The 90,673-nt window shown below is 70.6% G+C and carries 87 protein-coding genes and 1 pseudogene (1 of these 88 running past the window's edge); 49 read left to right on the top strand and 39 right to left on the bottom strand.

Features of this window, described 5'->3' with window-relative positions:
- The 3 genes from ON41_RS23850 to ON41_RS23840 all read right to left on the bottom strand — a co-directional run.
- On the bottom strand, window positions 1-376 hold a 376-nt coding region (locus ON41_RS23850; RefSeq protein ID WP_040749985.1), incomplete at its 3' end, for a dihydrofolate reductase family protein.
- 94 nt (window positions 377-470) lie between these two features.
- Window positions 471-959 (bottom strand): VOC family protein, encoded by a 489-nt coding sequence (locus ON41_RS23845; RefSeq protein WP_040749945.1) that lies wholly within the window; start codon window positions 957-959, stop codon window positions 471-473.
- A complete protein-coding gene (locus tag ON41_RS23840) occupies window positions 959-1,699 on the bottom strand; it encodes an SDR family NAD(P)-dependent oxidoreductase (RefSeq protein ID WP_040749944.1) in 741 nt (246 codons plus the stop codon). The genes ON41_RS23845 and ON41_RS23840 overlap by 1 nt, the downstream gene beginning before the upstream one ends.
- 171 nt (window positions 1,700-1,870) lie before the next feature.
- Here ON41_RS23840 and ON41_RS39305 point away from each other — a divergent pair, with 171 nt between their 5' ends.
- Window positions 1,871-2,497, top strand: a complete 627-nt coding sequence (locus ON41_RS39305) for a TetR/AcrR family transcriptional regulator (RefSeq protein WP_051162320.1) — start codon at window positions 1,871-1,873, stop codon at window positions 2,495-2,497.
- On the opposite strand, the gene ON41_RS23830 is transcribed toward ON41_RS39305, so the two are convergent.
- Both ON41_RS23830 and ON41_RS23825 read right to left on the bottom strand, forming a co-directional pair.
- The gene (locus tag ON41_RS23830; protein ID WP_040749943.1) at window positions 2,491-3,336 is read right to left on the bottom strand and encodes a 3-hydroxybutyryl-CoA dehydrogenase; all 846 of its coding nucleotides are present in this window, start codon (window positions 3,334-3,336) and stop codon (window positions 2,491-2,493) included. The genes ON41_RS39305 and ON41_RS23830 overlap by 7 nt on opposite strands.
- 133 nt (window positions 3,337-3,469) lie before the next feature.
- Window positions 3,470-4,078: a TetR/AcrR family transcriptional regulator gene (locus ON41_RS23825; protein ID WP_040749942.1), complete on the bottom strand. Its 609-nt coding sequence runs from the start codon at window positions 4,076-4,078 to the stop codon at window positions 3,470-3,472.
- 159 nt (window positions 4,079-4,237) lie between these two features.
- Here ON41_RS23825 and ON41_RS23820 point away from each other — a divergent pair, with 159 nt between their 5' ends.
- The 9 genes from ON41_RS23820 to ON41_RS23780 all read left to right on the top strand — a co-directional run bounded on the left by ON41_RS23820 (window position 4,238) and on the right by ON41_RS23780 (window position 13,135).
- Window positions 4,238-5,020, top strand: a complete 783-nt coding sequence (locus ON41_RS23820; protein ID WP_051162318.1) for an SDR family NAD(P)-dependent oxidoreductase — start codon at window positions 4,238-4,240, stop codon at window positions 5,018-5,020.
- Window positions 5,021-5,057: 37 nt separating this feature from the next.
- The gene (locus tag ON41_RS23815; protein WP_040749941.1) at window positions 5,058-6,323 is read left to right on the top strand and encodes an aromatic ring-hydroxylating oxygenase subunit alpha; all 1,266 of its coding nucleotides are present in this window, start codon (window positions 5,058-5,060) and stop codon (window positions 6,321-6,323) included.
- 5 nt (window positions 6,324-6,328) lie between these two features.
- Entirely contained in the window at window positions 6,329-6,664 is a 336-nt protein-coding gene (locus ON41_RS23810) for a hypothetical protein (RefSeq protein ID WP_174411354.1), read from the top strand.
- Window positions 6,665-6,730: 66 nt separating this feature from the next.
- Window positions 6,731-7,570 (top strand): TauD/TfdA dioxygenase family protein, encoded by an 840-nt coding sequence (locus ON41_RS23805; protein WP_040749940.1) that lies wholly within the window; start codon window positions 6,731-6,733, stop codon window positions 7,568-7,570.
- A gap of 30 nt (window positions 7,571-7,600) precedes the next feature.
- Complete coding sequence (locus ON41_RS23800) at window positions 7,601-8,872, top strand: aromatic ring-hydroxylating oxygenase subunit alpha (protein WP_040749939.1); 1,272 nt, start codon at window positions 7,601-7,603, stop codon at window positions 8,870-8,872.
- A complete protein-coding gene (locus tag ON41_RS23795) occupies window positions 8,869-9,201 on the top strand; it encodes a hypothetical protein (RefSeq protein ID WP_040749938.1) in 333 nt (110 codons plus the stop codon). Before ON41_RS23800 ends, ON41_RS23795 begins: the two co-directional genes overlap by 4 nt.
- A complete protein-coding gene (locus ON41_RS23790; protein ID WP_040749937.1) occupies window positions 9,198-10,436 on the top strand; it encodes a metal-dependent hydrolase family protein in 1,239 nt (412 codons plus the stop codon). Before ON41_RS23795 ends, ON41_RS23790 begins: the two co-directional genes overlap by 4 nt.
- A gap of 33 nt (window positions 10,437-10,469) precedes the next feature.
- Window positions 10,470-11,948: an aldehyde dehydrogenase gene (locus tag ON41_RS23785; RefSeq protein WP_040749936.1), complete on the top strand. Its 1,479-nt coding sequence runs from the start codon at window positions 10,470-10,472 to the stop codon at window positions 11,946-11,948.
- Window positions 11,949-11,962: 14 nt separating this feature from the next.
- Window positions 11,963-13,135, top strand: a complete 1,173-nt coding sequence (locus ON41_RS23780; protein ID WP_040749935.1) for an acyl-CoA dehydrogenase family protein — start codon at window positions 11,963-11,965, stop codon at window positions 13,133-13,135.
- Between the two features lie 19 nt (window positions 13,136-13,154).
- Here the strand turns inward: ON41_RS23780 and ON41_RS23775 are convergent, their stop codons facing one another.
- The 4 genes from ON41_RS23775 to ON41_RS23765 all read right to left on the bottom strand — a co-directional run bounded on the left by ON41_RS23775 (window position 13,155) and on the right by ON41_RS23765 (window position 18,387).
- Window positions 13,155-16,319 carry a type 2 lanthipeptide synthetase LanM family protein gene (locus tag ON41_RS23775; RefSeq protein WP_157185603.1) on the bottom strand — a complete coding sequence of 1,055 codons (3,165 nt, stop codon included), beginning with the start codon at window positions 16,317-16,319 and terminating at the stop codon, window positions 13,155-13,157.
- A 21-nt stretch (window positions 16,320-16,340) separates the two neighbouring features.
- Entirely contained in the window at window positions 16,341-16,499 is a 159-nt protein-coding gene (locus ON41_RS41800; RefSeq protein WP_157185602.1) for a hypothetical protein, read from the bottom strand.
- 265 nt (window positions 16,500-16,764) lie between these two features.
- Window positions 16,765-17,217, bottom strand: a complete 453-nt coding sequence (locus ON41_RS23770; protein ID WP_051162316.1) for a pyridoxamine 5'-phosphate oxidase family protein — start codon at window positions 17,215-17,217, stop codon at window positions 16,765-16,767.
- 180 nt (window positions 17,218-17,397) lie between these two features.
- A complete protein-coding gene (locus ON41_RS23765) occupies window positions 17,398-18,387 on the bottom strand; it encodes a GAF domain-containing protein (protein ID WP_040749933.1) in 990 nt (329 codons plus the stop codon).
- A 187-nt stretch (window positions 18,388-18,574) separates the two neighbouring features.
- On the opposite strand from ON41_RS23765, the gene ON41_RS23760 reads away from it, so the two are divergent.
- Window positions 18,575-19,030: a hypothetical protein gene (locus tag ON41_RS23760; protein WP_040749932.1), complete on the top strand. Its 456-nt coding sequence runs from the start codon at window positions 18,575-18,577 to the stop codon at window positions 19,028-19,030.
- On the opposite strand, the gene ON41_RS23755 is transcribed toward ON41_RS23760, so the two are convergent.
- Entirely contained in the window at window positions 19,027-19,863 is an 837-nt protein-coding gene (locus ON41_RS23755; RefSeq protein ID WP_040749931.1) for an alpha/beta fold hydrolase, read from the bottom strand. The genes ON41_RS23760 and ON41_RS23755 overlap by 4 nt on opposite strands.
- 95 nt (window positions 19,864-19,958) lie before the next feature.
- Between ON41_RS23755 and ON41_RS23750 the strand changes: the two genes are divergently transcribed.
- On the top strand, window positions 19,959-20,414 hold the full coding sequence (locus tag ON41_RS23750; RefSeq protein ID WP_040749930.1) for a GNAT family N-acetyltransferase: 456 nt from the start codon (window positions 19,959-19,961) through the stop codon (window positions 20,412-20,414).
- Between the two features lie 114 nt (window positions 20,415-20,528).
- On the opposite strand, the pseudogene ON41_RS40570 reads toward ON41_RS23750, so the two are convergent.
- Window positions 20,529-20,815: pseudogene (locus tag ON41_RS40570) on the bottom strand (MFS transporter); the annotation flags it as partial.
- Between the two features lie 169 nt (window positions 20,816-20,984).
- Here ON41_RS40570 and ON41_RS39300 point away from each other — a divergent pair.
- Window positions 20,985-22,256 carry a glycosyltransferase gene (locus ON41_RS39300; RefSeq protein WP_051162314.1) on the top strand — a complete coding sequence of 424 codons (1,272 nt, stop codon included), beginning with the start codon at window positions 20,985-20,987 and terminating at the stop codon, window positions 22,254-22,256.
- Here ON41_RS39300 and ON41_RS23740 read toward each other — a convergent pair.
- Complete coding sequence (locus ON41_RS23740; RefSeq protein WP_169336506.1) at window positions 22,246-23,463, bottom strand: glycosyltransferase; 1,218 nt, start codon at window positions 23,461-23,463, stop codon at window positions 22,246-22,248. The two genes, ON41_RS39300 and ON41_RS23740, sit on opposite strands and share 11 nt — an antisense overlap.
- A gap of 209 nt (window positions 23,464-23,672) precedes the next feature.
- Between ON41_RS23740 and ON41_RS23735 the strand changes: the two genes are divergently transcribed.
- The 5 genes from ON41_RS23735 (at window position 23,673) to ON41_RS23720 (ending at window position 30,563) form a co-directional block, all read left to right on the top strand.
- Window positions 23,673-24,077, top strand: a complete 405-nt coding sequence (locus tag ON41_RS23735; RefSeq protein WP_040749929.1) for a hypothetical protein — start codon at window positions 23,673-23,675, stop codon at window positions 24,075-24,077.
- Between the two features lie 255 nt (window positions 24,078-24,332).
- Window positions 24,333-24,485 carry a hypothetical protein gene (locus ON41_RS41795; protein ID WP_157185601.1) on the top strand — a complete coding sequence of 51 codons (153 nt, stop codon included), beginning with the start codon at window positions 24,333-24,335 and terminating at the stop codon, window positions 24,483-24,485.
- Entirely contained in the window at window positions 24,482-26,647 is a 2,166-nt protein-coding gene (locus ON41_RS23730; RefSeq protein ID WP_040749928.1) for a linalool dehydratase/isomerase domain-containing protein, read from the top strand. The genes ON41_RS41795 and ON41_RS23730 overlap by 4 nt, the downstream gene beginning before the upstream one ends.
- Window positions 26,644-27,921: a cytochrome P450 gene (locus ON41_RS23725; protein ID WP_246461674.1), complete on the top strand. Its 1,278-nt coding sequence runs from the start codon at window positions 26,644-26,646 to the stop codon at window positions 27,919-27,921. The genes ON41_RS23730 and ON41_RS23725 overlap by 4 nt, the downstream gene beginning before the upstream one ends.
- Before the next feature lie 95 nt (window positions 27,922-28,016).
- Window positions 28,017-30,563: an ATP-binding protein gene (locus ON41_RS23720; protein ID WP_157185600.1), complete on the top strand. Its 2,547-nt coding sequence runs from the start codon at window positions 28,017-28,019 to the stop codon at window positions 30,561-30,563.
- Between the two features lie 17 nt (window positions 30,564-30,580).
- Here the strand turns inward: ON41_RS23720 and ON41_RS23715 are convergent, their stop codons facing one another.
- Window positions 30,581-31,297 carry a MerR family transcriptional regulator gene (locus ON41_RS23715; protein WP_040749926.1) on the bottom strand — a complete coding sequence of 239 codons (717 nt, stop codon included), beginning with the start codon at window positions 31,295-31,297 and terminating at the stop codon, window positions 30,581-30,583.
- Between the two features lie 63 nt (window positions 31,298-31,360).
- Here ON41_RS23715 and ON41_RS23710 point away from each other — a divergent pair, with 63 nt between their 5' ends.
- A complete protein-coding gene (locus tag ON41_RS23710; protein ID WP_040749925.1) occupies window positions 31,361-31,831 on the top strand; it encodes a DUF6194 family protein in 471 nt (156 codons plus the stop codon).
- On the opposite strand, the gene aztA is transcribed toward ON41_RS23710, so the two are convergent.
- Window positions 31,804-32,499 (bottom strand): zinc ABC transporter ATP-binding protein AztA, encoded by a 696-nt coding sequence (aztA, locus tag ON41_RS23705; protein WP_246829594.1) that lies wholly within the window; start codon window positions 32,497-32,499, stop codon window positions 31,804-31,806. The two genes, ON41_RS23710 and aztA, sit on opposite strands and share 28 nt — an antisense overlap.
- Before the next feature lie 50 nt (window positions 32,500-32,549).
- Here aztA and aztB point away from each other — a divergent pair, with 50 nt between their 5' ends.
- Genes aztB through aztD form a run of 3 tightly spaced genes read left to right on the top strand, consistent with a single transcriptional unit; the run spans window position 32,550 to window position 36,666 of the window.
- Window positions 32,550-34,556: a zinc ABC transporter permease AztB gene (aztB, locus tag ON41_RS23700; RefSeq protein WP_040749924.1), complete on the top strand. Its 2,007-nt coding sequence runs from the start codon at window positions 32,550-32,552 to the stop codon at window positions 34,554-34,556.
- Window positions 34,553-35,461, top strand: a complete 909-nt coding sequence (gene aztC / locus ON41_RS23695) for a zinc ABC transporter substrate-binding protein AztC (protein ID WP_040749923.1) — start codon at window positions 34,553-34,555, stop codon at window positions 35,459-35,461. The genes aztB and aztC overlap by 4 nt, the downstream gene beginning before the upstream one ends.
- A 32-nt stretch (window positions 35,462-35,493) precedes the next feature.
- Complete coding sequence (aztD, locus tag ON41_RS23690; RefSeq protein WP_040749976.1) at window positions 35,494-36,666, top strand: zinc metallochaperone AztD; 1,173 nt, start codon at window positions 35,494-35,496, stop codon at window positions 36,664-36,666.
- 187 nt (window positions 36,667-36,853) lie between these two features.
- Here the strand turns inward: aztD and ON41_RS23685 are convergent, their stop codons facing one another.
- Complete coding sequence (locus tag ON41_RS23685) at window positions 36,854-37,228, bottom strand: VOC family protein (protein WP_040749975.1); 375 nt, start codon at window positions 37,226-37,228, stop codon at window positions 36,854-36,856.
- Between the two features lie 248 nt (window positions 37,229-37,476).
- Between ON41_RS23685 and ON41_RS23680 the strand changes: the two genes are divergently transcribed.
- The 3 genes from ON41_RS23680 to ON41_RS23670 are packed head-to-tail and all read left to right on the top strand — an operon-like array spanning window position 37,477 to window position 40,138.
- Complete coding sequence (locus ON41_RS23680) at window positions 37,477-38,379, top strand: helix-turn-helix domain-containing protein (RefSeq protein WP_040749922.1); 903 nt, start codon at window positions 37,477-37,479, stop codon at window positions 38,377-38,379.
- Window positions 38,380-38,426: 47 nt separating this feature from the next.
- Window positions 38,427-39,251: an SAM-dependent methyltransferase gene (locus tag ON41_RS23675; protein WP_040749921.1), complete on the top strand. Its 825-nt coding sequence runs from the start codon at window positions 38,427-38,429 to the stop codon at window positions 39,249-39,251.
- A 26-nt stretch (window positions 39,252-39,277) separates the two neighbouring features.
- Entirely contained in the window at window positions 39,278-40,138 is an 861-nt protein-coding gene (locus ON41_RS23670; RefSeq protein WP_174411353.1) for an SDR family NAD(P)-dependent oxidoreductase, read from the top strand.
- Between the two features lie 32 nt (window positions 40,139-40,170).
- Here the strand turns inward: ON41_RS23670 and ON41_RS23665 are convergent, their stop codons facing one another.
- The gene (locus tag ON41_RS23665) at window positions 40,171-41,094 is read right to left on the bottom strand and encodes an NmrA family NAD(P)-binding protein (RefSeq protein ID WP_040749920.1); all 924 of its coding nucleotides are present in this window, start codon (window positions 41,092-41,094) and stop codon (window positions 40,171-40,173) included.
- 99 nt (window positions 41,095-41,193) lie between these two features.
- Between ON41_RS23665 and ON41_RS23660 the strand changes: the two genes are divergently transcribed.
- The gene (locus ON41_RS23660; protein ID WP_040749919.1) at window positions 41,194-41,763 is read left to right on the top strand and encodes a TetR/AcrR family transcriptional regulator; all 570 of its coding nucleotides are present in this window, start codon (window positions 41,194-41,196) and stop codon (window positions 41,761-41,763) included.
- Here the strand turns inward: ON41_RS23660 and ON41_RS23655 are convergent.
- Window positions 41,741-43,456, bottom strand: a complete 1,716-nt coding sequence (locus ON41_RS23655; protein WP_040749918.1) for an FAD-dependent oxidoreductase — start codon at window positions 43,454-43,456, stop codon at window positions 41,741-41,743. The genes ON41_RS23660 and ON41_RS23655 overlap by 23 nt on opposite strands.
- 356 nt (window positions 43,457-43,812) lie before the next feature.
- On the opposite strand from ON41_RS23655, the gene ON41_RS23650 reads away from it, so the two are divergent.
- Window positions 43,813-44,847 carry a M56 family metallopeptidase gene (locus ON41_RS23650; protein ID WP_051162312.1) on the top strand — a complete coding sequence of 345 codons (1,035 nt, stop codon included), beginning with the start codon at window positions 43,813-43,815 and terminating at the stop codon, window positions 44,845-44,847.
- A gap of 4 nt (window positions 44,848-44,851) precedes the next feature.
- On the opposite strand, the gene ON41_RS23645 is transcribed toward ON41_RS23650, so the two are convergent.
- The 4 genes from ON41_RS23645 to ON41_RS23630 form a co-directional block, all read right to left on the bottom strand.
- Window positions 44,852-45,226 carry a BlaI/MecI/CopY family transcriptional regulator gene (locus tag ON41_RS23645; RefSeq protein WP_040749917.1) on the bottom strand — a complete coding sequence of 125 codons (375 nt, stop codon included), beginning with the start codon at window positions 45,224-45,226 and terminating at the stop codon, window positions 44,852-44,854.
- Between the two features lie 231 nt (window positions 45,227-45,457).
- Window positions 45,458-46,090, bottom strand: a complete 633-nt coding sequence (locus ON41_RS23640) for a VOC family protein (protein WP_040749916.1) — start codon at window positions 46,088-46,090, stop codon at window positions 45,458-45,460.
- Between the two features lie 70 nt (window positions 46,091-46,160).
- Window positions 46,161-47,381, bottom strand: coding sequence for a PucR family transcriptional regulator (locus tag ON41_RS23635; RefSeq protein WP_040749915.1), 1,221 nt, complete (start codon window positions 47,379-47,381; stop codon window positions 46,161-46,163).
- A 663-nt stretch (window positions 47,382-48,044) separates the two neighbouring features.
- Complete coding sequence (locus ON41_RS23630; protein ID WP_040749914.1) at window positions 48,045-49,130, bottom strand: alcohol dehydrogenase catalytic domain-containing protein; 1,086 nt, start codon at window positions 49,128-49,130, stop codon at window positions 48,045-48,047.
- Between the two features lie 93 nt (window positions 49,131-49,223).
- Here ON41_RS23630 and ON41_RS23625 point away from each other — a divergent pair, with 93 nt between their 5' ends.
- Entirely contained in the window at window positions 49,224-50,117 is an 894-nt protein-coding gene (locus ON41_RS23625) for a LysR family transcriptional regulator (RefSeq protein WP_040749913.1), read from the top strand.
- 19 nt (window positions 50,118-50,136) lie between these two features.
- Here the strand turns inward: ON41_RS23625 and ON41_RS23620 are convergent, their stop codons facing one another.
- Window positions 50,137-50,973 (bottom strand): LuxR C-terminal-related transcriptional regulator, encoded by an 837-nt coding sequence (locus ON41_RS23620; RefSeq protein WP_174411352.1) that lies wholly within the window; start codon window positions 50,971-50,973, stop codon window positions 50,137-50,139.
- A 21-nt stretch (window positions 50,974-50,994) separates the two neighbouring features.
- Window positions 50,995-52,305: a preprotein translocase subunit SecY gene (secY, locus tag ON41_RS23615; RefSeq protein ID WP_040749912.1), complete on the bottom strand. Its 1,311-nt coding sequence runs from the start codon at window positions 52,303-52,305 to the stop codon at window positions 50,995-50,997.
- Window positions 52,306-52,468: 163 nt separating this feature from the next.
- On the opposite strand from secY, the gene ON41_RS23610 reads away from it, so the two are divergent.
- Window positions 52,469-52,726 carry a hypothetical protein gene (locus ON41_RS23610; RefSeq protein ID WP_040749911.1) on the top strand — a complete coding sequence of 86 codons (258 nt, stop codon included), beginning with the start codon at window positions 52,469-52,471 and terminating at the stop codon, window positions 52,724-52,726.
- A gap of 21 nt (window positions 52,727-52,747) precedes the next feature.
- On the opposite strand, the gene ON41_RS23605 is transcribed toward ON41_RS23610, so the two are convergent.
- The 5 genes from ON41_RS23605 to ON41_RS23585 form a co-directional block, all read right to left on the bottom strand.
- Complete coding sequence (locus ON41_RS23605) at window positions 52,748-54,223, bottom strand: flavin-containing monooxygenase (protein ID WP_246829593.1); 1,476 nt, start codon at window positions 54,221-54,223, stop codon at window positions 52,748-52,750.
- 151 nt (window positions 54,224-54,374) lie between these two features.
- Complete coding sequence (locus ON41_RS23600) at window positions 54,375-55,424, bottom strand: ABC transporter ATP-binding protein (RefSeq protein ID WP_040749909.1); 1,050 nt, start codon at window positions 55,422-55,424, stop codon at window positions 54,375-54,377.
- On the bottom strand, window positions 55,421-56,227 hold the full coding sequence (gene modB, locus ON41_RS23595) for a molybdate ABC transporter permease subunit (protein ID WP_051162310.1): 807 nt from the start codon (window positions 56,225-56,227) through the stop codon (window positions 55,421-55,423). The genes ON41_RS23600 and modB overlap by 4 nt, the downstream gene beginning before the upstream one ends.
- On the bottom strand, window positions 56,224-57,009 hold the full coding sequence (modA, locus tag ON41_RS23590) for a molybdate ABC transporter substrate-binding protein (RefSeq protein WP_040749908.1): 786 nt from the start codon (window positions 57,007-57,009) through the stop codon (window positions 56,224-56,226). Before modA ends, modB begins: the two co-directional genes overlap by 4 nt.
- Before the next feature lie 5 nt (window positions 57,010-57,014).
- Window positions 57,015-57,416, bottom strand: coding sequence for a TOBE domain-containing protein (locus tag ON41_RS23585; protein WP_040749907.1), 402 nt, complete (start codon window positions 57,414-57,416; stop codon window positions 57,015-57,017).
- A 479-nt stretch (window positions 57,417-57,895) separates the two neighbouring features.
- Between ON41_RS23585 and ON41_RS23580 the strand changes: the two genes are divergently transcribed.
- From ON41_RS23580 to ON41_RS23560, 5 genes are read left to right on the top strand one after another with little or no spacing between them, the layout of a single operon-like run.
- Window positions 57,896-58,378 (top strand): YbaB/EbfC family nucleoid-associated protein, encoded by a 483-nt coding sequence (locus ON41_RS23580; RefSeq protein WP_051162308.1) that lies wholly within the window; start codon window positions 57,896-57,898, stop codon window positions 58,376-58,378.
- Between the two features lie 2 nt (window positions 58,379-58,380).
- Window positions 58,381-61,035: a WXG100-like domain-containing protein gene (locus tag ON41_RS23575; protein ID WP_040749906.1), complete on the top strand. Its 2,655-nt coding sequence runs from the start codon at window positions 58,381-58,383 to the stop codon at window positions 61,033-61,035.
- 23 nt (window positions 61,036-61,058) lie between these two features.
- Complete coding sequence (locus ON41_RS23570) at window positions 61,059-61,400, top strand: hypothetical protein (protein ID WP_040749905.1); 342 nt, start codon at window positions 61,059-61,061, stop codon at window positions 61,398-61,400.
- Between the two features lie 18 nt (window positions 61,401-61,418).
- Window positions 61,419-63,908 carry a WXG100 family type VII secretion target gene (locus tag ON41_RS39295; RefSeq protein WP_051162306.1) on the top strand — a complete coding sequence of 830 codons (2,490 nt, stop codon included), beginning with the start codon at window positions 61,419-61,421 and terminating at the stop codon, window positions 63,906-63,908.
- A complete protein-coding gene (locus tag ON41_RS23560; protein ID WP_040749904.1) occupies window positions 63,905-64,702 on the top strand; it encodes an ESX secretion-associated protein EspG in 798 nt (265 codons plus the stop codon). The genes ON41_RS39295 and ON41_RS23560 overlap by 4 nt, the downstream gene beginning before the upstream one ends.
- A gap of 9 nt (window positions 64,703-64,711) precedes the next feature.
- On the opposite strand, the gene ON41_RS23555 is transcribed toward ON41_RS23560, so the two are convergent.
- The 6 genes from ON41_RS23555 to ON41_RS23530 form a co-directional block, all read right to left on the bottom strand.
- Window positions 64,712-64,966, bottom strand: coding sequence for a hypothetical protein (locus tag ON41_RS23555; protein ID WP_040749903.1), 255 nt, complete (start codon window positions 64,964-64,966; stop codon window positions 64,712-64,714).
- Window positions 64,963-65,520, bottom strand: coding sequence for an RNA polymerase sigma factor (locus ON41_RS23550; protein ID WP_040749902.1), 558 nt, complete (start codon window positions 65,518-65,520; stop codon window positions 64,963-64,965). The genes ON41_RS23555 and ON41_RS23550 overlap by 4 nt, the downstream gene beginning before the upstream one ends.
- 182 nt (window positions 65,521-65,702) lie before the next feature.
- On the bottom strand, window positions 65,703-66,005 hold the full coding sequence (locus ON41_RS23545) for a DUF3349 domain-containing protein (RefSeq protein WP_040749901.1): 303 nt from the start codon (window positions 66,003-66,005) through the stop codon (window positions 65,703-65,705).
- 72 nt (window positions 66,006-66,077) lie between these two features.
- Window positions 66,078-66,350 (bottom strand): hypothetical protein, encoded by a 273-nt coding sequence (locus tag ON41_RS23540; protein ID WP_051162304.1) that lies wholly within the window; start codon window positions 66,348-66,350, stop codon window positions 66,078-66,080.
- 47 nt (window positions 66,351-66,397) lie between these two features.
- Window positions 66,398-66,829: a response regulator gene (locus ON41_RS23535; RefSeq protein ID WP_083905573.1), complete on the bottom strand. Its 432-nt coding sequence runs from the start codon at window positions 66,827-66,829 to the stop codon at window positions 66,398-66,400.
- Window positions 66,830-67,103: 274 nt separating this feature from the next.
- Entirely contained in the window at window positions 67,104-67,691 is a 588-nt protein-coding gene (locus ON41_RS23530) for a TetR/AcrR family transcriptional regulator (protein ID WP_040749900.1), read from the bottom strand.
- Window positions 67,692-67,771: 80 nt separating this feature from the next.
- Here ON41_RS23530 and ON41_RS39290 point away from each other — a divergent pair, with 80 nt between their 5' ends.
- Together ON41_RS39290 and ON41_RS23520 are read left to right on the top strand one after the other, a co-directional pair.
- On the top strand, window positions 67,772-68,242 hold the full coding sequence (locus ON41_RS39290; RefSeq protein ID WP_083905579.1) for a DUF1707 SHOCT-like domain-containing protein: 471 nt from the start codon (window positions 67,772-67,774) through the stop codon (window positions 68,240-68,242).
- Between the two features lie 119 nt (window positions 68,243-68,361).
- Window positions 68,362-69,318: a UbiA family prenyltransferase gene (locus tag ON41_RS23520; RefSeq protein WP_040749899.1), complete on the top strand. Its 957-nt coding sequence runs from the start codon at window positions 68,362-68,364 to the stop codon at window positions 69,316-69,318.
- Window positions 69,319-69,444: 126 nt separating this feature from the next.
- On the opposite strand, the gene ON41_RS23515 is transcribed toward ON41_RS23520, so the two are convergent.
- From ON41_RS23515 to dxs, 4 genes are all read right to left on the bottom strand, one after another.
- Complete coding sequence (locus ON41_RS23515) at window positions 69,445-71,667, bottom strand: MMPL family transporter (RefSeq protein ID WP_040749966.1); 2,223 nt, start codon at window positions 71,665-71,667, stop codon at window positions 69,445-69,447.
- A 124-nt stretch (window positions 71,668-71,791) separates the two neighbouring features.
- Window positions 71,792-72,727 (bottom strand): 4-hydroxy-3-methylbut-2-enyl diphosphate reductase, encoded by a 936-nt coding sequence (locus ON41_RS23510; protein ID WP_040749898.1) that lies wholly within the window; start codon window positions 72,725-72,727, stop codon window positions 71,792-71,794.
- Window positions 72,724-73,854: a flavodoxin-dependent (E)-4-hydroxy-3-methylbut-2-enyl-diphosphate synthase gene (gene ispG / locus ON41_RS23505; RefSeq protein WP_040749897.1), complete on the bottom strand. Its 1,131-nt coding sequence runs from the start codon at window positions 73,852-73,854 to the stop codon at window positions 72,724-72,726. The genes ON41_RS23510 and ispG overlap by 4 nt, the downstream gene beginning before the upstream one ends.
- A complete protein-coding gene (gene dxs / locus ON41_RS23500) occupies window positions 73,851-75,800 on the bottom strand; it encodes a 1-deoxy-D-xylulose-5-phosphate synthase (protein ID WP_051162297.1) in 1,950 nt (649 codons plus the stop codon). The genes ispG and dxs overlap by 4 nt, the downstream gene beginning before the upstream one ends.
- A 443-nt stretch (window positions 75,801-76,243) precedes the next feature.
- On the opposite strand from dxs, the gene ON41_RS23495 reads away from it, so the two are divergent.
- The 3 genes from ON41_RS23495 to ON41_RS23485 are packed head-to-tail and all read left to right on the top strand — an operon-like array spanning window position 76,244 to window position 79,316.
- The gene (locus ON41_RS23495; RefSeq protein WP_051162294.1) at window positions 76,244-77,167 is read left to right on the top strand and encodes a ParB/RepB/Spo0J family partition protein; all 924 of its coding nucleotides are present in this window, start codon (window positions 76,244-76,246) and stop codon (window positions 77,165-77,167) included.
- Window positions 77,168-77,191: 24 nt separating this feature from the next.
- A complete protein-coding gene (locus ON41_RS23490; protein WP_040749896.1) occupies window positions 77,192-78,223 on the top strand; it encodes a polyprenyl synthetase family protein in 1,032 nt (343 codons plus the stop codon).
- 13 nt (window positions 78,224-78,236) lie between these two features.
- Entirely contained in the window at window positions 78,237-79,316 is a 1,080-nt protein-coding gene (locus ON41_RS23485) for a hypothetical protein (protein ID WP_040749895.1), read from the top strand.
- A gap of 7 nt (window positions 79,317-79,323) precedes the next feature.
- Here ON41_RS23485 and ON41_RS23480 read toward each other — a convergent pair whose 3' ends face one another.
- Complete coding sequence (locus ON41_RS23480; RefSeq protein WP_040749894.1) at window positions 79,324-80,349, bottom strand: 3-oxoacyl-[acyl-carrier-protein] synthase III C-terminal domain-containing protein; 1,026 nt, start codon at window positions 80,347-80,349, stop codon at window positions 79,324-79,326.
- 190 nt (window positions 80,350-80,539) lie between these two features.
- Here ON41_RS23480 and ON41_RS23475 point away from each other — a divergent pair, with 190 nt between their 5' ends.
- The 10 genes in view from ON41_RS23475 to ON41_RS23430 are tightly spaced (at most 33 nt apart) and all read left to right on the top strand, a layout consistent with a single transcriptional unit that may run on beyond the window.
- Complete coding sequence (locus ON41_RS23475; RefSeq protein ID WP_040749893.1) at window positions 80,540-80,869, top strand: 4Fe-4S dicluster-binding protein; 330 nt, start codon at window positions 80,540-80,542, stop codon at window positions 80,867-80,869.
- The gene (locus ON41_RS23470; protein ID WP_051162292.1) at window positions 80,869-82,779 is read left to right on the top strand and encodes a hypothetical protein; all 1,911 of its coding nucleotides are present in this window, start codon (window positions 80,869-80,871) and stop codon (window positions 82,777-82,779) included. The genes ON41_RS23475 and ON41_RS23470 overlap by 1 nt, the downstream gene beginning before the upstream one ends.
- Window positions 82,780-82,794: 15 nt before the next feature.
- On the top strand, window positions 82,795-83,982 hold the full coding sequence (locus ON41_RS23465) for a 3-deoxy-7-phosphoheptulonate synthase (RefSeq protein WP_051162289.1): 1,188 nt from the start codon (window positions 82,795-82,797) through the stop codon (window positions 83,980-83,982).
- Between the two features lie 5 nt (window positions 83,983-83,987).
- Complete coding sequence (locus ON41_RS23460) at window positions 83,988-84,242, top strand: phosphopantetheine-binding protein (protein WP_040749892.1); 255 nt, start codon at window positions 83,988-83,990, stop codon at window positions 84,240-84,242.
- A 1-nt stretch (window position 84,243) separates the two neighbouring features.
- Window positions 84,244-86,427, top strand: coding sequence for a penicillin acylase family protein (locus ON41_RS23455; protein ID WP_040749891.1), 2,184 nt, complete (start codon window positions 84,244-84,246; stop codon window positions 86,425-86,427).
- Window positions 86,424-87,713: an adenylosuccinate lyase gene (gene purB, locus ON41_RS23450; RefSeq protein WP_040749890.1), complete on the top strand. Its 1,290-nt coding sequence runs from the start codon at window positions 86,424-86,426 to the stop codon at window positions 87,711-87,713. Before ON41_RS23455 ends, purB begins: the two co-directional genes overlap by 4 nt.
- A gap of 33 nt (window positions 87,714-87,746) precedes the next feature.
- Window positions 87,747-88,367 (top strand): GNAT family N-acetyltransferase, encoded by a 621-nt coding sequence (locus ON41_RS23445; protein ID WP_040749889.1) that lies wholly within the window; start codon window positions 87,747-87,749, stop codon window positions 88,365-88,367.
- Between the two features lie 2 nt (window positions 88,368-88,369).
- Window positions 88,370-88,999 carry an isochorismatase family protein gene (locus ON41_RS23440; protein WP_040749888.1) on the top strand — a complete coding sequence of 210 codons (630 nt, stop codon included), beginning with the start codon at window positions 88,370-88,372 and terminating at the stop codon, window positions 88,997-88,999.
- The gene (locus ON41_RS23435; RefSeq protein WP_246829592.1) at window positions 88,996-89,790 is read left to right on the top strand and encodes a 2,3-dihydro-2,3-dihydroxybenzoate dehydrogenase; all 795 of its coding nucleotides are present in this window, start codon (window positions 88,996-88,998) and stop codon (window positions 89,788-89,790) included. Before ON41_RS23440 ends, ON41_RS23435 begins: the two co-directional genes overlap by 4 nt.
- A 22-nt stretch (window positions 89,791-89,812) precedes the next feature.
- Window positions 89,813-90,673, top strand: partial view of an isochorismate synthase gene (locus tag ON41_RS23430; protein ID WP_051162285.1) — the 5' portion only. It continues 372 nt past the right edge of the window; only the first 861 of its 1,233 coding nucleotides appear in the window; its start codon is at window positions 89,813-89,815; the stop codon falls past the right edge of the window.

The following is a 90,673-nucleotide window of genomic DNA, read 5'->3' as shown; positions in this document are numbered from 1 at the left end:
GGATGAAAATGGCCCCGCCGTCGCCCTGCTTGAGTTTCGCGACATCCTCGGTCGACCGCAGGAACGTGATCGGACCCCACCCCGGGACCGCGGCATCCTCGGAAAGACCGCTGGAGACAACGTATTTGGGAAGTTCCTTGTACGCGGCGTGATCCGCCGAATCGGGCCAGGTCCGGGAGAAGGCCTCGTAGCTGCGCCGGCCGAACATCAAGGCGGTCGTCTCCTCGAGTTCCTCTCCCTTGAGCGCGAAGGCCTCGGGGAGGAACTCGGGGTCCGCCACCCATCCCCCGCTGCGGTGCCCCTCGACCTGCCCGCCCGGCGAATCCACCACGCCGTCCAGCGACATGAAGCCCGTGTAGACCAGTTCCCGCGTCACAACATCCTCCTGAAAATCGTCGGCGACGATCGCCGAAGTCAGGCTAGCCGCGACGGGTCCCGCAGTCTTGGACAAAACCGACATTTGTCCGCGCTCACTGTGCGTGATCCTTGACGTATCGGTAGAACCGGCGCATGTCCTCGCCGATCTCCGCGATCTCGATATACGGGACTCCGGACGCTGCGCCGTCGATGTAGGCGAAACGCATTGTGCCGCCGATATTTCCGTCCTGAATCACCGGCAGGCCGGTGGCGGCGGCCTCCTCGATCGCGATGTCGAAATCGGGCGGTTCGAAGCACACGTGGTGCAGGCCCGGGCCGGATCGGTCCAGGAATTCGGTGTAGATGCTGGTTCCGGTCACGGGCTGGATGAGTTCCAGCTGCATATCGGCCAGATACGACAGGGAGATGTGGGCGGTGAAGTCCGCCGGTTCGCCGCGGTACCGGCACATGCCGGGCCCGAAGGCGGTGTCGGGCAGGCGGGTCCACGCGCCCGCGCCGAAACCGCTCAGCAGCCGTTCCGTCGCGTCGATATCGGTACTCACCCAGGCGATCTGGGTGATCGGGCCGCAGTCGGCGGCCATCAACCGGCGGTCTTGCCGTTGTCGGCCGTGTAGACGGCGCCGTGGATCGCGGCGGCGTCGTCGCCGGCGAGGAAGGCGACCAGCTTCGCGACGTCGCCGGGGTCGCTCAGCCCGCGCGGCGAGGCGGTGCGCATGACGAGGTTGACGTCCGCGCCCTCGGGCAGGGTGAAGCCGGTGATCTGCGGGGTCAGCATTCCCCCGGGGCAGACGGCATTGACCCGCAGCCGTTCGGCCGTGAATTCGACCGCCAGCGCCCGGGTCAGGCCGACGAGCCCGTGTTTGGCGGCGCAGTACCCGGCCGAATACGCCTGCCCCTCGAGACCGGCGATCGACGCGACATTGACGATATTCCCGGCCGTCTCGAGCAGGTGGGGCAGCGCGGCGCGGCAGAGATGGAACGGACCGTGCAGATTGACCGCGAGGTCGTGATCCCAGTCCTCGTCGGTCGTGTCCAGGGTGTGGCGCATCCGGTGGAAGCCCGCGACATTGATCAGGGTGTCGAGGCGGCCGAAGGCGTCGACGCACTGCGCGACCACAGATCGGCAGGTCTCGGCGGTCGCGATGTCCGCGACCGTGAACCGTCCGCCTGGCGCGGAGTCGAAGGTGGCAGCCAGCCGCCGCTCGTCCCGCGCGACCCCGAAGACCGACACGCCGCGGCTCGCCAGGAGTTTCGCCACCTCCGCGCCGAGTCCCGACGACGCGCCCGTCACCAACGCCACTGTGCCCGACACACTGCTCATTCCGACTCCTGTCCGGCGACACCGGCCGCCCGATCGCGGATTCGGCCGGCGTTCGCGCTGGGTTTCGCCGCGACGGAACGTAACACAGGATGCTCAGCCGGTTAAGCTCTATCGCTTACCTTTGCAAGGCAAACGACTGATCTCGACTCGCGTCATGCTTGAATGTGTGGCGTGACGTCCCAGGCTCGCACCCTCGATTCGCGCGAACGCCTGCTGCTCGCCACGGAGCAGCTGTACGCCGAGCGCGGGCCCGGCGTCTCGCTGCGCGATATCGCGGTGGCGGCCGGCCAGCGCAACAACTCGGCGGTCAACTACCACTTCGGATCGCGCGACGGCCTCATCGAATACGTGATCGACCGCCGCACGACGGCGATGGAGGAGAAACGCACCCTCCTGCTCGCCGCGGCCGCGGGCACCGACCCCGACCTCCCGGCGCTGGTGCGGATTCTCGTCGACCCGATGCTGACGGTCCCCTACGACCAGGGATCCACGCACTACGCGCGCTTCCTGGAGCAGGTTCGGGCCTACCCGGTGATCGTCGACTGGTTACGCGGCGACCGCCAATGGTCGGCGACCAAGAAGGTCACCGACCTCATCGCCCGCCACCTCGACCACCTCCCCGCCCGAGCCCGGGGCCGCCGCATAGCCACCGCCAGCACGGTCCTGTTCGCCCTCGCCGCAGACCGCGAACGAGCCGTCACCGCAGCCCGCCCGGCCCCGAGCCCCGAAGAAATCACCGCCATCCTGATAGCAACCCTCCGAGCCGACCCCAAATCCCTCCGCCCCCAGCGTCAGTAGGTGTAGAAGCCGCGGCCGGATTTGCGGCCGAGGTAGCCGGCCTCGACCATGCGGCGGAGGAGGACGGGTGGGGCGTAGTGGGGTTCGCCGAATTCCTGGTAGAGGGATTCGGCTACGGCGAGGGTGACGTCGAGGCCGATGGTGTCGGTGAGCCGGAGCGGGCCTTGGGGGTGGGCGCAGCCGGAGACCATGCCCTCGTCGATGTCCTCGGCGCTGGCGAAGCCGGTTTCGAACATGCGGATCGCCGCGCACAGGTACGGGATGAGCAGGGCGTTGACGATGAATCCGGCCTGATCCTTGGATTCGATGGTGCGCTTGCCCAGTACGTCGCGGGCGTAGGCGGTGACCGTATCGGCCACGGCCCGTTCGGTTTTCAGCGTGACGACGATCTCGACCAGGGGCAGGACCGGCACGGGGTTGAAGAAGTGCAGGCCGACGACGCGGCCCGGATGGGTGGTGGCGTTGGCCAGCCGGATCACGGGGATGGAGGAGGTGTTGGTGGCGAGGATGGTCTCCGCGGGGACGATCGCGTCGAGCTTGGCGAAGAAGTCGGCCTTCAGCTCCTCGATCTCCGGGGCCGCCTCGATGACCAGTTCCCGGTCGGCGAAATCGCCGATGTCGACGGTCAGGGTGACACGAGCACGGGCCGCGTCGGCGTCGGCCTGCTCGAGGCGGCCGGACTTCACCGCCCGGGCCAGCGACTTCTCGATGCGGGCGACGGCCGCGGCGGCTGCCTCGGCGTCGCGTTCCAGGACGATCACCTGACCGCCCGCCCGCGCCGCCACCTCGGCGATACCGGCACCCATGGTCCCGCCACCGATCACACCAATCCGTTGCACGCGGCTTCCTCCTTCGTTTCGCGGCGACCTGCCGGCCCGCCGGTTCGCCGGCCACACCCGTGTGCGGCGCGACATGGTTCCGGTACGAGGGTCCCACAGCCCGGTCACCCGCACGCCGGCCAGACCGTACGCGCTACCGGGCCGACGGCGGGGGCGATCGCCGCTCACCCTCGACGTCGCGCAGGAAGGTCTCGATCAGCCCGATCACATCGTCGTGACCGGCGTCGACGCCGAAGGCCTCCTCCATGCGCAGGAACCGGGAGATGCTGGACATGAGCAGGACGACGGCGGCGGGCGTATAGGTGTCCGACCGGTATCCGTAGTCGGCGAGCGCCTTGGTCACCGCCTCGAGCTGCAGCGTGCGGAACCGCGCGGAGGAGTCGACGATTTCGGCGCGGATGGCCTTGCGATGGTTGGCGAGGGCGACGAACTCCATGGTCAGCGCCGTCTGCGACTGCTCGTGGATCGCGTCCCACAGCGCCCACAGCGGCTGCGGCGAGGCCAGCGCCTCGACCTGCAACTGGTAGCTGCGCTCGGCGCCGCGCCGGAACAGCTCGGCGAACAGGTTGTCCATGGTGCCGAAGTAGTAGTACACGAGCGCCGAATTCGCGTTGGCGCGCGCGGCCAGCCGGCGGGTGCTGACCGCCGCGTAGCCCTCCTCGAGCATGATCTGCTGCGCCGCGTCGAGGAGAGCCGCGCGCGTCGCGGAGTTCTCGGGGTCGGCGCTGCGGCCGGATTTCATCTCGTGTCCTCCTGTGGGCGCGCGGCTGCCGGTCAGTGTACGGCGGGCCGCCCGACAGCCATTGACACTCCGCGACGGCCTGCCGTATAAGTTAATCACTCGCCTAATTTAGGCAGTCGATTAACACCAGGGCGCGCAGGCAGAGGAGCGACCCGAACGATGAACACCCCCAGAAACAGCCGGTCGAGCGAGCCCGCGCCCGACCGCGTCGCCGTCGTGACGGGCGGCGCCTCCGGCATGGGCGCGTCGATCTGCCGTGCCTTCGCCGGCCACGGCTACCGGACCGCCGTCCTCGACATCGATGCGACCGCCGCGCAGCGCACGGCCGACGCCCTGCGCGAGGACGGCGGTTCCGCGATCGCCTGCGCGGTGGATGTGACCGACCGGCCCGCTGTCGAGGAGGCGCTAGGCAAGGTCCGCTCCGAATTCGGCGCCGTGGACATCCTCGTGACCAGCGCGGGCGCGGTCGGATTCGCGCCGTTCACCGAGATCACGCCCGCCGAGTGGCACCGGATCGTGGAGGTGAACCTGACGGGCACCTTCCACTGCGTGCAGGCGGCCATCCCCGATATGGTCGCCCGCGGCTGGGGCCGGATCGTGACGATCTCGTCGTCGAGCGCGCAGCGCGGCTCGCCGGGCATGGTGCACTACACCGCGTCCAAGGGGGCCGTCGTCGCGATGACCAAGGCGCTGGCCCGCGAGTACGCCGCGCAAGGCATCACCGTGAACACCATCCCGCCGTCGGGTATCGACACTCCGATGTCGCGCCACTCGCAGCAGGCGGGCCATCTTCCCGACGACGCCGTGATGGCGCGGGCCATCCCGGTGGGACATCTCGGGTCGGGCGACGACATCGCCGCCGCCTGCCTGTTCCTGTGCTCGGAGCAGGCCGGATACATCACCGGCCAAGTCCTGGGCGTGAACGGCGGGGCCGTCATATGACCGCGGCGCCCGCACGATCGGATTCGGAGGAACGACCGTGACCTCATGGCCCAAGCCCGCCGAGGGCAGCTGGACCCGGCACTACCCGGACCTCGGGACGTCGATGATCTCGTTCGAGGATTCGGTGTCCCCGGAGTTCTTCGACCTGGAACGCGAGGCGATCTTCAAACGCGCGTGGCTCAATGTCGGTCGTATCGAACAACTTTCGCGCACGGGACGCTACTTCACGAAGGAGATCGAGGCGGCGCGGGCGTCGATCATCGTGGTGCGTGATCGCGACGGGGATATCAACGCCTTCCACAACATGTGCCGCCACCGCGGCAACAAGCTGATGTGGAACGAACTGCCCCGCGAGGAGGTCTCCGGCACCTGCCGCCAGTTCACCTGCAAGTATCACGGCTGGCGGTACGACCTCGACGGGTCACTGAATTTCGTCCAGCAGGAGGGCGAATTCTTCGACCTCGACAAGAGCGAACTCGGCCTGATGCCCGTGCACTGCGACGTGTGGGCGGGATTCGTATTCGTCAACCTCGATCCCGAACCCCGGCAGACGCTGCGGGAATTCCTCGGCCCCATGGTGACCGCGCTCGACGGCTACCCGTTCGGCGAGATGACCGAATGGTACGAGTTCACCGCCGACAACAACAGCAACTGGAAATTGTTCGCCGACGCGTTCCAGGAGTACTACCACGTCCCGGGGCTGCATCCGCAGCAGGTGCCCAATCCGGTCCGCACCGGAAACGGCTTCGAGTGCGCGCATTTCCAGCTCGACGGCCCGCATCGCATGGTGTCCACGGGCGGCGCCCGCCGCTGGACGCTGCCGCCGGAATACATGTATCCGATCGAGCGCATCACCCGCAGTGGGCTGGTCGGGCCCTGGGAGTCACCGGATCTCGGGGAATTGCCGCCGGGGCTGAACCCCGGGCGCGTGGAGCCGTGGGGCATCGACAATTTCCAGATCTTCCCCAATATCGAGATCCTGATCTACCGCGGCTGGTATCTGCTCTACCGATACTGGCCGACCTCCCACAACACCCACCGCTTCGAATGCGTGCTCGCCTACCAGCCCGCCCGCACCGTGCGCGAACGGGTCGAACACGAGGTCTCGTCGGTGGTGTTCAAGGAGTTCGCGCTCCAGGACGCGGGCATGCTGACCGGCACCCAGACAGCACTCGAATCCGCGTACCGCACCGCCGGGCTGACCCGCTTTCCGGTCAACGATCAGGAGATCCTGGTCCGGCACTTCCACAAGGCGGTCGCCGACTGGGTCGGCGAATACCGGCGCGACCTCACGGAGGTGTGACCGCCGTGACCGAGAATCTGCTGCCCCCGGAATTCGCGGAATTCGAGGAATTCGCGCAGACCTGGTGCCTGGCCACCGAATCCGAGCGGTGGGCGCGCCGCATGGCCAGTTCCATGCCGGAACTGGTCACATTTCACGACGCGTTCCTCCCCCGGCTCGACGAGGCCATCACCTACTGCGACAAATTCCCCCTCGACGACCTCCCCGACGACGCCCTGCACCTGCTGTGGCTGGTGTATTCGCTGGTGATGGTCGCCATGGCCGTGGAGATCTTCCAGCGGCCCACCCCCACCGACAGCGCCGACGCCGAAATTCACCGCGTCGCCGAGCCGCTGCCGTAACCCACCATTGCGCCTCGCCCGCGAAACCCCTTGTACCGCACCGCATGCGGGCTGGAAGGACCTCCGATGACGATCACCATCGACCCACTCAACCACGATGTCGGCGCCGAGGTGACCGGCGTGGACCACGAGTCCCTGGTCTCCGATGACACCGTGGCCGCCACCGTGCTGGACGCCCTCGAGACCCACGGGGTGCTGGTCTTCCGGAACCTGCACCTCGAGCCCGAGACGCAGGTGGCGTTCTGCCGCAAACTCGGGCAGATCGACACCGAGCCCGGCCATCACCCGGTCCGGGGCATCTACCGCGTCTCCCTCGACACCACGAAGAACTCGTCGGCCGGATACCTGCGCGCAACGTTCGACTGGCATATCGACGGCTGCACACCGCAGGACGACGCCTATCCGCAGATGGCCACCATGCTGACCGCCAAGGCCGTCTCCGCCACCGGCGGTGAGACCGAATTCGCCTCCACCTACAAGGCTTTCGACAATCTCACCGACGCCGAGCGCACGCGGCTGGCGACGCTGCGGGTCGTGCACTCCCTCGAGGCGTCGCAGCGGCTGGTCACCGAGGAGCCGACGCCCGAGCAACTGGCCGCCTGGCGCGGCCGCCCGGTCAAGGAACACCCCCTGGTCTGGACGCACAAATCCGGTCGGCGCTCGCTGGTGCTGGGGGCCTCCACCGATTACGTCGTCGGCATGGACCCGGCCGAAAGCCGTGCGCTGCTGGACGATCTGCTGCGCCGGTGCACCGCCCCCGACCGCGTCTACCGCCACGACTGGTCGGTGGGCGACACGGTCATCTGGGACAACCGCGGCGTGATCCACCGCGCCGCACCGTATCCGCCGGATTCGCCGCGAGAGATGCTGCGCACCACCGTGCTCGGCGACGAACCGATCCGATAAGCCCCCGCCTTCCACGCCCAGGAGAACACCATGCCTCGTTGGCCCAAGCCCGCCGAAGGCAGCTGGACCCAGCACTATCCCGAACTCGGCACCGCGCCGATGTCCTACGAGGACTCCATCTCGCCGGAGTTCTTCGCCCTCGAGCGGGAGGCGATCTTCAAACGCGCCTGGCTCAATGTCGGCCGCGTGGAACAACTTCCGCGCACCGGCAGCTATTTCACCAAGGAGATCGCCGCGGCGCACACCTCGGTGATCCTGGTGCGCGACCGCGACGGGAGCGTCAACGCCTTCCACAACATCTGCCGGCACCGCGGGAACAAACTCGTGTGGAACGAACTCCCCCGCGAGGAGGTGTCCGGGACCTGCCGCCAGTTCACCTGCAAATACCACGCCTGGCGCTACAACCTCGACGGGTCACTGAATTTCGTGCAGCAGGAGGAGGAGTTCTTCGATCTCGACAAGAGCGAACTCGGCCTGGTGCGCGTGCACTGCGAGGTGTGGGAGGGGTTCATCTTCGTCAACCTGGACCGGGAACCGCGCCAGACGCTGCGAGAATTCCTCGGCCCCATGGTCGCCGGGCTCGAGGGCTATCCGTTCGGCACGCTCACCGAGCGTTTCGGCTACCGGTCCGAGGTCGGGGCCAATTGGAAGCTGTACATGGATGCCTTCCAGGAGTTCTACCACGCCCCCGTCCTGCACGGGAAACAGACGCCGGACAACTACTCCATGGCCGCGCAGCAGGCCGGATTCGAGGCCCCGCACTATCGCCTCGACGGCCCGCACCGGCTGGTCAGCACCTCCGGCGTGGTCACCTGGGAACTCGATCCCACGATGCGCAAGCCGATGGAGGACATCACCCGCAGCGGACTGTTCGGGCCTTGGGACACACCGGATCTCGGCGAGATGCCGCCCGGCCTCAACCCCGCCGGCTGCGAGCCGTGGGGCCTGGACTCGTTCCAGCTGTGGCCGAACTTCGTCATCCTGATCTGGTCCGGGGGCTGGTATCTGACCTATCACTACTGGCCGACGTCCCACAACACCCACGTCTTCGAGGGCAACCTCTACTTCCCGCCCGCCCGCACCGCGCGCGAACGGGTCGCGCACGAGATGGCGGCGGTGACGTTCAAGGAGTACGGCCTCCAGGACAGCTCCACGCTGGAGGCGACCCAGATCATGCTGGAATCCCGTGCGGTGACGACCTTTCCGCTGAACGATCAGGAGATCCTGCTGCGCCACCTGCACAAGGTGGCCGGCGACTGGGTCGAGGACTACCGGCGCGAGCGGGCGGAGGCGCGGCGATGAGCGGGCTGCTGCCGGCGGAGTTCGCCGATCTGGAGCCCTTCGCCGAGACCTGGTGCCTGGCAACGGAATCCGAACGCTACGCGCGGAGACTCGCGAGTTCCATGGCGGAGATGCAGGAGTTCTACGACGCGATCACCCCGCGCGCGGAGGACGTGATCGCGCACTGCGACCGGTTCCCGCTCGACGATCTGCCCGACGAGGTGCGGAACCTGCTGTACCTGCTGTATTCGATGATCATGGTGTCCTTCCCGGTGGAGGTCTGGAGCCAGCCGTGGATTCCGGATGCCAGCGCGGCATCGCTGGAGTGCGTCGTGGAGCCGATCCCGTGACGGTCACGGTGCTGCGGGCGGCGCGGTGGGTCGATGTCGATACCGGCGAGGTGCACACACCGGCGGCAATCGTGGTGGAGGACAACGTCATCACCGCCGTCGACCCGCCGGACCCGCCCGCCGGCGCGCGCGTAGTCGACCTGGGCGACGTCACGCTGCTGCCCGGCCTGATGGATATGGAGATCAACCTGTTCATCGGCGGCCCGGACAATCCGTCCGGACTGCCGAACGCGATGCACGGCGTCCAGGACGATCCGGTGTACCGGACGCTGCGGGCCACCGTGAACGCCCGCACCACCCTGCACGCCGGATTCACCACCGTCCGCAATCTCGGGCTGATGGTGAAGACCGGCGGCTATCTGCTCGACGTCGACCTGGGACGCGCGATCGATCAGGGCTGGGTCGAGGGCCCCCGCATCGTCTCGGCGGGGCACGCCATCACCCCGACCGGCGGGCATCTGGACCCCACCATGTTCCAGCGGCTCGCGCCGCACATCATGCCGCTGAGCGTGGAGGAGGGCCGCGCCAACGGCGTGCCCCAGGTCCGCGAATCCGTGCGCTATCAGATCAAATACGGGGCCGAGGTGATCAAGATATCGGCCTCGGGCGGGGTGATGTCGCACGGCACCGTGGCCGGGGCACAACAGTATTCGGACGAGGAACTGGCCGCGATCGTGGACGAGGCGCATCGTGCCGGGATCCGGACCGCGGCCCATGCGCACGGCGACGCCGGGATCCGCGCCTGTCTCCGCGCCGGGGTCGACTGCATCGAGCACGGGTCGCTCGCCTCCGACGACACCCTCGCCATGATGGTCGAGCGCGGCACGTTCCTGGTGCCCACCAGTTACCTGTCCGAGGGCCTGGACGTCTCGAAAGCCGCTCCGGCGCTACAGAAGAAGGCCGCCGAGGTGTTCCCGAAGGCGCGTGAGACCCTGCGCAAGGCCATCCGCGCCGGAGTCAGGATCGCCTGCGGCACGGACGCGCCCGCCGTCCCGCACGGCGACAATGCCAAGGAACTGTGGGCCCTCGTGGACCGCGGTATGACGCCCGCGCAGGCGTTGCGCGCCGCGACCGTCACCGGTGCCGAACTGATCGGCGCGGACGATCGCGGCCGCCTCGCCCCCGGGCTGCTCGCCGACATCATCGCCGTCCCCGGCGATCCCACGGCCGACATCACCACGCTGGAGGACGTGCGTTTCGTCATGAAGGACGGCCGCATCGCCAAACACCTCTGACCAGCACGGGCATTCGACAAGGAGAGCCGGACCATGGCGGTATCCGCGCCGTCGCGACGGCACCTGTACATCGGCGGTGAGTGGGTCGCGCCCAGCACCGCCGACACGCTCACCGTCGTCTCCCCGCACACCGAGCGGCCCGTCGCGCACGTTCCCGCGCCGAGTCCCGTCGACGTGGATCGCGCGGTCGTGGCCGCGCGCACGGCGTTCGACCACGGGCCCTGGCCGCGGCTGGACCCGAGCGACCGCATCGCGGCGGTGCGGCGGCTGGCCGAGCACTACCGGCCGCGACAGGAGGAACTCGCGGGACTGATCACCACGGAGATGGGCGCGCCGATCACCTTCTCCCGATCGGCGCACGCGCGGCTGCCCGGCGCGATGATCGGCGCCTTCGCCGATCTCGCCGCCCGGCATCCCTGGCGCGAGACCCGCCCCGGCGCGTTCGGCGGCGAGGTCGCGGTGCACCGGGAACCGGTCGGCGTGGTCGCGGCGATCATCCCGTGGAATATGCCGATGTTCCTGACCGTGGCGAAGCTGGTCCCGGCGTTGCTGGCGGGCTGCGCCGTCGTGCTCAAGCCGTCTCCGGAGACTCCGCTGGACGCCTACCTCATGGCCGAGCTGCTGGATCGGCTGGACCTGCCGCCCGGCGTGGTCAGCATCCTGCCCGGTGATCGGGAGACCGGACGAGCGCTGGTCGCGCACCCCGGCGTCGACAAGGTCTCCTTCACCGGATCCACCGCCGCCGGGCGGCAGGTGGCCGCCGCCTGCGGTGCGGGGCTGCGCAGGGTCGGGCTCGAACTGGGCGGCAAATCGGCCGCCGTCGTCCTCGACGACGCCGATCCGGATACCGTCGCCGACGGCCTGCTGGTGGCGGGCCTGATGAACAGCGGCCAGGCCTGTGTCGCGCAGACCCGGATCCTGGTGCCGCGCAGCCGGTATCGCGAATTCGTGGACGCCTTGGCGAGCGCGGTGGCGGGTCTCCCGGTGGGCGACCCGTTCGACCCGGCGACCCGGATCGGGCCGATGGTGAGCGAGCGCCAGCGGCGCCGCGTGCTGGGCTACATCGAGGAGGGGCGGCGCGAGGGCGCTCGAATGCTGCTCGGCGGCACCGGATTTCCCGATGGCGTCGAGCACGGCTGGTATGTGCGGCCCACCCTGTTCGTCGATGTCGACAACCGGATGCGGATCGCGCAGGAGGAGATCTTCGGGCCGGTGCTGGGCGTCATCGCCTACGACGACGAGGACGACGCCGTCCGGATCGCCAATGCCAGCGGGTACGGGCTGTCCGGCTCGGTGTGGACGACCGATATCGAGCGCGGCCTCGGGGTGGTGCGCCGGATCCGCAGCGGCACACTGGGAATCAACCAGGCCTACAGCATGGATCCGGCGGCCCCGTTCGGCGGCGTCAAGGACAGCGGCATCGGCCGCGAATTCGGCCCCGAGGGGCTGGACGGCTTTCTCGACACCAAATCGGTATCCATCGCGCCCGCGGCGACCGGCCCGGCCGAATAGATCGGAGAGGCACCGTGCGACTGACCTTCGACGAGGACGTCGAGCAGTTCCGCGCCGAATTCGCGGCCTTCCTCGACGAGCATCTGCCCGCCGAGGCCGAGGCCGCCGAACGCGCCCACTCGACCGCGCACATCCCCGCCTGGGCGCGGCGCTGGCAGCGCGTGCAGTTCGAGCACGGCTGGCTGCTGCCGGGCAATTCGCCGCGGTTCGGCGGCCGGAACGCCGGAATCCTCCAGCAGTACGTGCACAAGGAGGAGCTGGCCGCGCGCCGGATCTACCAGACCTTCAACCCGCAGGGTCTGGGCATCGTCGCCGCCTCGCTGATCTCCTTCGGCACGCCGGAACAGCAGGAGCGGTGGGCGATCCCGATCCTGCGCGGCGAGTGCACGGCCTCGCTCGGTATGAGCGAGCCCGGCGCCGGATCCGACCTCGCCGCGCTGCGCACCCGCGCGGTGCTCGACGGCGACCACTTCGTGGTCGACGGCCAGAAGATCTGGACCTCCGGGGCCCACGACGCCGACGTCCTGCTCGCCTTCGTGCGGACCGATCCGGCGGCGGCCAAGCACCGCGGTATCTCGGCGCTGCTGATCCCCACCGGCACACCGGGTGTCGAACGCCGGCCCTTCGCCTCGATCACCGATCCGCGCGATCTCGACCTGAACGAGGTCTTCCTCCGCGATGTCGTCGTGCCCGCCGAGAACCTCGTCGGCGAACTCCACCGCGGCTGGGCCGTGGCCAACGGATCGCTCGGCCACGAGCGAACCCTGTTGTGGCTCAGCTACGCCGACCGCCTCGATCACCTGCTCACCGACTTCCACCCGGTGACCGAGCTGGACGCCGACCGCTACGCCCGGCTCGTCCTGGACACCTATGCCCTGCGCCTGCTCGGCTCGGCGGCGCTGGCCGGGGCGGCCCGCGGCGAGGTCGACGCGGCGGGCCTGTCGGTGCTGAAGCTCCTGGGTTCGGAGGCCGTCCAGAGCGCCACCGAAAGCGCCCTCGCCGCAGCGGAATCCGACGGCCTGGACCGCGATGTCGTCACCGCGCACTTCAGCCCGCTCAATCCCGAGGTGACCGCGCCCGGCTGGTTCGACCGCTACGCCCGCTCCTTCGCCCACACCATCGCCGGCGGCACCTCCGAGATCCAGCGCAACATCATCGCCGAACGCATCCTGGGCCTGCCTCGATAATCCTCTCGACCGCCGGCGCTCAGTGCGCACTGCCGATCAATGGACCCGGCCCGCCCGGCAGCGCACTGACCCGCAATGCCCCGAACCCGATGCCCGCCAGGCCCGTGTAGAGCCCCGGGACCTCGAGGTCGCGGTACAGACCGCAGCGCGGGCCGCGGCGGGCGATATCGCCGGCGACGGTGGCCGCGTGCCGGCGCAGCCGGCGCCACAGGGCGTCGTCGGAGCGTTCGGCGGCGACGGTGGCGGCCAGCTCGAGGCTGCCGAAATCGCCGTGGCACAACGAGTGTCCGTTGCCGAAGCCGCCGTGCAGGGTGGTCTCCACCGCCGTGTCGAGATCCGCGCGCAGTTGTGCGGCGTCGATGTGCCGGAGCAGGTGCAGCCGCGCGAGGCCGATTCCGGCCGCGCCGTGGCACCAGGCGATCGAATTGCCCTCCGTGGCGGTCCAGTCGCCGCGCCGCTCGAGGGCGAAACCCTCGGCATCCGTGAGTTCGCGGATGTCGCGCCAGTTGTTCCGGTCGACGTCGAACAGTTCGCGTTCGTATCGCACGGCACGCAGTGCGGCGTCGAGATACGTTGCGTCCCCGAGTATCTCGGCGGCACATGCCAGGGCCGATGCCACGCCGGAAGCGCCGTGCCCGTAGCCCGCCAGCGGTCGCCGGACGATGCCGAGTTCACGCATGCGCCGTGGCAGCCAGGCCGCCCCGGAGGCGGTGTCGCCCTGCGTGCACACCAGCCGGTCGGCGGCGCGGCGTGCGATATCGCGGATCGCGCCGCCGCGTCCGGATCGCGCCAGCGCGGCAAGACCGAGCAGCGCGCCCGCACTGCCGTCCATGACCGCGAATTCCTCGTCCTCGTCGATGAGTCTCGGCATCGACTGCGCGAGATGTACTGCGGCCGACAGTAATCCGTCGTCCTGCCAGAGCGTGCCCAGTTCCGACAGCGCGTAGACCGCGCCGCCGAGACCCAGCAGTCCGAGTTCGCCCCCGCCGCGCGCGAGATGGCCCCGGTCGATCTGCCGGAGCGCGGTGGCGACCGCCCGCCGGGCGCGGGCACGGTGTTCGGTCTCCCCGCTCACTTCGGCGTAATGGGCCAGGAACAGGGCGATTCCGAGCCCGCCGGAATACAGGTCGGGCCCGACCTCGCCGACCTCCCAGTTGGTTCCGGCGGTGGTGTGCACGCCCAGCCACACCGCGCCGTCCGAATCCTCCACAGCCAGTTCGGCGAGCCGGTCGGCGACGCTGCTCGCCAGCGCGAGCAGCGATCCGTCGTCGGCGGGCGTGGCCGCGGGCGTGTGGCTGTCCCGGGCGAGCACGACCGGCTGATCCCAGCGGACGCCGTTGGTGAGCAGGCAGGCGCGGATGAGCCAGAGCTGCCGGGCGAGGTCGTCCGGGCCCAGGCGATCGAGAATGTCGGTGGCCGTCCGCCAGCCCGAGGTCACGCCCTCCCGCAGGACGACCTCACCGCGATCGTCCACCACCGCGGCCTCCTCGACCCGAGCGGAGAACACGGGAATATCGCAGTGCCACAACGCGTGCCGCTCACCCTCGGTCGCGGCGGCCAGGCCGGGTTTGGTGGCGATCTCCCGCCACAGCAGGTCGAGGTGGCGTTCCTGGTCCCATCGGTCGCGCAGCAGTCGCGGATGGAACGACATCCCGAGAATCATGCCGTAGGTGCTGGTGTCGCGGAGCAGGACGCGGACCTCGTCGCCCCGGAATGCTGTGAGCGGCCCGCCCGGTGCAATCAGTTCGGCACGGCGCCTGTGCAAGACGTCGTACACCTCGCGGAATCCGGTGACCACCTCCTCGGTGTAGTCGCGCAAGCGCACCGTCCCCGGCACCCGGTTCGGCTGATTGCGGGCGCGGGGTAATTCGGCCTGCCGCAACCGGATACGCATCTCGTCGGTGCCGCCGCCCTCGACATGCGCGATCCGCACCGAACTCGTCGCCGGTCCGTCGGTGATGCTCATCCCCGACAGCTCGGCCCATCCCGACTGGCCCGAGGGCAACAGTCCGGCGTGGATGACGGAACCGGTCACGAGGTCGGCCGCCGCCGTCTCGGCCGGTGTGCGGCCCGCGTGGCGCAGGGCGTCGATCCGCGGTTGCAGCAGCGTCTCCAGATCGACCAGCACCGGCTGATCGCCCGCCGCGATCAGGTTCTCGGCGCTGATGTCGTTGGCGTGCAGGATGTACAGCAGCGCCAGCAGTGCGCCCTGCCGCCGGTAGAAGGTGCGCAGTTCGCGGGTGTCCGCGCACGGCCGCGACTCGACGAATTCCATCCAGCCGTACGCGCCGCGATCGAGGCACCGCACGATCCGCAGCCTGAGCCCCGGCACGCGGTGGCCGATCCAGGCCACCAGGTCCTGGAAGTGCGCGTCGACGGCGGACGGCCGCGGCTTGTACACGACCTTCCAGCCGGATTCGAACTCGATCCGCGCGACCGAGCGAGCGCCGCGGTGGAGATCGCCCAGTCCGGTCCGGACGGCGACGACCGGACCGATATCCGGCGGTGCGCCGAGTTCGGACATATGCGGCAGATCGGTCGCGAGGCGCGTCAGCAATTCTTCGGCGGCCGTCCGCCAGCGACCGGTCACGACGACTATTCGTTGCGCCAGCAACGGATATCTGCCGTAAAAGGATCGGCGTCTATCCGGATCGGCGAAATTCTTCACGAAGGAGTCGAATCGCTCCGCGGAAGTCTCCCCCGCGAGCGAATTCGCCGCCCGTTCCCGGGCCAATTCCGACACCATGCTCCGGTGCAGCATCGTATCGACCGTGCCGGCGATTCCCTCCTCGACCATGGCCGATACGAGGAGGTCCGGGTCACGGATCCGCGCGGCGAAATTCGCGGACCCGGCCGACAATTCGCACACCCGGGCGGCGAGTTCTTCCCGTAGGCGGACCAGCAGTTCGCCCGTCGCCGCCAGGAACGGACGCCGGGTCGCGTCCGGCGCGGAGACGCCGCGGCACAGGAGGTCGACGGCCGCCGCGGTATCCCGGTCCGTGGTGTCGGCGGCCAGCAGAGTCAGGAGGCGGTCCTCGTCGAGACCCGCCGTGGCCAGGCGAAGTCGCCACAGCTCGTCGCCGTCGAGTACCGCGCCGGGGACGGCGGCGCCGCCCGAGGCGTCGGCCTCGAACGGCACCGCCCGGCGCCAGCGCGCCAGCCGAGCGGCAGCGTCACCTGTCACGGCGAGCCGGTGCCGCGTCCGTCACGAACAGCAGGTCGGGAACGAACTGAAGGCGGTCCCGATCGAGGCCAGACGGGTGTCGTGCATATCCTGCAACCGAATGAATTCGGCCACTTCGTCTTCGAGATTTCCGGCCGTATCGAAGTCGGTCCGGAAGGTGTCCAATTCGAGCGATCTCATGCGGCGATCCTCATTTCCATCGGAATATACGTGCGCCGGTCCTGCCGTCACGGCATTACGCAGCCGAGCGCGAATCCCACGATACGACGTGAACGACAACGCAATTCGCCACTAGTGGGGAGCACCGCCGCCCCACACACACAATGTTCAGCGTGACCTTTTCCCGCAGAACCGCCGAGCACCAGAACGACATCGGTGAGGACGCCGAGATGGTTGTAGCCGGGGAGGAATATCTGCGTGTCGGCCGGGGCGGCGCGGTCACCGATCACAACGCGGACTGCTGCGACTTGTCGACCAGCCGGGCCCCCGTGATCGTGGACGGCTCGATCGCGAGGAAGGTATCGGACTGCCCCCACGCCGGCAACCGCTCCCGGTATCCGGCCAGCAGCGCGGAATCGGTGACCACGGAGGCGAATCCGACGACCACCACCGACCAGCCCACGTACCGGACCGGATCGAATTCGTCGGCCTCGTACGCCAGCACGTCCCGCTGCCCGGCGCGCAGCACCCCCGAGGACGGCGCGATCAACCCGGCCCGCAGAACCACCGTCCCGTCGTCCTCCACCAGATGGTTCACCAGGCACATCGAGGGCAGCGCCTCCCGGGTGAACATCACCCGCCCGAACAGTGTCCCGGCGAGCAGCCGCATCGCCTCGGCCGTACTCAAGTCCACCACCCGGCGCCGACCGTCCAGATCACCGAATAGTCCGATGCTCACGGGCTACTCCCAGTCTCCCCCGGAATCGTCCCTGGAACGCGGCCGGCTACGCCACTACCGATGACCCCTCAGCCCGCTGTCCCTCGGAGCACACGGATGTCGCGGCGACCGGACCGCGCTCGTCCATCGCTTCATATTCGCGCTCACAGGCGGTGTTGCGAAGAGTCTTTCGGCCCCGGCTCAGGGCAGCGGGTCACCGGCGACGACGCACAGCATCTCGGCGCGGATCCGGCGGATGGCGTCGTCGAGACCCTCGGCGACCGCGACGATACGGTCCCGGGCATGACCGTCGCCCAGCAGATCGACGGCGTTCCGCAGGCCCAGTCCCGCCGTGAACAGGTCGCCGACGACATCCCCCGCCAGTTCGGATGCGGTCCGTTCGGGCCGGGCAGGCCACGACTTCCCGGCGCTTCCGTTCGACATACGCCGCGCCGCATGCCCGTTCGGTGCCACGGCACCACCGCCGTGCGGTGACTTCCGGCCCGACCCGGGCATCAGCAACGCCTCGATCACGATCCAGCCGATCGAGTCCGCGGCGCCCAGCCGGTGCGCCACCAGCTCTCCCGCGACATCGCCGAACAGTCGCAGGATCCGGAGGTCGTGCCCGGCCGCGCGATACGGGTCGCGCAGATGGGTCGACACCATCCCGATCAGCCGGCCGTCGTACGCCAACAGCGGCGTGGACTGCACAGCCCGGAATCGCGCCCGCTCCGCGATGGCGCGATGCGCGGCGAACGCCGGGTCGCTGCGGGTATCGGCGACGACGAACTGCGCACCGGTCGCCGCCGCGCGCCCGCACGCCGACGTGGCGTCCTCGACCACGGCGAAGTAGTCGAGGAATTCGGGGCCGAAACCGGACTGGGTCACGATCCGCAGCGCGCCCGTGGCCGGGTCGACCAGTTGCACGTTCCCGTAGTCCGCGCCGGTCAGCGTGATCGCGGAGTCCAGCACCCGGCCGAGCAGATCCTCCAGCCCGGCCGCACCGGTCAGGGTCCCGGTGGCCGCGTGCAGCCGCCGCAGCGCGGTCGGCTGCTCCACGCCGAACTGCGCGGCCGCCGCGAAATGCGCTGTGCGGCGGAGCAACATCGTCGGGTCCGGCGCGGCGGGCCGGTGCGGGCCGCTCGTCACCAGCCGCAGCGGCGCCGACAGGATCTCGCTGCCGTTCGTCACGCCCTCACCTCGCTCGTCGGATTCCGGAGACACCCGGGTCGCGCTCGGGTGGGAGGGCCGGAATACGCCCAGGGTAGGGAGCCCGCGTCGGGCCTGGTAGGGCCGATTGTCACAGCGATGACTTTCGGCCCTGCCCGCCGGCGGCGGGGGTGACGCATCGTATCCTTCTGGGAGAGAGAGGGTTTCCATGCATACGACGAAGACATCGGGCGATTCCCGTCGCCGGGCCGGATATGCCGCGACCGGACTCGCCACCGCTGTACTGGCGGCCGGGTTCCTGACCGCCCTCACCGCGCCGGCCGCGCGGGCCGTCGTCACCGATCTCCAGGTTTCTCCTGGCACACCGGCTTTCAGCTGGGGACCTCAGAGCCAGTACGGGACGTCGTGTACCTACACCCTCACCGCCACCGTCACGATCGGCGACGACCGGGGCGTGTCGTTCTACGACTGGACCGAGGCCGCCTCCTTCGCCCCCGCCAACTACGTCTCCCCGGCGAACGGGACGGCCACGGTCGGCTGGACCCCGACCCGGCCCGGCTGGCACCACATCTCCGCCTACCAGGGTTCCGAGGGCGGCCCGGCGGTGGACGTCCTGGTCGGCAACGGCATCAATACCGGATCGGCCTGCCTGGTACTGCCCTAGCGGCCGCTGTCCAGCCGCGCGAGGATCGCCGCGGTGAGTTCGTCCGGCGCCTCCTCCGGCAGCCAGTGCCCCTTGTCGTCGAGCACCAGCAGGTCGAAGTCGGCGTGCACGAACTCCGCGCACAGATCGATGCCCGCGCGGGCGACCGCGATATCGCCCGTGCCCCACACCAGGGTCGACGGCGTGGTCACCGGGGGCACCGCGGTCCAGTCGCCGCCGATGGCGCGGTACCAGTTCAGCGCGCTCGCCATGGCATTCGGCGCGAGGAGGCGCGCGATGTGGCGGTCGGCGATCGCGGGCGGCACCGCCGCGCCGAATCCCAGCCGCAGGCCCGCCGCGTCGTCGGCGGTCAGCAGATACTCCGCACCGGGCCGCACCAGATGCTCGATGTAGCCGGACTTCTCGCGCTGCACGGGATCCTCGACGCGCGCTCGCGCGAAGGCCGCCGGATGCGGCACCGACACCGCCGTCAGCGACGCCACCCGCTCCGGGCGCCGCGCCGCGGTCGCCCACGCCACGATCGCGCCCCAGTCATGCCCCACCAGATGCACCGTGCCCAAAGACAATTCGTCGCACAGCGCGAGCACGTCGGCGGTCAGCTCGCTCAGCCGGTAGGCGTCGATGCCCGCGGGCCGGGCGCCGGGCGAATAGCCCCGCTGATTCGGGGCCCAGCTGCGAACCCCGTGCGCGGCCAGCGCATCGCCCACCAGTTCCCAGGACGCCGAACTCTGCGGGAAACCGTGCAGCAGAACGACTCCCGCATCGCCGTCGCGCCCGCGCACGTCGACCTCGAACTCCAGTCCCCGAGCACGTACCAGCTCCGTTACCACCACTCAGGCAGGATAACCCGAGAGGTGGACAGAAGTGTGGACAAGTGTCCATCAATCCGCTGGAAGGGCGGTACTCACGCGCGTGATGGGATCGGGGGATGGACGAGATCATCTTTCGGCTCGCGACGGCCGACGACATTCCCGCGGTGGTGGCCATGCTCGCCGACGACCCGCTGGGCCGCACCCGCGAATCCCCCGACGATCTGGCCCCGTATCGGGCGGCTTTCGCGGACATCGCCGCGGACCCGCGGGAGGAGCTGCTGGTCGCCGACGACGGTGGCGCCGTGGTGGGCACGGCCCAGCTGACCTTCCTGCCGGGACTGTCCCGCCGGGGCGCGCTGCGCGCACAGATCGAGGCGGTCCGCGTCGACCGATCGCTGCGCGGCGCGGGCCTGGGATCACGCCTGATCGAGGAGTGCGTCCGGCGCGCCCGCGAACGCGACTGCGTCCTGGTGCAATTGACCTCCGACACCACCCGCTCGGACGCCCACCGCTTCTACGGCAAACTCGGCTTCGAGCCCACCCACGTGGGTTTCAAACTGGCGCTCCGGTAAGCCGCCGGGTCACCCCGATGACCACCGCGGCCGAGGCGATACCCGCTAGCCCCGGAACGATTGCCGCCCAGGCGATTCCGGCAGGGGCCACCAGCAACCCGGTCACCGTCCCCGTCCGGTCACGCAGCCGCCCGGCGTCGCGGGCGCGAAGGTCACCAGCCCGCCGAGCAGCACCGGCCGCGCGCCGATCCGGTCCGCCAGCGACCCGAACACCGGCTTCAGCAGCACCTCCGCCCGTACAGAGCCAGCAGGACGCCCAGCGTGGGCAGTCCCGCGTGTTCGGACTCCGTGTATCCCGCCAGCCCGGCGGCGATGGTGTGCGCGCCGAACGCGGTCACGAATCCGGCCGCGTACAACGGCAGCAACGGCGTCCGCGATCCGACGTCGGGGTCGGCACTCATCGAGGATCTCCTTGCACGGGGCAACCAGCTGCTCTTCTTCGCAGAGTCTGCTACACGGCCCGGCGCGTTATGAATGGTCACCACGGATGCGGGCCGGTGCGCGGCCCGCGATTCCGCGCGGTAGCCTGAGGCTCGTACGGCCGTATTGCGTGACGTCGAAGGGGCTGCGGTGAAGATCGCTGTGCTCACCTACGGTTCTCGCGGTGATCTGCAACCGCCGCTGGCGGCGGCGATTCGGCTCCGGGAACGCGGGCACCACATCGCGGTCGCGGCGAATGCCGACAATGTCGAGGCCGTCACGACAGCGGGTTTCGACGTGCACGAGATACCGACCGATATCCGCGCGTTTCTCCGGTCCGATATCGTCGCGCGGTTGCTCAGGTCCGGCGGCCAGGCCACATTCACGCGCGCGTTCGCGAAAATGGAACGGGAGTCGGGCGCGGCCGTCGACGAGGCGCTCATTTCGGCGTGCGCGGGCGCCGACATCATTCTCAGCGGCCCGGTCACCTTGGCGGTGGCGCAGTGCATCGTGGAACGGACCGGGCAGCCGCTGGTCGCGCACATGCCTTTTCCGCTGGGGCGGTCGCGGGAATACGCGCCGCCGCTTCTCACCGGCCGGACGGTGCCCACCGGATTTCTCCGCCTGACCACACACCGCGCCTTCCAATTCCTCTATACGACGACGAATCGGGCGTCCGTCCGCAGAATTCGGCGCCGGCTGGGGCTGCCGGATTCGTTCCCCGGCCCGTTCGCCCGGGCCGAGGCCGACCGCACGCCGATCGAACTGCTGGTGAGTCCGGCGCTGTTTCCCCGGCCCGCCGACTGGCCGCCGCAGTACCGGATCGCGGGGCGGCCGATCGTTCCGGACGAGCTGCGGGCCGCCTGGGGCGAAAGTTCGATCGATCCCGCCGTGGACCGGTGGCTCGCCGCCGGTGAGCCGCCCGTCTTCGTGAGCTTCGGCAGTATGCCCGTGCCGGATCCGGCGGGCTGCTTGACGATGCTCGCCGAGGCCGCGCGGCGGACGGGCCTGCGCATCCTCGTCGATGCGGGATGGTCGGACTTCGCCCTCGGAACGCATGCGTCCGGAGCGGTCATGGTCACGGGCGCGTCGAATCACGACGCGATACTCGGCCGGTGCCGCGCCGCGATCCACCACGGCGGTTCGGGGACCACCCAGACGGTCGCCGCCGCCGGAATCCCCGCGGTGGTCACGCATTTCGGGGTCGATCAGGTGTTCTGGGGCAAGCGGGTCGCCGCCGCCGGACTCGGCGTCGAGCTGCCGATCAAGAAGCTGACCGCCGACCGTCTCGCAAACGCCCTCCGCGCCGCCCTGACGCCGCGCGTCGTCGCCCGCGCCGCCGCCGTGGGGGCCGCGATGTCGGCCGAGGACGGTGCGAGGCAGTTGTGCGACACCGTCGAGCGGACCGCCGTCAGCGGATGAGATCGGTGTAGATCGACACCAAGCGCTCGGCGTGCCGGGACTGGCGGGTGCTGTCGCGATGGGCGGCCATTTCCTTCCGCATGCGCGCCACCGCCGCACGATCCGCGACGAGCCGCCGGACCGTCTCCGCGAGGGCCGCCACGGACGGATCGCCGCTGCGCACGCCGCCGCCGTCCGGCACGGTCTCGGCCAGATCCGGATCGCAGTACACGACCGGCAGGGACATCGCGATCGCCTCGAGCAGGACCATGCACTGCGTCTCGGACCTGTACGACGGCAGCAGCAGTACGTCGGCGTTCGCCATGGCCGCCAGGCATTCTCGCTGAGCGACCCTGCCGTGCAGGCTGATTCGCGACGCGGATCCGGTGGCCTCGATGAGGTCTTCGATCTGCCCGTACTGGTCACCGGCCCCGTAGATGTCGAGGGTGGCGCCGTCGACCCGCGCGACGGCCGCCACGGCGGCGGTGATCCGCTTCTCCGGCGACAATCGCCCGCACCAGACGACCCGCAGCGGACCCTCCGGCCGGTCGTCCGCCGCCGGCTCCGCGCGCACCGCGTCGATGGCGTCGTCGTCGACGCCGTTGGACAGCACCGTGATCGGGCGATCCACGCCGTGCGCGACGAGCAGATCCCGGAAGTACCGGGTCGGCGCGGTCACGTGATCGGCGGCCCGGGCCTGCGCGACCATGACCCGCCAGGCGTGATGGGCAGCGCGGGTATCGCTCCCGCGCGGCACCCGCCGATCGTGCGGCACGTATCGCCGGTGCATCGCCTCCCACACCCGGGCGGAGACGTACGGCGCGGGCGAGACGTGCTCGAGAAAGACGTCGTCGCGGCCGTGCATGGACTGCACCACCGGAATACCGTGCCGCCGTGCCGCTTTCAGGCCCGCGATCGCGGCGCCCTGACCGGTGTGCAGGTGCACCACGTCGACGGGTCCGTACTCGGCGAAGGCTCGGTCGATCAGCGCGCCGTTGCGCGCCGAGGGCAGCACCACCCCGAACGCGTCGTTCTTGGTGAAGAATCGAACGGCCTCGTTCACGACCGCCACCGGCCGCAACTCGACCGCGCGGCGACCGGTCGCGCCGTGATTTCCCGGACTCGGAGTGGTGAAGAGAGTGACCCGGTGACCGAGCCGTTCGAGCCGATTGCATTGCGCGAATACGGATGTCTGGATACCTCCGAGGCTGCCGACATGAAAATCCATGAAGACGGCTGTATGCATCCCCGGAACCGCTTTCTGTTCGCACTCGCGCACTGGACCGTTCCGACCGTACCCGCACACTTTCCGATCTCCGCGATGCCCACCCGAACTCGGTAGCTACCTATCGCCTACCGATGTGACATTCGCGGCGGCACGCGGACAATGGCCCGGCCTGATTCGCGGGTGATCGAAAAACTGGTGGAAGGAACTTCATGGCGATCAAGGCGGCATCGAAGTCGGGCATCGTCCGGCTCCTCGCCGGCACGGCGACCGTCGCGGCCGTACTCGTGGCCCCGAATGCGACGGCGAATGCGTCGGAGGGCGGCGGATGCGGTGAAACGGTCGACGGAATTACCGTGTGTATCGCGGACAACGGCGACAATCGGGTCCACGCCTGGACGCTCATCTGGCCGGAACGGCACGACGACGCGGTCACCCGGATCGAGATCTGCCGCGTCGCGGATCCGGAGTGCGCGGACCGGGCCGCGGGACCGGTCGCCGGCACGGACCGTGGCGCGGAGATCTTCGCCGTCCCCGGCCCGGGCACGGACCAGTATTTCGCCGCCTACCACCACGGCGACGTCCGCGTCACGAGCGTGCCTCTCACCTGGCGCTGACCGGGAGCTCACGCGCAGTCGTACGCCATAGGTAATCCAATGCGGCACACGGTTCCCACCGCCGCCCGCGGCACCGCTCCGGACACTCCGGATCGTCGTATCTTCCAGGCGGAGAAGGCTTCCGGACCGGTGGCCGGGGCGGGTTACCGATGCGGGCACCGGTACCTAGGTAATCACTGTGTGTCGTCGGCGGCACGAACGGGCCGCCGAGGAGGTGCGGCGGCCGTGGTGTGTTGTCTCTTGCTGGGCGGATTGATGCTTCTCGGGCCCGACGCGCAGCGGCTGTGGCGGGCGATCCGGGGCCGCACCGGATCCGGGGAACGGCGCGGAGCGCCCGCCGAGGTCGGCGTCGCGCGCCACCTGGTCGTCGCGGCTCCCGGGCGCGCGGGGTCGGCGGGTCCGTCATGACCACGCTGGAAGACCGCGTCCGGGCGGTCCGGCTGCGCGGGCCGTCGACCGCGCGATGGTTCGCGCGCACGGTGACGGTCGCCGTCGTCGTCTGGGTGATCGCGGCGGCTGTCCCGGCCGTCTTCGGGCTGTCGCCGTCGTGGCGCGCGTTCGGGGCGGGACTGATCGTGCCCGGCGCCGGTCTCCTCGTCGCCGTGCCGCCGCTGCACCACCCGTTCGGCACGGCGATGGTCGCGGGCCACGCGGTGCTGATCGCCGCGGAGATCCTCCTCGCGGGGTGGGCGCTGCGCCGGTTCCGGGCGGCCGCGGGACTCGGTGTCGTGGCGCTCGGAGCGCTGCTGGCCGTGGGCATTTCGGCCGCGCCGGCGGCCGTCGTGGTCACCGGTCACGCGCTGGCGTTCGCGGGGGTCCTCGCCGCGGCCGGCTGGGCGTACATGTTCCGGTGCATCGCGCGGTCGGACTATGTGACGCTGCCCGCCATCATGATCGCGTCGGCGGCGGCCGGCGCGGCGCTCGCGGCGTACCACGGCGGTATGGCCGGTCCGCTCGCGTGGTTCTCGTGGGCCGCGCTCGCGATCGCCCTCGCCGCCACCGGCTTCGGGATGGTGCGCGAGCTGATCCGGCACCGCGCCGCCGGGCGCGTCGGGGCGGAGCGCGCGGAGTTCCTGGATCGGCAACGGGCCGTCGCCTACACGAATCCGGTGCCGCTGCGCCAGACCCGCGGCGTCCCGGTGGTCTCCGAGGCGACCCCGGACCAGCTCGCGCACGTCCGCCATCTGCTCAGCATCGCCATGCAGCCGCCCGGCGAGTGGGACGGGTTCGACGACGAGGGCCCCGGGCCGCTGCAGCAGTACCGGTACCAGCTCAACTCCCTGGGCTGGGCGCTGTCGATGTATACCTACTCGCACACCCCCGCGCTGCGCGGCCCGCTGCACGCCGCGCAGGTCAACCTCTTCGACCGTATGCGGGATCCCGCCGTCTGGGGCTACTGGTACTGGGAGAACCTGCTGGGCAACTGGGACTTCGGGCAGCGCCGCGGCGATCCGATCGACGTGCCGCAGAACATCATGTTCACCGGCTACCTCAATCTCCAGCTCGGCCTGTTCGAACAGGCCACCGGCGATTACCGGTACCGCGCCCCCGGCGCCTTCGAGTTCCGGTCGGCGCGGACCCGGCCGGTGTCCTACGACCGCGACGCGATCAACGCGATCGTGGTCCGGAATTTCGGCGGCGAGCTGTGCCTGTGGGCGTGCGAGCCGCTCCCGATCGGGCGCGGGCGCACCCGGGGCCTGGTCTTCCCGTACTGCAACGCGGTCGCCGCGGCGGGCGTCGCCGTCTCGGACGCGCTGCACGGCACCGGTCACGCGGCCGAGATCGCGCCGCGCCTGCACCGCGCGCTCGACGCCGAATTCACCGCGGCGGACGGCGATATCGTCACCTTCCTGGTCTCCGGCCTGGGCCTGACCGCGCGAGCCTTCCGCGGACCGACCACCACCGCCGGCATCTCGGCGTTCCTGACCCCGCTGCTGCCCGACCTCGGCCGGCGCGCCTGGGAGATCCTGCGGAAGGAGTGGCTCGAGACCGGCCGCTACCTCGAATCCGGTTCCGCCGGTACGGAATCCCCGACCGCCGAGGACTGGGGCTCGCGCGCGGCCACCAACGCGGAGGCGCTGGCCGGGGCCATGCTGCTGGCGCAGGAACTCGGCGACCGGGAGTGGCACGCGGAGCTGTGGCGCGCGGCCACCGAACAGCTGGGCTTCGCCGACTCCGAGACCCGGCCCGGTGTCAAGGACTTCCGGGCCGCGTCGGTGCACGCCAACGGCATGCTCGGGCTGGGCGGTCTGGGCCGCCCGTTCGCGCTGACCGACATGATGTCGACGGCCCGGCCGCCCGCGTGGAACAGCGGCCCGCGCCTCGCGGAGGTGCCGCACCCCGACGTCACGGTCGCGCGGGCGGTCTCCGACGGCACCGGCCTCGACGCCGTCCTGCGCCCGGGGCTGCGGCCCGGACGGTTCGCACTGGTCCTGGACCGGTTGCGGCCGGGACGCACCTACGCCGCCCATGGCACGCCCGAAGGATTCCTACGCGCCGACGAGAACGGGGTCGCCCGCCTCGTCGTCGACCTGTACGACCGGACCGCGATCGAAGTGAGGCTCGAATGACCAGTTCCCCGATCGATATCGACGGCCCGCGGGTGGCGCTGTACTCACCCGCGTTCGCCGCCGATCCGCACGAGTCCTACCGGCAGATGCGCGACACCTACGGGTCGCTGGTACCGGTGGAACTGGCGGAGGGGGTCCCCGCGACCCTGGTGATCGGGTACCGCACGGCGGTGCGCATCCTGCACGATCCGGACCACTTCCCGGCCGATCCACGTTCCTGGCAGCAGAACATCCCCGCGGGCTGCCCGGTGAAGCCGATGCTGGAGTGGCGGCCCAACGCCATCCGCAGCTCGGGTTCGGACCATCTGCGCTACCGGCAGGCCAATGTCGCGGCCATCGCCGCGGTCGACCTGCACGGGCTGCACGCCATCGTCGAGGAGACGGCCATCCCGCTGATCGACGCCTTCTGCGCGGACGGGAAGGCCGATCTCCTCGCCCAGTACGCGACGCCGCTGGCCTTCCAGGTCATCAACACGATGCTGGGATGCTCGCCGGAGATCGGGCAGCGGGTCGCGGCGGGCATCATGGCGATGTTCGAGGGCAACGACGCCGCCGACGGCAACGCGATGCTGATCGAGGCGCTGACCGAACTGGTGGCGCAGAAACAACTGGAGCCGGGCGAGGACATCACGAGCCGGCTGGTGCGGCATCCGGCCGCGCTGAACGAGCGCGAGGTCGTCGAGCAGCTGGTCCCGCTCTACGGCGCCGGGGTCGAACCCACCCTCAACCTCATCGGCAACACCCTGCTGTCGACCCTCGTCGACCAGACCTTCGCCGGCGATGTCCTGGGCGGCAGCCTCTCCACTCGGGACGCCCTGGACGAGGTGCTGTTCACCGATCCTCCGATCGCCAACTTCTGCATGACCTACCCGCGGCACCCGATCCTCATCGAGGGCGTCTGGCTACCCGCGCACCAGCCCGTCGTGATCAGCATCTCCGCCTGCAACAACGACCCGGAGATCAGCGCCGGCGACCACACCGGCAACCGGTCGCACCTCGCGTGGGGCGCCGGGCCGCACGCGTGCCCCGCGCGGCAGGCGGCGTACCTCATCGCCCAGGACGGCGTCGATCAGCTGCTCGACGCGCTGCCGGACATCCGGCTGGCCGTCCCGGCCGACACCCTGACCTGGCGGCCCGGCCCCTTCCACCGCGCGCTCGCCGCCCTCCCGGTCGTATTCCCGCCGTCGCGGCCCTTCGGCACGGGCCCCCGGACCGGCTCGGCGCCCGCCCGCTATCAGGACGGCACGCCGCCCGCATCCGTAGCCCATCCGTAATCTGCGGGCGAGAATGATTGCGGGCCAACGATTCCAGCAAGCGACCCGCGCCCGATGTGCGACGGAACCGCCCGGTCGGGGTTATTGTCGTGGTCATGTCGGCGAGGCCCCTCGACCAGCGTGAGACATCGATTTCAGCGGACGATTTCGTCGGACGCCAGCCCGAGCTGGACGCGATCATCACGTTACTGCTGCGCAACACGCGACTGGTCACCCTGATCGGGCCGGGTGGAATCGGGAAGACCCGGCTGGCGGCGAAGGCGTCCGAACGCCTGCAGAAGGCGCGGAACACGCCCGTGTACTGGACGCGCCTGGCCCGCCTGCCCGCGAACTCGAGCGTCGAGACGGTCGAGGAGGAGGTCGTCCGGTCGGTGGTCGAGACCGACTTCTCCGGCCGCTCGACCTGGGAGGCGCTGGTCACGACGCTGACCCGGACCGACCGCAAGGGCCGGCGCCTGCAATCGCTGCTCGTCCTCGACAACTGCGAGCACGTGCTCCCGAGCGCCGGCCGCATCATCGCCCGGCTGCTCGACGCCATCCCGGAACTGTGCGTCCTGGCGACCAGCCGCGAGGCGATCGACTGGGTCGACGAACACCGGTTCGTGGTCCCGCCGCTGACCCCCGACCAGGCGCTCACGCTGTTCCGGTCCCGGTCCGAGATGACGGGCAACCCGCTCGCGACCGAGGACGAGCTGACGCTCGCCGCCCGGATCTGCCGTCAGATGGACTACCACCCGTTGTTCATCCGGCTGGCGGCCGGCCGCCTGGTCCGCCAGCCCCTGGCGCTGATCATGCGGCAGCTCGGCGGCGATCCGGGCAGCGACCGCCGGCTGAACTGGCTGCCCGGTCCGACGCTGGGCAGCGAGGACCGCCACCGCACCATCAACGACGTCATCAGCTGGTCCTATGACCTGTGCGGAGAGAAGGAGAAGCTGCTCTTCGACCGGATGGCGGTCTTCGCCAGCGGATTCGACTCGACGCTGGACACCGTGGCGGCCTTCGACGTCGGCGCCGACCTCGACGCCATCCGCACCGTCTGCGCCGACCCGGTCCCCGATCCCGTGGCGGATGTCGAGGCGGGGGCGCGAGACACCGGCGGACGGCCCGCACTACGGGCCGGCGAGATCGAGGCCGCGCTGGAGCGGCTGGCCGACCAGTCGCTGGTGTCGCGGCACATCACGGCGACGGCCGTGTCGTATTCGCTGTCGGAGAATCTCCGGGTCTACGCCCAGCAGCGGCTGCGCGAGCGGTCCGCGCGGGGCGTGGACGAATACGTGCTGTACACCGAGCGGCATCGGAACTACTACCGCGACAAGGTATTACACGCCGCCGCCACCTACTTCGGACCGGACGAACGCGAACTGTTCAACTGGGCGGCGGCGGCCTGGAACAACATCATCATCGCGATCGAGCGCAGCCTGGAACCGGGCGGCAACGCCGTCTACGGCCTGGAGATCTGCGCGGGACTACTGGTCCTGCGGCTCCCGTTCTACAAGGGGTCCTTCCGCGAGATGCGCTCGTGGACCGAGCGCGCGCTCGACGCGACCAGCGCGACCGAATCCGACATCGGCGAGCTGCGCGTGACCGCGATGGCGCTGCTGGTGTGGATCATGTTGTGCCAGGGGCAGACTCGCGACGCCGAGCGCCTGCTCGACGAGTGCGTCCGGACGTGCGCGCCGTCGCGGGACGGCGACTGGCGGCGTACGCCGCAGGACGAGCTCGGCCTGCCCGCGGTCGTCGACTTCGCGTGGGGCGTGGAATTGCTGCTGGCGCGCAAGGATCCGCTGTCGGTCACGGTCCTCGACCGCGCCCGCGAGAAGTTCGACCGCGTCGGCAACACGTCCGGGGCGATTCCCAGCGAGCAGTTCGCGGCGCTCGCCGCCACCCTGATCGGACCGGTGGACCAGGCGCGGGATCTGGCCCGGCGATATCTGGAACGCACTGCGGCCGTGGGTGTTTCGTGGACCCGGCTGTGGGCCGAGCTGACCTGGTCGATCGCGCTCACCCGGCTGGGCCGCCTCGACGAGGCCCTGGCCCTGCAGCGGTCGGTCCTGGAGCACCTCCTGCCCACCCGCGAGCAGTGGGCCGCGCTCTGGGCGGTGCAGTTCCGCGCCTGGTCGCTGGCGCGGGTGATCTCCGGCGGCGACGCCGCGGGCCGCGCCGCCGGTCGCCGGGCCACCGCCCTGGCCACCGAGATCGCGCTGCTCGCGGGCGGCACCCGGACGCTGCGGGACGGCCTCGGCGTCGATATCGCACAGCTCGGCCCGTTCGACGATATCGCCGGCGAGGCGATCGGGGTGGCCCGGGAGGTGCTCGGGCCGCGCGCCTACGAGGCGGCCGAGAAGCGCGGCGCGACACTGCGTCCGGAGCTGCAGGAGGTCCACCAGCTCGCCATGGGCACCTCCCGCATCGGCGTCCCGCAGGCGCACGCGCCCCGCGACCAGTCGCCGGGCTGGGCCGATCTCACCGCAGCCGAGAAGGAGGTCGCGACGCTGGTCGCCGCCGGGTGGACCAATTCGGCCATCGCCGCCCGCCGCGGCACCTCCCGCCGCACCGTCGACGCGCAGATGGCCGCGATCCTCCAGAAGCTCCAGGTCGGCTCGCGCACCCAGATCGCCCAATTCGTCCCCGAACAGGACTGATCCGGGCACGGCAGCGGCTACCGAGGTGGCGTCAGGAGCGGGGCCAGTGCCGCGGCCGCCTCGAAGAGGGCGCGGGACCGGGTGTCGATACTCGCGTCGCGGGCGGCCAGGCCGGCCATGACGGCGTCGACGCCGCCCGCGGCGCGCAGCTGGGGCACGAGCGCCTGGAGGGCGGGGATGCCGTAGCCCGCCGAGCGGAGCTGGTGCACGATCCGGGCGTCACGAACGTCGCCGGGGGTGTAGACGCGGGCGGCGCGAGTGTCGACGCGGCTCGGGACGACCAGGCGTACGGAGTCCCAGTAGCGCAGGGTCGAGGTGCGGACGCCGAGCGCGTCCGCCAGCTCGGAGATGCTCATCTCGTCGGAAGGACGCGCGTCGGCAAGGGGTTCCGCGGCGATGGCCCGGGCGGCGGTCTTGGCGAAGCCGAGGTCGCGGCGCTCCCGGTCGAGGCGGGCGTGGGCCGCGTCGAGCAGCGCCAGCACCTCCGGAAGCGGACGCGTGTGCACCGCGCGCATGATCTCCCGGGCGGCGGCCGGCCCGACGCCCGCGGCCAGGCGGCGGTACGCGAGCGCCGAGTGCACGTGCGATTCGTCGTAGACCCGGTATCCCGACGGCGTGCGGGCCGCCGGCGGCAGGACGGCCTCGTGTTCGAGATCGCGCACCTGCTGGACCGAGTACCCGGCCCGCCGCGCGACATCGGCGGTGCGCAGAGCTGCCGAGTTGAGACTTCCCATACCGTTACTCCAGCACAGTGCTGCCCAAGTCGCCACAAGCACTCGAATGTCACGCTGGAACCCATGGATATCGAAGAGATCATCGCCTACGTCGAGAACTTCGGCGGCGTGCGGACGCAGTGCCCCGGACCCGGCGACGGCACGCCCGAGATCGCCTGGGGCGACACATTTTTCACCTACTCCCCCGACGCCACGGTACCGGCCACGGGTCAGCCGTTCGCGACGATCGTCACCAAGAACTACCCCGGCGACGAGCGGTCCCGCCTCGACCGGCCCGGCGTCTTCCGCCTCAACATCCACGCCGGGCGGGAACTCTTCCTCGAGTGGACCGGTCACGAACCCCGGCGGACCGCCGACGAGGGCGCGGACCCGAGCACGGCCGACACCCTCGTCGCCCATCCCGTCTACGGAACAGCCGGGTGGCTGGCGGTGGTGAATCCCGGTGCGAACACCGATCAAGCCGTGCGCGACCTGCTGCGCGCGGCCCACGACCGGGCCCGTGCCCGCTACGAACGCCGCGCCGAACCCCGGTAGGAAACCAGCGTCTCCGGGCCCCCGGCCGCGCGCAGGCGGCCGTCGCCGAGGACCAGGCAGTGGTCGGCGCGGGCGGCCTCGTCGTGGTCGTGGGTGGCCTGGACGACGGTGACGCCGCCCGCCGCGACCTCGCGGAGGATATCCGAAATCTGTTGCTGGGCTTCGACATCCAGGCCCGCGGTGGGTTCGTCGAGCAGGAGCAGATCCGCTTCCTGTGCCAGCGCCTGGGCGAGCAGCGCGCGCTGCCGCTGACCGCCGGACAGCGCGGTGAGCCGGCGGCGGGCCAGGCCGCCGATCCCCAGCCGGTCCATACAGTCGCGCACGAGGGCGGCGTCGGCGCGGGTGAGACGCCGCCACGCGCCGCGATGCGCCCAGCGGCCCATGGCCACGGCCTCGCGCACCGTGACCGGCAGGGTCGCGGGCACCGCGCTCTGCTGAACCACGAATGCCGGGCGGCCACCGCGAGCCCGCTCGATCGTCCCCCCGGCCGGGGCGACGACGCCGGCGATCGCGCCCAGCAGCGTGGATTTCCCCGACCCGTTGGGACCGACGATCGCGGTCACCCGGCCGTCGGGGATATCGGCCGTGATCTCGTGCAATACCGTCCGCGACCGATAGCCGGCCGAGAGCGACTCGATCCGGACCGCGGGAATCGTCCCTGTGCGCACCACACCACCTACTTGTATTGAAAATCATTTCCATTATAGAGTGTCGCCCCATGGATGTCCTGTTTGCCCCGTTCGAGGTCTCTTTCGTGCAGAGAGCGCTGTGGGGAGGACTGCTCGTCTCGTGCGTGTGCGCCCTGGCCGGGACGTGGGTCGTGGTGCGGGGCATGGCATTTCTGGGTGACGCGATGGCGCACGGGATGCTTCCCGGGGTGGCGGTCGCCTCGCTGCTCGGCGGCGATCTGCTGCTGGGCGCGGCGTGCAGCGCGGCGGCGATGGCGCTGGGAGTGACCGCGCTGCAACGCAATCCGCGGTTCGGCGCCGATACCGGCATCGGCCTGGTGTTCGTCGGGATGCTGGCGGCGGGGGTGATCATCGTGTCGCGCTCGCAGTCGTTCGCCGTGGACGTGACCGGCTTCCTGTTCGGTGACGTCCTCGCCATCCGGGAGCGCGATCTGGTCTACCTCGCTGTGGCGCTGGCCGTTTCGGTGGTCATCGCCGGGCTCGGCCATCGCGCGTTCGTGGCGCTGGCGTTCGATCCGCGCAAGGCGCACACCCTCGGACTGCGACCACGCTGGGCACAGGCGGCGCTGCTCGCACTGCTGACCGTGGCGATCGTGGCCTCCTTCCACGTCGCGGGGACGCTGCTGGTATTCGGACTGCTGATCGCCCCGCCGGCGGCCGCGATCCACTGGGCCGACCGGATTCCCGTGATCATGCTGCTCGCGGCCCTGATCGGCGGCTTCTCCACGGTCACCGGCCTGCTGATCTCCTGGCACGCGGGCACCGCCGCCGGAGCGACCGTCGTCGCCGTCGCGGTCGCCGTCTTCTTCGTCTCGGTCCTCGCGGCCCGCGTGCGCGAGCGGGTGCGCCGGGGCGGCCTTCGCGCGGCGAACACCGTCGCCCTGCTGGGCGCCCTGGTCGCGGTGCTGCCGGTGGTGGGATGTGGTTCGGACACAGGCGATTCCGCGCCGGTCACTCCGGTTCCGCACGGATACGTCGAGGGCGCGGAGGAGACGGACGCACCGCAGACCCGCGTGGTCGTGGCCGATTCCGCGGGCGCGGTGCGAGTGGTCGACCTCATCGACGAGAAGGTCACCGAGGCCGGAAAAGTGCCCGGCGCGACCGGGATTCACGGTGACGACCGGTTCGCCTACATCAGTTCCGGCGCTTCGGCAGACGTGGTCGACGGCGGCGCGTGGACCGTGGACCACGGCGATCACATGCACTACTACCGCGCGGCGATCCGGGAGGCGGGCACGCTCGAGCGCGTCGCCCCGGTCGCGGTGCACAGCGATCCGGTGGTCACCGCGGTCGTGACCGGCACCGGCACGGTGCTGCTGGACCGGGCCGCGCTGGATTCCGGGAAGGTCACCGAACGGCGGTCGCTGCCCGGCGCGCTCGCGGCGCCGTACGCCGAGCACGTCGCGGTCGTCACCGACACCGGGCGGGCGGAGATCCGCACCCGCGACGACGCCGCGGCGGCCCAGCTGCCCGATGCCTGCCCGTCGCCGCGCGGGTCCGCGGTGACCCGGCGCGGGCTCGTCTTCGGCTGCGCCGACGGCGCGCTGGTGGTGACCGCGCACGACGGCCGGTTCGAATCCGCGAAAATCGGCTACCCGCAACCGGTTCCGGACACCGAGCGCGCCACGGAGTTCCGGAACCGTCCGGGCAGCACCACTCTCGTCGCGCGAGCGGGTGACCGGGGCGTGTGGGTTCTCGACATCCGGGCCCGGACATGGAAGCTCGTCGAGACGGGGCCGGTCGTCGCGACCGCCACCGCCGGTGAGGGCAGCGCCCTGCTGACCCTCACCCGCGACGGCGTCCTGCACAGCCACGACGTCACCACCGGCGCGCAGACCGCGCAGGTCCCGCTGCTGTCGGCACCGGTTCCCGACGGCACGCCGCCGCCGGTCGTCGAGATCGATACCGGCCGCGCCTACGTCAACGACGCCGCCGCCCGCGCGGTGTACGAAATCGACTACCGCGACAATCTGCGCCGCGCACGCACTTTCGATCTCGATATCGCGCCGGTGCACATGGTGGAGACGGGCCGATGAGAACCGTGGTCCGCGCCTGTGTGCTGCTGGTCCTGCTCGCGCTCGCCCCGGCGTGCACCGCTTCGGACGACGGCCGTCCCCAGATCGTCGTCACCACCAATATCCTCGGCGACCTCACGCGGGCGGTGGTCGGCGATACGGCCGCGGTCACGGTGCTGATGCCGCCGAACGCCGACCCGCACCAGTTCGCGATCTCCGCGCAGACGGCCGCGCGCATCGAACGCGCCGACCTGCTCGTGCACAACGGATTGGGCCTCGAGGAGGGTGTGCGGCGGCATATCGGGTCGGCCGAACAGGCCGGGGTCCCGGCGGTGGCCGTCGGCGAGCTGGTCGACCCGATCCGCTACCGCAATGCCGACGCCAACGGCCCGGATCCGCACTTCTGGACCGACCCCCGGCGGGTGCGCCGCGCCGTGGAGATCCTCGGCGAACGGGTGGCCGGAATCGACGGCGTCGACGCGGCCGCCGTGCGCGCCAACACCTCCCGCTACCTCGCCGAGGTGGACCGGCTCGACGCGTGGATGGGCGAACGGTTCGCCACGATACCCCCGGAGCGCCGCAAACTCGTCACCAACCACCACGTATTCGGCTATCTCGCAGCGCGTTTCGGATTCGAGGTGATCGGCGCGGTCATCCCGGGCGGCACCACCCTCGCCTCGCCGAGCGCCTCCGACCTCGCCGGTCTGGCCGACACCATCCGCGCCGTAGGGGTTCCCGCCGTCTTCGCCGACTCCTCCCAGCCCGATCGCCTCGCCCGCGTGCTGGCCGAGCAGGCCGGGTTACACGTCCGGGTGATCGCCCTGTACTCGGAGTCGCTGACCGAACCCGGCGGTGGCGCACCCACCTATCCGGACATGATGCGCGCCAACACCGAGGCCATCGTCGGCGGCCTCACGGCGCCGTAACCGACTTTCGCACAACAGGAATGGAGTACCACATGCGGTCACCTCACCGCGCCGCCCGGTCGGCCGCCCTCGCCGGGCTGCTGACCCTCTCGATTGCCGCGAGCGGTTGCGGCACAGACGATTCCGGCGCCGAGCACGGCTCGGAGCATCCGGCGATCACCGACCCGATCGCGGTCAGCTACGACGGCGGCATCCTGCTGCTGGACGGCGCCTCGCTCGCCATCGCCGACGAGGTGAAACTCGACGGCTTCCTGCGCCTCAACCCGGCCGGCGACGACCACCACGTCATGGTGTCGACCAAGGAGGGCTTCCGGGTGCTCGACGCCGTGCACGGCGAACTCACCGACACTCTCTTCCCGGCGGCCGACCCCGGGCACGTCGTCCGGCACGCCGGGCGCACCGTCCTGTTCGCCGACGGCACCGGCGAGGTCACCGCGTTCGACCCGCGGCAGCTCGAGGACGGCACGCCGAAGACCGAGACGTACAAGGCCGCCGCCCCGCACCACGGGGTCGCGATCGAACTGTCCACGGGTGAGCTGGTCGTGACGCTCGGCACCGAGGAGAAGCGCACGGGCATCGCCGTTCTCGACAAGAACCGCAAGGAGATCGCCCGCAACGAGGACTGCCCCGGCGTGCACGGCGAATCGGCCGTCCAGGGCGAGGCCGTCGTCGTCGGCTGCCAGACCGGCGCCCTCGTCTACCGCAACGGCGCGATCACCAAGATGACCAGCCCCACCCCGTACGGCCGCATCGGCAACCAGTCCGGCAGCGACGTCTCCCCCATCGCGCTCGGCGACTACAAGCAGGACAAGGACGCCGAACTCGAACGGCCGCACCAGGTCTCGCTCATCGATACGCGCGACGGCAGCCTGCGGCTGGTGGACATCGGGACCAGCTACACCTTCCGGTCCCTCGCGCGCGGCCCGCAGGGCGAGGCCCTGATCCTCGGCACGGACGGCCGCATCCACGTCGTCGACCCCGTCGCCGGAAAGGTCACGCGCACTATCCCCGTCACCGCCCCGTGGGAGGAACCCCTACGGTGGCAGGAACCGCGACCGGCCCTGTTCGTCCGCGGCGGCGATGCCTACGTCTCCGACACCGCCACCAAGACCGTCCGCCGCATCGATCTGTCGACCGGCGCGACGACGGCCACGGCCACCCTCCCCAACACCCCGAACGAACTCAGCGGCGTCACAGCCCACTGACCACCACCGCCGCCCGCCCACGGACACCCGCTGCCTGCCCACGAACAACACCCGCTGCCCGCCCACGAACAACACCGTTGCCCGCCCACGGACAACACCCGTTGCGCGTACGCGGACAACACCGTTGCCCGCCCAGGGATAGCACCGTTGCCCGCCCAGTTCGTTTGTGGGCGGGCGGCGGTGCCGGTCACAGGTAAGGACGGGTGATCATCTCGATCCCGTGCCCCGCCGGGTCGTGGAAATAGACCCCGCGCCCGCCGTGCTCGTCGTTGGTGGTGCCGGGACGGGTGAAGAACGGGTCCGCCGCGTGGTCGATGCCGCGGTCGCACAGCTTGGCGTAGGCGCGGTCGAACAGGTCGTCGTCCACGAGGAACGCGTAGTGCTGCATCTGGATGTCGACCGGTGGTTCGGCGAATTGCAGCAGTACTCCGTCCTCGCAGAGCAGGTTGGTGAACACACCCCAGGAGGGGGCGTCGGCGAACTCGAAGATATCGCGGAAGAAGGCGGCGGACTCGTTCCGGTCCTTGGCCGCGATGATGGTGTGGTTGAAACGTGCGGACATGAAGTCTCCTGTCGTGATGGATCTGCGAAGCTGGGTGATCATCACGACGGGAGGAGGCGCTCGCGCGCCCCGAACGGCGCTCAGTAGAGCACCGGGTCACCAATCCGTGCGTGGCGTAGCGCCGTCCCGGTAGTCATCGGCGCATACGATACCGAGCGCACCCCCTGAAACTCAACCGGACGAGCGAAAGTCGGCCGACACGGGCATGAGGGGCCGCAAGATCGTCGCCGGACCGATACGCTCGGCGCATGGGTACGCGACTGCGAACCGCACGAAAGCTGTTGCTGGGACGCGAGATCGAACAGATGCTCGCGAAGGCGGGCGTAAGTCAGAGCGAAGCGGCCGCGATCCTGGAGACCAGCCAGAGCCGAATCGCCATGCTGATCGGCGGATCCAGCGCCATCACCGTCGGCGATCTCGAACGTCTCGCCACCGCACTCGGGTTCACCGACCCCGGCTACCGGCAGACACTGCAGGAACTGCGCCGCGAGAGTCACAAGCGCGGTTTCTGGAGCACCGGCTTCCGGCGGGCCTACATCGAGGACCTCCGGCTGCTGGTCGATCTGGAGGCACACGCCTCGCTGCTGCGCGTGACCGAGGCGGAGATCGTCCCCGGCCTGCTGCAGTGCGAGTCCTACATCCGCGCCCTGCACGAGACCGACGACGCCGAGGACGACGATCCGGACCGGGTGACCGTCGAGGATTCGGTGCGGGCCCGGCTGGCGCGCCAGGAGATCCTGCACTCCGCCGATCCCCCGCGGCTCCAGGCGATCCTGTCCGAATCCTGCCTGCGCCGCGCCTACGGCGGCCACACGACCATGCTCGAACAGCTGGAGTACCTGCTGGAACAGTCCCACCGGCCGAACCTGCTCATCCAGGTGCTGCCGTTCACCATCACCACCCACGGCGCGGGAATGGAGGACCGCTTCACCGTCGTGCGGGTGCCCTCCCCCGGCATCGCCGGCGATCTCGACATCGTGGTCGCGGAGAGCCAGGGCGATATCCGCTACATCGACGACAAGGCGGCCGTCGCCGCCCGCGAGACGGTGTGGGCCCGGCTGTCCGCCGCCGCGCTCGGCGCCGACGACACCCGCGACTTCATCGGAAGGGTCGCGCGGTCGTTCCGCCGGAAGACCGTCACCGTTCCCTAGACCCGTCACACAATTCGATATCTGCCGCACTACCGAGGAGATCCGGGATGAACGCCCCCGACTTCGAACCCCGTGAAATCGACGTCAGCCGCCCGTCGTCCGCCCGCCTGTATCACTACTACCTCTCCGGCGAGGCCGTCTTCGAGGTCGACAAGATCTTCGGCGAGCACCTCTTCGAGGTCTTCCCGTACGCCGACGCCTGGGCTCACCACAACCGCGCCTTCCTGCGCCGCGCCGTGAAATTCATGGTGGCACAGGGGATCCGGCAGTTCCTCGATATCGGATCGGGTCTGCCGACCGTCGGAAACACCCACGAGATCAGCCGGGAGTACGCGCCCGAGACGCGGGTCGTGTACGTGGACAACGACCTCGAGGCGGTCAACCGCGCCGACGAGCTGCTGCGGCAGCAGAACGCCATGGACATCACCGCGGTGATCGAGGCCGATCTGCGCAACCCCGAGGTCATCCTCGACCACCCCGAGACCCGCCGGCTCCTCGATTTCGACCGGCCCGTGGGCCTGCTGATCGTCAGCGTCTGGCCGTTCATCCCCGATTCCGACCGCCCGCACGAGCTGATGGAGCGGCTGCGCGACCGCCTGCCCTCAGGCAGTTACGTGGGGATGAGCCACGCCTCGATGTCGGAGGTCGACCCCGAGACCCAGCGGCTCGGCGGCGAGATCTCCGAGATGTACTCCGATACCTCCGACCCGCTGACCATGCGCGACCGCGACGACATCCTCGCGCTGTTCGACGGCCTCGAACTCGTCGAGCCGGGCCTGGTCTACGCCTGCGACTGGCGGCCCGAGGACCCGGTGGACCCCGACGACCAGGCGCGGCCGGGCAATTTCGCGGGCGTCGGATACAAGCGGTAGCACCCATCTCATTGCTGGAGGATTCGATGGCACAGCCGCTGTCGGGAAAAATCGCCGTCGTCACCGGTGCGAGCCGGGGCGTGGGCAAAGGTATCGCGCTGGAACTGGGGGCCGCGGGCGCGACGGTCTATCTCACCGGCCGCACCACCGCGCCCGGACCACTTCCCGGGACGATCACCGAGACCGCGGAGGAGGTCACCGCGCTCGGCGGGACCGGGGTCGCCGTGCGGTGCGACCATCACGACGACGAGCAGGTCGCGGCGCTGTTCACGCGGATCGGCGAGGAGCAGGGCCACCTCGACATCCTGGTGAACAACGTCTTCTCCGCCCCGGATCTGGCCCAGTGGCTGCACCGGCCGTTCTGGGAACTGCCGTTGCAGGCGTGGGATCAGGTGCTCGGGATCGGGCTGCGGTCGCACTACGCCGCTGCGCTGTACGCGGCCCCGCTGCTGTTCGAGGCGCGGCGGACGGGGCGGGTGATCGTCAATATCTCGTCCTCGGGCGCGATTTCCTACGGCCACAACGTCGTCTACGGCGTGGGCAAGGCCGGGGTGGACAAGATGACCGCCGATATGGCGGTCGAGCTGCGCCCGCACGGTGTCGCGGTCGTCTCGATCTGGCCGGGCCTGGTGCACACCGAACTGCTCGCCACCGGCGCCACGACGACCGACGACGGCCGCACCGTCGTGGAGATTCCGGGCACGGGATCGTTCGACATCTCCCACGCCGAATCCCCGCGCTTCGTCGGCCGGGCCGTCGCCGCGCTGGCGAGCGATCCGGACGTCCTCGGACAGTCCGGTGAACGCCTGACCACCGCCGATCTCGCGACCCGGTACGGCTTCACCGACGTGGACGGCGCCGGGCCGGGGGCGAGACTGCGCACGTAAGCCACGCGAGAACGCGTGCGGCGCGGGGCATATCAGGCCTCCGGGTGGATGTGCTCGTGCGCCCAGGCGTCGAATGTGGTGAGCGGAATGCCGAATTCGCGGGCGAACCGCGGGCGGGCCGGCTGGCCGACGACGTTCAGCCATTCGTGCGCCGCACCCATGGCGGGCATGCCCGCCGCGAAGGCCTGCTCCTCGGTCATGTCCGGTGCGGACAGTTTTCTCCCCACCGCGCGGGAGAGGATCGCCGCGATCTCGGTCATCGGCAGGTAGTCGCTCGCCAGTTCCAGCTCGACTTCGTGGAATCGCTCCGGCGCGAGGATCGCCGCGGCCGCCGCCGCGCCGATATCGGTGACCGCGGCCAGCGACAGCTCGGTCTCCGGACGCAGGACGCTCACCAGACCACCCTCGACGCCGCGCGGGAACAGGAACGCCATGGACGGCAGGAAGTTCTCCATGAAGAAGCCGGGCTTGAGCAGCGTCCAGCGCTCGAATCCCGCCGCGCGGACGCGGTCCTGGATCGCCGCCTTGGCGCCGAGTGTGGGTTCCATTGCCGCCCAGCGGCCTTCGGCCCAGCCGGGCGCCTCGACGTGCTGTCCCGCGCCGGAGACCGAGGTGTGCACGAATTGCGGCACCCCGGCGGCCTTCGCGCCCTCGACGAGGGTCACACCCTGAGCCACCTCGCCGTCGAAGTCGAATCCGGTCGCGGACAGCGCGGGCATCTGCACAGAGAACACCGCGCGGGCGCCCGTGGCGGCCCGGATCACGGAATCGCGGTCGAGCAGATCGCCGGTGACCAGTTCGACGCCGAGGGCCTCGACGGCCTTCGCGCGATCGGTGGCGGGATCGCGCACCAGCGCGCGGACCGGAACGCCCGCCGCGCGCAGGGCGCGGGCGGTCGCGCCGCCCTGCCTGCCGGTGGCGCCGGTGATCAGGACGGGTGCGGTATCGGCGGTCATGGCTCTCCTCGGGGGTTCACGCGAAACGGCGGGGCCCGCCGTTTATCCGTTCGGTACGATACGGCGGGCCCCGCCACTTAGCAATACGGAGATGCCACCATGGCCGATCACCAGCGCGCCGACGCCCGGCGCAACTACACGCGCATTCTCGGCGTCGCGGCCGAGGAGGTCGCCGCGCGCGGGGCCGAGGCCTCGCTGGAACAGATCGCCCGCACCGCGGGGGTCGGCTCGGCCACCGTGCGGCGGCACTTCCCCACCCGGCGCGCACTACTGGCGGCGGTCTCCAAGGACCGGATCGAGGCGCTGTGCGTCCGCGCCCACGACCTGGACGGCGACGGCGACAGCCGGGCCGCGCTGCTGGAATGGCTGAACGATGTTGTGGCCTACTGTATTTCGGCCCGCGGGCTCGCGGCGGCGCTCTCCTACGACGCCGACGCCGATCCGGTGGAGGGGAATTCGTGCGCGGCCGTCCTGGAGGAGGCCGGTGAGCCGCTGCTGCGCCGTGCCGTCCGCGACGGCGCGGTCCCGCCCGGTATCACCGTGGCGGATCTGATCACGCTGATCGTCGGGATCGTGCTGGCCACCGAGCACCGCCCGGACCCCCGCGCGGTCGCGGACCGGCTGTTCGGGCTGGCGGTCGAGGGGCTCAGCCCGGTTCGCCGCCGGTGATCCCGACGATCGGCAGGCGCAGGGCCGCCGGGGCGTTCGCGGGCACGACCGGATGCCGCGGCGCGACCGTGCCGACCCGGCGGTAGGGGGCGCCCAGGGCGGGGCGCGGGTCGGCGTCGCCGCGGTTGGGCCACAGCGCGACCGCGCGTTCGGCCTGGGCGGTGATCGTCAGCGACGGGTTCACGCCGAGGTTCGCCGAGATCGTCGAGCCGTCGATGACGTGCAGTCCCGGATGACCGTAGAGACGGTGGTACGGATCGATGACACCGCTGTCCGGCGAGTCGCCGATGACGCAGCCGCCGATGAAGTGCCCGGTCATGGGCACGCCGAACACCGTGGTGATACTCCCCGTGGGAATGCCGTCGATCTTGCCGGCGACGCGCCGCGCCACCTCGTGGCCCGCCGGGATCCAGGTCGGATTCGGTTCTCCCGCACCCTGTCTCGTGCGCATCCGGCGGCCGAACGGCCCGCGCCGGGTGTAGGTGGTAATGGAGTTGTCCACCGACTGCATGACCAGCAGCCCGATCATCCGCTCCGACCAGTGCCGCGGATTGTGGATGACGGGCAGATCGCGCCGGCCCCGCCGCACCTCGCGCAGCCACAACCGCAGCCGCGAGGTGCGCCCGTCCTCGTCGAACATCACCGTGGTGAGCAGCGAGAGCACATTGCTGCCCTTGCCGTAGCGCACCGGCTCGATATGGGTGTCGCCATCGGGATGGATCGAGGAGGTGATGGCCACGCCCTTGGTGAAGTCGGTGCCCTTGTCGCGGCTGCGAACCGACAGCAGCTCTTCGGAATTGGTGCGCGACAGGTAGCCGAGCCGCCCCGAGATATGCGGCAGCGACCCGGTGTCGCGCAGGCGGTGCAGGAGTTTCTGCGTGCCCAGCGCGGCGGCCGAGAACACCACCTGCTCGGCGGTGAAGGCCCTGCGGGACTTGCGAATCCAGCGCCCGGTGCGCACAGTGTCGATCGCGTAGCCGCCGCCCGGCAGCGGCCGCACATCGACGACGGTGGTGAGCGGATGCACGGTGGCGCCGGACTTCTCGGCCAGATACAGGTAGTTCTTGACGAGGGTGTTCTTGGCGTTGTGCCGGCAGCCGGTCATGCACTCGCCACAGTGGGTGCAGGCATTGCGCTCCGGGCCGACGCCGCCGAAGAACGGGTCCGGGACCGCCTCCCCGGGCCGGATGCCGTTGCCGCCGAACAGGACTCCGACCGGCGTGCGCCGACAGCTGTCGCGCACGCCCAGATCCTCGGCCACCTCGGCCAGCACCCGGTCGGCAGCGGTGGTCGCCGGGTTCACGGTCACGCCCAGCATGCGCTTGGCCTGGTCGTAGTGCGGGGCGAGTTCGTCGTGCCAGTCGGTGATGTGGGACCACTGCGGGTCCGCGAAGAACTTGGCCGGAGGTTCGTAGAGGGTGTTCGCGTACACGAGCGAGCCGCCGCCCACACCCGCGCCGCTCATGATGAAGGTGTCCTCGAGCAGCGTCAGGCGCTGGATGCCGTAGCAGCCGAGTTTCGGCGCCCACAGGAAGCGGCGGGCGCGCCACGAGGTCGCGGCGAACTCGTCGTCGGCGAAGCGGCGACCGGATTCCAGCACGCCGACCCGGTATCCCTTCTCGGTCAGGCGCAGCGCGGTCACACTGCCGCCGAATCCGGATCCGATGACCACCACGTCGTAGTCGAACGCCATCGACCTGCCTTCCGTCGCCCCTGTCGTCCACCTGCGAAGTTAGCCCGGAACGGCGGGCGGGCGGGACACAGCCGCGGCCACGAAATCGGTATTTCCGGCCATCTCTCGCGGCGGCGGGACCGGCCGGAACCCCTGTTCGCGGCGTCGCGGAACCGCGAAAACGGTTGTCCGAGCGGCATTTAGCCTCCGGATACGGCCCGAGGCGAGCCTTCCCAGCGCTGACACCATCTACTATCGAGTTACGTACACGTGAACCGCGGGCGAGCACACGGCGAGCCCGCGTTCGCGTCGGACGGCGATCGGCAGGAGGAGCGGGTGGCGAGCCCACGGAGAGTCGTCGCGTCGGGAGCCGGCGCATGAGCATCGCGATCTGCCTGCTGGTCTACGGCTTCACCGTGGCCGTCCTCGCGCCTCCGCTGCTGCGGCGGCTCGCCACCAGCCGCGCCGGGCCCCGCACCGTGCTCGGCGCCTGGGTCGCCGTACTCGGATCCGTCACCGCCGCTTGGGTTTTCGCACCCGTCATCCTGGTCGCCGACGTGCTGATCCACCTCGCGCATCCGGAGCGCGCGAGCCTGGTCGGCGCCTGCCTGGAACAACTGCGGGACGTGGTCACGGGCCGCTACGGCTATCTGGCCGAGGCCGGGCTGCTGGTGCTGGCGACCTCTGCGGCCCTGGCGTCCGCGGTGGCGGTGACGCGGCTGGGCCGGATCCTGGTGCGCGCCCGGTCCACCACCCACGAACACGCCCGCATGGTCCGGATCGCCGGGCGTCACAGCCCCGAACTGGACGCCGTCGTCCTCGCCGTCGGCGCGCCCGCCGCCTACAGCGTGGCGGGTAAGCACGGCACCGTGGTGGTGACCGAGGGCGTGATCGCGGCGCTGCGCACCGATCAGCTCGCGGCCGTGCTGGCGCACGAGCGCGCACACCTCGACGGCCGCCATCACCTGCTGCTCGCGGCCACGCGCGGGCTGACCAGCGTCTTCCCCCGGGTCAGGCTGTTCGCCACCGGCGCCGCCGAGGTCGCCCTGCTGCTCGAGACGATCGCCGACGATGCCGCGGCCCGCCTGCACGGCCCCGACGCCGTGCTGCGGGCGCTGGTCACCCTCTCCGAACTCACGGCCGGAACCACCGGCGGCCTCGGCGCGACGGGGCTCGGACTGCCCGCGCGGGCCGACCGGCTCGCGGCGGGTGCGCGCACCGCGCCGAAGTCCCGAATTCGCGTGCGGCCCACCACGACCGCCATGACGATCGGTCCCGCCGCCGCCACCCTCATCGCCGCGGTCGGCATCGCCACGTGCGCGTCCGAGCAAGTGCTGCCGGCTCAGCCGCTGCGGCCGTCCGCCGGCGCGCGGACGTCCCAATCCCACCCGGTGCCGACGCTGCCGCGCTGAGCGGTCATCGCGTGGTGCGGCGCGACCACGTGCGCAGTGCCGTGCGCAGGCTCTGCGACTGCTCGGCGCTGATGCCGTCCAGGAAGTGCGCCAAGACCAATTCGGCCCGGCCGCCACAACCCAGCGCCTCCCGCATCAGGCGCGCACCGTGCTGCTCCCGCGTGAGAGTCGGCCGGTACAGGTAGGCGCGGCCCTCCCGTTCGCGCTCGAGCCAGCCTTTGCGGTGCAGGTTGTCCATGGTGGACATGACCGTGGTGTAGGCGATGTGGCGCTCCGCGGACAGCTCGTCGAAGACCGCGCGCACCGTCGTCGGCCCGTCCGATCGCCAGAGCCGGTCCATCACCACACCTTCCAGATCACCGAAACCCCGTGTGCCCACCGTCCGTTCTCCCTCATCAGCACGGCTCGGCCGCCCAGGCACGCGACGTCGGCGGGGCCACCCGTCCGGCACGGGCCGGCCGCCGCCGTGCGACGCCGCGGTGACGCCACGCGGCACCTCCTACGTACCTAGATAGTAGGTCACCGGCGGCGCGCCCGCGTGACAATTCATGTCACGGCGTCCGGAACCCGCGCAATGATCTTGCAGAACAGGAGGGTCAGGGAGACAGGCTCACGCCTGGGCGGACTCCCAGACGAAACCGTCCGGGTCCGTGCAGGGCCCGACGCCGCCGGACACGGCGAGCCGATGCGACCCGCTCCCGTCTGCGGGAACGCCCGCGTCCTTGGCGGCGGCGCGACGTCCGTACAGCGCCAGCGTCACCGGCGAGGCGCCGGCCTCGAATTCGACGTACTTGCTGCCGAAGCTCTTCGCCACGGTCAGGCCGCGGTCGATATAGAACTGCTTGGTGGCCTTGACATTGTCGACCCCGAGCAGCAGCACGAAGCTGTCCACCTTCCGGGTGATCGGCGCGGTGTCCTTCTTCGACGAGGTCGCGATCTTCCACAGCGTCCCGTCCGGCGCCCGCAGAACGCCCCCGTAGCCCCAGAAACTCTTCTTCGCCGGTTTCACCACGGTCGCGCCCGCGGCGAGCGCGGTGTCGAAGAAACTGTCCACGATGCCGGGCTGCGAGACCACGAGCGACAGCACGAACCCGCGGAATCCGGTAGTGGGCGCCTCGGAGGCACGCACCCGCACCCGATCGCCGAGACCGAACGCGGCCTCGTAGAAGGCCGCCGAGGCAGCGGGGTCGTCACTCTCGAGAACGACGGAGTCGATGGTGGCCTGGTTGGTTGTGATGTTCATGTCGTAGACGCTAATTTCCACCGGCCTGCCCGCGCTTCTCGATTCCTGACCGGTGTCCGGGAGGTTCGCGTCACGTTCGCGCGTAACCGCGGACGACGAGTGCGGAGATCAGGCACCAGAGGTCGTCGGCGCGCGTGGGGTCGTAGCCGGTGAGGTGCGCGATTCTCTTGAGCCGGTAGTCGACGGTATTGGTGTGGATATGCAGCATCCGCGCCGTCCGCTGCCGATCGAGGTTGTTGTCGAGATGGCAGCGCAGCGTCCGCAGCAGTTCGGGGTGGTCGTCGAGGGGATCCAGCACGGCCCGCAGTTGCTCGCGGCCGGGCCCGGGGCGGGTGATCTGGTATTCGAGGGCGACGTCGGCGGTGCGGTAGAGGCCGGACCGGCACCCCAGATTCTGCGCGGTGTCCAGCAGTTCGTGCACCTGGCGCGCGATGTGCGGGATGTCGTCGGTCGCCGCCGTCAGCACGGCCGCGACGATCGGCACCTGCGCCGCGGCCGACATCGACTCGATCAGCCGGTCGAGCTCGCCGTCGGTCATGGACTGCTCCGGGATCAGCATCGTGCCGCCGGTCACGCTCAGCAGCGACAGTGCCGTGCCGCCGCACTCGGTGGCCAGGTGCGACTGGGCGCGCCGCAGCGTGCGGCGGGCGACGACGTCGGCGTCGACTCCGGGCGCCCGCTGCTCGGGATGCGGCGAAATCGCCACGGCGACAACGTGGTAGCGGTCGGCGACGCCGATGCCGCCGTGCCGGGCCATCGCGGCGTCGGCGTGGCCGCTCAGCAGGGCGGAGGTGAGGGTGTGGACGGCGGTGTGGTGTTCGCTGACCACCGACCGGAGTTCGCGGATATAGGCGCGGGTGAGCGTGACGGTGATGAGTTCGAGCACGTCCAGCTGCCGCCGGGCGTGGTCGCGGACGGATTCGAACTCGGCCGGGGTCGCGCGGGCGTGCACGAGGTCGGCGCCGATCCGGAACCCTTCGTGCACGGCCTGTTCGATGATGTCGAGCGGGATGCCCTCCCGTGCCCACTGCGCGGCGACCTCCTCGAGCCGGGGCAGCGTTTCGGGCACGGTGTCGTCGTCGTACATGCTCAGGGCCAATTGCAGGCACAGCCGCGTCACCACGGAGACATCGCCGCGCAGCGCCTCGGCCGGGAGCGTGCGGCACGTCGCGACCTCCTCGGCGAACCGCGACACCATCGTGCGCGACACGCTCCACACATCGCGCAGCGGTGACGTGAACACCCGCCCGGTCACCGTCCGGTCGATCGGATTCGGACTCTTCCCGCTCATGGCCGGCCCCTTCCCAGTCACGCCCGTGCGGCGACCGCGCCACCGTAACGACGCCCCGGCCCGGCGCGGGGCCGGTGCCCGAAACCTCTGGGATTCGGTCCGAAACGGCCGTCATCCGGCCTATGAGAGTTCACAGCCGCGGCCGAAGAGGGGACGAATGACGTTTCGCCGTCGCGCCTTTCGGGAGTTGCGGGGTACGTGTGCGGGCGGTGGCGGTGGCAGCGCGCAGCCGGGACCTCCTGCGGCCGGGCAGACGTCACATCGGAGGTCGTGGAGCGGCTTTACCTCGGTGGGCGGGCTTTCACGCGCTGCCACCACTGCTCATGCTCGCCGATGGGGCGGCGAACCGGTGAGGCCGCGAAGATCACCCCCTACCCCTATTGCGCCCCAACGGAATCGGGCGTGTTTCGCCGCGGGGCACAGCACGGTGCGACGGAATCGGGCGTGGTTACACAGCGAGGCACAGCACGGTGCAACGGAATCGAGCATGGTTACACAGCGGAGCACAGGACGGTGCAACGGAGTCGGGCGTGGTTACGCGGCCGGGCACAGCACGGTGCAACCGAACCGGGCGTGGTTACACAGCAGGGCACAGCACGGCGCGACCGAACCGGGCGTTGTTACACAGCAGGGCACAGCACGGTGTAACCGAATCGGGCGTGGTTACGCGGCCGGGCACAGGACGGTGCGGTCGAACGGGCCGCCGTGGGACGCGGCGTGGGCGACGGCGGCATTCACCTCGTCGAGCGGGAACGTGGCCACTCGTTCGGGGGTGAGGTCGAGGGCCCCGGATGCCACGAGGCGGATGATCCCGGTGTTCGCCGACCGCGGGCCCATCCATTGGCCGCGCACGGTGATCGAGTTGCGCATGAGCCACGGGTACGGGAGCGCGAGGTCGTCGCCGCCGAGCATGCCGACACCGCCCATGAGAACCACGCGGCCGTACTCGCGGACCGTCGTGATCGCCGTGCGCACGACCGCTGCGGGGGCTTCGGGCGGAAGCAGATCGATGGCCATGTCGACCGGGCCGCCCGCCGCCTCGAGCAGGGCGGCGTGATCGCGCTCCGCGTCCCCGGTCAGGGTCACGGTGCGCACGCGCGGGCCGAAGCGCTCCGCGAGCACGTCGAGCGCGGCGCGATTGCGGCCCGGGGCGACGACCCGGCCCGCACCCATCGCCAGCCCGACCGCCACCGCGCTGCTGCCGAAATTTCCGGTGGCGCCGCTGACGAGCAACGTCTCACCGGCCGCCAGCCCGCCCGCGAGCAACCCGCTGTAGGGGACGGTGTGCACGCTGAGCGCGGCCCAGCGCGCGAGGTCGTCCCCGGCGGTAGCCGGGAGCCGGTACACGTTCTCCGTCGGCACCCGCATCAGCTCGGCGAACGATCCGTCGTGCCAGTGCCGGGCCAGCCGCGCGCCGCCCGGACCGCGAGAAGACCAGCCCTGCAACGTGATATCCGGGGTGAGCGCGTCGTCTCGCGAGCGCACCGTCGCATCGCACCACACCAGATCGCCCGCGCGCACGGCCGTCGCGTCGGGCCCGGTCCGGACGACCCGGCCCACCCCGCCGACGCCCGGCACGACCGGCGGCTCCAGCGGATAGTTCCGCTCCCCGCCGAATACCTCGGCCGCGTACGGGAGCACGCAGGCGGCGAGCACCTCCACCAGCACCTCGCCCCCGTCCGTCCCGGGGTCGGGCGCCTCCCGCACCGTGAGCGGGCTGCCGAACGCCGTGAGTACCACTGCCTTCATACCGGTGTCCTCCTTCGTGATCGACCTCGACGCTAGGAGCGCCGCCCCCATGCGACAAGCGAAGATCCGGCACACCTGGTATGCGTAGTAGGCATGGAGGTGTCGAGTGCGAACCTGCGGGTGTTGCGGCAGGTGGCCGAGTCGGGCAGTTTCACCGCGGCGGCCGCGCAACTCGGCTATACGCAATCGGCGGTCTCGCGGCAGGCGGCGGCCCTCGAGCGAAGCGCGGGCGCGACGCTGTTCGAGCGGCACCCGGACGGGGTGCGGCTGACTGCCGCCGGGCTGGTCCTGCTACGGCACGGCCGGGCGATCCTGGACGCCCTCGACGCCGCCGACCGGGAGCTGACCGGCGAGGTCCCGCGCACCGAGGCGGTCCGGCTCGGCGCGTTCCTCAGCGCGGGGGCGGCCGTCCTGCCCGCCACCCTGGCACGGCTCGCCCGGACGAACCCGCAGGTGCGGGTCACCACGCGCGAAGGCACGTCCCCCGGCCTCGTGCGCGCGCTGCGGGCGGGAACCATCGATATCGCCGTCCTCGCGGCCCGCCCGCCCTACCGGCTGCCGGGCGAGGACGCCCCGCGCCTGCACGTGGAGGCGGCGGGCGATACCGAACTACTCGTCGCGGCGGCGGCCACCGGCGAATTCGCCGGGCGCACAACGGTACACGTGGACGACCTGGCCGAGGCCGCGTGGATCGCCACCCCGTCGTCGAGCGCCGAACCGCTGCTGGGCGTGTGGCCCGGCCTGCCCGGACGGCCGCGCGTCGTCCACGGCACGCGCGACTGGCTGACGAAGTTGCGCCTGGTCGCGGGCGGTTTCGGCATCACCACGGTGCCCGCTCGCCTGGCTCCGATACTCCCGCCCGAGGTCGTCCTGCTCCGCGTCGAGGGTGCGCCGCCGGAACTCCGCCGGATCCTGGTCGCCCGGCTTCCGGGCCCGCCGACGCCCGGAATCGAAGCGGTCGCCCGCGCCGTCGCGGCGGCCGTCTGAGGCGATCGCCGGGGAGCCGCTACCCGGACTCCCGCGGGACGAGGCGATGGGTGTGGGCGTAGACCGCGGCGTGGACGCGGTCGCGCACACCGAGTTTCGCGAGCAGGTGGGAGACGTGGGTCTTGACCGTCTGCTCGCCCACGCCGAGGGCGCGGGCTATCTCGGGATTGGTGCGCGCCTTCGCGATCAGCAGCAGGACCTCGTGCTCGCGGGCGGTGAGCGTCTCCGCCTCCGGCGCGCCGCGGAACGGTTCGGCCTCGCCCGACAGCCGCACGATCAGCGTGCGCGTCCGGTGCGGATCGAGGAGGGCGTGGCCGCGGGCCGCCGTCCGGATCGCCGCGATCAGATCCCGGGCGGGGAGACCCTTGGTGAGGAATCCGCTCGTGCCGAGACGCAGTGCGCGATAGAGGTTCTCGTCGGTGTCGGCGGTGGCGAGGGCGAGGATCCGGGTCCGGCCGCCGAGCGCCGCGACCGTCTCGGCGGCGGCCGCATCGTCGAGACCGGGCATATCGAGATCGAGGATGGCGACATCGGGCCGATGCCGCAGCAGTCCCTCGGCCACGGCCACGCCGTCGCCGACCTCCGCGACGCAGTCGATATCCGGCTGCGTCCCGATCACCGCGCGCAACCCGGACCGGAATACCGTGTGGCCGTTCGCCAGCAGCACCGAGATCACCGGGTGTTGTGCCGGCAGAACCGATTCCGGCCCGCGCGGGTCGAACTCGCTCGCCGCGCCGTGACCGGCGACCGGGGTCTGCGCCTGCGCGCTGCCCACCGAGAGCACCGTGGCGGCGAGGGCGAGCAGCAGCGACCACACCACCCGCAGCAGCGGGCGGGTGGCGGACGTCGTGGCCATAATCCTCCGACCGTATCCGATTCAGCGCAGGAAGCCGGTGTAGTTCCTGGTCATCAGCCGGCTCTCGATCTGCTTGATCGTATCCAGGCCGACGCTCACCACGATCAGCACCGAGGTGCCGCCGAACACGAGCGCCTGCCCGGCACCCGCGGCGCCGGAATGCAGCAGCAGATTCGGCAGCACCGCCACGGCGCCGAGGTAGAGCGAGCCGGGCAGGGTGATCCGGCTGAGGACATACCCCAGGTAGCCGGCCGTCGGCGCGCCGGGACGATACCCCGGGATGAAGCCGCCGAACTTCTTCATCTCCTCCGCCCGCTCCCCGGGATTCAGCGTGACCCCCACGTAGAAGTACGTGAAGAACAGGATCAGCGCGACATAGGCGGTCGTGTACACCGGATTGCCCGGGTCGACCAGATACTTCTCGATCAGCTCCCGCCACCCGCCCGATCCCCGCGGGGTCAGCTGGACCAGCAGGTGCGGCATCGCCAGCAGCGAGGACGCGAACACGACCGGCACCACCCCGGCCTGATTGACCTTCAACGGCAGATACGTGGAGGAACCCCCGTACATCCGGCGGCCGACCACGCGCTTGCTGTACTGGACCGGAATCCGCCGCTGCCCCTGCTCGACGAAGATCACCGCCACGAGCGTCAGGAATATCGCCACGCCCAGTCCGGTGCACACGAGCGCGCCGCGGCTCTGCAGGATCGCCCCGGCCTGGCTCGGAATCCGGGCGACGATGCCCGCGAAGATCAGCAGCGACATCCCGTTGCCGACCCCGCGCTCGGTGATCAGCTCGCCGAACCACATCACCAGCGCCGCCCCCGCACTCATGACCAGCACGACGACGACCATGCCGAAGGGCGTGGCATCCGCCAGGATCGGCTCGGGGCAGTCCGGCATCAGCTGCCCGCGCACCGCCAGCGCCACCAGCGCCGAGGCCTGCAGCGCCGCGAGCGACATCGCGAGATAGCGGGTGTACTGCGTGATCCGCGCCTGGCCCGCCTGCCCGTCCGTGCGCAGTTCCTCGAACCGCGGGATCACGACGGTCAGCAGCTGCGTGATGATGCTCGCGGTGATGTACGGCAGGATCCCGATGGCGAACACCGACAGTTGCAGCATCGCACCGCCGGAGAACAGGTCGACGAGCTCGTAGATCCCCGCGGCGCCGGAGCCCGAGGACCGGCCGGCGCAGGCGCGGATCGCGTGGTAGTCGACGCCCGGCGAGGGAATCGCCGCGCCGAGCCGGTACAGCGCGAGCAATCCGAGCGTGAAGAGGATCTTCCGCCGCAGGTCCGGGGTCCGGAGAGCGGGTACGAGGGCGGACAGCAAAAATCCTCCTGGCGGGGCGGGACGAAGGGACGACGGACTTCGACGGTACGAAAGTCCTTGTCTCCCTACGTCGCCCGTGAGTCGGACTTCGCCCTCCCCCGACAGCGGGAGGTCGCGGGGAATTCGGGGGTTGGCCGATCCCCCGCGGGGGTACCTCTACACCATGCGCGCAGCACCGGAGCGGATCCTCGGGGCGGAGCCCGGGACCGCCTTTTTAGCGGTGCTGACATGCGCGCTGTTCGCGGTCACCATGGGCCTGCTCGCCGGTTCGGTCGCGCTGGCTCTGATCACCGTGCCGCTCATGGCTTTCGGAATCCTCGCGACCTCCCGGCTCCTGCCGTCGCGCTCGGTGCCGACCCCGCGCCGGGAGGCTCCCCCGCGCCGCGTCCTGAGCGACGATACGAGCCCGTCGCCCCGCTGACGCCGGCTCACGGCCGCGATCTCACGAGGACTGGGCCTCCTCCGCCAGGTACAGCGGCCGGAACGCCTGTGCGGGTGGATGTTCCAGCATCCGGGCGAACGATCGGGCCGACGCGGGCCATGGGTTGGTGACGCAGCCGTTGGCGTGTTTGTACCAGCTGGGCTGGTGGGTGGCGGGCCAGACCGTGCGGGTGAGCGCCTCGTCCAGCCACCGGCGATACGCCGCCGCCGCGTCGGCCCGGACCTCCACCGCGGGCGCGCCGATCTGCGCGCGCCACCGCAGACACCGCAGGATGTAATCGATCTGGATCTCCTTCATACCCGGATTGCTGCCCGCCGGATTGAACGTGTTGGGCCCGGCGATCAGGAAGGCGTTGGGATACCCCGGCACCGCCAGCCCGAGGAAGGCGTCGGCCCCGCCCGCCCAGTCCTCCGCGAGCAGCCGCCCGCCGCGCCCGCGAACCGTTAGGGGTGCCAGAAAATCCGCCGCGCGGAATCCGGTGGCGAACACTACGATGTCGGCCGGCCGGTGCGTGCCGTCGGCGGTATCGATTCCCGTGGGCGTGAGGCGGACGATCGGATCGGTCACCAATTCCACGGTAGGACGAGCCAGGGCCCGGTAGAACCCGTTGTCGAAGAGGATCCGCTTGGTGCCGATCGGGTACCGCGGCGTGACCGCCGCCCGCAGCCGCGGGTCCTGCACCGAGCGGCGCAGGTGCGCGCGGGCGACCCATTCCGCGGGCCGCGCCGACCAGCCCCGTCGCATCATCGGCGCGAGCAGCGCGTCCGCGCCGTGCGACAGCGCCGTCCGGTAGAGCCGGTGCCCGCCGGGCAGCGACAGCGCCGCGTGGGTCAGCGCGCCGAACTCGCGCGCGGGCTTGGGCAGTATCCAGTGCGGCGTGCGCTGGTACACCCGCACGCCGCGCGCGACCTCGGCCACGTGCGGAAGCAGCTGTGCGGCACTGGAACCCGTGCCGATCACCGCGACGTCCCGGCCGTCGAACTCCACGCCGTGCCGCCAGCGCGCTGTGTGGAACGTCACACCCGCGAAACGGTCGAGACCCGGGATATCGGGCGTGAAGGGGCGATGCAACTGCCCGGTGGCGAAGACGACCACCTCGGTGCGAAGCGTCGCTCCGGACTCAGTGGCAAGTTCCCAGCATCCGGTCTCGTCACAGTAGGTGGCCGATACGATCCGGGTGCGCGTCCGCAAGCGCCCGTACAGATCGTGCCGACGGGCGACCTGTTGCAGATACGCCAGGATGTCCGGCTGCCCAGGATATCGGCTCCGGGTGCCGCGATACGGATCGAACGAGAAAGAATACAGATGAGAGGGCACGTCACAGGCGCATCCGGGATAGGTGTTCTCCCGCCACACCCCGCCTACGTCGTCCCCCTCCTCGGTGATCACGAAGTCGTCGAAGCCCGCCCGCCGTAGCGCGACCGCCATGCCGATGCCCCCGAATCCCGCTCCCACAACCACCAGCCGCACGTCCACGATGACGCACCTCCATCAGGGTCGGAACAACACCTCACACAAAAAGAGTTAACTTCCAGTTAAGCCCCTGCACAAGACAGTTCCGCGCTTCGGTATCCGAATGACACATCACGGATTCGACACCGAGACGATTCCGGGTCGCTGTGCTCCGTCAAGCGGGGTAGACGTGAATTTCACTGGCCTTCACCGCGGCCCACAGCCGCATGCCGGGCCGCAGCCGGAGATCGGCGACCGCGGCGGGGGTGACGTCCGCGAGGACGGGAGGCGCGCCGTCGAGCCGGACGCGGGTGAGGTCGGCATGCTGCTCGAGCCCGGTGAGCGTGACGGGCCAGGTGTTGCGGGGGCTGCCCGTGGGCCGGTCGAGATACAGGCTCACCGCGGTGGGCGGGAACGCGAGGAAAACCGGTCCGGCCGCGGCGCTGCCGACGGTGACGTGGCCGCCGTTGTCGACATCGACGGTGGTCCCCGCGGCGGTGCCGCGGAACAGGTTGAGCCCCACCAGGTTCGCGACGTACTCCGAGCGCGGCCGGCGGGCGATCTCGGTGGGCGGGCCCTGCTGGACGACGACGCCCCGCTCGAGAATCACGAGCCGGTCTGCCAGCACCATGGCGTCGAGCGGATCGTGGGTCACCAGGACGGTGTGGCCCGGATAGTCGCGCAGATGGTGAGCGAGGTCGGCCCGCACCTGGATCCGCGTGCTCGCGTCGAGCGCGGCGAGCGGTTCGTCCAGCAGCAGCAGCGCGGGATCGGTGGCCAGGGCACGGGCCAGCGCCACCCGCTGGGCCTGCCCGCCGGACAGCGCTCGCGGCGTGGACCGCGCGTGCTCGCCCAGCCCGACGCGGTCGAGCCATTCCGTCGCGCGGGCGCGGGCCGCGGCGCGGCGCATACCGCGGGCGCGCAGCCCGAAGGCGACGTTCTCGACCGCCGGAAGATGCTGGAACAGCAGGTAATCCTGGAAGACGACGCCGACCCGGCGGCGCTCGGCGGGCACGAAGACCGAGGGCGGCGCGTCCCAGACCTGATCGGCGACGGCGATGCTGCCGCCGGTGAGGGGCAGCAGCCCGGCCAGGGCGCGCAGCGCGGTGGTCTTGCCCGCGCCGTTGGGTCCCAGCAGCGCCACCACCTCACCGGCCGGGGCGGTGAGGTCGATGTCCAGGCGGAAACGGTCCCGCTCGACCCGCAGTTCGGCCCGCAGCGTCATACCGCGCCTCGAATCCAGCGCTCCCGCAACGTGACCAGCACGGCGACCGAGACCGCGAGCAGCACCAGGCTCAGCACGATCGCGGCGTCCGGATCGGTCTCCAGGGCGAGGTAGACCGCCAGCGGCATGGTGGTCGTGCGGCCGGGGAAGTTGCCCGCGAAGGTGATGGTCGCGCCGAACTCACCGAGCGCCCGCGCCCAGCACAGCACGCCGCCCGCGACCACACCGGGCAGCACCGCGGGCAGCGTGACGCGGCGGAAGGTGTACCAGGGCGAGGCTCCCAGCGTGGCCGCCGCCTCCTCGTACCGGGTGTCGGCGGCGCGCAGCGCGCCCTCGACGGAGATCACCAGGAACGGCATGGCCACGAACGCCTCCGCGATCACGACGCCGGGCGTGGTGAACGGCAGCGACACCCCGAACCAGTCGTAGAGGTACTGCCCGAGCAGGCCGCGCCGCCCGAAGACCAGCAGCAGCGCGACGCCGCCGACGACCGGCGGCAGCACCAGCGGCACCGTCACCAGCGCGCGGATGAGCCCACGGCCGGGCACCCGCGCACGGGCCAGCAGCCAGGCCAGCGGAATACCGAGGAACAGGCAGATCACGGTCGCCAGCGTCGCGCACAGCAGCGAAAGCCGCAGCGCCTCACCGACTTCCGGGCTGGACAGCCGGTCGGCCAGCGTCGGCCACGGCGCGCGCGCCAGCAGTCCGACGAGCGGGACGACGAGGAAGACCAGCGCGCAGACGGCAGGCAGCACCAGGACGACCGGATGCCGCCCGCGGGTCAGCCGCCGCCGACTGCTCACGGAGTGCCGAATCCCGCGTCGGCGAACACCTTCTTCGCCTCGGCGGACCGGACGTAGTCGACGAACGCGGCGGCGGCGGAGGCGTTGGGCGCCTCGGCCAGCGGGGCGATCGGGTAGGTGTTGATCGCCTTCTCCGCCTCCGGGAAGTCGATGCCCGTCACCTTGTCCCCCGCGGCCCGCACGTCGGTGCGGTACACCAGCGCCGCGTCGACCTCGTCGAGGGTCACCTTGGTGAGCGCGGCCTTCACGTCCTGCTCGCGGGTGTCGGGTTGCGGGGTGATGCCGGAGATCTCGAAGACCTTCTCGGCCGCGGCGCCGCAGGGCACCTGCTCGGCGCACAGCGCAAGCCGGGGCTCGGTCCTGCCGAAGTCGGCGAGTCCGGTGATGTGGCCCGGATTGCCCTTGGGCACCGCGATCTCCAGGCGATTGCTGACGAAGGTCGACGGCTGGCCGGTGACCTCACCGGCATCCACGACCTGCTGCATAGTGGCCGGTGCGGCGGAGGCGAAGACATCGGCGGGCGCGCCCTGCTCGATCTGCTGGGCCAGCGCCGAACTCCCGCCGAAGCTGTACACGACCTTCGTCCCGGGATGCGCCGCCTCGAACTGCTTGCCCAGTGTGGTGAAGGTTTCCGTCAGCGACGCGGCCGCGAATACCGTGACCGTCCCGGAGACCCCGTTCGACCCGGACGAGGTGTTCGTGTCGTCGGCGCCGCACGCGGCGAGTCCCGCGGTGACGGTGAGCGCGGCGGCGGCCGCGGCGAGTGTGCGGAATGGCTTCATCCTCGTCAACTTTCCGGTATCTCGACCACGACATGGGTCGATTTGACCGAGGCCACGGCGACGCTGCCGACCTCCAGGCCGAGTTCGTCGACCGACTCCCGGCTCACCAGCGACACCAGCCGGAACGGGCCGGCCTGCATCTCCACCTGCGCCATCACCGTGTCCTTGACGATGCGCGTCACGATGCCGCGCATCCGGTTGCGCGCCGAGGCCGCCACGGTCACGCCGGGCTCGGCGATATCGGCGGACTGGCCGCGCAGCAGTTCGGCCAGGTCCTGGCCGCGGACGCCTTTGCGGCCGTTCTCCAGCCGCACCTCGGCCAGCCGCCCCTGGTCGATCCAGCGGCGGACCGTGTCGTCGCTGACGCCCAGCAGCGCCGCCGCGTCACTGATCCGCAAATTCGTCACAATGGGCAAGCATATTGCCGTGGATGCGGTGCGCAAGCCCTATTCGCCTCCCGATCTGCGATCCAGCGGTCAGCGGCATGGAAATGCCGTTTCCGGGCAGGGCGAGTGCCCCATCGATCAGGCGCATCGACGCGCGGCGCGCAAGGGGCGTCGACGCGCGGCGCGCGGCGCGCAAGGGGGCCGCAAACGCCCCGGCGCGTGCGGACGGGAAGATCCGGGGCCGCGTGGCGATGCCGGATCGACACGGCATCCCGGCCGGGGGCGACGCGCGCTCCCCCCGGTCCTCCGCCGCGATGGATAGGCCCCCTGACATCGGTCGTTGCCACCGCTCCGGCCGCGCGACGGCAGGGATACAGGCCGGGGGTATGACCGGATCGCGAGGGGAAATCGATGGGAGGACGTGTCGAATTTCCTTGTGCGCCATCGCCTATTCACACGGGTGCGCTTTGTTTCGAGGAGGGGTCGACGTGGAGGTGAGGATGGCGAACGAGCGCATGCGGGCCGACGCGGCGCAGGTGCTGGAGGGTCTGGACGAGCAACTGCGCGGCATTGCCGAGGTGCAGCGGCAGCGTGCGGATCTCACCGCCACGATCACCGCGTGCGAGAAGCGCATCAAGGTCACGGTGAACGCCGACGGCCTGCTCATCCACACCGAATTCGCCGAGGACATCCTCGATCTCACCCCCGACGAGATCGCCGAGAACATCACCGCCGCCGTGCAGGCGGCGTCGGCCGAGGTCATGCGTCTCGGCCGCGAACTCATGCGGCCGCTGATGGAACGCCGCACGCGACTGCCGAAACTGTCCGAGATGATCGAGGGCGCACCGGATCTGGGCGAGATGATCCCGGTCGCACCGCCCCCGAAGGCTTCGCTCGACGACCCGGAACGGCCGCGGAACGACTCGCCCGGAACAGGATTCGATACCGGCGCCCGATCGATGATCGCCGACCAGGACTGGTAGCCGTGTCCCTGGATCTGCCCGAGGGGCTGCGCTGGCTGGGGTGGGTGGCGGGCACGGAGTGGCCCGACGGCGACGAGGACAAGCTCTTCGCGCTGGCGAAGGCCTGGGAGGAGGCCTCGACGGAGCTGAAGGAGCTGCCCGATCTGCTGAAGGCCGCCAAGGACACCACCCGGTCGGCGTATCCGGCGGGTGACGGCGGCGACGCGATGGCCGCGATGTTCGACGACCTGATCTCCGGCGACCAGTCCGTGGCGGCCCTGGCCGAGTCCATGAAGCAGGTGTCCGACGGCAGCTTCGATACCGGCACCCACGTCGAATCCGCCAAGCTCATGATCATCGTCTCGCTGGTCACGCTGGCGATCGAGATCATCTGGGCCTGGCTGTGGCCGCCCACCGCACCGGCGGTCGAGGCGGCGGCGACGGCCGCGACCCGGTCGTGGATCAAGCTGGCTACCGACCGCATCGCCGGCATGATCGCCCGGATCGCCGAGACGGTCATGTCGAAGGCCGCGGCCAAGGTGTTCGGCACCTACGCCATGCGCGCGATCGAGGGCGCGGCGATCGCCACCGCGCTGGACCTGCTGGTGCAGGGCATCCAGATCGCGAAGGGTCACCGCAAGAGCATCAACGGCACCGAGGTCGGCATCTCGGCGGTCGGGGCCGCGCTCGGCGGCATCACGTCGCGGTTCACCGCCAACTACACGGGCAAGGCGTTCGACAGGATCGGCGGATCGGCGCTGAACAAGTTCGCGGGCAAGGGAATCGGCGATGTGCGCGGCATGCCGTTCGCCCGCGGCGCGACCGTCGGCGTGGCCGCGGGCGCCGCGAGCACGCTGTCGGGCAACTTCGTCGCCGGCGCGTGGACCGGGGACTGGGCGGGGGCGTTCGGCAGCCCCGCCGGCTACGTGGGCGGCATGGCGCGCAGCGGAATCGTCGGCGGCATGCGCGGCGGATTCACGGCGCGGGCGCTGCCGCCCTCGACCAAGAACCCCCTGAACGCGTCGTCCTACGGCCGCACCTTCAACGGCAAGAGCAATCTGCCGGGCCCGCTGAAGAATTCGCTCGGCGCGAAGGAGACCACCCCCGGCACCGACGGCGCCGCCCGGTACTCCCGGGAGACCGCCGAGGTGCAGTCGCGGCAGGCGCGCCAGGCGCAGGAGCGGTCGAATTATCAGGCATCGCAGGCGAATCGAGCCCGCGACAACGCGAACCACCTCTCCCAGCAGGCCGACCGGGCTCGCGCGGATCACCAGCGCGCCCAGGCCGGCGGCGACCAGCGGCAGATCGCGCAGACGCAACGCGCGCACGCCCAGGCAGAACAGCGCGCGCACGAGGCGAACGTGCAGGCGGCGAAGCAGGAAAGGCAGGCGGCACAGGCGCAGACGCACGCGCAGGCCCAGCAGGAGCGCGCCGACCGGGCCCAGCAGGTGGCCGGGGAACAGTCCCGGCAGGTCCAGGAGGGACCGCGGCGGACGGCCGACGAGGCGCAGCGGACCGCGGACCACCGGCGGCAGGAGGCCACCGACGCCCGGACCGCGGCCGACCGCCGCGCCGACGCCGCCAACCAGGCGCGCGCTCAGGCCAACCATCAAGTGCAGCAGTCGAATACGGCGCACGAGCGGGCGGTCACCCAGGAACGGGCGGCCGCCGAGGCGCGGATCGACGCGGACCGGCTGGGCCGGGAGGCCGATACCGCCGGGCAGCGCGCCCGCGACTACGAGCGGTCCCCGGGCGCCAACGAGGCGCAGGCCACCTGGCTGCGCTGGAACGAGCACGAGGCGGGGCAGTCCGCGGCCGCCGCGCGGCAGCACGCGAGCGAGCTGGAGACCGCCGCGGGAACCGCACGGACACAGGAGAATACGTCCTCCGCGTCGGCGGCCGCGGCGGACCGGCACGCGCGCCAGCTCGAACAGCAGGCCGTGCAGCAGCGCCAGCACGCCGACGCGCTCGATCGCGACGCGCGCGACGCCCAGAACGTCGCCGACCAGCGACGGGCGCAGGCCGACCAGGTGCACGACGGGCTCGACCAGCGGCGGATCGAGGAGCAGCGCGCGCAGGAGGCCATCGAACGGCACGACACCGCACGGGAATACGAGCGCCGCGCCGCCGTCGCGGAGAATCAGGCCCGCGTCGCGCAGCACGAGTACCGGCACTCGGCGCCGGGCACGCCGGAACACGAGCAGGCCCGCCGCCATGCCGAGGAGACGCAGTCGATCGCGGAGCAGCGCCGCGCGCTCGCCGACGGATTCGCCGAACAGCAGCGGATCGAGCAGCAGGCCCGCGTCGACGCGGTGGCGCAGGCGAAACAGGCCCAGGCGCTGCACGCCCAGGCGGACCGGCTCGACCAGCAGGCCGAGGCGGCTCGCCGGGCGGGCGATACCGAGACGGCACAGCGGCTGGAGCAGGAGGCCGCCGGATCACGCACGCTGGGCGACCACGCCGAACAGCTGGGCCGCGAGGCGCAGGAACGCGTCGACGCCTACGGCCGCGAACCCGCCTCCGTCCTGGCCGACGCCACGGATCTGAAGGCCAAGGCCCGGCCCAAGCAGTACCAGCCCCCCGTGGTGCTGCCCGGCCCCTATCAGGCCCCCACCGCACCGGATGCCGGGGTGTGGCTGGGCGACGGCAGCGCACCGGTGCCGCAGGACAACCACTAGTAAGCGGAAGGGTCGCGACAGCCATGGCCGAAGAACTCAAGGTGAATCCGGATCAGCTGGCCGAGGCCGGCCGGAGCACCGAGGAGGTGGCGAATCGGATGAAGACGACGATGGCGCGGCTTCGCGACACCCTGGCGGGCCTGGAATCCGACAGCGCCAACCAGCCGTGGGGAAACGACAAGCAGGGCAAGAAGTTCGCCGACGGCGACAAGGGCTACAAGAAGGCCCGGACGAACCTGCTCGACGGCGGCGACGCGTTCACGAAGACGCTCTTCGACTTCGGCCACGGCCAGCAGGAGGCGGCCACCCGGCTGCGCGAACAGGAACATTCGAATACCGAGCAGTTCGGAGGCGGGCGTGCGTAATCGAAAGGACGAGCGGTAATGGCGACCGATCAGACCGCGTGGCCGGGGCTGAAGAACGCGGCGACCAGCGGGAATCTGCAATTCGATGCCAAGGACGCGGTGCAGTGCGCCCAGGCCTGCGCCGATCTGGTCGCGGAACTGCTGGCGATGGCGAAGATGGTCACCGACGACAAGCTCGACCACCTCGACCCGTTCGGCAATCTGTTCTCCGGGCGCGAGCTGTCGGGCGCGTTCAACACCAAAGGCGCTCGGCTACACAAGATTCTGGACGATCACGCGCAGCTGGTGACCGATATGGGCGATACGTTCGTCGCGGCCGGCAAGGCGTACGCCTATACCGACGCGGATTCGGCGGACCAGTTCGGCAAGATCGCCGATATCACCATGCCGAAGAATCCGGGGAAGCTCGACGGCGGACCGAAGCACAGCGACCTGAAGACACCGGGCCTGGATGGATTCGACGTCAAGAACCCCGATTTCCCGTCGTCGCTGAAGGACTACAAGGGCGAGAAGGACCAGCCGGTCTCGGTGACCTACGAGAACAAGGACAGTCTGAGCTACGACGATCTCTACCAGCTCGGGCAGACCATCAAGGCGCAACCGGTCGAGGACGCCGCGGGCGTCTGGAAGTGGATCGCGGGCGAGCTGTACACGAAGCTGACCGATTTCGCGAATACCGTGACGTCGGTGAGCGATTCGTGGCGTGGCGCCGGAGCGGACGCGGCGATGAAGGCCACCGAGACCTATCAGAAGAGCGTGCAGCCGCTGTCCGACGCCATGATCGCCATGAGCCAGAACCTCGACTACACGGCCCAGTGGCTGTACGCGACGCAGCTGAGCATGCCGCAGGACGCCAATGCCGACTCCTGCTGTCCCGGTTCGGAATTGGACTACTACCGCGGCGAATTCGACAGCCACTACGTCGCGGGCCTCAAGAATTCCGTCTCGATCATGCCCGCCCTCAGCGGACCCGGCGACAAGAAGGGCGACGGGAACGGCAACGGAAACGGGAATGGCAACGGAAACAACCAGAACGGCAACGGGAACGGGAACAACCAGGGCGGCGGCAACCAGAACGGCAACAACAACACCCCTTACCAGTCGGGCTACCAGGACGGCTATCAGGCCGGGCAGCAGGCCGCCGGTAACCAGAACGGCCAGTACGGCAACGGCCAGTACGGCAATGGGCAGTACGGCGACAACGACCAGTACGGGAACGGCAACGATCCGTACGGCGGCAACAACCAGAGCAGCAATAATCCGTACGGCGACAACCAGAGCGGGAACAATCCGTACGGCAACAACCAGAACGGAAACGGCCAATACGGTAACGGCCAATACGGCAACGGCCAGAACGGAAACAACCCGTACGGAAACGCCGCCAACTCGGGCCAGAACTCCGATCCGTCCGGTGAGACGAGCAATCAGAACGGCCCCGGTTCGGAACAGAACGGCGCATACGGCTGCGGCGAGAACAGCGGCGGCGGCCAGAACGGCGGCGGCGACGAGCAATCGGGCCAGGGCCAGAACCAGAGCCCGGAATACCAGCGCGGCTACCAGGAGGGTTACCAGCGCGGGTATCAGGAGGGCTCCGGCAAGAACGGCGAGGCGACCGGCGGCCAGTCCGGCGCCGCCATGCCGAACAGCTCGAGCCGGATCCCCTCGTCGTCCGCGTCCATGCCGAACGCGCCCGAGTCCTCGACACCGAGCGGCTCGGGTTCGTCCGGCGGCTCGGGCTCGCAGGGCTCCATTCAATCCTCCCCGAAATCGTCTCCCGTACCGGATCTTTCGAAGTACTCCCCCAAGTCCGTCTCCCCCTCGTCCGCCATGCCGCAGACACCGCAGTCCACCACCGACGCGCTGCGCTCGGCCACCGGGGAGAGCGCGAAGACACCCTCGGCCGACGATGTGCTGAACCGCATCAAATCCCAGTACGGCGGGTCCGGGGCGACCATGCCGGACGCCCCGCAGGGATCGAGCGAATCCGGCGCGCAGAATCCCCTTGCCCAGCTGGCGGATTCGTTCAAGGAGGGGCTCCAGGCGCTCACGCAACTCACCTCCTCCGGAGTGCCGGGCATGGACCAGTTGCAGGATCTGCTGCACCTGCCCGATATGAGCCACCTGCCCGACCTCTCGCACCTGCCCGATCTCGGCCTGCCGACCGACCCGAGCCAGGGAATTCCGGGCGGCGGGCACGGCGGTGGCGGCGGAGGGGGCGGTGTCGAGGCCCCGGCCGGCAGTCACGTCCTGCCCGAGGCGAAACCGGCCCATCTGTTCCCGCGGGCGTCGCTCCCCGACCAGCCCGTCGACCATGCGGTCCCGGGCCAGCCCACGCAGCAACCGCAGGCCGGTTCGCCCGGCGCGGCGGGCGCCCCCGGATCGGGAGCGGGCGGGACCGCGGCCGGCGGTAAGGAGCACAAGACGCCCAAGTACCTCAACGCGCGCGTGCACCTGGACGAAGCGCTCGGCGATATGCCGGCGAAGGTGAAACCGGTGATCGAGCCGTGACCCAGCACTGGAACTTCACCGACCTCGAATTCAAGCTGCTGTGCGACGAATACCGCCGCGGCACGCTGCCCGCGCCCTTCGTCTTCACCAGCCGCACCCGCCGGCTGGACGAGTACGAGCGCGAGCGCGACGTGGTGCGCGAGCGCCTGCGGGAGCTGGCCGATACGGAGTTCGAGGCGATGGTCGCCGCCATCTCCCGCCCGGAGGTGTTCGTCGTCGCGCACGCCTGGAACGACCAGGATTTCGACAATCCGGAGCACCGCATCCGCGTGCACGCCGTGCGCTACGGCGCGCGCGGCTACCTGCTCAGCCAGAAGCCCGGCGAAACCCTGTGGCACAGCGGCGGTTTCACGGTCACCGAATGCGATCCGCGCGCGCTCGGCGAGGCGGTGATCGGCCACCTGCCGCGGGCCCGCGCCGGGATCCGGCCGGATCTGGTGGTCACTACCGTCGCGCCCCGGCACACCTACGACCTGACCGCGTCTATGGTCGCCGACGACGACGAACCCGAGGACGACGAATACGAGGTCAGCAGCGCCTTTCTCGATACGCCCGCGACGGCGACCGGCATCGTCAAGGTGTTGCAGGGCCGGTCGAAGTTCGGCCCGCGCGGGCGCGTCGAGTCCGGCGTGCTGTGGCGCGATCTCCCCGACGACGGCCGCTACGTGCTGCCTCTGGACGACCCGGCGCCGATCGCGACCGGTATGGGCACCGACCGCCTCGTCGCCTGGGTCGACCGCGAGATCGAGCGCATCCTCATCCGCATGGACGAGCATCGCGAGACCGCCGACTGACCGCCGCCGCTACGGCCCGGTGGTCAGCCGGCACTGCCCGTCGTCGCACGAGCGCCGCAGCCTCCCCCGCGAGACGGTCTGGATCAGCCCGATCGTCCAGCAGGTCGGGCATCCGCGCAGGGCCACCAGCCCGACGGGCGCGAGCAGCAGCGCGAACGGGCCGGCGGCCGGTATCAACGCGACCGCACCGATCAGCGCGCCGAAGCCGAGGACGCCGCGCAGGAGGTGCCGGGGCACCGAGGCACTGGCGAAGCCGCCGGTCATCGCGCCCCCTCCGCGTCGCACGCCGCGGGAGCCCGCAACCCGTGCTGGACCGCCGCACGGGCACGGTGCAACCGCGACTTCACCGCGGCGACGCTGAGGCCCAGCATGCTCGCGACCATCCGGCCGCTGTAGCCCTGGACATCCCGCATGATGAGCACCTGCCGCTGGTCGGTAGGCAGCGCGGCGATCACCGCCGCCACCCGGCCGGCCTCGAGCCGCCGCACGGCCTCGTCCTCCGCCGACGCCGCGGCGGTCTCCGGCACGGCCGCCACGGGCTCCGCCAGCAGGCGCACCCGCCGCAGGCACTCGTTGCGGACGATGCGGAACATCCACGACGCCAGCGCGCCCGAGGCCCGCAGCGTCTTGATCTTGCGGTACAGGATGATCAGCGCCTCCTGGGCGGCGTCCTCCGCGTCCTCGGTGGTCGCGCACAGCGTGCGGGCGAACCGCCGCACGTGCGGATACGACCCCGACACCAGCGCGGCGATCGCCGTCGCGTCCCCGTCCCGGGCGGCGGCGACCAGCCCGTCGCCGGGCCAGCCCCGGTCACCCACGAGAACGCCGCCACCGCCGCAGCACGGCGACGCTACACGTCCCGACCAGCACGACCCCCACGACAACAGCGGCAACTATCACGATGACCTCCTGGATGCGTGCCGCCCGTGTGGCGGCATGATCATAAGAGGCCCGCACCCCGCGAAAGGATTCGGTGCGGCGCGAATTAGCCCGCGCGGACCTACTCCGGCCAGGAGTCGACGATGGGCCACCCGCTCGACTCGAGATGGGCGCGGACCCGGGCGAGATCCGCGTCCCTCGGCATGTCGTCGGTGAGTTTGGTGATGACGACCCCGGCGTCCGCCTTGTCGGCGGGCAGGGCGCCCTGTTCGACGAGGGCGCTGGCCACCTGCTGGACCTCCTCGTGGGTGAGGCGGCGCGACAGCAGCGCCAGCAGCGGCACGTAGTCGGAGTCGGGAACACCCTGCGGGTACCCGGCCCGCAGCCATTCGACGATCTTGGCGAGTAGCCCGGACAGCGCCATCAGGCGTCCACCGCGTGGACGAGCGACCGGCGCGAGACCGAGTCGGGAACGGACGCGTTCGATGTCATGGGTTCACTTCTTCGGAGGCTCGGCGCCGAACAACTGGATATCGAAAGTGTGACTGATGAAGTCCTCGGCGATGTAGACGATCCCGAGCACGACCGCCACGACGACCGCGGTCTCCAAGGACCACAGCCGAATTCCGATCGCGAACACCAGCGGCAACCCGGCCCCCAGCAGGATCGCGATCAGGGTCACCTGGCCGAGGGATTTCGCGATGCTGATCCGGCCGGTCTCGGCCTCGACGCGACGCTCGCTCGCTCCGCCGCGCGTCTGTTCACGCAACGTTCAGCCGGACACGGCCCGCTCGAGCCGCGTCCGCGGTGACGGGCCTATCCGCGCAACCGGTGCTGGATGCGAGTGAGCAGCTCGACGGTGCGGAACGGCTTGGCCAGGTGGTCGCAGGCCCCGGCCGCGATCGCCCCCGCGATCACGTCCGGATCGGTCTCGGTCGACACGATCATGATCGGGACGGTCGAGTCGATCCGGAGTTGCCGGCACACCTGCGTACCGGGCACGTCGGGCAGGATCAGGTCCAGCAGGACCAGATCCGGATGCCACCAGTGCGCCGCCGCGACGGCCTCCTGCCCCGTCGCGGCGCCCATGGCGTCGTAGCCGGCCCCGGAGAGCACCAGCAAAGCCATCTCGGCGGTCGCCGGATGGGTTTCCACCACCAGAACCCGGCCCAGCGCTCGACCGGAGGCGTGATCCACGCGAATGGGCGGCTCGGGCGCCCGCGTGGCCGAAAGCGGATGTCTGTTCATATCGTGACCTCGTTCGCCGATCGGATCCCCCGACCCGTCGCTATCCGCCGCAGTCGATATCACCCGGAGCTACCGGGCAGTTTGTTTTGCGCGTCGAGTCCCGAAGGTAGGCCCGTCAGCAACCTCGCAGCAATAGAAATGTGAGATTACTTCGGCGGATCCCCGGATCGCCGCCGATTCGTGATCTGGACACGCGTGACAATGCCCGACCGTGACCGAATCGTGAGCTTCCGATCACCGAAAGGTCACCTTCGTGACGATCAGCCGGCAGCGGCTACGGCTTCATACCCTGCAGCGTTACCGCGATCAGGCGGCGCATGGCCGCCGCGCTGCGCACCGTATTCGCGGCCGTGAGCGCGAACAGGCAGTAATAGGCGAGTTCGTCGGGATTGACGTCGGCGCGCACGGCGCCGGCCTCGGCGGCCTCGGCGATCACATCGCGCAGCAAATGGTGCAGCTGCTGCTGCGACTCGGCGACGCGCTCGTTGGTCTGCATGAGCGTGGCGACCTCGGCGCCGTACATGTGACTGCGCTGGTTCTCCGCCCGGCGCTTGTGGATCTGGGCGTACGCCTCCATCACGGCGTGCAGCCGCTTGCTCGGATCCTTCGTGTTCTCCCGCACCGAGGTGAGGTGTTCGAGGTGCCGCTGGATCTGGCGCTCGTGCCAGGTGGCCAGGATCGACTGCACGTCCGGGAAGTACTTGTAGAGCGTCGCGCGGCCGATACCGGCCCGCTCGGCGATCTCGGACATCGTCGTGGACGCCGGACCGTGTTTGAGGGCGAGTTCCCACGCGCTGTCCATGATGGCCTCGCGGACCTCGCGGCGGTGCGCTTCGACGGTACGACTCCAGAGCTTCGGCACCTCCGCAGTATACCCGGATCGACGATTTGTCCTGAGTAAGACAGATTGTCTCGACCATGGATTCGCCGTATCCTCGGGTCATGGTCGATTCTGCGGAACTCCGGGTAGGGACCGTCGAACGGGAAGATGCGTTGCGCGCCTTGTCGAATCACTTGAGCGCAGGGCGATTGACCGTCGACGAGTTCAACGAGCGCAGCGCGCGGGTCACCACCGCGACAGTGCGCCGCGACATAGACACAGTGTTCTCCGATCTACCGGAAATCGCCTCTCCGGCAGGCAGGGGCCGGGCGGGCGAGGGCGGCGGGACGGCCCTGGACGTGGCTGCGGGCAAACCCGAGTCGCGGGGCCGTGGGCTCCGCGGCGCCGCGGGCACGGCCGTGGCCACGGCCGCCGCCGTCGCCCTCGTCCTCACCCAGGGCAGCTGGCTGTGGATGCTGCTGATCCTCCCCGCCCTCCGCCGCGCCTTCCTCCTGCGCCGGCTCCGGGGCGGCGGATTCGGCGGTCGTGGCCGGGGCAATCCGATTCGCCGGGGCCGCCTCGCATTTCGTTGACATCGCCCGGCCGGACGTGAAACTCTTTTCCTGCTCATCGGACAATTGACGCGGCCGGTGCTCCACATTCTTTCGTGGGCACGCCGCCGTGTCGTTTCGGAAATATCTGAGTAGGGACCATGAGTACACCTCTGTCCACCGGCCGTTCCGGATCGACGACGCTCCGTAAATTCGGCTATTCCATACGAATCCGGCGGCTGGAATTCTTTCCCGTCCACCTGTCGGCGATACTCACCGCGGCCTTCCTCGGGGCCGCCTCGTGGAGCGACCTCGGATCCGGCCCGGCCGTGGCCGCGTTCGTCGCCTTCGTCCTGGGCGTACACAGCGGGAATATGGCGAACTGTCTCGCCGACCGCGATATGGACACCATCTACAAATCGCGTCTCGCGACCGCGGTCGACGGTCTCGGCAAGCGGAATGTGACGATACAGATCGCCATCTCGGTATTTCTCATCGTGCTGCTCGTCGGCTATATGACGGTGGCGTCGGGACACTGGGATATCGCCGTACTCGGAATCGCCTGGCTGGTCATCGGATTCGAGTATTCACTGCCGCCGCTGCGCCTCAAGGGCGCCGGCGTCTGGCAGGTGCTGACGCTGGCCACCACCATCGCGCTCATTCCGGGCGTCATGATCATCCGCGCCATCGATGCCGCGCCGCCGTGGCAGGTGTTCACCGCGTACCTCGGCTACGCGGTCTCGATGATGATGGTCAGCCTGGTCAATCAGGCCGAGGACGTCCCGGAGGACGCGAGGTTCGGCATCCGGACCGCGGTGCGCGCCCTCGGCATCACCCCCGCCATGGTGCTGGCGGTGACCGTAGTCACCGGTGGCGCAACCGTATTCGCGGTCTCCGCGGTGGCACTCGACGCGCCGTGGTGGGCCGTCGCGGTGTACGCCGTCGTCGTGGTGCTGACCCTGCGCTTCCTCACCCGGATCTACCTCGGCGTCCGCGGCAAACCCGTCGAGGAGGCGGTCGAGGTGATCCGGCGCTACACGAAACAGCTGCCGCTCCACGGCGCGGGGATGGGCTGGGCCACGGTCCTCGTCGCGGTGAGTATCTTCGCCGTCCGATAGACGACACCCCTTCTGCCGCACCACATGTGCCCGTCCGAAAGACGCCGCCACGTCCGCCCCACCACATGCGCCCAGGCCGACAGACGCCGCCCCAGGTTCACCGACCCGGGGCGGCGCAGGACTTCCCTACTTCGCTCCCGACGCCAGGCGCGAGGGCCACCAGATCTTGCGGCCGATATCGTGCGCCAGCGCCGGCACCAGGATGCTCCGCACGACGATGGTGTCGAGCAGGACGCCGAAGGCGACCGCGAAGCCGATCTCCACCACCGACACCAGCGGCACCACAGCGAGTGTCGCGAAGGTGGCGGCCAGCACGATGCCCGCGGAGGTGATCACGCCGCCGGTGACCGTCAGGCCCCGCGTGATGCCGAGCCTGGTGCCGTGCTCCCGCGATTCCTCCCGGACCCGGGTCATCAGGAAGATGTTGTAGTCGATGCCCAGGGCGACCAGGAATACGAAGACGAACAGCGGGAACGACGGATCCGACCCGGCATAGCCGAAGACCTTGTCGAAGAAGAATCCGCTCACGCCCAGCGCGGTCGCGAACGACAGCACCACCGACGCGATCAGGAACAGCGGCGCGACCACCGCGCGCAGCAGCAGCCCGAGCACCAGCAGCACGACGAGCAGCACCACCGGAATGATGACCGTGCGGTCGCGCACCGCCGCGTCCCGGATGTCCAGCGCGGACGCCGACTGACCGCCCACGACCGCGTCGGCGCCCGGCACCGCGTGCAGACTCGACCGCAACCGGTCGACCGTGTCGAGCGCGGCGGACGAATCGTACGGATCTGCCAGTGTCACGGTGACCACCGTCCGCCCGTCGACCGGCTGGAGTCGCAGTTCGGGCGGCGGGCATCCGGCGCCCGGGGCCGCTCCCCCGTTCTGCGCCGCGGCCGCGGCCTTCGCCGGATCCACCTGCACGCACACCGATCCCGGACGCTGGGCCACGCCCGGCACCCCCGCGGCGGTCGCCAGCACCGCGTCGACGGCGTCGCTGTTGGTGACCACGACCGCCGGCGCGCCGGTACCCTTGTCGAACTTCGCGGTGTAGATCTCCTGTCCCACAACGGCATCCGGCCGGTTGGTGAAACCCGATTGCACGGGGACGCCCTCGGCGTGCAGCAGTCCGGTGCCGAAGACGCCGATCGCCAGCACCACGGTCGCGCCGATCCACGCCGGACGGTGGTTGCGGTCCACCCACGCCGAGACCTTCGCCCAGAACGTGTGCGTGGCGAGCGCGGACCGCTGGTCGGTCCGGGGAATCCGCGGCCAGAAGACCCATCGCCCCGCGAGGGCCAGCACCACGGGGAAGAACGTCATCATGACCAGCAGCGTGCACAGCACCCCGATGGCCGCCACCGGACCCATGCTCGCGGTCGAATTCAGCTCCGCGAGCCACAGACAGAGCACGCCGATCGCGACGGTCGTGGCGGAGGCGACGATCGCCGACGCCGAGCGCCGCCACGCCACGGCCATGGCGTCGAACCGATTCTCGGTGTGGTGCAACTCTTCCCGATATCGCGCCGTGAGCAGCAGCGCGTAATCCGTGCCGACCCCGATGACCAGGACGAACAGGATGCCCTGACTCTGCCCGTTGAGCGTGAGCACGCCATTGTCGACGAGGTAGTAGACCACCAGCGCCGCGATACCCAGCGCGAGCAGGCACGACAGCAGCGGGAACACCCACAGCACCGGCGATCGGTAGACCAGCAGCAGAATGATCACAACGACCGCCAGCGCCGCCATCAGCAGGGTGCCGTCCAGCCCCTGGAACGATCCGATGAACGCCACCAGCAGCCCGCCGGGCCCCGCCGGATGGACGTCGACCCCCGAGTTCTGTATCGCGCCGCGCGCCGCGGCGAGGACATCGTCCTCCGTCGCCGTCAGCTGGTCGCCGGTGCGGGTGACGCCGTCGGCCGTGGAGACCAGCGGCGCGGCCACGGCGGCGGTCGTGCCGTCGTCGGAGAACCGCGGCGGCGTCACCCCGCGCCGGTCGACGCCGGGCACCTCGGCGATGGCGTCGCGGGCGCGCTGGACGCGGGCCTTGTCGTCGGCGGACAGCGTCCCGTCGCGGTGGAAGACGACGAACCCGGGAATGGTCTCGACCTTCAGGAAGCGGGCCGCCTCCTCGTCGGCCTTGGTCGACTCCGCCGAACTCGGCAGGAACGCCTTGTTGTCGTTCTTCATGACCTCGGCGAGTTTGGACTGGTAGGAACCGCCGAACCCGCCGATGAGGAATACCAGCACCGCTATCGCCACAACCGCGAAGACCGGGCGCCGCCCCGGCCCGCGGGGGCTCCCCTCCTGCCGTGTCAGCGCCGGTCCATCGGTTGACTTCGTAACCATCGACACTCCAGTTCGTTGTCGTCGATCCACGGGAGAGCGCGGGCACGCAACCGGCCCCCGCCGGATCTAACGATACACTTTGTATCCAGAGCGTCAGAATGAATTGTTCGTGACGTAGTGCCGCTCAGCGGCGGCGCAGCTCCCCCGGCAGGCCGAAAGTCAGCCGCTCCTCGGCGGTTTCGATCTCCTCGACGCTGTCGAATCCGTGCCGGGCCAGCAGCTCGAGCACCCCGCGCACCAGCACTTCCGGGGCCGAGGCGCCCGACGTGACGCCGACCGTCGCGACGCCCGCCAGCCACGCCGGATCGATCTCGTCCGGATAGTCCACGCGATGGGCCGCCGCGGCGCCGGCCTCGAGCGCGACCTCGACCAGGCGCACCGAGTTCGACGAGTTGGCGGAGCCGACCACGATCATCAGATCGCAGTCGCGCGCAATGGCTTTCACGGCGGCCTGCCGGTTCTGCGTGGCGTAGCAGATATCGTCGCTGGGCGGATCGCGCAGTTCCGGGAAGCGCTCGCGCAGCCGCTGCACGGTCGCCATGGTCTCGTCGACGCTGAGTGTCGTCTGCGACAGCCACACCGCGCTCGCGCCCTCGCGGATCGTCACCTCGTCCGCGCCCTCCGGCCCGTCGACCAGCCGCATGTGCCGGGGCGCCTCGCCGAGAGTGCCCTCGACCTCCTCGTGGCCGTCGTGACCGATCAGCAGGATCTCGTAGTCGTCGCGCGCGAACCGCCGCGCCTCGTGGTGCACCTTGGTCACCAGGGGGCAGGTGGCGTCGATGGCGCGCAGATCGCGCTCCTCCGCCGCCGCGCGTACGGCCGGTGAGACGCCGTGCGCCGAGAAGACGACCACCGCGCCCGCGGGCACCTCGGTCACCTCGTCGACGAACACCACGCCGCGGTCGCGGAACGCCTCCACCACGTGCCTGTTGTGGACGATCTCCTTGCGCACGTACACCGGCGGGCCCTGGTCGGCCAGCACCCGTTCGACGGTCTCGATGGCCCGGTCCACGCCCGCGCAGTAGCCGCGGGGCCGGGCGAGCAGGATGCGCTTGGTCACGTCGTCTCCTCACCGGAGTCGCTCTCCGCCGCGTCGGCGAGCCGGAGCGCCTCCTCGATCAACGTCTCGACGATCCGGTGCTCGGGAACGGTCCGCACGACCTCGCCCTTGACGAAGATCTGCCCCTTCCCGTTGCCCGACGCCACGCCGAGATCGGCCTCGCGGGCCTCGCCCGGGCCGTTCACCACGCAGCCCATCACCGCCACCCGCAGCGGCATCTCGAACCCGTCCAGTCCCGCGGTGACCTCCTCGGCCAGGCGGTAGACGTCCACCTGCGCCCGGCCGCAGGAGGGACAGGAGACGATCTCGAGCTTGCGCGGACGCAGCGACAGCGACTGCAGGATCTGCAGGCCCACCTTCACCTCCTCGACCGGCGGCGCCGACAGCGACACCCGGATCGTGTCGCCGATCCCCTGCCGCAGCAGGCAGCCGAACGCCACCGCGGATTTGACCGTGGCCTGCAATGCCGGGCCCGCCTCGGTGACGCCGAGATGCAATGGGAAATCGCAGGATTCGGCCAGCTGCTCGTAGGCGCGCATCATGACCTGCGGGTCGTGATGTTTGACCGACAGCTTGAGATCGAGGAATCCGTGTTCGGCGAACAGGCTCGCCTCCCACAGCGCGGATTCGACGAGCGCCTCCGGGGTGGGGCCGCCGTACTTGGCGAGCAGCCGCTGGTCCAGCGATCCGGCGTTGACGCCGATGCGGATCGGCGTGCCCGCCGCACTCGCCGCGACCGCGATCTCGCCGACGCGATCGTCGAACTTCTTGATGTTCCCGGGATTGACCCGCACCGCCGCGCAGCCCGCGTCGATGGCGGCGAAGACGTACCGGGGCTGGAAGTGGATATCGGCGATGACCGGAATCGGCGACTTCCGGGCGATGGTCTCCAGGGCGTCGGCATCGTCCTGCGACGGGCAGGCGACCCGGACGATATCGCAGCCCGCGGCGGTCAACTCCGCGATCTGCCGCAGCGTCGCTTCGGTATCGGCGGTCACGGTCGTCGTCATCGACTGCACCGAGACCGGGAATTCGCTGCCGACGCCGACCGCGCCGACGTGGATCTGCCTGGTCGGGCGACGGGTGCTCGCCGCCCGGACGGTCGGCAGTGCGAGATCCGCCTTCATCGCACCCGCTCCTCGGTCCGGTCGTGCGCGGCCGGGACCAGGCCCGCCACGCCGTTGTCGTGCCGGCCGTCGCCGTTGACGCCGTGGCCGGGCGGCCCGGCGGCACGCAGCACCGCCGCGGCGACGTCACCGTCGGTGAGCCCGCAGTCGGCGAGCACCTCGGAGCGGGTTCCGTGCCGCAGAAACCGCCGGGGCACACCGAAATTCATGGTCGCGGGACGCCCGCCGGCCGCGCGGACCGCCTCGGCCAGCGCGGTCCCGACGCCCCCGTCGCGCAGGCCGTCCTCCACGGTCACCACGAGGCGGTGCCGGCAGGCGAGTGCGACCAGTTCGGGCGCGACCGGCTGCACCCACACCGGATCGACCACGGCGGCCCCGATCCCGCGCTCGCCCAGCCGGTCCGCGACCCGCAGGCACAGCGACGCCATCGGGCCGACGGCGACGATCAGTACATCGGGCGCCGAGCCGGCCCGCAGCACCTCCACCGGGCCGTCGGTGGCGACCACCGGAATGTCCTCGCCCACCGCGCCTTTCGGGAACCGCACCAGCGTCGGATGATCCGATATCGCGACGGCCTCGCGCAGCGTGCGGCGCAGCGTCGCCCCGTCGCGTGGCGCGGCGATCGTGAGCCCGGGCACCACGCGGAACAGGGCCAGATCCCACACCCCGTTGTGCGAGGCCCCGTCGTCGCCGGTCACCCCCGCGCGGTCCAGCACGAACGTCACGCCGCACCGGTGCAGGGCGACATCCATCAGCACCTGATCGACGGCCCTGGTCAGGAACGTCGAGTAGATCGCCACGACCGGATGCAGACCCGACAGGGCAAGTCCCGCGGCCGATGTCACCGCGTGCTGCTCGGCGATCCCGACGTCGAAGACGCGCTCGGGATGCGCCTGCGCGAGCGCGGCCAGACCGGTGGGCCCGAGCATGGCGGCGGTGATGCCGACGAGGTCGGGGCGCTCCTGCGCGAGCGCGACCAGTTCCGCGCTGAACTCCGAGGTCCACGAGCGCCCGCTCGCCGCGACCGGCTTGCCGGTCCTCGGATCCATCGCCTTGACGGCGTGGAAGCAGTCGGCGACGTCCTCCTCGGCCGGGGCATACCCTTTGCCCTTGCGCGTCAGGCAGTGCACGAGAACCGGCATGCCCAGATCCCTGGCCCGGCGCAGCGCCGACTCCATCGCCGCCACGTCGTGCCCGTCGATCGGGCCGACGTACTTGAGTCCCAGATCCTCGAACATGTTCTGCGGGGCCAGCATTTCCTTGAGTCCCTGCTTGATCCCGTACAGCACCCCGTAGACCAGCGGCGTATCCCGGAACCTCCGCTTACCCCACGCGAGGACCTGTTCGTACCGCCGCGACACCCGCAGCGCCGCGAGCCGGTCGGCCAGTCCCCCGACGGTCGGCGAATAGGACCGGCCGTTGTCGTTGACCACGATCACGACCGGCCGGTCCCGCGCGGCCGCGATGCTGTTGAGCGCCTCCCACGCCATACCGCCGGTGAGCGCGCCGTCGCCGACCACGACGACCACCGCGCGGTCGGAGATGCCCTGCAGCCGATACCCCTTCGCCAATCCGTCCGCATAGGCCAGCGCGGTCGACGCGTGGGAGTTCTCGATGACGTCGTGCTCGGACTCCTCCCGCGCGGGGTAGCCCGACAGCCCGCCCTGCGACCGCAGGCGATCGAATCCGTCGCGGCGGCCGGTGAGCATCTTGTGCACGTAGGTCTGATGTCCGGTGTCCCACAGGATCCGGTCCGAGGGGGAATCGAAGACCCGGTGCAGCGCCAGGGTCAGTTCGACGACCCCGAGATTGGGACCGAGGTGACCGCCGGTGCGGCAGACGTTCTCCACCAGGAACGCCCGGATCTCGGCCGCGAGGACGCGGAGCTCGCCGGGCGACAACCCCGCGAGATCGCCCGGCGCACCGATCGTGTTCAACAGTTGCATGGGGCTGACACCTTCCTCACCGCGAATGCGGTGATATGGCCCACTGTTCATGAGATTGACACAACGTCCAGTTCGTGTTCAGTGTGTCTCGCACAGTGACATGTCGTCGGCAGTATCGCACAGCCGTGAACGGGCCGACCAGCCATCGATATTCAGGGCCGGACAACCCTGCGTGGCATCGGATAATTCACCTCGGACACCCGAAGTCCTTTCGGCGCCGAAGTGCCATACACGACTGTGCCGCAAGGATGTTCGCTGATCATCGGCCGAGCCGATACGATCGGCGCGCGGGGGTTGCCGGCCAACTCGCGCACCTGTGCCATCGACGCCGCGTCGCCAGGACGAGCCGGGGGGAATCACACGCATCGCCATGGAGGGACGAGGGTTCGATCATGGTAGGACCAAGTCATACCGACACATCACATGTCTATGGTGGCGACATTGTGTCGCTACCGCCACGGGCCGACGGGAACGCCGTGTACGACGTCCCGCTCGCGGATATCGGCCAGCCGTTCACGGTGCGCTCCGGCGGGGAGGATCCGGCCCATACGGCCGTGCTGGCCGAGACCGCGGCCGACCTGCCACCCGTACTGCTGCACCGCGGTTCGATGCGCATCATCGACGGCATGCACCGGGTCAACGCGGCGCGGGCGAGGGCCGCGGCGACGATCCCGGCGCGGTTCTTCGACGGCGACGAGGCCGCGGCGTTCGTGCTGGCCGTCCAGGCCAATGTGCGCCACGGCCTGCCGCTGACGCTCGCCGACCGGAAATCCGCCGCGCAGCGCATCGTCGGCACCCACGGGCACTGGTCGGATCGGCGGATAGCGAGCGTCACCGGGCTGTCCCCGAAGACCGTCGCGGCGCTGCGGGGTCGGTCAAGTGAGGAAAATCCTCAGTCCCGGATCGGCCGCGACGGCCGCGTCCGGCGGCTGCGCGACCGGCCGGGCGAGCCGGGGGACGCGACGCCGGACCCTCCGGAGGACGGACCCGCCGGGCCCGCAAGGGATCCCGGCGAGCCGGCGGCGCGGACCGATGCGGACCGCGAGGGTCCTCGCCCGCGCGGTCCGCGGCCGCCGATCGGCGGTGTCGTGGATTCGACCCTGATCCTGCGCAGCCTGCGCCTGGACCCGTCGCTGCGGATGACCGAGGCGGGGCGGGCCCTGCTGCGCTGGCTCGACGGCGCTCCCCGCACCTCGGGCGAGATCGCGGCGCTTGCCAGCCGCATCCCCGAGCACCGGATATCGGTGATCGCGACGCTGGCGCGCCGGCACGCCGGCTATTGGCAGAACCTGGCGGCCCTGCTCGACGACCGCACCCAGGTCCTCGACCAGCCCGCGCTCCCCGAATCCGAATCGAAAGCCCTGTAATTGCCTGTCCCGCAGGAGGTCTCGATGTCCACAGCCGACCGACGAAATCCGGCGCCCGAGTCGCTGGCGACCACCCGGCGCCTGATCGATCCACCCATGCGGGCCGCGGTGGACCGCATGCCCGAGCCGATGCGCCGCATCGCCGGTTACCACCTGGGCTGGGTGGACGAGTACGGCGCCGACACGGGCGACGGCGGCGGCAAGGCCGTGCGACCGGCGCTGACGCTGCTGGCGGCCCGATCGGTCGGCGGCGATCCCGCCGCCGCGATCGTGCCCGCCGCATCGATCGAGCTGGCACACAACTACACCCTGATCCACGACGATGCCATGGACGGCGACCGCACCCGCCGCCACCGGCCCACCGCCTGGTCGGTATTCGGGCGCTGGCAGGCCATCCTCACCGGCGACGCGATGCTGGCGCAGGCGCTGAATCTGCTGGCGACACAACAGCTTTCGCGGGCGGCACAGAGCACCCAGCTGCTGACCTCGGCGCTGCTCGCGCTGCACCAGGGTCAGTCCACCGACCTCGGCCTGGAGCATCGCACCGAGGTGAGCCTGGCCGAGGTGACGGCGATGGTGTACGGCAAGACCGGCGCCCTGCTGGCCTGCGCGTGCGAGATCGGCGCGCTCTACGGCGAGGGCACTCCGGAACAGGTGAAGTCGCTGCGCCAGTTCGGCGAGCACCTCGGCATGGCGTTCCAGCTCGTCGACGACATCCTCGGGATCTGGGGCGATCCCGCCTCGACCGGTAAGTCCGTGCATTCGGATCTGGTGGCCCGCAAGAAGTCCCTGCCCGTCACCGCGGCGCTGGTCTCCGGTACCGCGGCGGGCGCCGAGCTGGCGGATTTCTATCACGGCGACGGCCCGCTGACCACCGGGGAGCTGGAACGGGCCGCCGAGCTGATCGTCCTGGCCGGCGGCCGCGACTGGGCGCGGCGGCAGGCCCGGCACGAATTCGACCAGGGCGTCGGGCATCTCATGGAGGCCACCGCCTCCGAGGACCATGCCGCGGGCCTGCTCGACCTCGCCCGTCTGATCATCGATCGCGACCACTAGGAGGAGACGAAGTATGCCGTCGAAGTCCGTGACACGCCTGGTCCACGCCGCGCTGTGCCTGCCCGCCGCCGTCGCGCTGACGCTGTCGGCCGCGACGCCGGCCCAGGGTCGCGACGCCGCCGCGGCGCCGACGCCGCTGCGCGTCGCGACCCCCGTGGACATGGTGCAGCCGTGGTCCCCGACCAGCTTCAACTGGCTCGCGATCCAGAATCCGGACGGGCCGGAGAAGGCGCTGCTCACCTTCTTCACGAGCAATATCCCGTCACCGCAGATCATCAGCAATATCACCGCGCCGGACGGGACGTACTACAACGCGGTCGACTGGACGCCGGCGCCGTTCGTGACCGCCGCGGATCCGGTCTCGATCCACAACGACCGGCTGGACTGGCGTTTCGTCCCCGAGCGCGACGCCTGGCACCTGACGGTCGACGACGCCATGACCCAGGCGGGCATCGCCGGGATCACCGCCGACGTCTGGTTCCACGACACCACGCCGGGCGCCGCGATGGATCCGGTGGACTGGGACGGCCAGCAGGTGTTCTGGGCGTCCTCGATCGCCGCGGCGAAGGTCGACGGCTGGATCCGGTTCCCCGGTCAGGCCGGGCCGACACCCGTCGACGGCTGGGTGGGCGAACAGGAACGCATGGCCGGGCTGTTCCACATCACCTTCATGCACAAGGGATACGAGTACGCGCAGGCCGGGAATCCGGACGGGTCGGCCGATATGCTGTTCGCCTTCCTGGAGGCCGGCGGCGGCGTGCGCGGCGTGCTGGCGCACACCGATCCGCACGGCGCGGTCACCATGTGCGAACCCTCGGCCGCCGACCTGTCGGACTGGGCGAGCGACCGTGTCTCCGATCGCGGAATCTCGTTGCCCGACTTCGACTATCCACGCCGGGTCCACGCCTCCTGTGACGGCGGCGGAGCACATCTCGAGCGCACCTTCACCGCGACGCGGTCGCATCTGCATCCGGTGTGGCTGGGGCCGTCGCCCATCGTCGAGGCGGTCACGACGATGGCCGACGGCCACAGCGACGTCCCGGGATCCGTCGCGACGATCCAGCACCTGCGCACCACCGGCTCGCCGCGATAGCCGTCGCCTACCGCGAGGATTCGATCCGGATCACGGCCGCCGCGGCCTCCATGCCGGGCGCGCCGGTGAACATCAGGACGGTGTCGCCGACCGCCAGCTGGCCTGTCCGCCAGAGGTATTCGAGCCCCCGGATCTGATCGAGCGGACCGGCGTGGCCGACCGTGCGGGTGAACTCCCAGACCCCGCGGTCGAGACCGATCCCGAGCGGATCGAGGAACAGGTCGTGCAGCGACCAGTAGGCGAAGCCGTCGTGCACGACGCGGGTGATCTCCGACAGCGAGGTGTCGGCCTCCTTGAGCACCCGCTCGACGGTATCGATGACCACCGAGCCGAAATCGTTGCGCGGCCGCAGTAATCCCTCGGTCACGCGGCGCTGGAAATCCGCCATGCGCTCCTCGAAATTGAGCGTCCGGCCGTCGGTGAGGCCCGGCGGAAACATCGGTTCCCCGGAGCGATGCCGTTCCTCCAGTTCCGGCGCCGACAGCGATCCGATAGCCAGCAGGCGGGCGAATCCACCGGTATTCGACAGGACCAGGGCGCCGCCGCCGTCGGCGAGAACGAACAGCGACGAGGCCGTCCAGCGGTCCACCGACGGGGTTCCGAAATTGTCCGCACAGGTCAGCAGCGCGGCGCCGCGATCGGGCGTCGTCCGCAGATTCGCGACGGCCAGCTGCAGGCTCGACAGAAATCCGATGCAGCCGTTGCGGATCTCGACGGACGGAACCGGCTGGTCGATTGTGCGACGGTTGATGTAATGCTGCGCCGACCAGCCGTCCGGCCCCTGCGGGTGCACATTGGTGTGGAAGACGAACGCGAATTCCTCCGCGCACAGTCCGGCGGCCGCCACCGCCCGCTCGGCGGCGCTGACGGCCAGGTCGGGGGCCGGTGTGCTGCCGGCGGCGGTGATCGATACCAGCTTGCTCCGCGCCGCCTCCCCGGCGTCGTACCAGCCGCGCTCCACCGCCTCGGCGATATCGACGACGCCGACCTCCGCCGCGCCGATTCCGGCGAAATACATGTCTCCGACTTTCACGGAACTCTCCTCACAAGTGTTGACTTCCCCGTGTGCGAACAATCGCGCCGTGGCACTGTAGATCTCATTGGCACGTTGCGACTCGTACTCTAAACTCGTTGCCGCAGAGGGGAAATCAATACCGACCGTGGGGAGTTTCGAAACGGTACGGTCCGTAAATTCATGCCTACGAGCAAGTCGATGGTTCGCTATGGAGTTGAAGAACAACGAAATCGGCGCCGGTTCGACCCGGCACGATCGAATAACGACCAGAGGCCGAAACGAAGCCTGGCGCAAACCACCGCGCCGCATCGAGGCGTCGGAATGCATCACCTGCGATTCCTGCCTGCGCGGTTGCCCACCGGAATTCGGCGCGATCTTCAATCGCGGGCTCGATGTCGTCATCGTCCCGGAGCTGTGCTCGGGCTGCCCGTCCTGCGTCCTGGTCTGCCCCGTCGACTGCATCTACGTCGACGAGGACTGGGAATCGACCGGCAACGACATGTGGAGTCTCGTGGCCCCGGCGGTAGAGGAGTACTGATGGTCAACGGTTCACGCCGCGAGGCGATGGCCAGGGCACGACTGAGCCGGCGCCCGAGCCGGCTCGGGCTCCCGGCCGGCAAGACAGCGGAACCGGACCGGGTCCACCCGGACGACGCCGGTTTCCCGGGCCTGCTGGCCCGCACGTGGGAGAAGTCCACGGGGACAGCCGATCTCGACGCCGCCATGGATCTACTGCTGACCCTGGACGGGCATGTGCCCGCCGAGGTGCAGCTGCGCGCGCTGGGCTCGGCCGAGGAGGCCGCGGTGGCCGCCGTCTTCGGCCGGACCTGGCGACGCCCCGGATTCCGGCCCGACCTCCCGGCCGTCGCCGGGGAGACGGCGTTCGTCGGCGAATTCGCGTTGACCGCCGCGGGCCGCATCGCGATCCGCACCCCGTCGGATCCGCCGCTGGCCGGTGCGCGTCCGCTCGTCGACGGCGTCCGCCACGTCGTCTGGACGCCGTCGATACTGGCCGACTATCGCCGCATACTCGCCGAGATACAGTCCGGCCGCGCCGATTCCGTGCTCAAGTGCCGCGAATGGCTTGCCGCGCTGGGTCGTCCGGGACGCGGCGAACTTCTCGACCGGCTGATCGAGGCGTCGCTGCGCACCGCGCCGTTCGTGCTGTATCAGGAAGACCTGCAGTACAGCAATTTCCGGGATCCGAACAACCTCACCGGGCGCACGCTGTGGCCCGGGCACCCCGACTGCGCCCTCAGCGGCCTGCGCGGCCTGCCGCTCGAGGTGTGGTCCGACGGCCAGGTCGTGCTGGTGGTGGCCCTGGCGCTGCTCGTCCGGTCGGCCGGGCCGGCGCGGATCGAGGAGGCCAACGGCACGCAGCTGAGCATCGCGCACGTCGCCGACCTGCTGGAGCGCATCCGGCTCGCCTACAACGCGGCCGAGGCGGAGGCCGAGCCCATTGCTCCGGCCGCCGGGCCGGGCGTCGCGGCGCTGGCGGAACTCGCCGACAAGCTGGGCGCCCGCCGGTCCGAGTTGCGGACGACGGTGCAGATGTATCGCGAGATCGACGGCGCGCTGCTGCACAAACGGGAGCGGATCGCCCGGCCGCCGGGCCCGGCCCATGCCGAGACGGACCGCCGCCTCGCCGCGGCCCTGTCCGACCGGCTGCCGGTATCCGGCCGCCGCCTCCGCGACCTGGCCGCGGCCGTCCGCACGGCGCCGGGCCGGCTCGCGGAACCGTACGGCGACTTCGACACCGGACTGGAAGCGCTCGTGCACGCGGCCGTCTCGTCCTCGGTCGAGGTCTTCGGCGCCGATTTCGCCATGAGCCGCGGGCTGCGGTCGCTGCCGCGGCTGATCGCGGCGCTGCGGGCGGAGGACTGGGCGCGGATCGTGGGCTGGGAGATCGCCGAGTACTTCTGCTGCGTGGTCCCCGGTCCGGACGCGCGCCGGCATTTCGACGGCACGCTGCCGCGGCTGGCGGATATCGCGTGGTCGATGTCGGCACGCATGCAGTACAACTCGTGGCACTTCCTGGCCGGCAACCTGCCGCGCACCCCGGAGGTGCTGGCACGCGACTTCTTCTTCCCGCCGACCATTCCGGACGTCTCGCGCTATTCCGATCAGCACCACCACGGGCACATCGCGGGCCACGTCCGGTTCAGCATCCGCAGCCCGCAGCCGGTGCGCGTCCTGGACCGCACCTTCGCCGGATTCGTGGACCTGCGCCTGCTGCGCTGCTCCGGGCCGGCGTTCACCGAACACGATCTGCTTGCCGCCCACAGTCTCTCGTCGCTCGTCGCGACCGCGACCGAGGCGGCGGCCGACCTGGCCGCCGGGGGACGGCCGCTCGAGGTCACCGCGTTCGACACGGCATGGCACTGGGCGGCGATCGCCGGCGCGGAGGCAGGCGACCGGTATCCGTTCGCGGCGCCCGCGACGGCCTGAGGAAGGACCTGGATCATGACATCGCAGTCGCCGCCGCCCGAACCGCTCGCCGCGCAGCAGCCGGCGTGGGACGGCCATCCGGATATCGAGCCGGTCCGCCGCACCCTGGCGCGGCTGCCGGAACTGGTGCGGCCGTGGGAGATTCACGCACTGCTGCGGGCGCTGGCCCGCGTCGAATCGGGGGCGGCGCTGCTGTTGCACGTCGGGGAGTGCGCCGAGCTGTTCAGCATGGCGGACGCGGTCCACGTGGATCGCCGGCTGCTGCTGTACCGGCGGCTGAGCGACCGGCTCGCCGATCGCACCGGCCGGGAGGTTGTGCTGCTGGCGCGCATGGCCGGCCAGCACGCCAAACCGCGCAGCCTGCCGTACGAGACGCTGCCGGACGGCAGCCGGGTCTCGACGTATCGCGGCGACGCGGTGAACGATCGCGCGGCGTCGTCCGCGGCCCGGATGCCGGTGCCCGCGCGGCTGCTGGAGAGCTACCGCCATTCCCACAGCACGCTCGATCATCTGCGGCGGCACGTGTATCTCGGACGTCCGGTCTTCGTCTCGCACGAGGCGCTGCTGCGCGACTACGAGGCGCCGCTGACCCGTGACCACGGCACGCGCTACGCCACCAGCGCGCACCTGGTCTGGATCGGCGACCGCACGCGCGATCCCGACGATTGGCACGTGCGCTGGGCCGCCTCGATCGGCAATCCGGTCGCGGTGAAGCTCGGGCCCTCGACCGACGAGCGCCGGCTGGCGTCCCTGGCGCGGCTGCTGAACCATCCGGGGCGGCCGGGACGGCTGGGGCTGATCGCGCGCATGGGCATCGGGCGGATCGACCGCCTGCCCGCCCTCGTGCGCGCCGTCCGCGACAGCGGCGCTCCGGCGCTGTGGGTGTGTGATCCCATGCACGGCAACACGATCAAGGCGGGCGCGCGGAAGACGCGGCTGCTCCGCGACATGTGCGACGAGATCACCGCGTTCGTCTCGACCATGCGCGAGGCGGGCGGCCATCCCGGCGGGCTGCATCTCGAGGTCACGCCCGACATGGTCCAGGAATGCCATACCGATCGGCCGCCGGACGCCGCGGCGGGTGCCGAGCCCCCGTGCGACCCGCGCCTGAATCCGGACCAGGCGACCGCGGTCGTCGACCACTTCGCCGACCGGTTCCTGGGCCTGAGCCTGGTGTCGGCCGCCGTATCACGAGGAAGGTAGCCGCCGTGTCCACTTCCGTTCCGACCCCTCCCAGTCTCACCGAGATGCGGGCGGTGATCGCCGATCTGCTCGGCGTCACGGCCGAGGAGGTTCCCCTCGACGCCGATCTGCATGTGCTGGGTGTCACCTCGATCGGCATGCTGCGGCTGGCCAACCGGTGGCGGCGGCTCGGGCTGGAGATCTCCTATGCGGAGCTGGCGTCCGAGCCCACCCTGAACGCCTGGCGCCGCCGGTTGGCGCCGGAGCCCCGGGATGCCTGAGATGACACAGGTATTCGAGGTCGCGGGGCTGAGCGCCGGTGTCGACATCCTGGTCGACCGGTGGGGTATCCCGCACATCTACGCCGCCTCCGTCGACGACGTCTTTCTCACGCAGGGGTTCAATGCGGCCCGCGATCGGCTGTTCCAGATCGATCTGTGGCGGCGGCGGGCGCTGGGCCGGATGTCGGAGGCGTTCGGGGCGGAGTACGTCGATCACGACCGGGCCGCCCGGCTGCTGCTGTACCGGGGCGATATAGAGGCCGAGTGGCGGGCGTACGGCCCGCGCACGCGCGCCGCGGTGGAACGGTTCGCGGCGGGTGTGAACGCCTACCTCGACCTGCTGGACGACCGGCCCGGCCTGCTCCCACCGGAATTCGCGCTCGCCGGATACCGCCCCGCCCGCTGGTCGGCCGAGGACATCGTGCGGCCGCGCACTCATGCGCCGGTCGCCGGCCTGCTCGGACAGCATCACCGGGCCCTGGTCGCCGCCGCGGCCGGTCTCGAGGCCGATCTGCTGCGGCAGCCGCTCGCCCGGGGGCACCGCGCGCGGGCCGGATCGGACAGCGTCCTCGATATCCCCGGCGAGGTCCTGCGGGACTACCTCCTGGCCACGGGACAGCGGCCGAGTTCGGATACCGGCGGCAGCAACTGCTGGGCGGTCGCCGGACATCGGACCACGACGGGACGCCCGATCCTGGCCGCGGATCCGCATCGCGGCTACGGCACGCCGTCCCTGCGCTACATCGCCCATCTCTGTGCGCCGGGACTCGATGTGATCGGCGCGGGCGAGCCGCAGCTGCCGGGAATAGCGCTGGGCCACAACGACTGTGCCGCGTTCGGTTTCACCGTATGCCCGATCGCCACCGAGGATCTGGTGGTCTGCGACCTCGACCGCGAGCCGATCACCACGGTGGTCGAGACCGTGGCGGTCAAAGACGCTCCCCCGCAGCAGGTCTCACTGCGATTCACCGGCCACGGCCCGGTGCTGCACACCGACCCGGACCGTCGGCGCGCGTACGTCCTGCGATCCACCTGGGCGCTGCCGGGCACGGCTCCCTATCTGGGGAGCCTCGACTATCTCACCGCGCGATCGTGGACGGATTTCGACAAGGCCCTCGAATCGTGGCGGCTGCCCGGCGAAACGCATGTCTACGCCGACGTGCACGGCACCATCGCCCGCCGCACGGCCGGACTCGTGCCGCGCCGGCGTGACGACGGCCTGCTCCCGCGCCTCGCCGAGACGGGCGGCTGGGACGACGGATTCCTCGCCCCGGCGGACTTCGCGCAGGCGGTGAGTCCGCCGCAGGGATATGTGGCGACCGCGAACCAGTTCGACGTTCCCGACGATCTGCCGCTGCCCACCTACGAGTGGCCGGACGACGCCCGCTATCGGCGTGTGGTCGAGGTGCTCGGCCGTCCGGGCCGCCACTCCCCCGACGACAGCGCCCGCCTCCAGACCGACCTGCTGTCGGTGGTCGCCCGGGACGTCACGGCCCTGCTGCGATCGCTCACACCACCCGCCGACCCCGATGCCCGGCGCGCGCGGGACCTACTGTGCGCCTGGGACGCGGTCGAATCGGCCGACTCCGCGGCGGCGGCGCTGTTCGAGGTCTGGTACGCCAGGCATCTCGGCCCGGCGATCGTGGCGGACGCCGCCGGACACGTCGCCGTGCCGCTCATCCCCGAACCGCATCCACAGGCGATCGCCGCGTGGCTGCGCGATCATCCGGTCACCGCGGCCCGCGACGATCTGCTCACCGCCACGCTGGGGCGGGCCTGGACCGATCTGTCCGCCCGGCTCGGCGGCGATCCGACGTCCTGGGCGTGGGGCGCGCTGCATCGCAACGCGCAGCCGCATCCGCTTGCGCACCTAAATGATTCGCTGACCACCGGCCCGGTACCGATCGGCGGGTCGGGGTCGACCGTCGCGGCGGCCGCTTACGTTCCACCGGACTGGTCGGCGGTGACGGGCGCGTCGTTCCGGATGGTCGTCGACGTCGGCGCGTGGGACGAGGCGCGATGCGTGACGACACCGGGACAGTCCGGCGACCCGCGCAGCCCGCACTATCGCGACCTGCACGACACCTGGCGCACCGGCGAGTACGTGCCGCTGCTCTATACCCGCGCGGCGGTCGAGCGGCACACCGGCCACCGCATCAGACTCGAACCGAGGTCACAGTCATGACCCAGGCCTTCGCCCTGCCCGAGATGACCGCGCTGTGGACCGACCAGGGCCGCTACGACGCGTGGACGCGGGTGGAGATTCTCGTGACCGAGGCGCAGGCCCTCCTCGGGCACGTGCCGATGGCGGCGTTCGACGAGATCCGCCGCGCCCCGGCGCCGCCCGCCGCCCGGGTCCGCGAATTGATCGCCGAGCGCGACCACGAGACCCTGTCGTTCCTCAGCGCGTTCTGCGAACCGCTCACCGCCGATTCGGCGCGCTGGGTGCATCTCGGCATGACCAGCTACGACCTCGTCGACACCGCCCTCGGCCACACCCTCGCCCGAGCCACCGACCTGTTGCTCGGCCAGGCCCGCCGGCTGCGCCGCAACCTCGCCGACCGCGCGATCGAACACTGGGACACCCTGTGCATGGGCCGTACCCACGGCATCCACGCGGAGCCGACGACATTCGGGCACAAGCTGGCCGGATTCGCCTTCGCGGCCGACCGTTCGATCGGCCGGCTGCTCGCCGCCCGCGCCGCGGTCGCCGTCGGCACCATCTCCGGCGCGGTCGGCACCTACGCGCTGATCGATCCGGCGGTCGAGCAATACGTGTGCGGCAGACTGGGTCTCGCGGTGGAGCAGGCGCCCAGCCAGGTCGTCGCGCGCGACCGGCACGCCGAACTCGCCGCGGCGGTCGCCCTGCTCGGGGCGTGCGTCGAACAGCTCGCGCTGGAGCTGCGGCTGTTGCAGCGCACCGAGATCCGCGAGGTCGAGGAGCGGCGCGGCGCCGCCTACCAGGGGTCGAGCGCCATGCCGCACAAGCGCAATCCCACCGGCAGCGAGCGGCTGTGCGGGCTGGCGCGGCTGCTGCGCGGGCAGGTCGCCCCGATGCTGGAGAACGTCGCACTCTGGCACGAGCGCGACCTCGCGCACGCGGCCGTCGAACGCGTGGCGCTGCCGGAGATCCTCGGCATCGGCCACTATCAGGCCGCGCTCGCCGCCGATCTGGTCGACGGCATCGCCGTCGACGGCGAGCGCATGCGCGCCGGGCTCGACCTGACCCGGGGCACGATCTACAGCTCCGCTGTGCTCGCGGACCTGCTGCGGCAGGGCACCGAGCGCGAGCAGGCCTATCGCACGGTGCAGGCCGCGGCCGACCGGGCCGCGGCGAACGGCATCGACTTCCGCACCGCGCTCGCCGACAGCGGTGTCGAGGTCGCCGCCGAGACGCTGCGGCCCGACCAGTTCCCGATCGATCACGAGATCGTCCTGCATCGCCTGCAGGAGCTCGACCTCACCGCGTGAGCACGTCCACGCAGAACCAGGAGCCGAAGACGCATGACCACCACCACCGCGGCCGCCACCGACTGGCACCGGGCCGCCACTTTGACCGGCACGCGGGTGTCGCTCGAGCCGCTCACCGCCGAGCACGCGCCCGACCTGCTGGCCATCGCCGACGACCAGGTCTTCCGGCACCTGTCGATCCCCCGGCCCCGCGACCGCGACGAGGCCGACGCCATGGTGCGGTCGATCCTCGACAGCCGCGCGGCGGGCAGCCGGGTCTGCTGGATCCTGCGCGATATCCGCGAGGGCCGGCCCGGGCCGGTCGCGGGCACCACCTCCTACTACGAGATCAGTCCCGGAAACCGCTGTGTCGCCATCGGATTCACGTGGCTTGGGCGGCAGTGGTGGCGCACGGGGCTGAATCTCGAGTCGAAGGCGCTGCTGCTGCGGCGCGCGTTCGACGACCTCGGCGCCGTCCGCGTCGTCTGGCACACCGATATTCGCAACATCCGCGCCCAGCGCGCGATCGAATCCCTCGGCGCCGAGCGGGAAGGGTTGCTGCGCAAGCACAAACGACGCCCCGACGGCAGCTGGCGCGACACCGTGCAGTACGCCATGATCGACGACGACTGGCCCGCGGTCGCCGCCGACCTCACCCGGCGGCTGGGGTGGTGACCATGGGCGTGCCCACGATCCGGCCCTATCCGCTCCCGGGACACGACGAGATCCCCGCCAATACGGTCGAGTGGCGGCTCGAACCCGAGCGCTGCGCCCTGCTGATCCACGATATGCAGCGGTATTTCCTCGCCCCGTTCGCGGACGCGGACCTGCGGTCGACGCTGGTCGAGCGGATCGAATCCGTGCGGAAACAGTGCCAGGCACAGGGCATTCCGGTGATCTTCACCGCGCAGCCGCAATTACAGAGCCGCACCGAACGCGGGCTGCTGTTCGACTTCTGGGGCGCGGGACCGGACCGGCACACCGATATTCCCGAGGGCCTCGATATCGAGGGCGCCGTCGTGCTGACCAAGCGCCGCTACAGCGCCTTCCACGGCACGCGGCTGCTGGAGATCCTGCGCGCGGACGGCCGCGAACAGCTGCTGGTGTGCGGGGTGTACGCCCATATCGGCTGCCTCGCAACGGTTCTCGACGCCTTCATGAACGACATTCAGCCGTTCGCCATCGCGGACGCCATGGGTGACTTCTCCCTCGACCACCATCTGTTCGCGTTGCGGCACATCGCCACCCGGTGCGGCGTGGTCACCACCGCGGGCGAGGTCGGCCTCGCGCTGGAGCCGGCGGCGTGACCACCGGCATCGACACCCTGGGCCTCGCGGGCAGGGTCGCCCTGGTGACCGGCGCGGCGCGCGGCATCGGCGCCGCCGTCGCGGACCGGCTGAGCGAACAGGGCGCCGTGGTGGCGGCCGTGGACCGGGACGGGGCGGCGCTGGCCGATACCGTCGGTAAGCTGCGAGCGGACGGGCGCGGCGCGCACTGCTATCCCGCCGACGTGGCGGACCGGGAGGCGGTCGAAACACTCTGCCGCCGTGTCGAATCCGAGCTGGGTCCGGTGCATGCCCTGGTGAGTGTCGCCGGGACGCTGCGGGTCGCGTCGGTCGCCGATCTCTCCGATGCCGACTGGTCGGCGACGTTCGCGGTGAATACGGCCGCGGTCTTCCACCTGGGCCGGTACGCCGCGCGCACCATGAAGCCGCGCCGTGCGGGCGTATTCGTCACCGTGGGGTCGAATGCCGCCGAGGTGCCGCGCGTCGGGATGGCGGCGTACGCGGCGTCGAAGGCGGCGGCCACGCAGTTCACCAAATGCCTCGGCCTGGAGCTCGCGCCGTACGGCATCCGCTGCAATGTCGTCTCGCCCGGTTCGACGAACACCGAGATGCAGCGCACCCTGTGGTCCGGCGCCGACGGCTACGCCCGGACGGTCGCCGGCGATCCGGGCGCCTTCCGCACCGGGATCCCGCTGGGGCGGCTCGCCGAGCCCGATGATGTGGCGCACCTGGTCACCTTCCTGGCCTCCGCGCACGCGAGGCACATCACCATGCAGAACATCTACGTCGACGGCGGCGCATCGCTGCGATGACCGCGGCGCGAGGAGACCGGTTATGACCATCGACACGACGCGGTGCGCGGACAGCGCGCTCCCGCAGTGGATTTCGGATATCGAGGCGAGCGAGTTCTTCCTCACTACGCCGCGCGGGACGCTGCTCGCCGCGGATCCGGTGCACGAGATCGACGCCTCGGGCCACACCCGCCTGGCCGATCTCGCTCGCGCCGCGCACCGGCTGCTGACCACCCGGGCCGTGTCGCCGCGACCGCTGCTGGTCGGGGCCGTGCCGTTCGGCGACGTAGCCGGTGCGCGGCTGGCGATCGCGGCGAGCGTCCGGTGGGAGCGGTCGTCGGTGCTACCGAAAGATGCTCTGCCCGCGCCTGTCTCGGGAGTCGAGCGCGCCGAGTCGACACCCGGCCCCGTGGCCTATGCCGACGGGGTGCGCACGGTGGTGGAGCGGATCGCACGCACCGATCTCCGCAAGGTGGTGCTCGCGCGGGCCCTCGATATCGGCACGCGCACAACGATTCCGGTCGCCGCCCTGGCTCTGCGTGCGGCACAGGGCAATCCGGACGCCTACGTCTTCGCGACGAAACTCGCGCCGCCCGGCCGCGCCGTGCGGCCCACCCTGATCGGGGCCAGCCCAGAGCTGGTGATCCGGAAGACCGGTCCGGAGGTGGTCACCAATCCGCTGGCGGGGTCCGCGAGCCGCAGCGCCGACCCGGCGGAGGATCGCCGCCGGGCCCGGGCGCTGCGGCGTTCGGCCAAGGATCTGCACGAGCACCGCATCGTCATCGAGGCGGTCGCCGACGCGCTGCGCCCCTACTGCGCCGAACTGCGGGTGCCCGAGCCGGAACTCGTTCGCACCCGGACCATGTGGCATCTGTCGACTCCGATTCAGGGAACGCTCGCGGAC

The organism is Nocardia transvalensis NBRC 15921, from assembly GCF_000308875.1.
Classification (GTDB): domain Bacteria; phylum Actinomycetota; class Actinomycetes; order Mycobacteriales; family Mycobacteriaceae; genus Nocardia; species Nocardia transvalensis.
Note: the sequence above shows the minus strand (reverse complement) of the source record. Positions and strands in the feature narration are given on the sequence as shown.

What these genes read in the sequence shown, in the direction of transcription:
- ON41_RS23845 (WP_040749945.1), bottom strand. Translation starts at nt 959, where the DNA reads ATGGCCGCCGACTGCGGCCCGATCACCCAGATCGCCTGGGTGAGTACC.
- ON41_RS23840 (WP_040749944.1), bottom strand. Translation starts at nt 1,699, where the DNA reads ATGAGCAGTGTGTCGGGCACAGTGGCGTTGGTGACGGGCGCGTCGTCG.
- ON41_RS23825 (WP_040749942.1), bottom strand. Translation starts at nt 4,078, where the DNA reads ATGAAATCCGGCCGCAGCGCCGACCCCGAGAACTCCGCGACGCGCGCG.
- ON41_RS23820 (WP_051162318.1), top strand. Translation starts at nt 4,238, where the DNA reads ATGAACACCCCCAGAAACAGCCGGTCGAGCGAGCCCGCGCCCGACCGC.
- ON41_RS23805 (WP_040749940.1), top strand. Translation starts at nt 6,731, where the DNA reads ATGACGATCACCATCGACCCACTCAACCACGATGTCGGCGCCGAGGTG.
- ON41_RS23800 (WP_040749939.1), top strand. Translation starts at nt 7,601, where the DNA reads ATGCCTCGTTGGCCCAAGCCCGCCGAAGGCAGCTGGACCCAGCACTAT.
- ON41_RS23795 (WP_040749938.1), top strand. Translation starts at nt 8,869, where the DNA reads ATGAGCGGGCTGCTGCCGGCGGAGTTCGCCGATCTGGAGCCCTTCGCC.
- ON41_RS23785 (WP_040749936.1), top strand. Translation starts at nt 10,470, where the DNA reads ATGGCGGTATCCGCGCCGTCGCGACGGCACCTGTACATCGGCGGTGAG.
- ON41_RS41800 (WP_157185602.1), bottom strand. Translation starts at nt 16,499, where the DNA reads ATGAGATCGCTCGAATTGGACACCTTCCGGACCGACTTCGATACGGCC.
- ON41_RS23760 (WP_040749932.1), top strand. Translation starts at nt 18,575, where the DNA reads ATGCATACGACGAAGACATCGGGCGATTCCCGTCGCCGGGCCGGATAT.
- ON41_RS23750 (WP_040749930.1), top strand. Translation starts at nt 19,959, where the DNA reads ATGGACGAGATCATCTTTCGGCTCGCGACGGCCGACGACATTCCCGCG.
- ON41_RS23740 (WP_169336506.1), bottom strand. Translation starts at nt 23,463, where the DNA reads ATGGATTTTCATGTCGGCAGCCTCGGAGGTATCCAGACATCCGTATTC.
- ON41_RS23735 (WP_040749929.1), top strand. Translation starts at nt 23,673, where the DNA reads ATGGCGATCAAGGCGGCATCGAAGTCGGGCATCGTCCGGCTCCTCGCC.
- ON41_RS41795 (WP_157185601.1), top strand. Translation starts at nt 24,333, where the DNA reads ATGCTTCTCGGGCCCGACGCGCAGCGGCTGTGGCGGGCGATCCGGGGC.
- ON41_RS23730 (WP_040749928.1), top strand. Translation starts at nt 24,482, where the DNA reads ATGACCACGCTGGAAGACCGCGTCCGGGCGGTCCGGCTGCGCGGGCCG.
- ON41_RS23725 (WP_246461674.1), top strand. Translation starts at nt 26,644, where the DNA reads ATGACCAGTTCCCCGATCGATATCGACGGCCCGCGGGTGGCGCTGTAC.
- ON41_RS23720 (WP_157185600.1), top strand. Translation starts at nt 28,017, where the DNA reads ATGTCGGCGAGGCCCCTCGACCAGCGTGAGACATCGATTTCAGCGGAC.
- ON41_RS23715 (WP_040749926.1), bottom strand. Translation starts at nt 31,297, where the DNA reads ATGGGAAGTCTCAACTCGGCAGCTCTGCGCACCGCCGATGTCGCGCGG.
- ON41_RS23710 (WP_040749925.1), top strand. Translation starts at nt 31,361, where the DNA reads ATGGATATCGAAGAGATCATCGCCTACGTCGAGAACTTCGGCGGCGTG.
- aztB (WP_040749924.1), top strand. Translation starts at nt 32,550, where the DNA reads ATGGATGTCCTGTTTGCCCCGTTCGAGGTCTCTTTCGTGCAGAGAGCG.
- aztC (WP_040749923.1), top strand. Translation starts at nt 34,553, where the DNA reads ATGAGAACCGTGGTCCGCGCCTGTGTGCTGCTGGTCCTGCTCGCGCTC.
- aztD (WP_040749976.1), top strand. Translation starts at nt 35,494, where the DNA reads ATGCGGTCACCTCACCGCGCCGCCCGGTCGGCCGCCCTCGCCGGGCTG.
- ON41_RS23685 (WP_040749975.1), bottom strand. Translation starts at nt 37,228, where the DNA reads ATGTCCGCACGTTTCAACCACACCATCATCGCGGCCAAGGACCGGAAC.
- ON41_RS23680 (WP_040749922.1), top strand. Translation starts at nt 37,477, where the DNA reads ATGGGTACGCGACTGCGAACCGCACGAAAGCTGTTGCTGGGACGCGAG.
- ON41_RS23675 (WP_040749921.1), top strand. Translation starts at nt 38,427, where the DNA reads ATGAACGCCCCCGACTTCGAACCCCGTGAAATCGACGTCAGCCGCCCG.
- ON41_RS23670 (WP_174411353.1), top strand. Translation starts at nt 39,278, where the DNA reads ATGGCACAGCCGCTGTCGGGAAAAATCGCCGTCGTCACCGGTGCGAGC.
- ON41_RS23665 (WP_040749920.1), bottom strand. Translation starts at nt 41,094, where the DNA reads ATGACCGCCGATACCGCACCCGTCCTGATCACCGGCGCCACCGGCAGG.
- ON41_RS23660 (WP_040749919.1), top strand. Translation starts at nt 41,194, where the DNA reads ATGGCCGATCACCAGCGCGCCGACGCCCGGCGCAACTACACGCGCATT.
- ON41_RS23655 (WP_040749918.1), bottom strand. Translation starts at nt 43,456, where the DNA reads ATGGCGTTCGACTACGACGTGGTGGTCATCGGATCCGGATTCGGCGGC.
- ON41_RS23650 (WP_051162312.1), top strand. Translation starts at nt 43,813, where the DNA reads ATGAGCATCGCGATCTGCCTGCTGGTCTACGGCTTCACCGTGGCCGTC.
- ON41_RS23640 (WP_040749916.1), bottom strand. Translation starts at nt 46,090, where the DNA reads ATGAACATCACAACCAACCAGGCCACCATCGACTCCGTCGTTCTCGAG.
- ON41_RS23635 (WP_040749915.1), bottom strand. Translation starts at nt 47,381, where the DNA reads ATGAGCGGGAAGAGTCCGAATCCGATCGACCGGACGGTGACCGGGCGG.
- ON41_RS23630 (WP_040749914.1), bottom strand. Translation starts at nt 49,130, where the DNA reads ATGAAGGCAGTGGTACTCACGGCGTTCGGCAGCCCGCTCACGGTGCGG.
- ON41_RS23625 (WP_040749913.1), top strand. Translation starts at nt 49,224, where the DNA reads ATGGAGGTGTCGAGTGCGAACCTGCGGGTGTTGCGGCAGGTGGCCGAG.
- ON41_RS23620 (WP_174411352.1), bottom strand. Translation starts at nt 50,973, where the DNA reads ATGGCCACGACGTCCGCCACCCGCCCGCTGCTGCGGGTGGTGTGGTCG.
- ON41_RS23610 (WP_040749911.1), top strand. Translation starts at nt 52,469, where the DNA reads ATGCGCGCAGCACCGGAGCGGATCCTCGGGGCGGAGCCCGGGACCGCC.
- ON41_RS23600 (WP_040749909.1), bottom strand. Translation starts at nt 55,424, where the DNA reads ATGACGCTGCGGGCCGAACTGCGGGTCGAGCGGGACCGTTTCCGCCTG.
- modA (WP_040749908.1), bottom strand. Translation starts at nt 57,009, where the DNA reads ATGAAGCCATTCCGCACACTCGCCGCGGCCGCCGCCGCGCTCACCGTC.
- ON41_RS23580 (WP_051162308.1), top strand. Translation starts at nt 57,896, where the DNA reads ATGGCGAACGAGCGCATGCGGGCCGACGCGGCGCAGGTGCTGGAGGGT.
- ON41_RS23570 (WP_040749905.1), top strand. Translation starts at nt 61,059, where the DNA reads ATGGCCGAAGAACTCAAGGTGAATCCGGATCAGCTGGCCGAGGCCGGC.
- ON41_RS39295 (WP_051162306.1), top strand. Translation starts at nt 61,419, where the DNA reads ATGGCGACCGATCAGACCGCGTGGCCGGGGCTGAAGAACGCGGCGACC.
- ON41_RS23555 (WP_040749903.1), bottom strand. Translation starts at nt 64,966, where the DNA reads ATGACCGGCGGCTTCGCCAGTGCCTCGGTGCCCCGGCACCTCCTGCGC.
- ON41_RS23545 (WP_040749901.1), bottom strand. Translation starts at nt 66,005, where the DNA reads ATGGCGCTGTCCGGGCTACTCGCCAAGATCGTCGAATGGCTGCGGGCC.
- ON41_RS23535 (WP_083905573.1), bottom strand. Translation starts at nt 66,829, where the DNA reads ATGAACAGACATCCGCTTTCGGCCACGCGGGCGCCCGAGCCGCCCATT.
- ON41_RS39290 (WP_083905579.1), top strand. Translation starts at nt 67,772, where the DNA reads ATGGTCGATTCTGCGGAACTCCGGGTAGGGACCGTCGAACGGGAAGAT.
- ON41_RS23520 (WP_040749899.1), top strand. Translation starts at nt 68,362, where the DNA reads ATGAGTACACCTCTGTCCACCGGCCGTTCCGGATCGACGACGCTCCGT.
- ON41_RS23515 (WP_040749966.1), bottom strand. Translation starts at nt 71,667, where the DNA reads ATGGTTACGAAGTCAACCGATGGACCGGCGCTGACACGGCAGGAGGGG.
- ispG (WP_040749897.1), bottom strand. Translation starts at nt 73,854, where the DNA reads ATGAAGGCGGATCTCGCACTGCCGACCGTCCGGGCGGCGAGCACCCGT.
- dxs (WP_051162297.1), bottom strand. Translation starts at nt 75,800, where the DNA reads ATGCAACTGTTGAACACGATCGGTGCGCCGGGCGATCTCGCGGGGTTG.
- ON41_RS23490 (WP_040749896.1), top strand. Translation starts at nt 77,192, where the DNA reads ATGTCCACAGCCGACCGACGAAATCCGGCGCCCGAGTCGCTGGCGACC.
- ON41_RS23485 (WP_040749895.1), top strand. Translation starts at nt 78,237, where the DNA reads ATGCCGTCGAAGTCCGTGACACGCCTGGTCCACGCCGCGCTGTGCCTG.
- ON41_RS23475 (WP_040749893.1), top strand. Translation starts at nt 80,540, where the DNA reads ATGGAGTTGAAGAACAACGAAATCGGCGCCGGTTCGACCCGGCACGAT.
- ON41_RS23470 (WP_051162292.1), top strand. Translation starts at nt 80,869, where the DNA reads ATGGTCAACGGTTCACGCCGCGAGGCGATGGCCAGGGCACGACTGAGC.
- ON41_RS23465 (WP_051162289.1), top strand. Translation starts at nt 82,795, where the DNA reads ATGACATCGCAGTCGCCGCCGCCCGAACCGCTCGCCGCGCAGCAGCCG.
- ON41_RS23455 (WP_040749891.1), top strand. Translation starts at nt 84,244, where the DNA reads ATGACACAGGTATTCGAGGTCGCGGGGCTGAGCGCCGGTGTCGACATC.
- purB (WP_040749890.1), top strand. Translation starts at nt 86,424, where the DNA reads ATGACCCAGGCCTTCGCCCTGCCCGAGATGACCGCGCTGTGGACCGAC.
- ON41_RS23445 (WP_040749889.1), top strand. Translation starts at nt 87,747, where the DNA reads ATGACCACCACCACCGCGGCCGCCACCGACTGGCACCGGGCCGCCACT.
- ON41_RS23440 (WP_040749888.1), top strand. Translation starts at nt 88,370, where the DNA reads ATGGGCGTGCCCACGATCCGGCCCTATCCGCTCCCGGGACACGACGAG.